At 35.8% G+C, this 115,343-nt stretch carries 116 protein-coding genes, 5 tRNA genes and 12 pseudogenes (2 of these 133 only partly in view); 70 read left to right on the top strand and 63 right to left on the bottom strand.

Annotation, left to right across the window (positions count from 1 at the left end; genetic code table 11):
- On the bottom strand, positions 1–1,202 hold the 5' portion of the coding sequence (gene fumC / locus OPR43_RS07890) for a class II fumarate hydratase (RefSeq protein WP_265034793.1). The gene continues 193 nt to the left of window position 1, outside the view; only the first 1,202 of its 1,395 coding nucleotides appear in the window; it begins with the start codon at positions 1,200–1,202; its stop codon lies off the left edge, out of view.
- A gap of 106 nt (positions 1,203–1,308) precedes the next feature.
- Between fumC and OPR43_RS07885 the strand changes: the two genes are divergently transcribed.
- The 3 genes and pseudogenes from OPR43_RS07885 (at position 1,309) to OPR43_RS07880 (ending at position 1,739) form a co-directional block, all read left to right on the top strand.
- Positions 1,309–1,437, top strand: a complete 129-nt coding sequence (locus OPR43_RS07885) for a hypothetical protein (RefSeq protein WP_265034791.1) — start codon at positions 1,309–1,311, stop codon at positions 1,435–1,437.
- A 58-nt stretch (positions 1,438–1,495) separates the two neighbouring features.
- Positions 1,496–1,576, top strand: a pseudogene (locus tag OPR43_RS08580) (WPE palindromic element domain-containing protein); the annotation flags it as partial.
- A 10-nt stretch (positions 1,577–1,586) separates the two neighbouring features.
- Positions 1,587–1,739, top strand: coding sequence for a hypothetical protein (locus OPR43_RS07880; protein WP_265034789.1), 153 nt, complete (start codon positions 1,587–1,589; stop codon positions 1,737–1,739).
- A 7-nt stretch (positions 1,740–1,746) separates the two neighbouring features.
- Here the strand turns inward: OPR43_RS07880 and cgtA are convergent, their stop codons facing one another.
- From cgtA to murC, 4 genes and pseudogenes are all read right to left on the bottom strand, one after another.
- The gene (gene cgtA, locus OPR43_RS07875; RefSeq protein ID WP_265034787.1) at positions 1,747–2,769 is read right to left on the bottom strand and encodes an Obg family GTPase CgtA; all 1,023 of its coding nucleotides are present in this window, start codon (positions 2,767–2,769) and stop codon (positions 1,747–1,749) included.
- Positions 2,757–4,034 (bottom strand): phosphopyruvate hydratase, encoded by a 1,278-nt coding sequence (gene eno / locus OPR43_RS07870; protein ID WP_265034785.1) that lies wholly within the window; start codon positions 4,032–4,034, stop codon positions 2,757–2,759. The genes cgtA and eno overlap by 13 nt, the downstream gene beginning before the upstream one ends.
- A 77-nt stretch (positions 4,035–4,111) precedes the next feature.
- Positions 4,112–4,261, bottom strand: a pseudogene (locus OPR43_RS08345) (WPE palindromic element domain-containing protein); the annotation flags it as partial.
- A 217-nt stretch (positions 4,262–4,478) separates the two neighbouring features.
- Positions 4,479–5,993, bottom strand: coding sequence for a UDP-N-acetylmuramate--L-alanine ligase (gene murC / locus OPR43_RS07860; protein ID WP_265034782.1), 1,515 nt, complete (start codon positions 5,991–5,993; stop codon positions 4,479–4,481).
- 26 nt (positions 5,994–6,019) lie between these two features.
- Between murC and OPR43_RS07855 the strand changes: the two genes are divergently transcribed.
- From OPR43_RS07855 to OPR43_RS07830, 6 genes are all read left to right on the top strand, one after another.
- Positions 6,020–6,694 (top strand): septal ring lytic transglycosylase RlpA family protein, encoded by a 675-nt coding sequence (locus OPR43_RS07855; protein WP_320157466.1) that lies wholly within the window; start codon positions 6,020–6,022, stop codon positions 6,692–6,694.
- A gap of 325 nt (positions 6,695–7,019) precedes the next feature.
- Positions 7,020–7,151, top strand: a complete 132-nt coding sequence (locus OPR43_RS07850) for a hypothetical protein (protein WP_265034779.1) — start codon at positions 7,020–7,022, stop codon at positions 7,149–7,151.
- 60 nt (positions 7,152–7,211) lie between these two features.
- Positions 7,212–7,469: a hypothetical protein gene (locus tag OPR43_RS07845; protein ID WP_265034777.1), complete on the top strand. Its 258-nt coding sequence runs from the start codon at positions 7,212–7,214 to the stop codon at positions 7,467–7,469.
- 105 nt (positions 7,470–7,574) lie between these two features.
- Positions 7,575–7,724 carry a hypothetical protein gene (locus OPR43_RS07840; protein WP_265025939.1) on the top strand — a complete coding sequence of 50 codons (150 nt, stop codon included), beginning with the start codon at positions 7,575–7,577 and terminating at the stop codon, positions 7,722–7,724.
- Between the two features lie 284 nt (positions 7,725–8,008).
- Positions 8,009–8,443, top strand: coding sequence for an ATP-binding protein (locus tag OPR43_RS07835; RefSeq protein WP_265034775.1), 435 nt, complete (start codon positions 8,009–8,011; stop codon positions 8,441–8,443).
- 4 nt (positions 8,444–8,447) lie between these two features.
- Complete coding sequence (locus tag OPR43_RS07830) at positions 8,448–8,681, top strand: hypothetical protein (protein WP_265025941.1); 234 nt, start codon at positions 8,448–8,450, stop codon at positions 8,679–8,681.
- Between the two features lie 759 nt (positions 8,682–9,440).
- Here OPR43_RS07830 and OPR43_RS07825 read toward each other — a convergent pair.
- Positions 9,441–9,517 (bottom strand) — tRNA-Met (locus tag OPR43_RS07825).
- Between the two features lie 98 nt (positions 9,518–9,615).
- Here OPR43_RS07825 and OPR43_RS07820 point away from each other — a divergent pair.
- The 9 genes and pseudogenes from OPR43_RS07820 to OPR43_RS07785 all read left to right on the top strand — a co-directional run bounded on the left by OPR43_RS07820 (position 9,616) and on the right by OPR43_RS07785 (position 17,930).
- Entirely contained in the window at positions 9,616–11,727 is a 2,112-nt protein-coding gene (locus tag OPR43_RS07820) for a ComEC/Rec2 family competence protein (protein WP_265035714.1), read from the top strand.
- Positions 11,728–11,788: 61 nt separating this feature from the next.
- On the top strand, positions 11,789–12,067 hold the full coding sequence (locus tag OPR43_RS07815) for a hypothetical protein (RefSeq protein ID WP_265025942.1): 279 nt from the start codon (positions 11,789–11,791) through the stop codon (positions 12,065–12,067).
- 8 nt (positions 12,068–12,075) lie between these two features.
- Positions 12,076–12,282: a hypothetical protein gene (locus OPR43_RS07810; RefSeq protein WP_265034774.1), complete on the top strand. Its 207-nt coding sequence runs from the start codon at positions 12,076–12,078 to the stop codon at positions 12,280–12,282.
- Positions 12,236–12,373 carry a hypothetical protein gene (locus OPR43_RS07805; RefSeq protein ID WP_265034535.1) on the top strand — a complete coding sequence of 46 codons (138 nt, stop codon included), beginning with the start codon at positions 12,236–12,238 and terminating at the stop codon, positions 12,371–12,373. The genes OPR43_RS07810 and OPR43_RS07805 overlap by 47 nt, the downstream gene beginning before the upstream one ends.
- 331 nt (positions 12,374–12,704) lie before the next feature.
- Positions 12,705–13,961: a group II intron reverse transcriptase/maturase gene (gene ltrA, locus OPR43_RS07800; protein WP_265034304.1), complete on the top strand. Its 1,257-nt coding sequence runs from the start codon at positions 12,705–12,707 to the stop codon at positions 13,959–13,961.
- Between the two features lie 557 nt (positions 13,962–14,518).
- Positions 14,519–16,312 carry a reverse transcriptase/maturase family protein gene (locus OPR43_RS07795; protein WP_265034303.1) on the top strand — a complete coding sequence of 598 codons (1,794 nt, stop codon included), beginning with the start codon at positions 14,519–14,521 and terminating at the stop codon, positions 16,310–16,312.
- Between the two features lie 232 nt (positions 16,313–16,544).
- Positions 16,545–16,731: pseudogene (locus tag OPR43_RS08340) on the top strand (transposase); the annotation flags it as partial.
- Positions 16,732–16,835: 104 nt separating this feature from the next.
- Positions 16,836–16,991: pseudogene (locus OPR43_RS08335) on the top strand (transposase); the annotation flags it as partial.
- A 90-nt stretch (positions 16,992–17,081) separates the two neighbouring features.
- A pseudogene (locus OPR43_RS07785) lies at positions 17,082–17,930 on the top strand (IS982 family transposase).
- Between the two features lie 15 nt (positions 17,931–17,945).
- Here the strand turns inward: OPR43_RS07785 and OPR43_RS07780 are convergent.
- The 10 genes and pseudogenes from OPR43_RS07780 to OPR43_RS07740 form a co-directional block, all read right to left on the bottom strand.
- A pseudogene (locus tag OPR43_RS07780) lies at positions 17,946–18,197 on the bottom strand (IS4/Tn5 family transposase DNA-binding protein); the annotation flags it as partial.
- Positions 18,198–18,812: 615 nt separating this feature from the next.
- Positions 18,813–20,084, bottom strand: a pseudogene (gene tnpC / locus OPR43_RS07775) (IS66 family transposase).
- Positions 20,085–20,196: 112 nt separating this feature from the next.
- The gene (locus OPR43_RS08330; protein WP_406832681.1) at positions 20,197–20,325 is read right to left on the bottom strand and encodes a transposase; all 129 of its coding nucleotides are present in this window, start codon (positions 20,323–20,325) and stop codon (positions 20,197–20,199) included.
- A 78-nt stretch (positions 20,326–20,403) separates the two neighbouring features.
- Positions 20,404–20,613 (bottom strand): hypothetical protein, encoded by a 210-nt coding sequence (locus OPR43_RS07770; protein WP_265034772.1) that lies wholly within the window; start codon positions 20,611–20,613, stop codon positions 20,404–20,406.
- Positions 20,582–20,707 carry a hypothetical protein gene (locus tag OPR43_RS07765; RefSeq protein ID WP_265026112.1) on the bottom strand — a complete coding sequence of 42 codons (126 nt, stop codon included), beginning with the start codon at positions 20,705–20,707 and terminating at the stop codon, positions 20,582–20,584. The genes OPR43_RS07770 and OPR43_RS07765 overlap by 32 nt, the downstream gene beginning before the upstream one ends.
- On the bottom strand, positions 20,704–20,991 hold the full coding sequence (locus OPR43_RS07760; RefSeq protein WP_265034769.1) for a hypothetical protein: 288 nt from the start codon (positions 20,989–20,991) through the stop codon (positions 20,704–20,706). The genes OPR43_RS07765 and OPR43_RS07760 overlap by 4 nt, the downstream gene beginning before the upstream one ends.
- A gap of 208 nt (positions 20,992–21,199) precedes the next feature.
- On the bottom strand, positions 21,200–22,363 hold the full coding sequence (gene dxr, locus OPR43_RS07755) for a 1-deoxy-D-xylulose-5-phosphate reductoisomerase (RefSeq protein WP_265034768.1): 1,164 nt from the start codon (positions 22,361–22,363) through the stop codon (positions 21,200–21,202).
- Positions 22,364–22,436: 73 nt separating this feature from the next.
- Positions 22,437–22,934 carry a hypothetical protein gene (locus tag OPR43_RS07750; RefSeq protein ID WP_265034767.1) on the bottom strand — a complete coding sequence of 166 codons (498 nt, stop codon included), beginning with the start codon at positions 22,932–22,934 and terminating at the stop codon, positions 22,437–22,439.
- Positions 22,935–23,139: 205 nt separating this feature from the next.
- A complete protein-coding gene (locus tag OPR43_RS07745) occupies positions 23,140–23,841 on the bottom strand; it encodes an ABC transporter ATP-binding protein (protein ID WP_265034765.1) in 702 nt (233 codons plus the stop codon).
- Positions 23,834–24,616: an MlaE family ABC transporter permease gene (locus OPR43_RS07740; protein WP_265034764.1), complete on the bottom strand. Its 783-nt coding sequence runs from the start codon at positions 24,614–24,616 to the stop codon at positions 23,834–23,836. The genes OPR43_RS07745 and OPR43_RS07740 overlap by 8 nt, the downstream gene beginning before the upstream one ends.
- Positions 24,617–24,860: 244 nt before the next feature.
- Here OPR43_RS07740 and rpmF point away from each other — a divergent pair, with 244 nt between their 5' ends.
- From rpmF to OPR43_RS08575, 5 genes and pseudogenes are all read left to right on the top strand, one after another.
- Positions 24,861–25,043 carry a 50S ribosomal protein L32 gene (rpmF, locus tag OPR43_RS07735; protein WP_265034762.1) on the top strand — a complete coding sequence of 61 codons (183 nt, stop codon included), beginning with the start codon at positions 24,861–24,863 and terminating at the stop codon, positions 25,041–25,043.
- A gap of 10 nt (positions 25,044–25,053) precedes the next feature.
- The gene (plsX, locus tag OPR43_RS07730; protein WP_265034760.1) at positions 25,054–26,082 is read left to right on the top strand and encodes a phosphate acyltransferase PlsX; all 1,029 of its coding nucleotides are present in this window, start codon (positions 25,054–25,056) and stop codon (positions 26,080–26,082) included.
- Positions 26,075–27,031 (top strand): beta-ketoacyl-ACP synthase III, encoded by a 957-nt coding sequence (locus OPR43_RS07725; protein ID WP_265034758.1) that lies wholly within the window; start codon positions 26,075–26,077, stop codon positions 27,029–27,031. Before plsX ends, OPR43_RS07725 begins: the two co-directional genes overlap by 8 nt.
- A gap of 179 nt (positions 27,032–27,210) precedes the next feature.
- Positions 27,211–28,564, top strand: a pseudogene (locus OPR43_RS07720) (IS4 family transposase).
- Positions 28,565–28,929: 365 nt separating this feature from the next.
- Positions 28,930–30,021 (top strand): annotated as a pseudogene (locus tag OPR43_RS08575) (IS3 family transposase).
- 489 nt (positions 30,022–30,510) lie between these two features.
- Here the strand turns inward: OPR43_RS08575 and pdxH are convergent.
- From pdxH to OPR43_RS07690, 3 genes are read right to left on the bottom strand one after another with little or no spacing between them, the layout of a single operon-like run.
- Positions 30,511–31,104, bottom strand: a complete 594-nt coding sequence (pdxH, locus tag OPR43_RS07700; protein WP_265026668.1) for a pyridoxamine 5'-phosphate oxidase — start codon at positions 31,102–31,104, stop codon at positions 30,511–30,513.
- A 16-nt stretch (positions 31,105–31,120) separates the two neighbouring features.
- Entirely contained in the window at positions 31,121–31,936 is an 816-nt protein-coding gene (mutM, locus tag OPR43_RS07695) for a bifunctional DNA-formamidopyrimidine glycosylase/DNA-(apurinic or apyrimidinic site) lyase (protein WP_265026126.1), read from the bottom strand.
- Positions 31,902–32,051 carry a hypothetical protein gene (locus tag OPR43_RS07690; protein ID WP_265034754.1) on the bottom strand — a complete coding sequence of 50 codons (150 nt, stop codon included), beginning with the start codon at positions 32,049–32,051 and terminating at the stop codon, positions 31,902–31,904. Before OPR43_RS07690 ends, mutM begins: the two co-directional genes overlap by 35 nt.
- 14 nt (positions 32,052–32,065) lie before the next feature.
- Between OPR43_RS07690 and OPR43_RS07685 the strand changes: the two genes are divergently transcribed.
- Positions 32,066–32,138 (top strand) — tRNA-Thr (locus tag OPR43_RS07685).
- Between the two features lie 53 nt (positions 32,139–32,191).
- On the opposite strand, the gene OPR43_RS07680 is transcribed toward OPR43_RS07685, so the two are convergent.
- Positions 32,192–33,718, bottom strand: a complete 1,527-nt coding sequence (locus OPR43_RS07680; RefSeq protein WP_265034753.1) for an acyl-CoA carboxylase subunit beta — start codon at positions 33,716–33,718, stop codon at positions 32,192–32,194.
- A gap of 120 nt (positions 33,719–33,838) precedes the next feature.
- Positions 33,839–34,738: a hypothetical protein gene (locus OPR43_RS07675; protein WP_265034751.1), complete on the bottom strand. Its 900-nt coding sequence runs from the start codon at positions 34,736–34,738 to the stop codon at positions 33,839–33,841.
- Between the two features lie 512 nt (positions 34,739–35,250).
- On the opposite strand from OPR43_RS07675, the gene OPR43_RS07670 reads away from it, so the two are divergent.
- Positions 35,251–37,044: a reverse transcriptase/maturase family protein gene (locus tag OPR43_RS07670; RefSeq protein WP_265034303.1), complete on the top strand. Its 1,794-nt coding sequence runs from the start codon at positions 35,251–35,253 to the stop codon at positions 37,042–37,044.
- 31 nt (positions 37,045–37,075) lie between these two features.
- On the opposite strand, the gene OPR43_RS07665 is transcribed toward OPR43_RS07670, so the two are convergent.
- Positions 37,076–37,324 (bottom strand): hypothetical protein, encoded by a 249-nt coding sequence (locus tag OPR43_RS07665; RefSeq protein ID WP_265034749.1) that lies wholly within the window; start codon positions 37,322–37,324, stop codon positions 37,076–37,078.
- 130 nt (positions 37,325–37,454) lie between these two features.
- Here OPR43_RS07665 and der point away from each other — a divergent pair, with 130 nt between their 5' ends.
- From der to OPR43_RS07635, 6 genes are all read left to right on the top strand, one after another.
- Positions 37,455–38,780: a ribosome biogenesis GTPase Der gene (der, locus tag OPR43_RS07660; protein ID WP_265034747.1), complete on the top strand. Its 1,326-nt coding sequence runs from the start codon at positions 37,455–37,457 to the stop codon at positions 38,778–38,780.
- Complete coding sequence (locus OPR43_RS07655; protein ID WP_320157464.1) at positions 38,777–39,298, top strand: disulfide bond formation protein B; 522 nt, start codon at positions 38,777–38,779, stop codon at positions 39,296–39,298. The genes der and OPR43_RS07655 overlap by 4 nt, the downstream gene beginning before the upstream one ends.
- Complete coding sequence (locus OPR43_RS07650) at positions 39,273–39,815, top strand: demethoxyubiquinone hydroxylase family protein (RefSeq protein ID WP_265026130.1); 543 nt, start codon at positions 39,273–39,275, stop codon at positions 39,813–39,815. The genes OPR43_RS07655 and OPR43_RS07650 overlap by 26 nt, the downstream gene beginning before the upstream one ends.
- Positions 39,816–39,987: 172 nt before the next feature.
- Entirely contained in the window at positions 39,988–40,215 is a 228-nt protein-coding gene (locus OPR43_RS07645; RefSeq protein ID WP_264705335.1) for a hypothetical protein, read from the top strand.
- A 42-nt stretch (positions 40,216–40,257) separates the two neighbouring features.
- Positions 40,258–41,238, top strand: coding sequence for a phospho-N-acetylmuramoyl-pentapeptide-transferase (gene mraY, locus OPR43_RS07640; RefSeq protein ID WP_265035711.1), 981 nt, complete (start codon positions 40,258–40,260; stop codon positions 41,236–41,238).
- 6 nt (positions 41,239–41,244) lie between these two features.
- Positions 41,245–41,841, top strand: a complete 597-nt coding sequence (locus OPR43_RS07635) for a ribonuclease HII (protein ID WP_010082329.1) — start codon at positions 41,245–41,247, stop codon at positions 41,839–41,841.
- A gap of 11 nt (positions 41,842–41,852) precedes the next feature.
- Here OPR43_RS07635 and virB9 read toward each other — a convergent pair whose 3' ends face one another.
- From virB9 to OPR43_RS07620, 3 genes are all read right to left on the bottom strand, one after another.
- Positions 41,853–42,635, bottom strand: coding sequence for a P-type conjugative transfer protein VirB9 (virB9, locus tag OPR43_RS07630; RefSeq protein WP_265026132.1), 783 nt, complete (start codon positions 42,633–42,635; stop codon positions 41,853–41,855).
- A gap of 187 nt (positions 42,636–42,822) precedes the next feature.
- Positions 42,823–43,278, bottom strand: a complete 456-nt coding sequence (gene mlaD / locus OPR43_RS07625; protein ID WP_265034744.1) for an outer membrane lipid asymmetry maintenance protein MlaD — start codon at positions 43,276–43,278, stop codon at positions 42,823–42,825.
- A 2-nt stretch (positions 43,279–43,280) separates the two neighbouring features.
- Positions 43,281–43,595: an NADH-ubiquinone oxidoreductase subunit NDUFA12 family protein gene (locus OPR43_RS07620; RefSeq protein WP_264705331.1), complete on the bottom strand. Its 315-nt coding sequence runs from the start codon at positions 43,593–43,595 to the stop codon at positions 43,281–43,283.
- Positions 43,596–43,659: 64 nt separating this feature from the next.
- Here OPR43_RS07620 and OPR43_RS07615 point away from each other — a divergent pair, with 64 nt between their 5' ends.
- From OPR43_RS07615 to OPR43_RS07600, 4 genes and pseudogenes are all read left to right on the top strand, one after another.
- On the top strand, positions 43,660–45,126 hold the full coding sequence (locus OPR43_RS07615; protein WP_265034743.1) for a proton-conducting transporter transmembrane domain-containing protein: 1,467 nt from the start codon (positions 43,660–43,662) through the stop codon (positions 45,124–45,126).
- Between the two features lie 53 nt (positions 45,127–45,179).
- A complete protein-coding gene (rodA, locus tag OPR43_RS07610; RefSeq protein WP_265034742.1) occupies positions 45,180–46,283 on the top strand; it encodes a rod shape-determining protein RodA in 1,104 nt (367 codons plus the stop codon).
- 26 nt (positions 46,284–46,309) lie between these two features.
- Positions 46,310–47,695, top strand: coding sequence for an amidophosphoribosyltransferase (gene purF, locus OPR43_RS07605; protein WP_265035709.1), 1,386 nt, complete (start codon positions 46,310–46,312; stop codon positions 47,693–47,695).
- 197 nt (positions 47,696–47,892) lie between these two features.
- Positions 47,893–48,340, top strand: a pseudogene (locus tag OPR43_RS07600) (transposase); the annotation flags it as partial.
- Between the two features lie 43 nt (positions 48,341–48,383).
- Here OPR43_RS07600 and OPR43_RS08570 read toward each other — a convergent pair.
- The 6 genes and pseudogenes from OPR43_RS08570 to OPR43_RS07560 form a co-directional block, all read right to left on the bottom strand.
- A pseudogene (locus OPR43_RS08570) lies at positions 48,384–49,492 on the bottom strand (IS3 family transposase).
- Between the two features lie 107 nt (positions 49,493–49,599).
- Positions 49,600–50,901 carry a group II intron reverse transcriptase/maturase gene (ltrA, locus tag OPR43_RS07580; RefSeq protein ID WP_265034740.1) on the bottom strand — a complete coding sequence of 434 codons (1,302 nt, stop codon included), beginning with the start codon at positions 50,899–50,901 and terminating at the stop codon, positions 49,600–49,602.
- Complete coding sequence (locus tag OPR43_RS07575; RefSeq protein ID WP_265034739.1) at positions 50,886–51,401, bottom strand: hypothetical protein; 516 nt, start codon at positions 51,399–51,401, stop codon at positions 50,886–50,888. The genes ltrA (OPR43_RS07580) and OPR43_RS07575 overlap by 16 nt, the downstream gene beginning before the upstream one ends.
- 204 nt (positions 51,402–51,605) lie before the next feature.
- Complete coding sequence (locus tag OPR43_RS07570) at positions 51,606–52,025, bottom strand: phage tail protein (RefSeq protein WP_265034738.1); 420 nt, start codon at positions 52,023–52,025, stop codon at positions 51,606–51,608.
- A gap of 95 nt (positions 52,026–52,120) precedes the next feature.
- Positions 52,121–53,326: an outer membrane protein assembly factor BamB family protein gene (locus OPR43_RS07565; RefSeq protein WP_265034737.1), complete on the bottom strand. Its 1,206-nt coding sequence runs from the start codon at positions 53,324–53,326 to the stop codon at positions 52,121–52,123.
- A 99-nt stretch (positions 53,327–53,425) separates the two neighbouring features.
- Positions 53,426–53,731: a head-tail joining protein gene (locus OPR43_RS07560; RefSeq protein ID WP_265026142.1), complete on the bottom strand. Its 306-nt coding sequence runs from the start codon at positions 53,729–53,731 to the stop codon at positions 53,426–53,428.
- A 79-nt stretch (positions 53,732–53,810) separates the two neighbouring features.
- Here OPR43_RS07560 and OPR43_RS07555 point away from each other — a divergent pair, with 79 nt between their 5' ends.
- Both OPR43_RS07555 and OPR43_RS07550 read left to right on the top strand, forming a co-directional pair.
- Complete coding sequence (locus OPR43_RS07555) at positions 53,811–54,158, top strand: transposase (protein WP_265026143.1); 348 nt, start codon at positions 53,811–53,813, stop codon at positions 54,156–54,158.
- A 167-nt stretch (positions 54,159–54,325) separates the two neighbouring features.
- Positions 54,326–54,553 (top strand): transposase, encoded by a 228-nt coding sequence (locus tag OPR43_RS07550; RefSeq protein WP_265034736.1) that lies wholly within the window; start codon positions 54,326–54,328, stop codon positions 54,551–54,553.
- On the opposite strand, the gene OPR43_RS07545 is transcribed toward OPR43_RS07550, so the two are convergent.
- The 5 genes from OPR43_RS07545 to OPR43_RS07535 all read right to left on the bottom strand — a co-directional run bounded on the left by OPR43_RS07545 (position 54,538) and on the right by OPR43_RS07535 (position 57,062).
- Positions 54,538–54,996 (bottom strand): IS4 family transposase, encoded by a 459-nt coding sequence (locus OPR43_RS07545; RefSeq protein ID WP_265026145.1) that lies wholly within the window; start codon positions 54,994–54,996, stop codon positions 54,538–54,540. The two genes, OPR43_RS07550 and OPR43_RS07545, sit on opposite strands and share 16 nt — an antisense overlap.
- Before the next feature lie 75 nt (positions 54,997–55,071).
- Positions 55,072–55,551 (bottom strand): hypothetical protein, encoded by a 480-nt coding sequence (locus OPR43_RS07540; RefSeq protein WP_182365498.1) that lies wholly within the window; start codon positions 55,549–55,551, stop codon positions 55,072–55,074.
- Positions 55,552–55,739: 188 nt separating this feature from the next.
- Positions 55,740–55,892, bottom strand: a complete 153-nt coding sequence (locus tag OPR43_RS08320; RefSeq protein WP_353285450.1) for an IS4/Tn5 family transposase DNA-binding protein — start codon at positions 55,890–55,892, stop codon at positions 55,740–55,742.
- 169 nt (positions 55,893–56,061) lie between these two features.
- A complete protein-coding gene (locus OPR43_RS08315) occupies positions 56,062–56,226 on the bottom strand; it encodes a transposase (protein ID WP_353285420.1) in 165 nt (54 codons plus the stop codon).
- 56 nt (positions 56,227–56,282) lie between these two features.
- Positions 56,283–57,062 (bottom strand): hypothetical protein, encoded by a 780-nt coding sequence (locus tag OPR43_RS07535; RefSeq protein WP_265034540.1) that lies wholly within the window; start codon positions 57,060–57,062, stop codon positions 56,283–56,285.
- A 2-nt stretch (positions 57,063–57,064) separates the two neighbouring features.
- Between OPR43_RS07535 and OPR43_RS08440 the strand changes: the two genes are divergently transcribed.
- The 3 genes from OPR43_RS08440 to OPR43_RS07520 all read left to right on the top strand — a co-directional run bounded on the left by OPR43_RS08440 (position 57,065) and on the right by OPR43_RS07520 (position 58,825).
- Positions 57,065–57,283, top strand: coding sequence for a WPE palindromic element domain-containing protein (locus OPR43_RS08440; RefSeq protein WP_265034735.1), 219 nt, complete (start codon positions 57,065–57,067; stop codon positions 57,281–57,283).
- A gap of 76 nt (positions 57,284–57,359) precedes the next feature.
- Positions 57,360–58,004, top strand: a complete 645-nt coding sequence (locus OPR43_RS07525; protein ID WP_265034734.1) for an alpha/beta hydrolase — start codon at positions 57,360–57,362, stop codon at positions 58,002–58,004.
- A 5-nt stretch (positions 58,005–58,009) separates the two neighbouring features.
- Positions 58,010–58,825: an SDR family oxidoreductase gene (locus OPR43_RS07520; RefSeq protein WP_265034733.1), complete on the top strand. Its 816-nt coding sequence runs from the start codon at positions 58,010–58,012 to the stop codon at positions 58,823–58,825.
- A gap of 9 nt (positions 58,826–58,834) precedes the next feature.
- On the opposite strand, the gene OPR43_RS07515 is transcribed toward OPR43_RS07520, so the two are convergent.
- Positions 58,835–60,343, bottom strand: a complete 1,509-nt coding sequence (locus OPR43_RS07515) for a hypothetical protein (protein ID WP_265034732.1) — start codon at positions 60,341–60,343, stop codon at positions 58,835–58,837.
- Between the two features lie 120 nt (positions 60,344–60,463).
- Complete coding sequence (gene carB, locus OPR43_RS07510) at positions 60,464–63,910, bottom strand: carbamoyl-phosphate synthase large subunit (protein ID WP_265034731.1); 3,447 nt, start codon at positions 63,908–63,910, stop codon at positions 60,464–60,466.
- 138 nt (positions 63,911–64,048) lie between these two features.
- Here carB and OPR43_RS07505 point away from each other — a divergent pair, with 138 nt between their 5' ends.
- Positions 64,049–64,231 (top strand): WPE palindromic element domain-containing protein, encoded by a 183-nt coding sequence (locus tag OPR43_RS07505; protein WP_264705490.1) that lies wholly within the window; start codon positions 64,049–64,051, stop codon positions 64,229–64,231.
- Between the two features lie 132 nt (positions 64,232–64,363).
- On the opposite strand, the gene OPR43_RS07500 is transcribed toward OPR43_RS07505, so the two are convergent.
- The gene (locus tag OPR43_RS07500; protein WP_265034730.1) at positions 64,364–65,119 is read right to left on the bottom strand and encodes an SDR family oxidoreductase; all 756 of its coding nucleotides are present in this window, start codon (positions 65,117–65,119) and stop codon (positions 64,364–64,366) included.
- A complete protein-coding gene (locus tag OPR43_RS07495; RefSeq protein WP_265034729.1) occupies positions 65,106–65,921 on the bottom strand; it encodes a YihY/virulence factor BrkB family protein in 816 nt (271 codons plus the stop codon). Before OPR43_RS07495 ends, OPR43_RS07500 begins: the two co-directional genes overlap by 14 nt.
- A gap of 135 nt (positions 65,922–66,056) precedes the next feature.
- Between OPR43_RS07495 and OPR43_RS07490 the strand changes: the two genes are divergently transcribed.
- A complete protein-coding gene (locus OPR43_RS07490; protein WP_265034728.1) occupies positions 66,057–66,404 on the top strand; it encodes a TrbC/VirB2 family protein in 348 nt (115 codons plus the stop codon).
- A 107-nt stretch (positions 66,405–66,511) separates the two neighbouring features.
- Here OPR43_RS07490 and OPR43_RS07485 read toward each other — a convergent pair whose 3' ends face one another.
- Positions 66,512–66,652: a hypothetical protein gene (locus OPR43_RS07485; protein ID WP_265034727.1), complete on the bottom strand. Its 141-nt coding sequence runs from the start codon at positions 66,650–66,652 to the stop codon at positions 66,512–66,514.
- A 61-nt stretch (positions 66,653–66,713) separates the two neighbouring features.
- Here OPR43_RS07485 and OPR43_RS08565 point away from each other — a divergent pair.
- Positions 66,714–66,818 (top strand): annotated as a pseudogene (locus tag OPR43_RS08565) (WPE palindromic element domain-containing protein); the annotation flags it as partial.
- Positions 66,819–67,283: 465 nt separating this feature from the next.
- On the opposite strand, the gene recF reads toward OPR43_RS08565, so the two are convergent.
- From recF to OPR43_RS07465, 3 genes are all read right to left on the bottom strand, one after another.
- Positions 67,284–68,363 (bottom strand): DNA replication/repair protein RecF, encoded by a 1,080-nt coding sequence (gene recF / locus OPR43_RS07475; protein ID WP_265034725.1) that lies wholly within the window; start codon positions 68,361–68,363, stop codon positions 67,284–67,286.
- 16 nt (positions 68,364–68,379) lie between these two features.
- Positions 68,380–68,847 (bottom strand): thioredoxin-dependent thiol peroxidase, encoded by a 468-nt coding sequence (bcp, locus tag OPR43_RS07470; protein WP_265035707.1) that lies wholly within the window; start codon positions 68,845–68,847, stop codon positions 68,380–68,382.
- Positions 68,848–69,021: 174 nt separating this feature from the next.
- Entirely contained in the window at positions 69,022–70,449 is a 1,428-nt protein-coding gene (locus tag OPR43_RS07465) for a sensor histidine kinase (RefSeq protein ID WP_265035705.1), read from the bottom strand.
- Between the two features lie 65 nt (positions 70,450–70,514).
- Between OPR43_RS07465 and OPR43_RS07460 the strand changes: the two genes are divergently transcribed.
- The 4 genes from OPR43_RS07460 to OPR43_RS07445 all read left to right on the top strand — a co-directional run bounded on the left by OPR43_RS07460 (position 70,515) and on the right by OPR43_RS07445 (position 73,540).
- Positions 70,515–71,690: an aspartate aminotransferase family protein gene (locus OPR43_RS07460; RefSeq protein ID WP_265034724.1), complete on the top strand. Its 1,176-nt coding sequence runs from the start codon at positions 70,515–70,517 to the stop codon at positions 71,688–71,690.
- A gap of 15 nt (positions 71,691–71,705) precedes the next feature.
- Positions 71,706–72,212, top strand: coding sequence for a ribosome maturation factor RimM (gene rimM / locus OPR43_RS07455; RefSeq protein ID WP_265034723.1), 507 nt, complete (start codon positions 71,706–71,708; stop codon positions 72,210–72,212).
- 62 nt (positions 72,213–72,274) lie between these two features.
- Positions 72,275–72,841 carry an elongation factor P gene (gene efp / locus OPR43_RS07450; protein WP_265026164.1) on the top strand — a complete coding sequence of 189 codons (567 nt, stop codon included), beginning with the start codon at positions 72,275–72,277 and terminating at the stop codon, positions 72,839–72,841.
- On the top strand, positions 72,842–73,540 hold the full coding sequence (locus OPR43_RS07445) for an inositol monophosphatase family protein (protein ID WP_265034722.1): 699 nt from the start codon (positions 72,842–72,844) through the stop codon (positions 73,538–73,540). It abuts the gene before it with no gap.
- Here OPR43_RS07445 and hemA read toward each other — a convergent pair.
- The 6 genes from hemA to OPR43_RS07415 form a co-directional block, all read right to left on the bottom strand.
- Positions 73,532–74,734 carry a 5-aminolevulinate synthase gene (hemA, locus tag OPR43_RS07440; protein WP_265034721.1) on the bottom strand — a complete coding sequence of 401 codons (1,203 nt, stop codon included), beginning with the start codon at positions 74,732–74,734 and terminating at the stop codon, positions 73,532–73,534. The genes OPR43_RS07445 and hemA overlap by 9 nt on opposite strands.
- Before the next feature lie 68 nt (positions 74,735–74,802).
- Positions 74,803–77,559 (bottom strand): host RNA manipulator TomO, encoded by a 2,757-nt coding sequence (locus OPR43_RS07435; RefSeq protein ID WP_265034720.1) that lies wholly within the window; start codon positions 77,557–77,559, stop codon positions 74,803–74,805.
- Positions 77,560–77,597: 38 nt separating this feature from the next.
- Entirely contained in the window at positions 77,598–79,502 is a 1,905-nt protein-coding gene (gene htpG / locus OPR43_RS07430) for a molecular chaperone HtpG (protein ID WP_265034719.1), read from the bottom strand.
- A gap of 231 nt (positions 79,503–79,733) precedes the next feature.
- On the bottom strand, positions 79,734–80,585 hold the full coding sequence (locus OPR43_RS07425) for a ParB/RepB/Spo0J family partition protein (RefSeq protein WP_265034718.1): 852 nt from the start codon (positions 80,583–80,585) through the stop codon (positions 79,734–79,736).
- Positions 80,582–81,424, bottom strand: coding sequence for a ParA family protein (locus OPR43_RS07420; protein WP_265034717.1), 843 nt, complete (start codon positions 81,422–81,424; stop codon positions 80,582–80,584). The genes OPR43_RS07425 and OPR43_RS07420 overlap by 4 nt, the downstream gene beginning before the upstream one ends.
- A 90-nt stretch (positions 81,425–81,514) precedes the next feature.
- Positions 81,515–83,995 carry a response regulator gene (locus OPR43_RS07415; RefSeq protein WP_265034716.1) on the bottom strand — a complete coding sequence of 827 codons (2,481 nt, stop codon included), beginning with the start codon at positions 83,993–83,995 and terminating at the stop codon, positions 81,515–81,517.
- A 160-nt stretch (positions 83,996–84,155) separates the two neighbouring features.
- Between OPR43_RS07415 and hemF the strand changes: the two genes are divergently transcribed.
- From hemF to sucD, 7 genes are all read left to right on the top strand, one after another.
- Positions 84,156–84,980, top strand: a complete 825-nt coding sequence (gene hemF / locus OPR43_RS07410; RefSeq protein WP_265034715.1) for an oxygen-dependent coproporphyrinogen oxidase — start codon at positions 84,156–84,158, stop codon at positions 84,978–84,980.
- Between the two features lie 103 nt (positions 84,981–85,083).
- Positions 85,084–85,155 (top strand) — tRNA-Glu (locus OPR43_RS07405).
- A 28-nt stretch (positions 85,156–85,183) separates the two neighbouring features.
- Positions 85,184–85,870: a 16S rRNA (uracil(1498)-N(3))-methyltransferase gene (locus OPR43_RS07400; RefSeq protein WP_265034714.1), complete on the top strand. Its 687-nt coding sequence runs from the start codon at positions 85,184–85,186 to the stop codon at positions 85,868–85,870.
- Positions 85,871–86,079: 209 nt separating this feature from the next.
- Positions 86,080–86,153 (top strand) — tRNA-Pro (locus OPR43_RS07395).
- Positions 86,154–86,352: 199 nt separating this feature from the next.
- Positions 86,353–86,553 (top strand): 30S ribosomal protein S21, encoded by a 201-nt coding sequence (gene rpsU, locus OPR43_RS07390; RefSeq protein WP_006279819.1) that lies wholly within the window; start codon positions 86,353–86,355, stop codon positions 86,551–86,553.
- Between the two features lie 37 nt (positions 86,554–86,590).
- Positions 86,591–87,742 carry an ADP-forming succinate--CoA ligase subunit beta gene (gene sucC, locus OPR43_RS07385; RefSeq protein ID WP_265034713.1) on the top strand — a complete coding sequence of 384 codons (1,152 nt, stop codon included), beginning with the start codon at positions 86,591–86,593 and terminating at the stop codon, positions 87,740–87,742.
- Positions 87,743–87,745: 3 nt separating this feature from the next.
- Positions 87,746–88,630: a succinate--CoA ligase subunit alpha gene (gene sucD, locus OPR43_RS07380; protein ID WP_265034712.1), complete on the top strand. Its 885-nt coding sequence runs from the start codon at positions 87,746–87,748 to the stop codon at positions 88,628–88,630.
- Between the two features lie 147 nt (positions 88,631–88,777).
- Here the strand turns inward: sucD and OPR43_RS07375 are convergent, their stop codons facing one another.
- Positions 88,778–88,903 (bottom strand): hypothetical protein, encoded by a 126-nt coding sequence (locus tag OPR43_RS07375; RefSeq protein ID WP_265034711.1) that lies wholly within the window; start codon positions 88,901–88,903, stop codon positions 88,778–88,780.
- Positions 88,904–89,022: 119 nt separating this feature from the next.
- Between OPR43_RS07375 and OPR43_RS07370 the strand changes: the two genes are divergently transcribed.
- The 5 genes from OPR43_RS07370 (at position 89,023) to OPR43_RS07350 (ending at position 90,265) form a co-directional block, all read left to right on the top strand.
- Positions 89,023–89,145, top strand: a complete 123-nt coding sequence (locus OPR43_RS07370) for a hypothetical protein (protein ID WP_265034708.1) — start codon at positions 89,023–89,025, stop codon at positions 89,143–89,145.
- Entirely contained in the window at positions 89,108–89,410 is a 303-nt protein-coding gene (locus OPR43_RS07365; RefSeq protein ID WP_265034710.1) for a WPE palindromic element domain-containing protein, read from the top strand. The genes OPR43_RS07370 and OPR43_RS07365 overlap by 38 nt, the downstream gene beginning before the upstream one ends.
- A 162-nt stretch (positions 89,411–89,572) precedes the next feature.
- Positions 89,573–89,794 (top strand): WPE palindromic element domain-containing protein, encoded by a 222-nt coding sequence (locus OPR43_RS07360; RefSeq protein WP_265034709.1) that lies wholly within the window; start codon positions 89,573–89,575, stop codon positions 89,792–89,794.
- Positions 89,795–89,958: 164 nt separating this feature from the next.
- Entirely contained in the window at positions 89,959–90,081 is a 123-nt protein-coding gene (locus tag OPR43_RS07355; protein WP_265034708.1) for a hypothetical protein, read from the top strand.
- Positions 90,044–90,265 (top strand): WPE palindromic element domain-containing protein, encoded by a 222-nt coding sequence (locus tag OPR43_RS07350; protein ID WP_265034707.1) that lies wholly within the window; start codon positions 90,044–90,046, stop codon positions 90,263–90,265. The genes OPR43_RS07355 and OPR43_RS07350 overlap by 38 nt, the downstream gene beginning before the upstream one ends.
- 123 nt (positions 90,266–90,388) lie before the next feature.
- Here the strand turns inward: OPR43_RS07350 and OPR43_RS07345 are convergent, their stop codons facing one another.
- The 3 genes from OPR43_RS07345 to OPR43_RS07335 all read right to left on the bottom strand — a co-directional run bounded on the left by OPR43_RS07345 (position 90,389) and on the right by OPR43_RS07335 (position 92,376).
- Complete coding sequence (locus tag OPR43_RS07345; protein ID WP_265026257.1) at positions 90,389–90,538, bottom strand: hypothetical protein; 150 nt, start codon at positions 90,536–90,538, stop codon at positions 90,389–90,391.
- Positions 90,539–91,019: 481 nt separating this feature from the next.
- Positions 91,020–91,808 carry a diaminopimelate epimerase gene (gene dapF, locus OPR43_RS07340; RefSeq protein WP_265034706.1) on the bottom strand — a complete coding sequence of 263 codons (789 nt, stop codon included), beginning with the start codon at positions 91,806–91,808 and terminating at the stop codon, positions 91,020–91,022.
- Positions 91,789–92,376, bottom strand: a complete 588-nt coding sequence (locus tag OPR43_RS07335; protein WP_265034705.1) for a nitroreductase family protein — start codon at positions 92,374–92,376, stop codon at positions 91,789–91,791. The genes dapF and OPR43_RS07335 overlap by 20 nt, the downstream gene beginning before the upstream one ends.
- Positions 92,377–92,457: 81 nt before the next feature.
- Between OPR43_RS07335 and OPR43_RS07330 the strand changes: the two genes are divergently transcribed.
- Positions 92,458–92,985: a biotin transporter BioY gene (locus OPR43_RS07330; protein WP_265034704.1), complete on the top strand. Its 528-nt coding sequence runs from the start codon at positions 92,458–92,460 to the stop codon at positions 92,983–92,985.
- Positions 92,982–93,392 carry a DUF1284 domain-containing protein gene (locus tag OPR43_RS07325; RefSeq protein ID WP_265026253.1) on the top strand — a complete coding sequence of 137 codons (411 nt, stop codon included), beginning with the start codon at positions 92,982–92,984 and terminating at the stop codon, positions 93,390–93,392. The genes OPR43_RS07330 and OPR43_RS07325 overlap by 4 nt, the downstream gene beginning before the upstream one ends.
- 599 nt (positions 93,393–93,991) lie before the next feature.
- Here OPR43_RS07325 and OPR43_RS07320 read toward each other — a convergent pair.
- Positions 93,992–94,180: a hypothetical protein gene (locus OPR43_RS07320; RefSeq protein ID WP_265034466.1), complete on the bottom strand. Its 189-nt coding sequence runs from the start codon at positions 94,178–94,180 to the stop codon at positions 93,992–93,994.
- A 540-nt stretch (positions 94,181–94,720) separates the two neighbouring features.
- On the opposite strand from OPR43_RS07320, the gene OPR43_RS07315 reads away from it, so the two are divergent.
- Positions 94,721–95,596, top strand: a complete 876-nt coding sequence (locus OPR43_RS07315) for a tetratricopeptide repeat protein (protein ID WP_265034703.1) — start codon at positions 94,721–94,723, stop codon at positions 95,594–95,596.
- Positions 95,597–95,600: 4 nt separating this feature from the next.
- On the opposite strand, the gene OPR43_RS07310 is transcribed toward OPR43_RS07315, so the two are convergent.
- Positions 95,601–95,825: a hypothetical protein gene (locus OPR43_RS07310; RefSeq protein ID WP_265034702.1), complete on the bottom strand. Its 225-nt coding sequence runs from the start codon at positions 95,823–95,825 to the stop codon at positions 95,601–95,603.
- A complete protein-coding gene (locus OPR43_RS07305) occupies positions 95,810–95,941 on the bottom strand; it encodes a hypothetical protein (protein ID WP_265034701.1) in 132 nt (43 codons plus the stop codon). The genes OPR43_RS07310 and OPR43_RS07305 overlap by 16 nt, the downstream gene beginning before the upstream one ends.
- A gap of 154 nt (positions 95,942–96,095) precedes the next feature.
- Between OPR43_RS07305 and OPR43_RS07300 the strand changes: the two genes are divergently transcribed.
- The 3 genes from OPR43_RS07300 (at position 96,096) to petA (ending at position 99,615) form a co-directional block, all read left to right on the top strand.
- Positions 96,096–96,168: transfer RNA gene (locus OPR43_RS07300), tRNA-Val, on the top strand.
- A gap of 52 nt (positions 96,169–96,220) precedes the next feature.
- On the top strand, positions 96,221–98,929 hold the full coding sequence (gyrA, locus tag OPR43_RS07295; RefSeq protein WP_265034700.1) for a DNA gyrase subunit A: 2,709 nt from the start codon (positions 96,221–96,223) through the stop codon (positions 98,927–98,929).
- Between the two features lie 86 nt (positions 98,930–99,015).
- The gene (petA, locus tag OPR43_RS07290; protein WP_265034699.1) at positions 99,016–99,615 is read left to right on the top strand and encodes a ubiquinol-cytochrome c reductase iron-sulfur subunit; all 600 of its coding nucleotides are present in this window, start codon (positions 99,016–99,018) and stop codon (positions 99,613–99,615) included.
- 9 nt (positions 99,616–99,624) lie between these two features.
- Here petA and priA read toward each other — a convergent pair whose 3' ends face one another.
- Positions 99,625–101,967, bottom strand: a complete 2,343-nt coding sequence (gene priA / locus OPR43_RS07285) for a replication restart helicase PriA (protein ID WP_265034698.1) — start codon at positions 101,965–101,967, stop codon at positions 99,625–99,627.
- A gap of 77 nt (positions 101,968–102,044) precedes the next feature.
- On the opposite strand from priA, the gene OPR43_RS07280 reads away from it, so the two are divergent.
- From OPR43_RS07280 to OPR43_RS07270, 3 genes are all read left to right on the top strand, one after another.
- Positions 102,045–103,673 carry a hypothetical protein gene (locus OPR43_RS07280; protein WP_265034697.1) on the top strand — a complete coding sequence of 543 codons (1,629 nt, stop codon included), beginning with the start codon at positions 102,045–102,047 and terminating at the stop codon, positions 103,671–103,673.
- A gap of 442 nt (positions 103,674–104,115) precedes the next feature.
- On the top strand, positions 104,116–106,980 hold the full coding sequence (locus OPR43_RS07275) for an ankyrin repeat domain-containing protein (RefSeq protein ID WP_265034696.1): 2,865 nt from the start codon (positions 104,116–104,118) through the stop codon (positions 106,978–106,980).
- Positions 106,981–107,095: 115 nt separating this feature from the next.
- Positions 107,096–108,274, top strand: a complete 1,179-nt coding sequence (locus OPR43_RS07270; RefSeq protein WP_265034695.1) for a hypothetical protein — start codon at positions 107,096–107,098, stop codon at positions 108,272–108,274.
- 43 nt (positions 108,275–108,317) lie between these two features.
- Here the strand turns inward: OPR43_RS07270 and thyX are convergent, their stop codons facing one another.
- From thyX to acpP, 4 genes are all read right to left on the bottom strand, one after another.
- Positions 108,318–109,172: an FAD-dependent thymidylate synthase gene (thyX, locus tag OPR43_RS07265; protein ID WP_265026242.1), complete on the bottom strand. Its 855-nt coding sequence runs from the start codon at positions 109,170–109,172 to the stop codon at positions 108,318–108,320.
- A gap of 9 nt (positions 109,173–109,181) precedes the next feature.
- Positions 109,182–110,459 carry a UDP-N-acetylglucosamine 1-carboxyvinyltransferase gene (murA, locus tag OPR43_RS07260; RefSeq protein WP_265034694.1) on the bottom strand — a complete coding sequence of 426 codons (1,278 nt, stop codon included), beginning with the start codon at positions 110,457–110,459 and terminating at the stop codon, positions 109,182–109,184.
- 177 nt (positions 110,460–110,636) lie between these two features.
- Positions 110,637–111,911 (bottom strand): beta-ketoacyl-ACP synthase II, encoded by a 1,275-nt coding sequence (fabF, locus tag OPR43_RS07255; protein WP_265026240.1) that lies wholly within the window; start codon positions 111,909–111,911, stop codon positions 110,637–110,639.
- A 13-nt stretch (positions 111,912–111,924) separates the two neighbouring features.
- Positions 111,925–112,185, bottom strand: a complete 261-nt coding sequence (acpP, locus tag OPR43_RS07250) for an acyl carrier protein (protein ID WP_341811841.1) — start codon at positions 112,183–112,185, stop codon at positions 111,925–111,927.
- Positions 112,186–112,330: 145 nt separating this feature from the next.
- Between acpP and OPR43_RS08430 the strand changes: the two genes are divergently transcribed.
- Both OPR43_RS08430 and OPR43_RS07240 read left to right on the top strand, forming a co-directional pair.
- The gene (locus OPR43_RS08430) at positions 112,331–113,338 is read left to right on the top strand and encodes a polyprenyl synthetase family protein (protein WP_265034693.1); all 1,008 of its coding nucleotides are present in this window, start codon (positions 112,331–112,333) and stop codon (positions 113,336–113,338) included.
- Positions 113,331–114,272: an FKBP-type peptidyl-prolyl cis-trans isomerase gene (locus OPR43_RS07240; RefSeq protein ID WP_265026238.1), complete on the top strand. Its 942-nt coding sequence runs from the start codon at positions 113,331–113,333 to the stop codon at positions 114,270–114,272. Before OPR43_RS08430 ends, OPR43_RS07240 begins: the two co-directional genes overlap by 8 nt.
- A 67-nt stretch (positions 114,273–114,339) precedes the next feature.
- Here the strand turns inward: OPR43_RS07240 and hslU are convergent, their stop codons facing one another.
- Positions 114,340–115,343: the 3' portion of an ATP-dependent protease ATPase subunit HslU gene (hslU, locus tag OPR43_RS07235; protein WP_265034692.1), read on the bottom strand. It continues 487 nt past the right edge of the window; the window shows 1,004 of its 1,491 coding nt (coding positions 488–1,491); its start codon lies off the right edge, out of view — the gene reads right to left on this strand; it ends in the stop codon at positions 114,340–114,342.

Below are 115,343 nucleotides of genomic sequence, written 5' to 3'. Positions count from 1 at the left end.
TCTTTTATCCTCTCTTCATTTGCTTTAATACCAACTACACATTTTTCTGTAAAATTTAAACTTGCATCAGCTAAAAGTCTTATAGACTGCAAAACATTGTAAATTATCACTGGCTTAAACACGTTCAGTTCAAAATGACCACTTGAGCCACCAATTGTTACAGCAACATGATTTCCCATAACTTGAGTGCATACCATAGTCACCGCTTCACACTGAGTTGGATTCACTTTACCTGGCATAATTGAAGAACCAGGCTCATTTTCCGGTAACATTATTTCCCCAATTCCGCATCTTGGACCAGAACCAAGCAACCTTATATCATTTGCAATTTTCATTAAACTGACTGCTACTGTATTGAGTGTTCCACTGAGCTCAACTAAAGCATCATTTGCTGCTAGCGCTTCAAATTTATTGCCTGCTGAAGTAAATGGAAGGTTAGTAATTTCTGCAACTTGGCTTGAAAAATCTTCAGCAAAACCCTTTTTAGTATTGAGTCCCGTGCCAACTGCAGTGCCACCTTGTGCAAGCTCATATATATCACTTAAAGTTGATTTTACTCTCTCTATCCCCTTTTTAATCTGGGCTGCATAGCCAGAGAACTCCTGTCCCAGTGTTAGGGGCGTTGCATCTTGCAGATGAGTACGTCCTACTTTTATTATATCTTTAAATTCCTGAACCTTATTATCCAGCACCTTATGCAATTTTTCAAGATTTGGAATAAGCAAGCAGTTTATTTGCTCTGCTGCTGCTATATGCATTGCTGTTGGAAAGGTGTCATTTGACGACTGACCATAATTCACATGATCGTTTGGATGTATTGGAGATTTACTACCCAAATTACCACCTAAAATCTCTATTGCGCGATTGCTGATCACTTCATTCATATTCATATTAGTCTGCGTTCCGGATCCGGTTTGCCAAACAACAAGCGGAAATTCATTATTAAATTTGCCATCTATTACTTCCCTTGTGGCTGCGCAGATTGCGTCCCCTACCTTATTATCTATGCTACCCTGCTTCATGTTAACACGTGCTGCTGCAAGTTTTACTATTGCTAATGCTTTAATCAGAGGCTCTGGCATTTTTTCTGTGCCAATCTTAAAATTTTCTAAAGAACGCTGAGTCTGCGCTCCCCAGTAATGTTCACTTGGTACTTTTACTTCCCCTAAGCTGTCTGATTCTATTCTCGTTTTTCTATCCATATTTTCCTTCTTAGCATCATGCAAACTGGTTCACTATATAATTTTTTCATGCCTACTTTTTGGTTAATTAAATCATACTAGATCCAAGTAGTCAAGTGTACGAACATTGCAATTTTCAGGTAACTTGCATGGTAGATGTGCAACTGTACGAACATTGTCTAGCAGGAGGGTGTCATCCCAGCGCCCCTATGATGTCATCCCAGTGCTTGACACTGGGATCCAGGAATTTTATTAAGTTGGTAAGCATAAAAGTAGCCGTTTTATGTTAAAATACAACGTTTTGATGATTATGAAAAGGCTGGATCCCAGTGTCAAGCACTGGGATGACACCATCTGCCACGCAAATTGCCTGCAAATTGCAATGTTCGTACAGTTGTGTGGTAGATGCAAGTAGCTGACACTGGAATGACACCATTTGTTGTGTTTAACAAAAACAAATGTTCGTACAGTTGTGCGTCACGCGCTGACCATTTACTGTGCAAATCACCTTCAAAAACAATGTTCGTACAAATATATTCTAGTTATATGATAAAATAAATGAAATTCACATCTTAAAAGGATCATATACATCGATTTCCTTAAAATTACTCTTTTTCAATTTTTTACTTAATAATCTCAAAATAGGCTGTAAATCACCATTAATTGATAAGCACAGCACTTTTTTATTAAGATAATTAGTTAGGTGATTCTTCTTTTCCAGAATTTCTGCTTCCCTCAATAAGTCGCATTTGTTTAATACTACAATCTCTTCTTTTTCAACAAGATCACTATCGTAAAGCTCCAGCTCATTATGTGTACAATTATAAGCTGAAATAACATCATCGTGAGTTGCATCAATTAAATGAAGTAAAATTTGACACCTTTCTATGTGCTTTAAAAATTTATGTCCGAGCCCAACTCCAAGGTGAGCATCAGTAATTATTCCAGGAATATCTGCTATTACAACTTCGCTATCATCCACTTTTGCCACACCTAAGTGGGGTCTTACGGTGGTAAATGGATAATCGCCTACTTTTGTATCGGAATTTGAGCAGCGAGTCAAAAATTTTGATTTACCTGCGTTTGGCATGCCAATAATTCCAACATCTGATAAAACTTTTAGTTTTAACAATACATGTTTTTCTTTGCCAGGCTGACCGTAAGTAAAATGTCTTGGTGCCTTATTAGTAGAAGATTTAAAATTAGTATTTCCAAGTCCACCTTTTCCACCCTGTGCTATTAAAAATTCCATATCAGGCTTGTCAAGATCGACTATTATCTCTTCACTTTCTTCATCAATTATTTGTGCACCGACTGGAACTCGAAGTATAACGTCTTTCCCTGCTGTGCCAGATCTATCCCTGCCTGCACCATTTTTCCCACTATCTGCTTTAATGTGTCTTCTATAACGAAAATGAAGCAAAGTGTTGAGATTAGCGTCGCTGATGAAAACTATGTTTCCACCCTTTCCTCCATTACCACCATTTGGACCACCAAATTCAACGAACTTTTCTCGACGAAAACTTGCACAGCCGTCACCACCGTCACCGGCTTTTAAACACAATTTTACTTCGTCTATAAAACCCATGCTAACCCACGATAATATTTAGCATCCTTTCCTAATGCGCTTTCTATTCTCATTAGCTCGTTATACTTCGCGAGTCTATCAGAACGCGATAGCGACCCGGTTTTTATCTGCCCGCAATTTGATGCAACTGCTATATGAGATATTGTTGTGTCTTCTGTTTCACCTGAGCGATGAGAAATAACAGCTTTATAGCCATTTGATTTTGCCATTTCAATAGCAGCAAAAGTTTCTGTTAACGTTCCTATTTGATTTGGCTTGATCAGTACAGCATTTGCCATTTTTTCCTCTATTCCTTTACATATCAGTTCACAATTTGTAACAAACAAATCATCCCCTACTAATTGAACTTTACTCCCCAATTTTGCAGTAAGTAATTTCCAACCTTCGTAATCGTCTTCACTCATTGCATCTTCTATAGAAATTATTGGATATTTTTCCACAAGGTCACAATAGTATTCAGCCAATTTCTCTGAAGTAAGATCTCTGTTTTCAAATTTGTAAATTCCATCTTCATAAAAAGTAGATGAAGCAACATCAAGGCCTAGTGCAAAGTGATTTTGCGCTGAATAACCTGCTGATTCTATAGCGTATATGATCAAATCAAGTGCTTCTTCAGTACTTTCAATATTTGGTGCAAAACCACCTTCATCTCCTACGTTTGTGCTATAACCTTTTTTCTTAAGAATGCTACGTAAGTTGTGGAACACCTCCGCAGATATTCTGATTGCTTCACTGAAAGTCTCAGCACCGACTGGAAGAATCATGAATTCTTGGAAATTGAGCTTATTGTCTGCATGTACTCCACCATTAATTATGTTAATGAATGGAACCGGCATAACACTCATCTGCTCTCCTCCCAAATATCTATACAACGGTATTTTGAAACTGTTTGCTGCTGCTTTTGCAACCGCAAGAGACACACCCAAAGTTGCATTTGCTCCAAGTTTAGATTTATTTTTTGTTCCATCTAGTTCAATTAATGCTTTATCAATTGCATTTTGGTCCGCTGCATTCATTCCAATGATTTCATCTGCTATTATCCCATTTACAGCTTGAACAGCTTTCAGCACTCCTTTACCACAATACCTTTTCTCATCTTGGTCTCTGAGTTCCAAGGCTTCTAATTTACCGGTTGAAGCTCCAGAAGGTACAGATGCTCTGCCTATTGCTCCATCACAGAGCTCAATCTCTACCTCAACAGTGGGGTAACCCCTGCTATCTAAAATTTCTCTTGCAAATACGTTGTTGATTATCTTATTCATCATATTAACCCTTTACTAGATTCACAATTGTGTGCACGGAACGTTCTGTCTCGGAAGATGTTATCCCAGCGCTGTAACATTTCAGTGTATGAACATTGCAATATACAGGTAATTTGAGTAGCGGATGGTGTCATTCCAGTGCTTGACACTGGAATCCAGCTTTTACTATACAGCCACCTGGTGTGCTCATTTACGATTAAGTTTTCTGGATCCCAGTGTCTGGGCACTGGGATGACATCATTCTTAGTGGAAGTTACCCCCATATCGCAACGTTCGTACAGTTGTGTGCTTCGACACTGGGATCCAGCCTTATTACACAATTTTATCATATAAATCCTCCCGGTCCGGATTCTTTTTCTCAATTAAATTCATTTTCCATATATATAATTGACTAGATTCCAGTGTCAGCTACTTTCATGACACCAGTACTTGCGTTTATTCTATAGCTTAACTAGACGTTTGTATAGTTTCTGCTATGAGCTTTGCAGCTTCCTTTGCCAATTTAGCTATATTACTACCAGCACCAATAAATAATACTATATCACCTGGACTTGTCGAATCACTAATAAAATGTGAAATGAGTAGAGAATCATTCATGATTTTTACGCTATCAAACCCATTACTGATTAAAGCTTCTTGTATATCATTAATCCCACAACCAGGAATAGGCTTGTCTTCTGGGGGATGAACAGGGGTGAGGATGACATAATCAAATATCATGAAAATTCGTATGAATTCATCAAAAAAATTACGAATGCGAGCAAAACGAAGTGGTTCGATAATTCCTATTATCTTTCCTTTGGTAATCGAACGTGCTGCTGTTAAAGTTGCTTGTATTTCGTTTGGATGATGAGCATAATCCTCAATTAGCTTAACACCCTTAATATCGGCAATTAAAGAAAATCTTCTTGCTACTCCTTTGAATTCAAAAAGGCCTTTTTTAATGTCTGCATCGCTAATTCCGAGCTTTATCGCAACTGATATTGCAGCTAAGGCGTTGCTGACCTTATGCATCCCTATTGCGTTTGCTAGTATTACATTTTTTATGTTTCTGGATCCCAGTGTCAGGCACTGGGATGACAGAAGGTGATGGGATGACACCTGTTCTTCTGTCATTCCAGTACTTGATACTGGAATCCAGTTGTTCAATACATCAAATTCTATGCTGTTAGCATGCTGCTTAATATTAACAGCTTTAATATTGGCACCCTCAAATCCAAACATCATAGAGTTACTTGCATCATAATTAATGCCTACAGAATCAGGCAAAACTGCAAAATCTGCTTTGCTTATAAACTGAGAAAACGCATTTTTAATATCGTCAAATGTACCATAATGATCCATATGATCGTCGTTAATACTCGTTATGACAGCAATATTTGCAGGAATTTTTAGCATAGTTCCATCTGATTCATCAGCTTCGATTAAAAAAATGCCACTACCTCCAAGTCTTGAATTACTCTGGTATGAATTTAGTATTCCTCCCACAATTACAGTTGCATCGATATTAGAATGATCAAAAATGGAAGCAATCATTGCCGTTGTCGTTGTCTTACCACTTGAACCTGAAACCGCTATCACATATTTATCTCTTAAAAGTTCAGCAAGTATGTCTGATCTATGCAAAATGGTTTTATTGTTATTTTTTGCCGCAATTAACTCCACATTATCAGATTCTATCGCAGAAGAATGTACAACTATTTGAGCTTGGCTTATATTATCAGCATTGTGACCAATGTAAACTTCTATACCCAGCTTTTGTAACCTATCTACATTGTCGTTTGACTGCGCATCACTGCCTTGAACTTTGTAATTGGAATTATGGAGAATTTCAGCAATGGCACTCATTCCGATTCCACCTATACCAATAATATGTATTATTCCTTTTTGAGTTTTGTTAATATTTAGCAGTAGATGTTTACTCATTACTAAATTTATTATAGTATAATTTAAAATCCTCATAGTATCGAACCCTCTTACCGAATACAATGATAAAAAACCTAACCTTTCTATGTCTAACATTTGTTTTGATAAGTAGCTGCAGTTTTAGCAACAGGTTTAATTGCACTGCAGGTCATTATAAAATTGGCAGCAGCTACACAATAAATGGTATAACTTATCACCCAAAAAACTGTAAACATCACGAAGAAATAGGAATAGCATCGTGGTATGGAATAGAAGATCATGGCACGCTTACAGCAAATGGTGAAGTGTTTAACCGCCACTTGATCTCTGCAGCGCATAAGACTTTGCCTTTACCCTGCTTTGTTCTTGTCACTAATTTAGAAAATGGAAGAAAGCTTGTTACAAGGGTTAACGATAGAGGACCATTTATTGAAGGCAGAATAATAGACTTATCAGAAAAAGCAGCTCAAGTCTTAGGATTTCATAAAGTAGGGCTTGCAAAGGTAAAAGTCCAATACCTAAGAAAGATGTCAGAACAATTGATACAAAATACTCCTCATTACAGAAAGCAATATGAAAAAGAAATGCAGAAACGTCACCCAAAACAAGACAGTGCAGAAAGTAAGGGATATGTCGCATTTTTTAAAAGTGCTCAGGCTGCTAAATCAGCTGCATCGAAGCTTCGTAATCAAGGAATGAAAAATGTTAGATTGCTTTTTAAGAACAATCAATATTGTGTGAAAGTGAGTTATAGGTAGTGGTGAGTGCAGAATTTGAAAGATTTGGTTAATGTAAGAAACGCTGGCTAACTATTGTAAGTTAAAAATGTGATATAAAAAAGATATCAACAATTTATAGCTATACCGCCGCGGCGCTAACTAGTAGCAAGATGACGAGGTTATCGTCATGCCGCCGCAAACCGTCATACCGTGATTCATTCCACAACTGTACGAACATTACAATTTGAGCCTACCAGAAGGATGTCATCCCAGTGCCCAGACACTGGGATCCAGGAATTTTGATTGGGCACTAAGTTGATAAGCATAAAAGTGGCTGATCTTATGTTAAAACACAACGTTCTTGATGAGATTACGGCAAGGCTGGATTCCAGTGTCAAGCACTGGAATGACACCATTTGCTGTGCAGTTTACCTTCAAAAATGAATGTTCGTACAGATATGGATTCATTCGCGGTATCTCATCCGCTAACACGTAGCAACTGTTCTCCCTTGTCATACCGTCACGGTATCTCTAGATCCCGCTAACACGTAGCGGGATGACGGTTTTTCAAATTGTCGTAAGTCAGTTTAGCTATAGCATTATAGAGACAAAGATCAAAATTTACTTATTTACGTCTCCAATTTCATCATGTATAATGGAGACAAAGATTTATATTTTGTATTTTATGTCTCCATCATTTATTGGTAGGCAAAAAGCAACTACTGGAACTTACAGAAAAAAATACTGCTTCTTTTGTAGTAGTCAAAGGAAGACGTCGTATAGGAAAAAGTCGTTTAATTCAAGAGTTTGGTAAGTATTTCGAACAACATTACTCATTTGCAGGTTTGCCACCAGAAAAGCATACTACAACATCCCACCAACTTAATGAATTTTCTAGACAAGTTGCTAGACAATTTTTTTGCTAGATATGATGACTGGAGTATGGGCAGTTGGTGAACGTCTACTATCAGGGAAAATATTATTGCTATTTGATGAAATTTCTTGGATGGGCTCAAAAGATCCAACTTTTTTAGGAAAAATAAAGAATTTTTGGGATACACAGCTATAACAAGCTAGTTTTTGTTGTTTGTTTCATCCTGAAAACATACTTAGTAGTACTGGTTTTGTAGGAAGAATATCGTTGACTTTAACACTCGGGACTTTCTGATTGCAACAGATTTTGGCCAAAAAATATTTCAGCATACGAAAAGTTTAAGGTGCTTGCAGTAACCGGCAAAATATTTAGAAGAGGTAAATTTTAAACATGGTGCTGAAGAAAATATTAAAAAGCTTTGTTTTACAAAAGGTGGGTTTTTAGTTGAGGAGTTTGACCAAATATTTTCAGATCTATTCATGCGAAAAACAGCTTTTTATAAGCAAATAGTGAGAGCTCTTTCTACTGGGGCTAAAGAACAGGAGGAAATTTGTACTGCTTTAAACATTGCAAGACACGGACGCATTTCTGAGTATCTACATGAGCTGGAGCTTGCTGGTTTTATTGCAAGGGATCACACTTGGAATATAAAAACTGGTACTGATTCACGACTCAGAAGGTACAGACTTCAAGATAATTATTTAAGGTTTTATCTAAAATATATTGAAAAAAATCTAGGAAAAATTAATCGTGACACCTACTCTATAGGGTTATTCACGTCCCTGCCAGAGTGGATTGGACTTCAGTTTGAAAATTTGGTGCTGAACAATAGAAAGAGCATACATAATATCTTAGGAATTGATGAGCGAGAATCCATTTTTTCAGAGGAAGACAGGTGCTGGTTGTCAAATTGATTACATGATTCAAACAAGGTTTAACACCCTCTACATTTGCGAAATCAAATTTTCAAAAAATAAAATCGGTCATTCAATAATACAAGAAGTACAAAAGAAAATAGATACACTAAAGCGTCCAAAAGGCTTTTCATGCCGTCCAGTTCTTATTCACGTTAATGGTGTGAGTGATGACGTTATAGATAGTGATTACTTTTCAAACATAATTGATTTTGGAGAATTATTGAATTGTAAGTAATTCTTGCTCTACTTTTTCAACTTTGTGTCATTTAACATTGGAACAAGATTCCAGATGACATCTTTCTTGAACTCTTACTATAACAATGTTCGTACAGATATGTGCCACGCGCTGGAATGACATGGTGAGGCGTCATCCTGCTGCTCCTTTCTTGTCATGCCGCCGCGAACCGTCATACCGTCACGGTATCTCTTAGCCGCTAACACGTAGCGGAATGACGAATTACTTGACTTTTACAGGGATGACGGTTGTTGTTTAGCCATAAATATTTAAGAAATTTACCAAATGAAAAAAAAGGCAAAAGAAGCCCTGGGGTTATTATCCGCTTTAAAATATTGGCGTTTTTTATGTTTTAAACGCTTGATAAGCGAGATTCAGCCGCTTTTAATTGCAACTAACTTACGCTGCAAATGTTTAAGAAATTTACTAAGCAGAAAAAAAGACAAAGAATCCCCGAGTTAGCTAGTCTTTTACTATCTCTGTCGAGTATTGGCATTTTTTGATGTCTTGTAACGCTTTATAAGCGCGTTCAGCTTATTTAGATAAAAATCTAGATGTAGATGAAGTTTTGTAAAGACATACAGTATCTATATACTGCAAAAAATTGAACATAAGACGCCGATACATTAAGTAATCCTTACCTTTTAATCTGCAGATTGGCGAAAGCAAATACAATAGCTTCAGTTTCATGATAAGGGGGCTGGCGAGGCTTGTCAAGTAGTTTCTACCTGAAACCACAATATTCGCACAGTTGGAAAATGGTTGCGGGAGTAGGATTTGAACCTACGACCTTCAGGTTATGAGCCTGACGAGCTACCGAGCTGCTCCATCCCGCGTCGTTGCTTATTTAGTTATTATATATACAATAATAGAAAATAAAAGAATAAAATTACATTATGGTGTATATTTTGTGTATTTATTAACTTTTCTTGACATAATAGTTAGTTATATACGTCATAACCTACACAATGAAAAATATAACTTGATACTATGGTTTCCTGTGTGTCAGTGTGTAGGGATTTTAACCTATTTTTCCCTAAGTTTTGAACCAAGCTGCACTTTTACCATATCTATTTTTCTTTTGCTTTTACCCACACTAATTCTGATTGCAATATTGTATAAAAGGTACGCGATATTATGTATCGCTTTAATTGCAGTGCTCATAGGGTTTACAGCTAGTAAATTAAGAACAGCTTTAGTTGATACTCAAATTCTTGATAAAGAGAGATATGTAAAAGATATCGTTGCCACAGTGAAGGATATTAATGACAGGGGCTCATATAAACAATTTCTGCTCCATGTTGTAAAGCCCTCTGTCATCCCAGTGTCAGCTACTTGCATGACATCTTTGATTGATGATATATATCCAATTTATCACTCAACTGGACGTTCATGTAGTTATGCGTCACGCGCTGGCCACATTGCTCTAGATAACATCAGAATATCAGTTAGAACCAAAGTGGAAAAAGGCATTAAAATAGGCGATCAAGTAAAATTATCAGCAAAACTCTTCCCTCTAAAGATTGCGCCCTCGGAGTATGCATATGATTTTGCAAGAATAGCATATTACCAGGAAATAAGTGCAACAGGTTTTGCAACAAGCAAAATAGCCCTGCACAAAAAGGCTGAAGCAAGGAAATTTCTAGAGTATATAGAATCTTTCCGTCAATATATTTATGAAAACCTGCAGCAAAATATCAAAAAACCACATGCGGATATAATCTCTGCATTACTAATTGGTAAAAAAGATGGCATAGATCAAAAAACTATGGATGCAATACGAGATTCAGGTATAGCACATTTGTTTGCCATATCTGGTTTGCATTTATCATTCGTTGCTGGTCTGTTTTTTGTAGTGTTTCGTAATTTATTCGCAATATCTGAAACTTTGACTCTTAAGTATAACACCAAGAAAATATCTGCATTCCTTACTATCTTGCCAACCACGTTTTATTTGTTGATTACCGGTATGCAAATTTCTGCTCAGCGTGCCTACATCATGGTGATTTTAGTACTTGTTGCAATAATGATAGAGAGAAAATATCGAGGGTTAATAGCAATTGCGTTTGCTGCTTCAGTGATACTCTCAGTAGAACCAGAAGCAATTTTAAAGCCAGGCTTTCAGATGTCATTTTCTGCGGTTTTGGCACTGGTTGCCAGTTATCAAATTAATGCTAATAAATTGTTCAAAATAAAAATAATGAAATATTTTGTATCGATAATGATCAGCTCAGTAATAGCAAGTTTAGCAACTGTTCCGTACACGATATACAATTTTAATTATTTTTCAATTAGTGGCATTATCACAAATTTAGTTGCTATACCAATAGTTACATTAATTATTATTCCACTTGGAATAATTTATGTTTTGTTGATTCCTTTAGGTATTGAATGGATTATAGCGCCATTTATAGAGCGCCCAATTGACAGTATTTTGTATATAACAAACGCTATCGCTAGTCTTCAGTATTTGGTTATTCCCATTCGCACTTTTCCTGCCTCATCAATTATTATAATAACATTTGGGTTATTATGGCTGTGCTTGTGGGAAAGAAATTGGCGCTTCTTCGGAATTTTCTTTATTGTACTAGGTATTTGCTTTAGCACCGCATATAAAACTCCTGATATTTTAGTGAGTAGCGACAATATTGCTGTAAAGGAGAATGATAACTTACTATATTCTCTGACTAAAAAGAATAGAAATTTTGTTATCAAAACGTGGGCAAAGCAAAACGGACAGAATCAGATTTTGAATCATAAAAAGTACAGCAACTCAGATAAAAGGCTAAAATGTAACGATTATGGCTGCATATATAATAAAGGAAATAATAAGTCAGTGTTGCTAGCTTATAAAAAAGAAGATATTCTAGAAAATTGTGATAAAGTTGACTTAATAATTCAATTAAGTGAATTCGACTATTCAGTTTGTAATACTAAAACTATCAAATATGCCGATTTAGAAACACATGCAATTTGGTTAACAAATCGTTACATAAAGATTAATAAAGTGCGCTCCAATAGGCCTTGGCACATGTTGAAAAATTAAGAAACTTGATTTTAAGGTTTGGTTAATGTATACCTAAATAAATTTAAACTAGAAAAATGTTATGGTTACAGACACTAAAGATCCTTTCAAAGACTATTTTGATTTTTTAGGATTTAGAAAACTTTCTGACCAGCCCAGTAGAATTTTGAGCTCTATAAGAAAGTATTCTGGTACTATATCGATAGCAAGTACCATTGCTACTCTTATAGCATTTACTGCCTTTTCTATTCAGCCTGTTATAGTGGCCCTACCCAGATGGTATGAATTAGGTATTGCTTGGTTGGAAGCAAGAGAAGATAATCACTTCTCAGAGTGGATAGGGTCAATCCAAAATATTTAAGGTTAACCATGCAAGTATCGATGATGAGAAAACAAGGGAACTGGGATCAAGCAAAACAACTGCGTCAATTAGTGCAGGGTATGCCATCTAAGGATTCTTGCGATCCAAATTATCGACGGTGTGCTGCAGTAACAAACAAAGTAATGTTTGTGAGAAGCTTTATTGAAGATGAAGGAAGGTCCTTCGAAATCGGTTTTCAGGAGCAGCCACCTTAAGTGGCTCTATTTAAGAGATAGGGTCATAAGCGTTAAGGAAAAATCAGCATATAAGCTGGAAGGTGTGGATCAGAAAGACGAACGTGAGTGAACCACTGATGAACGTGTCGAAAAGGGAAGTGAACATCGAAAGGGGGAGTGAGTCGTTCTCCTCTTAAAAGCGTACAGGGAACCTGACTACTGTGTAGGCGGTGTTCGGCATAAAGGTGGCGTGAGTCTGATCTGGGCTTTGATAAGGAACTGCAGGAACCAGTCGATTTGATGCAAAGCGAGATAAGCAAGAGGCTAATCCTCAAGTTTTAGAGTAGCGATACAAATCACTGGGGCGGATTAACTCGTAGTAGTGAAGAAGTGGTTGTAATGACCATGGAGCGAAGGGGTTAAGCTAGTCGACTTTAGTAAATCATTCAACTTGTAGGAGGATGAAAGTGATTGAACGAACAAAGCCTTTTGACATACCAAAATCTCTAGTGTTTTTGGCTTATAAAAGAGTTAAAGAAAACAGAGGAGGAGCAGGTATTGATGATCTAACAATTGAAAAGTTTGATCAAGACTTAAGCAAGAACCTTTACAAGCTATGGAATAGGCTATCATCTGGTAGTTATTTTCCACCCGCAGTGAAGGCTTGTGATATAACTAAGACAGATGGAGGGACAAGGACACTTGGAATACCAACTGTCTCCGATCGTATAGCACAGGAAGTTGTAAGAAGTGTTTTAGAACCAGAGCTTGAGAAGGTATTTGATGAAGATTCATATGGTTATAGGCCAAATAAATCGGCATTAGATGCCATAGGACAAACCAGGAAGCGATGCTTCGACCAAAATTGGTTAATAGAGTTTGATATCAAGGGAATGTTTGATAACATAGACCACAATCTACTGATGAAAGCAGTCAGAAAACACACTGCAAACAAATGGGTTCTCTTATACATACAAAGATGGCTAGATGCAGATATACAGCTTGAAGATGGAACAAAGATAAAGCGTCTCAGCGGAGTACCGCAGGGAGGTGTAGTGAGTCCTATCTTAAGCAACCTATTTATGCACTATAGTTTTGATGTATGGATGAGGAGAGAATATCCAAGTATAAAGTGGGCAAGATATGCTGATGATGGTGTTATACATTGTGTAAGCAAGAACCAAGCACAACTAATTTTGAGTCAACTTGAACAGAGACTGAAGATTTGTAAATTGGAAATAAAACATACAAAGACCAAAATTATCTATTGTCAAGATGGAAAGCGGAAGGAGAATCATGAGAATGTATCATTCACATTCCTTGGGTACGAATTTCGAAAAAGACTTGTACGAAATAGAAAAGATGGTAGTTTATTTGTAAGTTTTACTCCGACTGTAAGTAAAGAAAGTTTGAAAAAGATGAGAAAAGAAATTAGAGGCTGGAAATTTGCTAGAAGAACAAACTTGGAAATAGAAGATATATCACGAATATGTAATCCAATTCTAAGGGGTTGGTTTAACTATTACGGGAAGTATCACATAACTGCGCTAGAGGACATAATAAGAATGTTTAATAGGAAACTCAGGAAGTGGTTTCAGACAAAGTATAAGAAGCTGAGTGGGCATAAAACCAAAGCAGCTAAGTTACTAGAAAGAATCGCAAAGAGTAGACCAAATCTTTTTGTACACTGGAAATTAAGTATAGGACTAGGGCAATGATTAGTGGGAGCTTTATGAGATGCGAGTGTGCGCCGTGGTACGCATTAAGAAATACTTAGCGGAGCTAAGCGGGGTTCAGAATAAATGGCCTCGAGGTGAACAACTAACTTTAACCCGAAAGGGAAGGAGGACAAGAGCATGTATGTAAAGCGAGAGTTATCTGAAGATGTGTAAGATAACGGCTTGCAACACCTGATCAATATGGTTAAAGCTAAACTGCTTGAATTCTAATCTTCAGGGGTGGGACTTCACATCCATGGGTATCGCATTTAAAACCCCATGTCTACGGTAAGCACAGATTAAACTTTCGTTTGTGTGACATTCTGGCTGTAGAACGATAAGTAGTGAACTTATTTAAGAGGATGAATGGAAAACCTAAGTTGATCTAGAACAGTTCTTAGTGACGGAACATGGGATGACCTAAGGAACGCGAGTTCTATGGTTACGGAGTCATCGTAGTAGTCGTGAAAGTAACGAATCACCGGGGAGTGTGGGAAAGCCACATACAGGGCAAAGGGTGACAGATAATTGAATGTTGAAATTGGGAGGTACGCAAGATGCGGAAAGCTGAAACAATACTTAACATTATACGTGAACGTGGACAAAGAAATTTGCCGGTTAAAAACGTATATCGCCTACTTTATCAGAGTGATCTTTACCTTCGAGCGTATGGCAAACTTTGTCGTAATAAAGGTGCTATGACAGAAGGTGTGACAACTGAAACAGTTGATGGTATGTCTTTGGAGAAAATCGATAAAATCATAGAGGATTTACGCTATGAGCGATATCGGTGGACACCAGTAAAACGTATCTATATTTTAAAGAAGAGTGGTAAACGCAGGCCGTTAGGGTTGCCAACATGGTCAAATAAGTTACTTCAAGAAGTAATCCGATTAATATTGGAAGCCTACTATGAGCCTAAATTTAGTGAATGTTCACATGGATTTCGACCAAAGCGTGGATGCCACACTGCATTAAGAGCAGTAATGCAAAAAGGCAGAGGTACAAAATGGTTTATAGAGGGAGATCTCAGTGCATGTTATGACTCAATTGATCATACTATGTTGTTGAAAATACTGAGTGAAAGCTTCCAAGATAACCGTTTTATTCAGCTAATCAATCGACTGCTAAAAGCAGGATATATGGAAAATTGGAAGTACAATAAGAGTCATAGTGGGGTACCACAAGGTTCTATTATTGGTCCAATTCTGAGTAACATATTACTCGATCGGTTAGATAAACATGTGGAGCATATACTAATACCAGCAAATAACCGAGGTAAGCGAAGAAGGACAAATCCAAAATATTTAAGGTTAACCATGCAAGTATCGATGATGAGAAAACAAGGGAACTGGGATCAAGCAAAACAACTGCGTCAATTAGTGCAGGGTATGCCATCTAAGGATTCTTGCGATCTAAATTATCGACGTCTTTGGTATGTTAGGTATGCTGATGATTTTCTGGTAGGGTTTGCAGGACCAAAGAATGAAGCTGAACAAATTAAGAATGAGATTGCTGGGTTTCTCAATGAGGAGCTCAAACTTATGCTTAATGAAGATAAAACGTTTATTACACATGCGTGTGATAGCAAAGCCAATTTTTTGGGTTATGAAATACATGTTTTGCATGCAGATGACAAACATGATCATCGGACACAACGATGTATTAACGGTAGTATTGGGTTACGTGTACCACATCATATAAAGCAGAAAAAGTGTTCTGAATATATGCGTTGTGGTAAACCGATACATTTACCTCAACGTACAATTGATACAGCTTACAGTATTGTTGCTCAGTATCAAACTGAATATCGAGGAATTGTACAATACTATAAAATGGCCTACAACCTTCACACACTAAGTTATCTGAAATATGTGATGGAAGTATCATTAGTAAAGACTTTAGCATCTAAATACAAAACAACTTGCAGGAAAATTTATAGAAAATTTGGTGCGACGATTGAAAACGATGAAGGTGAAAAACGAAAAGTCATCCAAATCAGAGTAGATCGTTTACCATCAAAGATACCATTAATTACACACTTTGGTGCTGTGTCGCTAAAATGGAATAAATGGGTAAGCATAAGTGATAACCTTATACCAATATGGAATAAGCGTAGTGAAATAGAGCAAAGACTATTGGCACAAACTTGTGAATTATGTAAATCACAAGAGCAGATTGAAGTACATCACGTACGTAAACTTGCTGATTTGCTAGGTAAACGTAATACTGAACTACCGGAATGGAAAAAGAGAATGATTGAACGACAGAGGAAAACTCTTGTTGTTTGTCATGAATGCCATAAGAAAATCCAATATGGAAAATATGATGGTGACTCCTTAAAACGTTAGATTATTGGAGAGCCACGTGATACGGAAACGATCATGCGTGGTTCGGAGAGGGGTTGTTGGAAAAGTACTTAACAAGTAACTCGCTGGCTGCCCACTCTACCTCACGTAGGGTTCTGCGAGGGGCCAGGAAGGAAGTTTTCCTGGTCTACTCTCCTCTTTGGTATGTTAGAACCTGTTTAAAATCTCAAAGAGATGAGCTAAAGTAGGAACAGGTAAATAATGAGGTATATAAATGAGTCAAAGGTATCCAAGCGACATAAGTCATGAGCAATTTGAAAAAATCAAACCAATTTTAGAAAGTAGGAAAAAGAAAACGAGACCAAGATTAATTGATATATACAAAGTATTTTGTGGAGTGTTATACGTGCTAAAAAGTGGTTGTCAGTGGAGAATGTTGCCAAAAGAGTTTCCAAGGTGGGAAAACATATATTACTATTTTCAAATGTGGAGTAAAAAGAAAGGAAAGGAGCCAAGCTTGTTGGTTAAAAAAAATTGGTTGTGACAAAACAGTGGTCGGAAAGAGAAAACCAGTTTCTGCATAATTGATGCTCAAAGCGTCAAAAACGCAGATACTGCTGAAAGAAAGGGCTATGATGCAGGTAAAAAGATTTCAGGGTCATATCGCAGTTGATACACAACACATGCAATTCATATAACAACGGCAGAAGCAACTGATCGTAGCAACCCCAGTTGCGGATTAGAAAGCAGTGAAAAAGCCAGGAAAATAGGGTAACCTCCGTAAATTATTCACAAAATAGAGAGGTTACCCATGAATAAAAATATAACAGAATTATTTTGCCTGATCGACGATTTTTGCAATTCAGTTGACAAAAATTTTGCAGAAAAACTTCTACCAAGTGGTAAAAAGCCAACCAGGACGCCAGAGATTACGCATTCAGAGATTTTTACCATAATATTGCTATATCAAGTGCGACAATTTTAAAATTTTCTATGTGCATTATTTGAAATTATTATACGAAACAGCGTTTCCAAAATTGCCACCCTATAGTAGGTTTATTAGGCTAAAATCGCGGGTTTTATGGTATTTAGCGCTCTTAATGCAATGGTTTTGCGAACAGTCAAAAGTGACAGGGATTTCGTACATAGATGCAACATCTATCGCTGTTTGCCATCCAAAAAGGACCTCGAGAAACAAAGTTTTCAAAGGGTTGGCAAAGATTGGAAAGACTACCTATGGGTGGTTTTTTGGTACATCTAGTAATCAACGAAACTGGCAAAATTCAAGGGGTTACGGTGACAAAAGGCAACGTTGATACCTGTGCCAAATTTAACTCAGAAATTGACTGGATTATTGTTTGGAGATAAAGGATATATCAAAAAAGATCTTTTTCACGAATTATTCGATAGAGGGTTAAAGCTTGTAACCAGTATAAAAAAGGGTATGAAAAACTCATTAATGGCGCTAAATGAGAAGATTTTGTTAAGAAAAAGATCGATTATTGAGACAGTTTTTGGCTCTCTGAAAAACAAATTTGAGATTGAGCATACTCGCCACAGATCACCGATAAATTTTTTGGTACACATTTTTTCTACGCTTGTTTCATATTCCATGCAGCCGAAAAAGCCCTGCATTTCTAAGCTTTACTTCGTTGGCTAATCCGCAACTGGGGTTTTCAACAGTTTTAATTATATGACTGTCTAATATCTTTCTTTCAGAAATGGCATCGTTTTGGAAAAATCTATAAGCTGCTTTACTTTGATGCCAATCTTCACAAGCTTGATTTATTGAATGTTCAGGCGATTCAGCAAAACTATTAACTATTTTTAAAAGCCTTTTACTTAATCTTTTATCACCAAAATTAACAATTCCAAATTCACTTTCTGCCCATTCACCAGTTGAGGTGCTTAAATTTCTTTTTACCATATATTTCCATTTTTAGACCATAGATCTATTTATAGTAAAAAGTTGAATTAGTAAAATAGCAGCTTTTTCACCATTTATAGATTTATGGGTAATAGTAAGGTTCTGAAGTCGAGGGGAGAAGGCATAAGTGTTGAAAGTACCAAAAATGGCGTTATATAAGGTGATTGACGGCATCCTCCTGATATTAGGATAATTGAGCGTATAAAAGAATCATTAAGGTCTAACGTAAACTGTAATAGCGCTATTTTAAATCCGCGTAAGTTGTTTCTGATTTTATAAACGAGAAATAACAAAGCTGTAATAATGATCATATAAATATACACTTTGTATCCGTTCAGCCAATGGCGTCAACTTAAGGAAAAATATAAGCGATAGTGTGTAAAATTTCTCTCTAAATTTTTTATCATAAAATTATCCAAAGAGTGAAAAAAAACGCTGTTGTTTCTATAAAAAAGTTTAAAATGTGTCCTTTCTATAAGGAGACATGCAGAAAGGAAAAAATCTTATTTTACAAATTAAAAATACAATATACTCAAAAACTTTTCAGAAGATCCATAGGAGGGTTTGCTAATGAAGACTCTTAAGTTGACGCCATTGTCCGTTCAGCAGAGTGGTTTAAGAAACGGTAGATAGGAGATTGTGGAAAGGCCCTTTGTTTCCATGTTAAGTATAACGAAATTATCCGTTCAAGTTCCCCGCTTCGATTGGGTAAAATATGAATTTTTGCGATAAACGACATAATGCCGAATTTGCCGTTCAGCGTGGTTATTTGTCAGTGGAATGTTTTCTGGGTCATCTAAAAATTTCCACATCATTCTTTCAGATTTCATAATATTTTTCGCAACTCGAGAAGCTCCAATTGCTTCAGGTAAGTGGCTTCAAGTAATACCGTGTACGTTTTCGCAATTTTCTGGCACGTCTGGCAAATCTAAAAACATCTATCTCATTTTTTAGTAAAGCTTTTTTTAGTGCAAACAACTCAGCAGCAACATCTCTCAAATAACAGCCGAGAATTTTGACCTCAATGTTCCAACTATGTTTCAAAATCCCTTGATAAGTGTGCCCAACAAATTTGCCTTTTTTCATCAGCAAAGTAGTTATATGCCGCATACCTGTCAGTTACTACCAAACTATTGCGATTGCAGCATACACTATTTTTTAAAACTTTCATTCCCCTTGAACTTTACAAAACTTGCCGTATTGCTTGCAAACATCCAGCACCAACCAAGCTTACCCTTATTGTAATGGCTGGTTTCGTCGATATGAAGAACTTTGCTTGTACTTACTTCTTGTTCGATCTGCTCATACATTTTTTTGCATTTTGAAGCAACTCTATGTTCACTATTTGATATGCTACCGACGCTTATGTTCAAATTGAAGATATCATTTACGACACTCGCTATTTCGCGTTTTGAATTTTTGTAAAACCCGCTGAACGCTGCAATTATTGACTTAACTCTTGGTCCAAATGTATCTGACGTAACACCTTCTGGTAACTTACTGCTTCTTCTTTTCCCGCATCTCCGGCAACGGCCATTGATATTCTACTACATAAGGCTTGATTTCCGGAAGATCAACTTTTTGATGAATGTACGGTTCCTTGCATATTGCAATCTCTCCTCCGCATTCACAAGTAGATGACAACTCTACTTTTATCACCTCATCTGCATCCATTTTGGCGCGAAAACTTCCTTTATGACCAACCTGACCGCCAATATTCCTTTCTCTTTTCGGCTTATTCTTTTTTATTTTATACAACTCTTTGGAACTTGGTATTGATGAATTTTTTGAGCTTAAACCGAGTCTTTCTCTTAACTCAGCGTTTTCTATCTTCAATGCCTTACTTTCTGCTTTTAAACTTTCATTCTCTTTTTCCAATCTTTCTATTTTTTGCTGTAAATTTTTGCAAAGTTCTAAAACATGTTACCTCACTTTCGCTCTATGATTGTCTTTTTAGACTACCTTGTCTACCTTATTTTGCCACTCCGCTGAACGGATACTACACTTTTATCCCATTCATGATATGACTTAAAAAGTGCTTATATCCAAGGTTTTGCTTTATAAACTTAAAAAATACCTCTATGTCCCACCTGCGCCTATATAGTTCTGTTACTTCATAAGCTGGCATTTCAAACAAGTTGGTTAAAAACCGTATTTCATTTCCAGTCTTGTTTCGTATTTTTATTAAACGTAGGTCATTGCCACTTTACTTTTTGCTTGATAGAGATTGACTGTTATATCCTCCAAAATTTCTTGGTTGTTGTTTTTGAGCAATTTCATTCTTTTCCATAATGTCATACCTTCTTTTTAAGTGAATTCTTGTAATAAATTTATATTCCTTTTTATCAAACTCAATGAAAGTTCCGGTTTTTGCAATTCCCCTATCAAATATCCTCTTTTTCAACTTTAGCTTCATTAATTGCTCTTACCAATGCTATATCTTCGCTACCTTCTTCTTGCCCTTTACAAAATCTTATGCTTGTCGGCTTTAATCCAACACTGACTTTCACTTATTACTCTTACCACCTACTTTTAACCCATCTTTTATAAGGTAACCTGATAAATTTATGATTGTTGAATCAAATCTATGTAAGTTATTAGATGTTTCTTTAGGTAATAATTTTTCAACTTTATTTATTAAATCGATATATATCCCTTTAAAATAATCAGAACTTTTAACCTTTTCGACAAACCGCTGTATGTTTTCATCATCATTTTTATCTATTACACATCTGTTTATTACCACTTCTAGCGCTCTTAGGCTTGTTTTCTGCCCCATTAATATTAGCTTCATTAGACCCTTAAATATAATTTTGCCCAATAGTTTACTTATCTACCTCTCTCCAATCTTTCTAGGTCCTCATCTTTAATTAATTTTAGTATTCCTTCTATTTGATCCATTATTACCTCCATTTTTTTGTAATAATAGCTCTTTACATCCTTTCAGCACCACTTTCAACACTTATGGGGGAGAAGGGTGACTTTCTCTCCTTAGATAACCTCTAGCTATACGCAACAACTTTACTTTCAACAATTTTATTAGCAATAATACGACTTTCACAATCAATATTTATTATATCAGATAGTGAATTAATATCAGTATAACTATCAAAACTTTCCATTGTTGATTCCACTACCTCTACTATTTTTAAAAAGCCGATTCGTGACTTCAAAAATTCATTAACAGCTATTTCATTTGCAGCATTGAGCACAATACTGTTTGTTTGTGGAGCAGAAGAGTTTAACACTGCCATGCTAAGCTTTAGCGCAGGGAAATGCTTATGGTCTGGCTCTTGAAAGGTCAATTTTCCTTGCTTTGTTAGGTCTAGTTTATAATTTAAAGCTGATCTTTCTGGCCAAGATAGAGCATATGAAATAGGAATTGCCATGTCAGTCTCTGCAAGCACAGCAAAGTTGAAACCATCCTTATAAACTACGATTCCATGTACTATTGACTCAGGATGCACTACTGCTTCAATTTTATTCGGGCTGATATTAAACAAGTTATGTGCTTCTATTATCTCTAGTGCCTTATTCATCATTGTTGCGCTATCAACCGAGATTTTCTTTCCCATATTCCAAGTGGGGTGACTAAGCGCCTTATCTACCATGACATTTCTTAATTGCTCAAGACTATAATTTAAGAATGGTCCACCAGAAGCAGTAAGTATGATCTTTTCTACGCATTTGTCGTCATTTTGCAAAATTTGAAAAATTGCATTGTGCTCAGAGTCGATAGGGATTATTTGTACGTTTTTTTCTTTAGCTTTTTTGAGTAATAACTTTCCACCGCAAACAATGCTTTCTTTGTTTGCCAATGCAATGACTTTGGTACCGCTTTCTATAACCTCCATGACTGGCTTAAGGCCTGCAATGCCAACTATTGCAACAACTGAGAGATCAACAGGTATGGTAGCAATATTTGTAGCGCCAATTGCTATTTTTGCATCTGTACCAAGTAGACTTTCTTTTAAATCTTTGTAAAACCTTTCATCGGAGATAGCAACGTATTTTGCATTCAGCAGTTTTGCTTGGTGTGCCAGTAGAGCAAAGTCTGAATGGGCACTTAGTGCTTCCACTTGGTATTCTTCTTTTCTCTTTGAGAGCAAATCTACAGTCTTTTTTCCAATGCTTCCTGTTGATCCTAAAACTGAAACCTTTTTCACTAAGACAAACTCATAACAATAGCAACTTTTCTTATTAGGCCTTCTTGCATACTATTCAGCAGTTTTTAAGCGTTTAACCAAGTTCATGCCCGTGGTCATCGCCAACAGATGGTGAAGGACCAGGTGAAAAAGATTGACCATGGTGATCACCTGCATCATGCATGTCTTGCAAACCATCAGCATTATGAGCCATTTCATTATTGGCATGAGGGTAATCATCTGAGTGAGGTCCCTCATCACCATGAGCCATATCCATTCCTTCTGATGGCATATCTTCCCCACCTCCACCTGAAAAATGTTCTGCAAGGCTTTCAAGAAATTTTATACCAAACATATTACCTGATTTTCCAAATAACGTTACCAAACTACTACCACTCACCAAACCTTCAAACACATTATTATAAGCAGCAATCGCCCCTTCATGAAAGTTGAACAACCATTTCATTCCATCCACGACTGTTGAAACAGAGTCACTATGACCAAGACCAAAACCACTTTTCTCACCAGCAGCCTCTTGGTGTTGCTGCTGCGCTTGCCATTCTGCAATATTTGGACCTTGAGCTTCACTCATAAATTTTTACTCTCAACCTTAAGCTATTATTTTATCACAAATATTGCAAAATATCAATAGAGCTTTTGAATATAGCTAATACAAACAACTTCTGCCACCTTATATAGGATCCAGTTTGAAAAAAATCTGAATTCCAATGTCTGCTACCTTTTACAAAGTTAAAACTTAAAAATATGACTGTTAGCAACAGTGTATATATCTTTAGCTATATATAACGAATGAATTTCTTTATATATTCGTTATTAGTATTTTGTATTTCCTGAACAGTTCCATGGGAAATGATCTCCCCTTCATATAACACTGCTATTTTATCAGCTATTTTAAATGCGCTATGAATATCATGTGTAATCGTGATAATTGTAGGGTTAAGATCTCTAGATAATTTTATTATTATCTCGTTTACTATATCTGACATAATTGGGTCCAATCCTGAAGTTGGCTCATCTAATATGATGATTTCTGGATTGTGTGCAATCGCCCTTGCAAGTGCTACTCTTTTCTTCATTCCGCCTGATAGCTCTATTGGAAACATATCTGCTATGTTTTCTTCCAATCCAACGTCATTTAACTTTTCGATTGCTAATAACTTTGCTTCTTTTTTGTTGATATTAAAGCGTTTTTTATAATTAAAAGATATATTTTCCCATACTGTAACATAGTCAAATAAAGCGGAATTTTGAAATAAAACCCCAAATTTATTTTTGTTTTTACTGTATATTTTTATAGACCCTGAATCTGGTGCCAGCAAGCCGATAATTGTTTTTGTTAATACAGATTTACCACTTCCTGAGCCGCCAAGTATAACTAATGATTCTCCTTTCAGTATGTCAAAATTTAGGTCGTTTAATATCGTGTTATCGTTAAAAGACAAGTTTAAATTTGATATTGATATTATGGGGCTATGCATAGATTAAAGTAATCATGTAGTTTGTTAAAATGATCAATATGGACGATAAAACAACGGTTGATGTTGTAGCTACTCCAACCCCTCGAGCTCCTTCTTGACAATGGTAACCGTAATAGCAGCTTGAGATAGAAATTATAGTGCTAAACGCAGTTGCTTTTGCTAGCCCAGTGATAAAATCATACGTGTTAAAAAATTGAGCTGTATATTTAATATATATGTTTAAATTGTGGTGAAATTCGAAGACTGCAGTGATACATCCTCCAAATATTCCTATTAGATCTGCACATATTGTAAGTATTGGAAATACTATAACTGATGCTAAAATCCTTGGCACAATTAAATATTTGAAAGGGTTGATGTCCAAGGTTGTAAGGGCATCTATTTGCTCAGTGATACGCATTGTGCCAATTTCTGCTGCAATTGATGATCCAACCTTTCCTACCATTATTAAGCTGATCAAAACTGGTCCTAACTCTTTAATGATAGTGATCGTAACAAGTTTGGGTATTATCTGCTCTTGGTTAATTAATGGGTCACTCAAGCTGCTTTGTAAAACTATTGCCGCTCCTATGAAAACTCCAGCGAGCCCAACAATTGGCAGAGAGAAAAAGCCTATCTCTATAATTTGTCTTGCTACGTTGCTAAAATAATATGGTGGTACGAAGCAGTGGTATAGAGATTGAATAAAAAACATGAATGCACTACCAAGCCTTAATAAAAAATTGATAAAGCACCTACCAATTATTCTAATACTATTTATATCAAAAAAGCTCACTTTGCATTTGTCTTAGCTAAAAATTAGTTTTACTGATTTTATTAAAATTTCTGTTAACTTCATCGCAAAGTATAGCTGAGATATGTTTTAAGTTCAATATACTTCGATTAAAATGCTTCAGCTTGAAACTTACAGGGGTTAATTGCATAAGCAAACCTTACTTATTTTACTATCGCTGTTTACTTTCTGTAAAAAACATGTTACTAATAAATTGTAGAATTTTCAATAGATAACGGAGGAAGTTTTGGCAGTTCCAAAAAGAAAAAAGTCAAAGTCAAGGCGTAATATGCATCGTTCTCATCATGCTATTGAGCCTAAGAATATTGTGGTATGCACGACAACTGGGGAATTCATGTTGCCTCACAATGTAGCAGTTGATGGCAGTTACAAAGGAAAACGGGTTTTTATTAAACAACAGGCAGAATAACTGTTATGGTATGTTACCTACAGTCAACAATAATATAATCATTGCACTTGATGCCATGGGAGGTGACTTCGCACCTCTTTCTGTGATTCAAGGTGCTGGTTTTTTTTTAGATAACCTTGTTGACCCAGGCACTAAAGTTTTTTTTCACATTTATGGAGATCAGAAAGAAGTATCTCCTTTACTTTCGAAATACAAAAAGGTAGGTGATAATTCTGAGTTTACCCACTGCTCTGACAATGTTCTTGCAAATGATAAGCCATCTTTTGCGCTGAGACATCGTAAAGACTCAAGTATGAAAGCTGCAATTGTTGCAGTGAAAGAAGGTAAAGCTTTCGGAGTGGTATCTTCAGGCAACACCGGAGCATTGATGGCAATTTCCAGATTTATTTTAGGAGCATTACCAAGTATTTATCGTCCTGCTATTGTATCCATCTGTCCAACTAAGACAAAAAGCTTTGCTTTACTTGACCTTGGTGCAAATGTTGATTGTAATGCTGATTCATTATTCCAATTTGCATTAATGGGAAGCATATTTGCGAAAATTGTGCTTAAAATTGATAATCCTGAAGTTGCTTTGCTCAATATTGGTACAGAGGAAGTGAAAGGTAATGACTCAGTGCGCGGCGCTTTTGAGTTGCTTAAAAATGCATCAAGCTCCATTAATTTCAAAGGTTATATTGAGGCAAGTGAATTTTTGGAAGGTAATATAGACGTGATTGTTGCAGATGGATTTGTTGGCAATGTGATGCTTAAAACAGCTGAGGCAACCGCTAGTACTTTTTTAGGTCTAATAAAAAATGAACTATCTAATTCTTGGATACTTGGTATGTTATTAAGATCTAAATTAAAAAAAGCATTAACGCGTTTTAATCCTAAAATTAGAAGTGGAGCTATGTTTTTAGGGTTGAACGGCATCGTCATAAAAAGTCATGGAAATTCTGATGCTGTTTCTTTTGCCCATGCTATAAAATTTGCAGTAAATGCAATTAGTGAAAATTTAAATCAAAAGATAATTAACGGGGTAAGTCATATTGAATAAAAGTTTCATATTAAGCACTGGATCTTACCTACCAAAAAAAATGTTGAGTAACAACGAAATTGCATCGATAGTTGAGACAAGCGATGAATGGATAAGGCAGAGAACAGGAATAGCTCAAAGGCATATAGCAGATGAAGGAGAATTAACGTCAGATCTAGCTGTAAATGCAGCAAAAAATGCTATAGAAAAAGCTAAAATTTCAGTGGATGAAATTGACTTGATTATAGTTGCAACAACAACGCCTGATAAAACTTTGCCTAGCTGTGCAACGATTGTACAAAGTAAGTTAAAATGTAAAAATGCATTTTCTTTTGATGTACAAGCAGCATGCTCTGGTTTTATATATGCAGTTACAGTTGCTGATTCGCTCATAAAATCTAACAATAGAATTAAATATGCGCTCGTTATTGGTGCTGAAATAATGTCTAGGATTGTTGACTGGGAAGATAGGTCAACTTGTGTACTCTTTGGTGATGGTGCTGGTGCAGTGATAATAAAATCGGAAATGGGTAGCAGCGGCATCATATCAACAAACTTACACTCTGATGGCAATGTGGACATACTATGTACGAACGGAGGGATATCCTCAACTGGTGATTCTGGAAAAATATGCATGAATGGAAGAGAAGTGTTTAAACATGCAGTGGATAAGTTAGCAGCCTTAATAGAGGAAACTCTGAAATGCAATAATTTGAAAATTACTGATATTGACTGGCTAATTCCCCATCAAGCAAATATTCGTATTATTGAAGCAGTAGTAAAGAAGTTAGATTTCCCTATAGAGAAAGTGATTAATACCGTTGATAAGCATGCAAACACCTCAGCAGCGTCAATTCCACTGGCCTTAGACTATGCAATACAAGAATCAAAAATAAAATCAGGAAATCTGGTACTGTTGATTTCAATAGGCGCAGGCCTGACCTGGGGTTCCGTGTTGCTGCACTATTAGACTTCCTGCATTACCTCCTGTCACCCAAGTAGCTATACTTGTAGAACATCACAGATTGCACCCATAGGGCACAGCCCTTACTATTACCCACAAATCTATAAATAATAAAGATGAAGGCTTTTATTTTATTAATTCGACTTTTTACTATAAAAAAAACTATAGTCTAAAAATGGAAATATATGGTAAAAAGAAATTTAAGCACCTCAATTGGTGAATGGGCAGAAAGTGAATTTGGAATTGTTAATTTTGGTGATAAAAGATTAAGTAAAAGGCTTTTAAAAATAGTTAATAGTTTTGCTGAATCGCCTGAACATTCAATAAATCAAGCTTGTGAAGATTGGCATCAAAGTAAAGCAGCTTATAGATTTTTCCAAAACGATGCCATTTCTGAAAGAAAGATATTAGACAGTCATATAATTAAAACTGTTGAAAGAGCTAAAGAATACTCAACTATCTTAGCTATTCAAGACACGAGTTATATTTCATATAAAAATCATAAAAAGACCGAAGGATTAGGGATTATAGCAGCAAGATTAACATCTAAAACAACTAATTTTAAAACCCATGATGCATACAACGTTTGCAGTTACAACAGAAGATAGGATTATTGGATCAAAAAATTAGTACTAGACCTTCCTTAGCTGAAGACCTAAAGGAGTTGAAAAGAAGAAGCCATAATACTGCTCCACTTAAAGACTCTACTAAACATCCTGGATTAAAGGATGTTAAGGTAGTTACCGTTTGTGATAGAGAAGCAGATATTTATGATTTATTTGAAGTTGCTTCCACTAATCAATCTCTTTTTGTAGTAAGAGGAAATCAAAACAGAACAGTAAACAAGAAGTCGACTTATTCTGAAAAAGGTGGTAAAAGATTGTGGGATTTGATGAATCGCATGTCTTGTCAAGGAGAAATTCAAGTCTGCTCGCGATAATAAACCTCAAAGAACAGCAGTTTTAGAAGTAAAGTTTAGTAACTTTGTGATAAATGCATCAAAAAATAACGCTAGACGTAAAACCCAGAAACTTCCTAATTTAAATTTAAATGCTGTCTATGTTATAGAAAAATATCCCCCATTTGGCGAAGAGCCTATGAACTGGATTTTATTGACAAATATAAATATTAATAATTTTGAAGAAGCAGTAGAAAAAATACAATGGTATTGCTTAAGATGGAGAATAGAGGTTTTTCATAAAATTTTGAAATCCGGTCTTAAAGTTGAAGAATGTAGGCTCCAAACAGCAGATAGATTAATCCGCTTTCTTACAATTATGAGTATAATTGCATGGAGAATATTCTTTATCACATTGGTAGCTAGCAAACCTTTCTTGTACTGTCATACTGACTGATGATGAATGGAAGGTTTTGTATACCAAAATGCTTAAGACAAAAAACTATCCTGTGACCCCACCACCTATAAGAGAAACCGTGAGGTGGGTGGCCAAATTAGGAGGGTTCTTAGCCCGCAAAAATGACTTAGCTATAGCTCTGTGGAAGGGATGGAAACGTCTCTTTGATTTAGCAGAAGGATGAAGACTTGCTCATGAATTCTATACTTGTGGGTAATAGTAAGGGCACAGCCCAGTCGTCTAAGTGAGGAAAGTCACCTCTCCCCACCATAAGTGTTGAAAGTGGTGCTGAAAGGATGTAAAGAGCTATTATTACAAAAAAATGGAGGTAATAATGGATCAAATAGAAGGAATACTAAAATTAATTAAAGATGAGGACCTAGAAAGATTGGAGAGAGGTAGATAAGTAAACTATTGGGCAAAATTATATTTAAGGGTCTAATGAAGCTAATATTAATGGGGCAGAAAACAATGACCTTACCCAGAAAAAGTGGAGAGAAAGTTGGTACGTTTTTATAATAAAAAAATGTTTTTATAGAGAGGTGCAATATGTCAAATGGAAGAGAATATACAGCAGAGTTGAAAGAAGAAGCTGTAAAACTTTTTAAAGAAAGAGGAGAAACAATTTCGAAAGTAGCAAAAGATCTAGGTATAAGCTCTAACGTATTAGGTAAGTGGATAAAAAAATATAACGAAAAGAAGTCAGTAGCAAATGCTTTTCCAGGTAGGGGTAATGTAGCTCCTTACGACAAAGAAAGATTTGATTTAAAGAAAGAGTTAGCAAGAGTAACAAGAGAGAGAGACATTTTAAAAAAAGCCCTGGGCAGTCAAAAAGAGTAAAATATTTTTTTATAAAAGAACATAGCAGCTGCTATAAAGTACGGGAATTATGTAGGATTTTGAATGTATCTGCTAGTGGCTACTATAAGTGGGCTGCGAGGGAAATAAGCAATAGAGAATTAGCAAATAAAAGCAGATATTCAAAAAAAGCTTCTAAATGTAGATATGGAGCTCGTAAAATTCATGCTGAATTAAAGGCTTTGGGTAAAAGTTGCAACTTGAAAACAGTGCAAAGTATCATGCAGAAAAATGGTATTCAGGCTATATTGAGAAGAAAATTTAAAATTAAGAAACAACAAACGGACAGTAGAGTCGTAATATTAGACCAAAACTTTATTGTCGATCAACCAAATAAAGTATGGGATTACTTATATAAAAACCAAGGAAGGATGGCTATATTTGGCAGCAGTAATCGACCTATACTCACATATGGTGATTGGCTGGTCAATGAGTAGTTCAATGAATAAACAATTGGTCATGGACTCTGTATTAATGGCCGTTAATAAACGTAAACCTGCCAAAAACCTACTGTTACATAGTGATCAAGGTTCACAATATACTTCACAAGGTTATCAATATCTCTTAGCCATAAAGAATATAAATGAGCCATAAAGGTTGTTGTTACGACAATTCTGTTGTAGAAAAGTTCTCTAAAAAGGGAGTTACCAATAGACACTTCTAAGCACTCTAAACAGCATATTAAAACTGCTATATTTGAATATATAGAAATTTTTTATAACAAACAACGTCACTATTAACTATTGCATCCCTGAACATTTTGATTCATCATTCTTTTTATAAAAAAACATTCTCAACTTTCTCTCCACTTTTTCTGGGTAAGGTCAGAACGCCACTAACTTCCTCCATCCCAGGTTGATTTTAAATTGTCCGGAATGCTGTATTATTTAAAATCCTAACATTTAACTCTTTTTTTGATAAACTTGTTTATTTGCTGTTTATTAAAATTTTCACTTCAAAATTTAACCTCACCAAAAGTATAAGAAGCCTGTCCAATGAAAAATTTGCAGTCCTTAACCTTCTATAGCTAACCCAAGAAAGGTTTCCCTACGTCATACCGCCGCGGTATCTCAGCATAGATTCCGCTAACAAGTAGCGGAATGACGAATTTGTTGTTTTTCAAATTATCGGTAAACCTAAGTCACTTTAGCTATAAAATTATAAGTTATTGATATTTTTGCTCTTTTTTATCCTTAATCCAGAATTCGGATTAGTAGGGTGTCATCCAATTCTCGGTGGTAAATTAAGAAGGGTCTGCAATAACGAATGTAGCTAGGGATATAGTTGTTCTATTTTCCAATCGCTTCCCTCAACAAGGGTGTATCTAAATCTAATATGCTTCCTATATTCACCTTCTTGCCAAAATTCAATTACTTTTGGGATTACGCAAAATCCCACCCAAAAGTCAGGACGAGAAACTTGTATATTGTAGAATTCTTTTTCCTTCAATTTTATAGCTTGCTCAAAATCTTGCCAATCTTTCAGAATGCTCGATTGTTTTGAGCACCATGCGCTAATTTGACTATCGCGCGCTCGAGAAGAGAAGTATTTGTCAGTTCTTTCATCGTTTAGAAGTTTAACCTCTCCTTCAATTCGTACTTGCCTAGCAAATTCTATCCAATGAAACACTAACGCAGCTTTGGGGTTCTCAGTCAATTCTTTCCCTTTTTTACTGTTTACGTTAGTGAAAAACACAAAACCTTCTTTGCTATATTCCTTTAGTAATACCACTCTTGCAGATGGAATGCAGTCTTTGCTACAAGTTGCTAGCGTCATCGCAGTTGGTTGTTTACACGGAGAATTAAGTACTGCTTTATACCACTTTGAAAACAAATCAAACGGATCTTTTTCAGGTGAAAATATCATATCAAAAAATAAAATCTTAATTCTGGCACGCATTGCAAAAATAAGTGCTACGGCCATTTTGTCGTATAAGTGTTATGATATTGTTGCAGATCTTGCAAGGTTTTTGAACTTTACCATATACGTAAAAGTTATTTTGAAAGTATCCAGCAGATCCAGATGGCTGTGCATAATCTTTCAGTGTTGAACCGCCTGCAGCAATTGCATCACTCAGAGTATTTTTTACTTCAGTAGCAAGTTTTTCGCACTCTCTATAGGTCAAGTCTTTTGCTGACCTGAGTGGTGATATGCGGGCTCTAAACAAGCTCTCAGAAGCATATATGTTGCCTACGCCAACTATTAATTTATTGTCCATTAATGCTGATTTGATATTTGCTTTTTTGTTTTTCAGCAACTCCTGTAAATAGTCTCCACTGAATTCATCTGTGAGGGGCTCTATTCCGAAATCATCAAAAAAATTTACTTCTTGTTCTTTATTTAAGACAATGACTACTCCAAATCTTCTTGGATCATTAAAGATTATTGAAGTATTATCAGAAAATAAAAATACCACATGATCATGTTTATTCTTCACTTGATCGTGGTCAGCATATATAAGCTTTCCACTCATGCCAAGATGTATGATTACAGCCATACTACCATCTGTATTCCAGATCGTATACTTACCTCTACGCTTGATGTTGCGTATGACTTTGCCCTTTAGCATATCATCAATATTTTTTGTTATTGGGGCACGTAAATTCCAATTATTAACTATAACATTACTAATTTGCTTGTTTTTAATTTTATCAAGCAAGAAGTTAGAGATTACTTCCACTTCCGGTAGTTCTGGCATCTTGTCTACTCTGTTGCTGCTTTTTTCTTTTCAAAATATTTTGCTTTAAAGCTTTCGCTAATCTTTTTTTCTCCTCTTCTTTTTCCTTATTCTTTTTTATATTATTCATTATCATTATATATAAATCCTGCCGTTATAGCTCAGGTGGTAGAGTACGTCATTGGTAATGACGAGGTCCCAAGTTCGAGTCTTGGTAACGGCACACTGATTACACTTATAATATTGTATAACTTGTAAGCAAGGCTTAGAAGAAAGTTACAGAGGTAAGTTGTCATGCTTTTTCCATATCCTTTCTACTTTCTTGTTTTTGAGTAGCTCTAATGCTTTACAAAAGTGATGCCTTGTTTTACTTGGCACTATAATGTCATCAATGTATCCATATGATGCAGCAAAAAATGGATTAGCAAATTTTTCTTTATACTCTTTAATCAGTGTTTGCTGATCTTTTTCGTATCGAAATATAATCTCAACTGCACTTTCAGGGCCCATCACAGCTATTTCAGCAGTTGGCCAGGCATAATTTATATCACCTTTTAGATGTTTTGAATTCATAACAATGTATGCACCACCATACGCTTTTCTAGTGATAAGGCTAATTTTCGGCACGGTCGCTTCAGCGTAAGCGTAAAGCAGTTTCGCTCCGTGTTGTATTATATTATTGTATTCTTGATTTGTACCCGGCAGAAATCCTGGAACATCAATAAGTGTGATGATCGGAATGTTAAATGCGTCACAAAACCTTACAAACCTTGCAGCTTTTCTTGAAGAATCAATATCCAAACATCCTGCAAGGTGCATAGGTTGATTTGCAACAATACCAACAGTATTTCCTCCAATTCTACCAAAACCAATTATGATATTACGAGCAAAATCAGGTTTTAGTTCAAAAAATTTCCTTCCATCACACACTTTTTCGATAAGTTCGTACATATCGTAAGGAGTATTGGGATTGATTGGAATTAGAGTGTTTAAGGATTCATCAATCTCATTAACATCATTACAGGTTGGTACAGATTTCGGTAGTTCTTGATTATTTGCTGGTAAAAAGGTAAGGAATTCACGCATTTTGAGTAGCATCTCAACATCATTATTGAATGCAAAATCTGCCACTCCTGTTTTGCTTGTATGAATTTTTGCTCCACCGAGGTCTTCGAAGCTTACATCTTCGTAGGTAACCTTTTTTACTACATCTGGTCCGGTTATAAACATGTATGAACTATTTTTCACCATGAAAGTAAAGTCAGTTAATGCTGGGGAATAAACAGCCCCTCCTGCACATGGACCCATAATTAAAGAAATTTGTGGTATAACACCCGATGCATTTACGTTCCTTTGAAAGATTTCTCCATAACCAGCAAGGGAATTTACTCCCTCCTGAATTCTGGCTCCACCAGAGTCATTTAGTCCAATGACCGGAACTCTGGCATTAATTGCCATATCCATAATTTTGCATATTTTTTTTGCATGTGACGCACCAAGTGATCCACCAAAGACAGTAAAATCTTGAGAGTAAACAAAAACTTTTTTGCCATAAATAGTACCATGACCGATTACGACCCCGTCACCTAAAAAATTAGCATTCTGCATGCCAAAATCAGCTGCGTGATGCTTCACGAATTTATCGTATTCTTCGAACGAATTTTCATCAAGCAATATACTGAGTCTTTCTCTAGCAGTTAATTTCCCTTTTTCATGTTGTTTGGTAATCCTGTCAGAACCGCCTCCTTTTTCAGCTTCTAGTGCTTTGGTTTTTAGATTTTCTAGTATTTTAAAGTCTTGCATACAATAAAGTAGTTTTCAAATTAGGTGTAGACTTTATTAAGTTTACAAACCCTATTAACTATATACATACACTATTGCTATATGCAACAGTGTATGTGTATCGTAATCATTAAAACTTTTTCAACCTAGACTTTGGCCACTACTCTGTAAACTTTCGACATTACTCTGAAGCTGCTGGACATTAGCATCGTCTATAGAAGAAAGAGGAGATTTATTTTGCACAAAACTTTTAGCAACTTCAACAACCTTGCTTATACGAGGTTCTTTTTCTAGCTCTTTAAGGTACTTTAAGAATATTTCACAACTTTTGTCATCCATATGTACCATTATTTTACCAAAACTCTCAGCTTTTTCAGAAGATAAAATCATTTCAATTTTTTCACTATCACTCACTTTAAAGGTCATTTTTACTTTGCCTTTCATATCGCAATATTGTCCATTTTGTATTCGGATTACATCATTTCCAATCTTTAATGCACCATATTCTAAATCCTTAAATTCCGGGAAGTTCATAAATTTTGCAGGAGTGATAACGCTTTTCTCTGGACATTTTACGCAATAAAATGCATTATCTCTTTTTACTTTAACATCTTCTTTGTCACCATTTTCGATGCTATCACTTACAATTTGTTTTAGGGTTGACAAGTGACTTTTGCGGTTTTGCAGTATATCGCCTTGCAGCTTCTTCGAAGCTTCTTCGCTCACATTATTACCTTTTGAAACCAGATCGGACATTTCTGACCAAAGAGGCATTAGTTTGCTTCTTCCAATCTTAGTAACGTTTGCATCTTTATTCATGAGGCGGTCTAAAACCAGTATCGAATAATCTATTATTGATAGCTCTTCTCTGTCCCATCTTTTGAATACATCAATATGATACGACACACTAAACATGACCTTGTTCTTTTTTGCGTCTTCTATGAGTTTTTGAAATCTCTTTGCTAAGTTTTCTATGGCTTCATCATTAGGTAGGCGTCCCGATTTGTTATATGATGTAAAAGTGTGCGCCGTGGTACGCATTAAGAAATACTTAGCGGAGCTAAGCGGGGTTCAGAATAAATGGCCTCGAGGTGAACAACTAACTTTAACCCGAAAGGGAAGGAGGACAAGAGCATGTATGTAAAGCGAGAGTTATCTGAAGATGTGTAAGATAACGGCTTGCAACACCTGATCAATATGGTTAAAGCTAAACTGCTTGAATTCTAATCTTCAGGGGTGGGACTTCACATCCATGGGTATCGCATTTAAAACCCCATGTCTACGGTAAGCACAGATTAAACTTTCGTTTGTGTGACATTCTGGCTGTAGAACGATAAGTAGTGAACTTATTTAAGAGGATGAATGGAAAACCTAAGTTGATCTAGAACAGTTCTTAGTGACGGAACATGGGATGACCTAAGGAACGCGAGTTCTATGGTTACGGAGTCATCGTAGTAGTCGTGAAAGTAACGAATCACCGGGGAGTGTGGGAAAGCCACATACAGGGCAAAGGGTGACAGATAATTGAATGTTGAAATTGGGAGGTACGCAAGATGCGGAAAGCTGAAACAATACTTAACATTATACGTGAACGTGGACAAAGAAATTTGCCGGTTAAAAACGTATATCGCCTACTTTATCAGAGTGATCTTTACCTTCGAGCGTATGGCAAACTTTGTCGTAATAAAGGTGCTATGACAGAAGGTGTGACAACTGAAACAGTTGATGGTATGTCTTTGGAGAAAATCGATAAAATCATAGAGGATTTACGCTATGAGCGATATCGGTGGACACCAGTAAAACGTATCTATATTTTAAAGAAGAGTGGTAAACGCAGGCCGTTAGGGTTGCCAACATGGTCAAATAAGTTACTTCAAGAAGTAATCCGATTAATATTGGAAGCCTACTATGAGCCTAAATTTAGTGAATGTTCACATGGATTTCGACCAAAGCGTGGATGCCACACTGCATTAAGAGCAGTAATGCAAAAAGGCAGAGGTACAAAATGGTTTATAGAGGGAGATCTCAGTGCATGTTATGACTCAATTGATCATACTATGTTGTTGAAAATACTGAGTGAAAGCTTCCAAGATAACCGTTTTATTCAGCTAATCAATCGACTGCTAAAAGCAGGATATATGGAAAATTGGAAGTACAATAAGAGTCATAGTGGGGTACCACAAGGTTCTATTATTGGTCCAATTCTGAGTAACATATTACTCGATCGGTTAGATAAACATGTGGAGCATATACTAATACCAGCAAATAACCGAGGTAAGCGAAGAAGGACAAATCCAAAATATTTAAGGTTAACCATGCAAGTATCGATGATGAGAAAACAAGGGAACTGGGATCAAGCAAAACAACTGCGTCAATTAGTGCAGGGTATGCCATCTAAGGATTCTTGCGATCTAAATTATCGACGTCTTTGGTATGTTAGGTATGCTGATGATTTTCTGGTAGGGTTTGCAGGACCAAAGAATGAAGCTGAACAAATTAAGAATGAGATTGCTGGGTTTCTCAATGAGGAGCTCAAACTTATGCTTAATGAAGATAAAACGTTTATTACACATGCGTGTGATAGCAAAGCCAATTTTTTGGGTTATGAAATACATGTTTTGCATGCAGATGACAAACATGATCATCGGACACAACGATGTATTAACGGTAGTATTGGGTTACGTGTACCACATCATATAAAGCAGAAAAAGTGTTCTGAATATATGCGTTGTGGTAAACCGATACATTTACCTCAACGTACAATTGATACAGCTTACAGTATTGTTGCTCAGTATCAAACTGAATATCGAGGAATTGTACAATACTATAAAATGGCCTACAACCTTCACACACTAAGTTATCTGAAATATGTGATGGAAGTATCATTAGTAAAGACTTTAGCATCTAAATACAAAACAACTTGCAGGAAAATTTATAGAAAATTTGGTGCGACGATTGAAAACGATGAAGGTGAAAAACGAAAAGTCATCCAAATCAGAGTAGATCGTTTACCATCAAAGATACCATTAATTACACACTTTGGTGCTGTGTCGCTAAAATGGAATAAATGGGTAAGCATAAGTGATAACCTTATACCAATATGGAATAAGCGTAGTGAAATAGAGCAAAGACTATTGGCACAAACTTGTGAATTATGTAAATCACAAGAGCAGATTGAAGTACATCACGTACGTAAACTTGCTGATTTGCTAGGTAAACGTAATACTGAACTACCGGAATGGAAAAAGAGAATGATTGAACGACAGAGGAAAACTCTTGTTGTTTGTCATGAATGCCATAAGAAAATCCAATATGGAAAATATGATGGTGACTCCTTAAAACGTTAGATTATTGGAGAGCCACGTGATACGGAAACGATCATGCGTGGTTCGGAGAGGGGTTGTTGGAAAAGTACTTAACAAGTAACTCGCTGGCTGCCCACTCTACATCATATATTTCACGCAATGTATTTGAGATATTTTTTTCCATATGTTGATTAACATGTCCATATATTGTTGTGCTTGTAAAGCTATTTATCTCTTCCGAACACTCTGTATCTTCATGTATATGATTTTGTTGCTTTAGTTTTTCTCTATCTACACTCTCTATTTGCTCTAACACTTGCATAACTACCTCCTATTTTACATAATGAAATAAAAAATTCTAACTACAGTATGCTTATATAATCTACAAAGTCAATAGTTAAATTGAAAAGTTTCGGTTATAATTTACTTCATATAGAACATGCCCTTGAATTATGCTAAAAATCGCTATAGTAGGCCTACCAAATGCTGGTAAATCAACTCTTTTTAATAGATTGGTGGGAAGAAAAGCAGCGGTGGTCAGCAATATTCCAGGGGTTACACGAGATAGAAGAGAAGGAATAGGCAGAATTAGCGATTTAGAGTTTAAAGTTATAGATACAGGAGGATGGAACGACCAAACTAGTTTTTCACTGCAAGTTATTGAGCAAATAGAATTTTCTTTATTGAGTGCAGATGTCATTTTCTTTCTTGTTGACGCAAAAGTGCAAAATGAGCAAAACAAAGAACTTGCAAAGTGGCTGAAGAGAAAAATGAATAAATCTGTAATCCTCATAGCAAATAAATGCGAGAGTCATAAGTCTGAAAATGTTGATTATTTGCAGTTTTTTGATTTTATAGGCCCGGTATACATCTCTGCCGAACATAATCTTGGTATGGTTGATCTTTATGATGCACTAGCTGGTGTTATTGAAGATTTAAATGAGGACACTGAACTACTTGAAAATGAATCCAGCAGACTTAGAATTGCAATCATCGGTCGTCCAAATGTCGGAAAATCAACTTTTTTAAACAGCTTGCTTACAGAAAACAGAGTAATAGTGAATTCAGAGCCAGGCACAACACGTGATTCTTTAGATATTGTATACGATCATAATGGAAAGCTAATTACTCTCATCGATACCGCAGGAATCCGCAGAAAGGCTAATGTTACAGATAAATTAGAATCAAGATTTGTTGAGAAAAGCTTAGAATCAATAAAGCGCTCTCATGTGGTAGTTTTAATGCTAGACTCCCTACTTGGTATTGAGCAGCAGGATTTATCAATTGGTGAAGCTGCAATCAAAGGAGGAAAGGGGATTATCGTTGTTTTAAATAAGTGGGATTTAATAAATAAAGATGACAGAAGTAAATTAATAAAATTTGTCAAACAACAGGAAGTGACTCGGTTATTCTTGGGAGTGCCAACTATAACAATTTCTGCGTTAAAAGGTATGCGCTGCGGTGATGTGGTAGATAAGTGTCTTGAAGTGAGTGAATCTTTGAACAAGAAAGTCAGCACTGCAAAACTGAATAAGTGGCTAATTGAAGCTTTAGATAGGCACTCTCACCCGCTTGTAAAAGGCAAAGCAGTTAAAATGAAGTATATCGCTCAAATTGGTACTAAACCTCCAGCTTTTTCTTTGATATGTAACATACCTGAAAGTGTTGATGAAAGTTACAAACGCTATTTAATTAATGATCTTAGAAAAAATTTCTTTGCTGAAGGCGTGCCAGTCAGATTACTTTTGAAAAAAAATAAAAATCCCTATGCAAAATGAATACTCTGCTTTATACTTTCAGGGATAATTTACTTAAAGTTATGTGTAATAACTCCAGAATTCCTACAGTCTTTCTGCTATCAAGTGCTTTTGCTCTAATTTTTGCATATGTGCTAGAATATTTTTTCAACATGCTGCCATGCAAGTTATGTACATACGAGCGAATAGTTTACTATATCGCTGGATTACTTGCAGTAGCGTGCATGCTTAAAAACAACAAAATTCTAATCTATGCAATGTTTTGCAGTTATCTCGTAGGTGCAATAATATCTTTTTACCATGTAGGCCTTGAACTTCATTGGTTTCATGACATTTTAGGATGCACAGAGCAAGTAAGTAGTAACGCTAGTGTAGAAGAGTTAAGAAATAATCTGTTAAACCCTAATTACTCTCCATCTTGTGACAGACCTCATTACGTTCTAGGTGTTTCCCTAGCAACATGGAATCTAATTTATCTCATAGTAGCTCTGTTCGTATCAGGTAAAGTGTATTGTGGAGAAAGAAAGAAATCTAAATAATTTAAGGTACAGCAACAATCGGTTCTTGCAACAAGCAATTAGAGTAAATCATGCTGGAGAATATGGAGCTATTTGCATTTATTCTGGTCAAAAATTTATTCTTAAAAAATCTTCTATAATCAATGAAATAATTGAAATGGAAGAGCAGGAAAAAAAGCATTTTCACTATTTTAATGAGAAAATCAAGGAGCAAAAAGTTCGTCCTACTGTTTTGTTGCCAGTTTGGCGTGTGTTAGGAATGTCGCTTGGCGTTGCAACTGCCATTATGGGCAAAAAAGCTGCTATGGCTTGCACTGCTGCAGTTGAAGAAGTTATAGGGGAGCACTACAGAGAGCAAGTTTCACATTTAGAAGATGGAGAATTAAAAGAAACTATAAGTAAATTTCGTGACGAGGAGTTAGAGCACAGAGATATTGCAATTCAGCACAATGCTGAAAGCGCATTTGGCTACAACATTTTATCTTCATTCATAAAAACAGGCTGCAAAGCTGCTATTTACTTGTCCAAGTTAATTTAACTAAGCAGCTTTCTTAAAGTGTGTTTAATGTTCTGATGACAACAGAAACCAGGAAGAAATTCAAGTGTAACAGTTACTTTATAACTATATTTACATATCACCATTATTAATAAATAATTAGTATTTGTAAATTAACTACATCCAGAGTATAGATTACTAAAGAGGGATAAAAGTGCGTTTTAATTTAGAACCAGGAGATACTGCTTGTGATGGTAGAAGTAAGCTCGTAGCTGTCAAAATAAATAACGAAGAAAGAATTAACTTACCTTTCACATCTTACATTTTCGATAAGGATCATTTTGTCATATCTAACTTTAGACACAATCCGATGAACGGCGTACTAACCAATTTATCTCAAGGACTACAATTAAAGCTAGAAAAAGCAGGAGATGATTATTGACCTTACCCAGATGGTATGATACTTAGTCAATTAAATAAGCAGATGATCTTAGCTACAAAAATATTTTTTACCTCATTTGTTTTTGGATTTATTCTTTTTCCCTATTTTATAAAGCTTCTAAAAAAAATAAGTAAAGATGGGCAACCAATTAGATCATGTGGACCAGAAAGTCATTTAATAACAAAAAAGAATGTACCACCTATGGGCGGAATAATAATACTGATTTCTTCTTTATTACCAATTTTACTCTGGGCTCAGTTAACACCAGAAATCTTGCTGCTGATATTGACAACTCTATTTTTTGCTCTACTTGGATTTATTGATGATTATTTAAAATTGAAGACAAATCACTATCGAGGTTTAAGTGCAAAAACCAAAATACTTATTCAGTTTATTGTTGCTCTGGTTGGTGTGTTTATACTTAAGCTATACTCTGCTGAAGGTTTTACAAAAACGTCCCTATTTAAAGGAGTAATAATTGATTTTGGCTATCTATATGTCCCATTCGCTGCGTTTGTAATTGTCGGCTCTTCTAATGCTGTGAATCTCACAGATGGTTTGGATGGCCTTGCTGCAACTCAAGTCATCACTTCCTTTGCTTTTTTGGGGCTAATTGCATACATAACTCAAGCAGATATGAATATTACTTTATTCTGCATTGCATTTATAGGAGCTATTCTAAGTTTTTTGTGGTTTAACACACATCCAGCAAAAATATTTATGGGTGATGTTGGTAGCTTGTCGGTAGGCGCAGCTTTAGGGTTAATTAGTGTCCTAATTAAAAGAGAAATGCTTTTTGCCGTTATTGGAATAATCTTTGTAATAGAGACTCTATCTGTAATTATTCAGATATCATATTTTAAATATACAAAGTTTAAATATGGAGAAGGAAAAAGAGTTTTTCTTATGGCACCAATACATCATCACTTTGAGAAGAAGGGATGGTCAGAAAATGTAATCGTTATGAAATTTTGGATAATTTCTATTATCTGTTCAGTTTTTACTATAACTTTCTTATTATAAAAACCTATGAAATACCCAGACTTTACATTAGAAAATAAATTATCAGGAGTGATAGCAGGAGTGGATGAAGTTGGAAGAGGTCCGCTAGCTGGTCCAGTAATATCCGCAGCCGTAGTGTTTATTGATAGAAATACAATTATTGATGGAATCAACGACTCGAAAAAGTTGACTCCTCAATGTAGGCAAGTCCTATATGAAAAAATAACATCCGTTGCAAAATTTGGTATAGGAATGGCAAGCGTAGAAGAAATAAATTCATACAATATCTTGCAAGCAACAAAACTTTCAATGAAACGTGCGTTAATAGACTTGGACCTAGAATTAGATTATGTGCTAGTTGATGGTAATCAACCACCTGAAGTGAAATGGCAAGTGAAATCCATAGTAAATGGTGATAATTTGAGTACATCAATTGCAGCAGCTTCAATCGTTGCAAAAGTTACGAGAGATCGGCTTATGCAAGAATTGCACAATAAGCATCCTGAATATAATTGGTATAAAAATAAAGGATATGGGACAAAAGAGCACCTTAACGCTATTGGCCTTTATGGAATTACAGAACACCATAGAAAAAATTTTGCACCCATATCTCGGGCATTATAGCCTTTAATCACTCACCCTTTTTTGAAAGGCGCATTTTCATTAAATAGGCAAACTGTACTTGATCCATTCCTTAAGGTAAACACTGAACTCACCCTTTCGATTATCAGGTAGTCGTCAACTGTACGGAAGTTTACTAAAGACTCATACCCTGCAGAATCAACCATAAAAACTGCCGGGAAATCAGAGTTTATTTTATTGAATTGCAGATATGTAAATTTTCCATCATCAAAAACCTTAATTGGTATTATTGACTGACTGCCTTTAACGTGCGAGATGGAATAATTAAAATTTAATCCCTTCTTTACAACTTCAATGTCGTTTATATCAGGAATAATGTTATGACTAGCTTGTTCGAAGATATCACCGTTATTTGTTGTGTAAATCTCATCACTGCTAAATAGTGGATAAAGAAACCTTACTTCATATGCTAATCTTGGATCATCTAGTCCAGTTGCTTCTTCAGCATGAAGCTCAAAGTAATAAACTCTTTTATTGGTAATTATAGTTGCGTTAGTATCGGCAATATCATCTATAGGCTTAATAAACAATCTGTTACCTTGAGGAAGGAGTTGCCAACCAGTTGAATCACCCATTGAAAGGTTTTGTATTACCTCCCCTGGTTCAAACAATATGCTGGATTGATAACCATAAAAACCCGTATACTTATGTATAGCCTGTGGGTTATAATTTATCACCTTTATGTGATCATCTCCAGCTATTGAACGTGGCTCCTGTTTTGCAAGTGCATCACTACCACAGAGGAACAACAGTACGGCAAACAGTAAACCAATCATAATATCAAAATAAATTAATCTTCATTTTATCATTGATAGACATGCACTGCAACTGTTAAGCTATACTATAAACCCCAATTATAGGTTAGCAAGCGGTAGAAAAGGCAAGAAATAAGGCAAACTCCTTAAATACTTTAGAACTACAGGAGGCTTCACCTAAACGGATATACTTGGAATCCTGCCATTTTCACTTCGTAAACATACCAATAATTTTGTCCATTATTCCACCCATATTTGCTTCAGCTTGAGTATGCTCTATTTTACCACCATTCAAAATTAGTTTAGCATCTGACCCAGGTGATATATTAACAAATTTACTACCAACAACTCCACTGCTAGTGATCAGAGCTGAACTATCAATTGGCAATTTTATGTCTCTGCTTATACACATATCGATTCGTGCTACGTAGGTAGCTTTATCAAGTGATACACCAGTTATGCTTCCAACGTCCACACCAGAGATCTTGACACTATCACCAACTCCTATACCGTTAGCGTTAGCAAAAAGACCATATATTTTATTGCAATCCTTATAGTTTTTCTTTATGTAAGATAGCTTATCAATAGCAAAGAAAATCAGAAAAATAGTAAAAATTAATACAAATAATCCAGCGGTTATTTCAAGTATATTTGACCTTCGCATCTTTAGTTATCAGGACTCCAGCTTTTATAGTAATTTTTCACTTTTTGGTTTGGATAGTATGCATCTTTTGTACCCGTTAAATTAGGAGTATGTTTTACTTTTCTTTTTTTATTATTAACTGGTACTACATTATCAGTATAGTGAAGCCATATATGCCATTCCGGAGGCACTGTTGTAGGCTCAGAGACACTGCTATATATAACCCACCTTTTCCCTTTACTTGATTCATAGTAAGAATTTCCATTTTCATCTCTTCCTACAAATTTATCTTCTCTTCGTAATAGGCGTTTTATTGCATTACAAACTTTAGATAACATAAGGGTATTAAAACAAAAAGTATTATATATACTAATACTTTAACGATATATTAACAACAATTTAATGCAATTACCAATTTTACAAGTTATTATACCAATAATTGCATCAATGTTTTGCTTTCTTGCCAAGAAACACAAGGTGTCTTGGTTTATTTCTTTTATTGCAACAACAATCACTCTTATCATTTCATCGATACTACTCATTAAAACATATAAAGGCGAGATTATAACTTATCACCTTGGAAATTGGGCTCCTCCGTACGGCATAGAGTTAAGAATCGACGTGTTAAACTCCTTGATTCTAACTTTGGTGAATTTTATAGCGCTGATTAGTGTGCTTTATAGCTTTTATATTAACGAAAAAGAAATTAGCAAAAACAAAATCACTGGTTTTTACTCTCTATTTCTGTTGTGCTTAAGCGGACTATTCGGAATTTTAGTAACAAACGACATATTCAATCTTTATGTTTTTTTGGAAATTTCATCTCTTTCTTCTTATGTATTAGTTTCAATGGGAAGGGATAAGAAAGCTCTAGTTGCAGCATTTGAATATCTAATTAGTGGAACAATAGGCGCAACATTTTATTTATTTGGCATCGGGCTTTTGTACTCCATGACAGGAACGCTCAATATGTCTGACATGGCTGAGAGAATAGTGCCATTATACGATAATAACATCATAAAACTTGGCACATTGTTCATTTTTGTTGGTCTCTCAATCAAAATGGCACTATTTCCATTAAGCAGGTGGCTGGTTAATGCATATAGTGAGGCACCAAGTTTCATTAGCATATTCTTTTCAGGCACAGTAACTAAAGTGATGATATATGTTTTCATCAGAATCTTTTATACCATTTTCCAACAAAATTTTTTCTTGTTTAAGCCGCTGTTGGACAATGTGATAATTATCCTCGCACTTTGCGCTATTGTATTTGGGTCGATATTTGCAATAACCGCAAAAGACATAAAAAGACTGTTTGCTCACTCTAGTATTAGCCAAATTGGTTATATAATTTTAGCACTGAGTTTTAACTCAAAAACAGGTGTATTTGCAGCAATTCTTCACATAGTAAACCACAGCATAATAAAAACATCTTTATTCATGGCTGCAGGATGTATTTCTTACAAATTTGATACAACAAAAATAGAGAATTTATCGGGACTCAAGGAATCAATGCCTTATACAGCACTTGCGTTCACTCTACTCAGTTTAGCATTAATCGGTGTGCCTTTAACAAATGGCTTTGTAAGCAAGTGGTATATAATGAAAGCAATTATCGAATCTCATGCGTGGATTTCCCTTGTAACATTTGCTGCTGGCTCTTTCCTTGCATTGATATATATGTGGAAGATGGTAGAGAAAATGTATTTTGAAGATGATGCAACGTCACGCACTGGAATGACACCGGACAAAATTAATGATGTGCCATTTCCTATGCTTTTCTGTCTATTATTTATGGCAGCTTTAACAGTAGTAACTGGAATATATAGCACTTCAATTCGGTTAGTAGTTGAGAAGTTGGTTTTTTGATTTTTATCTTTGTTTCATATTTTACTATACTTTAAGGTTATAAGGTCTTTATTGTGGATAGGCTGAAGAAGATTCATTGGTTGTTAGTCATTAACGTGATAGCTCTGTTTTGCGTTGGCATTGTTGTTCAATACTCTTCTGCTGGAGGAAAGTGGGTGCCATTTGCGATTCACCAACTGGTCATATTCTCCTTCTTTTTCCTACTCGCTATAGCTATGTCATTCATAGAACTAGATTTTTATTTGAAGCACGCCTACTTTTTTTATATAGCAGCAACGATTTCGCTATTAGCAGTAAATTTTTTTGGCTCACACATAATGGGTGCGACGAGGTGGATAAGAATTGGGTCGATTAGTTTGCAACCATCAGAATTTGCAAAAGTGGGCTTAATACTTGTGCTTGCTCGCTATTTTGATAAGCAGAGTGTGTATAAAATGATGGAATTTAAAAGATTGCTTAAGGCACTTATAATTATTTTCTTACCCGTGTTCTTGGTGTTAAAGCAACCTAATTTAGGCACAGCTGTAATAATGTTACTTATAGGGATGTCAATTATATTCACAGCAATAATAAAAAGATCTCATTCAGTAATATGTGGAACTCTTGGCATTTTTGCAGTACCGGCTATTTGGCCTTTTTTACGTCCTTATCACAAGCAAAGGATATTGTCGTTTTTGGATTCATCAGTGGATCCACTTGGGATAGGTTATAATGCGCAGCAATCTCAGATAGCTATTGGTTCAGGAGGTTTACTTGGTAAGGGCTTTGTTAACGGAAGTCAAACTCAACTTGGATTTTTGCCGGAAAAGCGTACAGATTTTGCTTTTGCAGTGCTGAGTGAGGAGTGGGGCTTTTTAGGTAGCATGGCTTTAATTTTGCTTTATACCTCATTACTTGGAATAATTTTCTCTATCGCTTATAGGTCGAAAAATTATTTTTCTAAGTTAGTATCTATCGGAATTTTCGCCTTTTTTAGTGCTCATTTCTTTATAAACATCGGAATGTCAATAGGCCTCTTGCCTGTGATAGGCGACCCATTGCCATTTCTGTCCTATGGAGGAAGTACAACTGCTGCAAGCTTAATATGTATAGGGCTATTGCTGGCGATAAAAGCAGATGAACAACAAAATGCTTGTATTTCACCTATGCTAAAGTAAAATTAAACTTTAACTTAATAGTTGTTATGCTAGGTGGAATGCACGAAGAATGTGGAGTCTTTGGTATAAGCTGCAATAACGATGCTGCATTTAACTCTATACTTGCTCTCCACGCTTTGCAGCATAGAGGTCAAGAGTCTTTTGGCGTAGCAACCAGTAACAACGATAAGCTGCACTCTTATCACTTTCAAGGTCAAGTGAGCAGCGTCTTTGATGATATAGATGAAATAAAGAAATCCTTGCCTGGAGATTGTGCAATAGGTCACGTTCGATACTCAACAAGTGGTAGTAAATTTGGGGTGCAGCCCATGCTTGGCAAAAGTGGCAAATTTGGGGATTTTGCCATAGCACATAATGGTAATTTAATTAATATTTCTCCGATACGCGAACAATTAATTAAACAAGAGTGCGTTTTTCAGTCAGATATTGACACAGAAGTAGTAGTGCATCTGACAGCAAGCGGTGAAAAAGATAGCTTCTTAGAGAGTTTTATATATGCATTAAAGCAAATACAAGGTGCTTATTCTTTTGTGGCAATCAATCAAGAAGTAGTTATTGGAGTACGTGATCCGTCTGGAATCAGGCCTCTTGTTTTAGGAAAGTTAAACGGTTCTTACGTTCTTGCATCTGAAACTTGTGCTCTTGATATAGTAAATGCAGAATTTGTTAGAGAAATAGAACCAGGCGAATTAGTTACCATCAGTTCGAATAGTAAGCTAGCCTCAATGTTTCCTTTCCCACAGCAAAAATCAAGTTTTTGTATTTTTGAATACGTTTATTTTTCAAGACCAGACAGCATAATGGAGAATAGGTCTATATACGATACAAGAAAAGAAATAGGAAGAATACTTGCGAAGGAAAGTCCACCAAAAAACAATGTGGATATGATTGTACCAATACCTGATTCTGGAATACCTGCAGCTATTGGATACGCAGAACATTCAGGATTACCTATGGAACTGGGGATAATTCGTAATCATTACATAGGAAGAACTTTTATACAACCAACCGCTGAAGTACGTAAAGTTAGAATAAAATTGAAATTCAACGCTAATAAGCACATTTTAAAGGGTAAAAACATAATTTTAATAGATGATAGTATAGTGCGTGGTAGTACGTTAACAAATATAATAGTTATGTTAAAGGATGCAGGAGTAAAAGAAATTCACCTCAAAATTTCAAGCCCACCAATTAAGCATTCTTGTTTTTATGGAATAGATACGCCAGAGTGCAAAGATTTAATTGCTGCAAATAAATCTGTAGAGGAAATTAAGGAAGTTATAGGAGTAGATAGCCTAGCCTTCTTGAGTATTGATGGACTATATCAGGCTGTTAAAGCAGAAAAGCGTAACAATGCTACACCACAATATTGTGATGCTTGTTTCACTGGTGATTATCCGATTGGCAAATAGTCTACACAAGATCACTGAAGCTCAATTGTACCCGTTCAGCCAATGGCGTCAACTTAAGGGAAAATATCAGTGATTGTGTATAAAACTTCTCTCTAAATTTTTTACCATTAAATTACCCAAAAGCTGCAATAAACAGCACTTTTGTTTCTGTTTTATTTCAACAAAGAAGTCTAAAATGTGTCCTTTTTAGGTGAAACATGCAAAAAGGAAAAAATCTTATTCTACAAATTAAAAATATAATATACTCGAAAGCTTTTCAGAGAATCCATTGTGTTGAGTTTCACACGAACAAGGAAACTTCCTTTTACGACAGTATTTTCTATGATTTTAAAGTTAATTAAGAAAAGTTTAGGAATAGAATGTGAGCTCATTAAGTTCCACCCTCAAAGCAAGCTTTTTCTAAAGCAAGATATAAATACAGGTTTTAAAGAATTTAAGCATCCAAACAGCCTATCAAGATGAGCCTGAGCTGGAGAGGCTATAGGCTTATTGCAGCAGATGGTTCTGGTATTCAGCTCTGAAGAAATTGTATCCGAATTTGAACCAAATGGAACAATAGGCACCATTGGCAATTTGTTTGTTGATTTATGTACTTCGCTGATTTGTAGTGCTCGCCTTGCGGCCTGGAATGTGGGTGAGCAAACTGACCTTACCCAGAAAAAGTAGAGAGAAAGTTAAGACGATTTTGTCATGAGAATGATGCATCAAATTGTGCAGGAATGCAATAGTTAATAGTAGAATGTCTACGTTGTTTGTTATAAAAGATTTCTATGTATTCAAATATGGCAGTTCTAGTTTGTTGAGCAGAATGTTGAGAAATATCAATAAGCAGCTCCCTTTTGAGTGAACTGAAGAAGCTTTCTGCAACAGAATTATCGTAACAACAGCCCTTATGGCTCATGCTGGAAATGATGTTTTTTGTATTCAATAGAAATTGGTAATTTTGAGAGGTATACTGTGACCCTTGATCGCTATGTAACAGTAGATTTTCAGGGGGTTTGCGTTTGTTAACAGCCATAAGCAAAGAATCCACAATTAATTGTTTTGTCATTGTATGACTCATTAACTACCATGCGTGAGAATTATTGCTGCCAACAACCTTCCTTGGTTTTTATATAAGTAATCCCATACTTTATTTGGTTGCTCAGTGATAAAATTTTGATCTAATATATTAGGAGCAATAACCATATTATTTGGTTGTTTTTTAGTTTTAAATCTTCGTCTAAGTTTGGCTATAATGTCATTTTCCTGCATAACATTTTGCACTGTTTTGATGTTATAATTTTTGCCTAAAGCTTTTATGGATTTTAGGGGCTCCATATCTGCATTTAGATGCTTTTTTTGAATCTCTGCTAGAAGTCCTTCCCTTGCTAATTCTTTATTGCTTTTTTCTTTAGCAATCCATTTATAATAACCACCAGCACAAAACCCTGCATAGTTCCTGTATTTTATAGCAATTTCTATGCTCTTTTATAAAAGAATATTTTACTCTTTTTCTTTGGCAAAATATCCCAGGGCTTTTTTTAAAATGTCTCTTTCTCTTCTTACTCTTGCTAACTCTTTTTTTAGATCAAATCTTTCTTTGTCATAAGGAGCTAGTTTTCCTTTGCCTGGAAATGCGTATGCTCCAGACATTTTTCCATCATATTTTCTTACCCATTTACTTAACATACTGCCATCTATACCTAGATCTTTTGCTATTTTTGTACTTGTTTGACCTGTTTCTTTAACCAGCTTAACAGCTTCCAATTTAAATTCTGCTGTATATTCTCTTCTATTTGGTTTGGTAGAAGTCATAGCCCTATTCCTCTTGATTGAGTTTCATTTCTATGACTCCCCCATAAGAACCGTGCTTGCAGCTTTCCTGCACACGGCTCCACAATAGTAGCGTTCACGATATACTCCTATGTATATAAAGAAAAACATATTTTTGGCTTTGGTAGTGGATTGACTTGTGTATAGTGTATAAATTGTTCCCAATTCATGCTCTTTTTCTGACTACGCCGGTTTATCCACTTAAACGTTAGCTTCTTTACTGACCAAAAGAATTGATTTAGCCATCGATAATTTCCGCTAATCCCGAAGTAGTTATAGTGTCCTATTAGTTTAGCTTTGAGTACTTGCCACCAGTCTTTGAGACAAATGTAGTTACGGACCATTTTCAGCCATTCTTTGATTCCTTTAAGCTTCCTAGCTTGGCTTAATTTTGAGGTTTTATGCCCCATAATCAGTCTGCCATGTCGACTTCTTGCTCTATAATGCGTGAATCCTAGAAAGTTGAAACTTTCCGTCTTTCGTTTTTCTTTTACTGACTGTTGCCATTCCTTCTTTCCAAACTTTACTATCCTTGTCTTATTTTCAGATATTTCCAATCCAAATTTTCTTAACCGTTGTTTTAGCAACTCTAGAAGTTCCCTCGCATCTTCCTCATTTTCGCAGCAAATCAAAAGGTCATCTGCATACCTAATCAGCTCCATATATCCCCTAGATCTTGGTTTACATTTCTTTTCAAACCATAGATCTAGCACATAGTGTAAATATATATTTGCCAATACCGGGCTTGCTACTCCCCCTTGAGGTGCTCCTTGTTCGGTTGCTTTATAATGTCCAGCTTCAACTATTCCTGCCTTGAGAAATCGTTTTACTAACCACAACAAGTTTGGGTCAGTTATCCTCTCTCTCAAACATCTCATTAGCCATTTATGCTGAATATTATCATAGAACTTCTTGATATCAACTTCTACAATATGGTTAATTGGTTTGTACATAACTGCTTTATTTAGTGCATTTACCGCTTGGTGACAACTTCTGCCAGGTCGAAAACCATATGAGCTGTCTAGAAAATTTGCCTCATAAATATTTTCTAATATCTTCTTTAGCATTATCTGTACCAACTTATCTTCTGTTGACGGTATTCCGAGTCCGCGTTTTTCCTCCCTTCCAGCCTTGGGTATGTATACCCTTTTCACTGGCTGCGGTTGGTACTGCTTTCTCTTCATACTATCTACTAGCGTTTTAAGTTTCTCTTCTAGGTTTTCTCCATATACCTCCACTGTCACCTGGTCTATACCGCAAGCTCTGTTACGTTTTAGTTCCCTATAACACTCAGCAAGATTTTCTGCATTGATCAGATGTATTAGCGATGTAAATTTTAACCGCTTATCTTGCTTTGCTCTTACCGCTATCTGGTTTAGTTTTCCTTGCATATTCCTCCAATCTCTGTTGTATTGGTATTACAATCCCTATACCAGTTACTATATTGCTGACCGCTTCCCCTTGTATGTGGCTTTCCCACACTCTGAGTACTATCAATCAGTCCGACTTCCTTTGTATCTTCCATTAGTCCTTGCCTTTGCTGGCTTGTTCCAACGTACCTTAGCAGGAATACAAAGGATCTCCCAAGTTCATTTGGAATCCATTTCAATACATGACGCGGCCTCCGATCCCGATAGAGTGAGTGATAACTTGCCTTATCGTTACCCTTCATGCTGTCTTCCATTATATGAAAAATGTCGACCTCTATGACATCAGGCATTTCGGGACTCAATACCTTCACTTTCGTTGCACCCTGTATTGTCCATTCCATTAGCTTTACTACGCTCGTTACCTTACGCAGCATAATAGTCTGTTCTAGGCTGTTGGCTAAACTTTGCCTAGGTTGGACTTTCACCAACTGTATTCTAAACGCTTTTCTTGGCGCACTCATATTACACCTCTTTGAAAAAACGTTTTATTTTACTCCAAAAACGTCTTAACTTTCTCTCTACTTTTTCTGGGTAAGGTCACTTCCTTTAACTTATTACAGATTGCTGTATGTAAATTACTCCAAAACATCTATCTGCTGCTGAAAATATTTCTCAAATACTCTTTCTACTTCATTATCAACTAACTCTTTCATTATTTCCCGAGCTTACGTGTTTACTTTAATTTCATCTATTGGCAAAGACGTGGTATACCTTCGTCTGAAGATTCCTATATGACCATTTTTCATTGTTGCTATAAATGCTCCTTCATACGTACGGCTCCCTACCTTTGCTCCTCTCTTTGTCTGTTTTATACTCCCAAGTTTTGCAACTCCTATCCACTGGGAACTGAGCTTTACTACCGACCATAAGCGCTTTCTATTTGCTTTATCCACACTTAACTTTTTTCTCATTGCTTTTTTTGGTATTTGCTTTTCTTCGCTTACTTGTTTGATAGTTTGCGATCTTACCCATAGTGCTGTTTTGTTTAATGCTCTCACTGTTGCTAATTCTATTTTTCTTCTTTCAGCATCTATGCTTTGCATAACTTTTTCGATGCTATCGGTGACTTCGATGTTAATACGCATCTACACCCCTGACGCTTGAATTTTCCACAATACTCCTGAATTGTCCCTAAGTGGTGCTACCTATGGCACATCTCTTCCTTATTACCTGCAATATTTCATCTGCTGATATTTGGATCAATGCAGCTATACACACCTTTTTTCTCAGTTGTAAAGTAGTAATCCCCAACTGCAAGATCAGTTACAGGCGTATGATACACATCTTCTGGAATGCTGACTATCTCTTCTATCATGCCTGACTTCTCATCTAATAGAAACATGATTCCCTTATTGCTCACAATAAATAATTTTCCATCTATCACCGGTCTAGCATAATATGTGTCTTTTAGTTTATCATTTAGCTCATCATTCACCACTAAGTTAGTACTCCAAATTATCTGACCATCAGGTATTGCAACTTTCATAACTTCATTCTTTGTGTTTACTACAAAAAATTCGTTACCATTTATATCATCGGGGTACAGCCATGGCATAATCCCACCACCACTGATATTTTTTGCTTCCATGGCCTTTAACCACAAAAGATCTCCTGATCCTATATCAATCGCAACAATGGTAGAATTGTTTGTAGCTATTAATGTGTTATTCTTTACTACTGGAGTAGTTGTGATATCTGCAAGCTGAGTGTCTAAAATATTTGTAGAAGGTAACTTATAAGACCACAACTTTTTCCCATCTTTGTCAAAAGCTACTAACTCTCCATTTGAAAATGGAACTATTAGCTTATCGTGTATAACCACAGGAGATATGTAATTTGATCTTGTCATTTGATTACTACCATTAGACATATGATAGAACCAGCTTGTATTACCATTCTCTATGTTCAGCATGTATAAATAGTTATCTACAGTCAAAATTGCTATTCTATCATTAAAAATTGTAGGGTTTCCTTTCACCAAAGACTTTAACTCCTTTTTCCACATAACTGCGTCTTCATTTATTTCATATTGTGTATTATCTCTATTTATTGCATATAGCACATTATCTATTGCTAAGTAAATTTCTCTACAATATTCACTGCAAGTAGCACTCATTCTACCAATTGTTTTATGACTACCAGATAAATCTACATCCTTCCAGTACCACCCTGTGTTGTACAATACCCCATCACCACCAATAATTAGCTCATAACTTTCGTGTATAGGAATTGGTTGTATATAACCTTGAGAAAACTCTCTACTTGGATTATTCCACGGGTGACACCTATATTTATTTTTTATTTCTAAGCTAGGCTCTACCCCATCTTTTGCAATAACACAACTTGTGCTCAATAAGAAAGCAATAAAAAAAATGGCTAGTTTCATAAAACTTTTCTAGAAAGATCACTTTATATACACATTAAAGATACGATATATTGAACAATTTCACTATCGTTAGTTTTGATTTTAACACGAAAAACCATTTTACATTCTCACTGCGTTTATTTTCCACAATATTCCTGAATTATCCCTGAGCGGCGGTGAATGTACTTTGTATCTACGGTTACCAATAACAAAAGTATCTCCTACTACTGGCTGCAATACATCAAAGACACTCACCTCCAAAATCAACATCTCCCCTACAAATTGTCCTTCACCGATCTCGTATAATTTATCCGGCTGTTGCTTTAATATCTGCACCATATATGACTTATCCTTTGACTCATACAAAGCTTGCTCTCCTAAATGTGCAAAACAATCTTTCAATAACCTTTTAATATTTTCTTGCATCTTGTTCTTTTATGTACTATAGTACTTTCAAAAGCGAATGATAAAGGTATAATATACTTTTTAGTGTATAGGAAAAGTGATGGTATATAGTGTAGATTTAAGGAAAAAAGCAGTGTCTTTGGTAGAAAAAGGAAAGTCAAAGACTGAGGTTGCAGAGCTTTTTGAGATAGGAATAGCAACACTATATAGATGGCTGAAAAAGAAGTCTGCTGGTCAAGATCTCAGAGCGACAAAAAGTGTTGGTTTTATTCGGAAAATAGACCCAAAAATACTTGCAGACTATGTTAAAAAACACCCAGATCACACACTAGCAGAAATGAAACAAAACCTTGGCTTTGGGATCAGTGCAATTTGGTATAGGTTAAGACAGCTAAAAATAACCTTAAAAAAAAGTCACATTCTATCAAGAGCGCAATCAAGAAGATAGGCAGCAATTTATCGATAAAGTCTCAAAAATAGACCACTGTAGCATTTTATATATAGATGAAGCAGGAGTTGATAATAGACTATACCGAGAATATGCACGAGCTCCAAGAGGAGAAAAAATGTATGCTGATGTTCCAGGAAAAAAGCGGGAAAGAGTGAGTATAATAGGTGGATGAGAAGTTCATTGCACCAATAAACTTTCACGGGAGAAAGAAGTATTTAATGCGTGAGATATTACTGCCACAGTTAAAGCGTGGTACAACTATAGTTATGGATAATGCTACATTCCATAAAACTCCCAAAACAAAGTCATTAATAGAGTCTTTTGGCTGTCATGTGCTTTATCTTCCAACATATTCACCTGATCTAAATCCTTACTTTTACCCACAATTTTGAGAGGTTATGATGTGAAGCATAACAATGCTCTCCTTAAGGTTTTCATAGCCCCGCCATAGAGTCATAGACCCTGGTAAATTATCACTTTTTCTATTCATAAATCCACCCAATTTTCCTAACCAAATAATAGCTTGTTTTATGTTTGGAGGTTCTTCGGGTAATGTTGCTACCCGATACTCACGCATGTAAAGGACCTTCCACTCTTCGTTGCTTAAAATTTTAGTACAAGTTTCCATGGGATTTGATAAAGCCACTTTTGTCAAATATAAAATTTTAAACGCGATTATACTTTTTATAGCAATTAACTTCTGTAATCTTTCTTTTGTAGCTAAGCGAGAGCTTTCTATCTTACATCCTGATTTTAAAATCCTAAAATACTCTTCAATTTTCCATCTTAGCTTATACCAATTTATCTTTTCTATGGCATCTAAAGTATGGTACATTAGTTAGTAGAGTCCAGTCGACAGCTTCCAATCCATCAGGAGCTTTTGCACTTACCACATATACAGGGACTTATTTTATGTATTGTATCTTTTGACCCATAAATGGAAGAAGATCTGATAGGCTTTCATATACTTAACTTCAATATTAGCTTTCCTTGATCTCTGGTTTCCACCTTTAGTAACTTCTAGAGAAATTTTCTTTTTTACTGGCAGTTGAGTGATGCGTGTTTGCAAATCTGTTTTTCCGACTTCAGTACAGATAAATCTTCTATTAGCTCGATTGCGGATTACATAAAAACTACCTAACGTCTCAGCCACCCATAAAAATTTGAAGATGTCTGCTTCCCTATCACCAAGGGTAACAAGTTGTACATTTGGAGGAAGGTTGTTTATAGTTTCTTTGAGAGCTGTTATCCACTTATAACTTTCTTTTTCTTCTATGGAGGTACGGTATTTTCTGTTTGCTTTTTCTTGTGCCGTTTCTTCTTCCCTAATAGAACGCGCCCAACATTGTTGGGAAGATAGACCTAAAGGTAATCCGTCTTTGCTAGGCACTATGCAACAGTAAACCCATTTTATGCTTTGTATAAGCTTTAGAAATACTGCCTAGTCTCTTGGTCTTTATATGAGAGTCAAAATCCAAATAACTTGTATCTTGAACTGAAAATACCAACTGGTTTCCTTTTATTCTTTCCTTAGTTTCTTTATAATGGGAAGAATAAATTTCCTTATCTTCAAGCTTTTCATTGCTTATATGCACCCTTAGCTTCTTTCCACCCACTACAGCTTTGATTAATTGAACCAGATGCCTTACCCTCTATGCAATAACTTGTTTTTATAAGTCTTTTATTAAGCCTTATATCTCCCAAATTAATGTGTTTTAACTCTCTTTCCAGCCATTTATCCCTTAAATGTTGAAAGTATCAAAAATAACGTGATATGAGATGATCAACGGCATGTAAATTACCTCCCGACAGTAAAACAATCGAACGTATAAAAGAGTCATTTAGATCCAATGTGAATTGCAGTAATGCTATTTTGAACCCATGTAGATTATTTTTGATTTTATAAACAAGAAATAACAAAGCAGATCATGTAAATATACACCTTCATGCCATTCATAGTATGGCTTAAAAAGTGCTTATATCCAAGATTTTGCTTTATAAATTTAAAGAACACTTCTATATCCCATCTGCGCCTATATAGCTCTGTTACTTCATAAGCTGGCATTTCAAACAAGTTTGTCAAAAACCATATTTCATCTCCAATTTTATTTCTGATTTTTATTAGCCGTAGATCATTGCCACTTTACCTCGTGCACGATAAAGATTAACTATTATATCTTCTAAAATCTCTGATCCATCCGATTTTTGTTCTCTTATAACTTTGTTCCTGCTTATAACATCATGTTTTCTTCCTACTTTAACTCTTGTGATAAATTTGTACTCCTTTTCATCAAATTCGGCAAAAGTTCCAACTTTTCTGATTCCTCTATCAAATAATAAAATATCCTCTTTTTCAACTTTAGCTTCATTAATTGCTCTCACTAATGCTATATCTTCACTACTTTCTTCTTGTCCTTTACAAAATCTTATACTTGTCGGCAATTGATCCTTTAATCCTACACTCACTTTAACTTGACTGTCGTTACTTTTACCGCCTATTTTTAGCCCATCTTTTATGAGATATCCCGATAAATTTATGATCGTCGAATCAAACTTATGTAAGTTATTTGATGTTTTTTGGGGTAATAGCTTTTTAATCTTGCTCATCAAATCAATATATACTCCCTTAAAATATTCTGGATTTATAACTTTTAACCTTTTTGACAAACCACTGTATGTTACTGTACTTTTATCGCTATTCTTATCCATTATACACCTGTTTATTACCATTTCTAGCGCTCTTAGGCTTGTTTTTTGCCCCATTAATATTAACTTCATTAGACCTTTAAATATAATCTTGCCCAACAATTTAGTATTACATTTATCTACTTCACTTAATTTTCCTAGCCTTTCTAAATCCTCATCTTTTATTAAATTTAGTACTCTTTCTATTTGATCCATTATTGCCTCCTTTTTCTTGCAATAATAGTTCTTTATGTCTTTTTTGTGTTACTTTCAACACTTATGCCCAGCGCCCCTATGATGTCATCCCAGTGCCCAGACACTGGGATCCAGAAAAATTGATTGTGCACTATGCAACATTTTCGATCAAAAGCTGGATTCCAGTGTCAAGCACTGGAATCTGCCATGCAAATTGCAATGTTCATACAGTTATGAGCTAGTGTACATAATTGCACATTGGTTTTACAAATTTGAAAATTAGTGTTAAATAAAAATATAAACGCAAAAGGAAAAGAGATGATTAAACTTAAAGGCCCAGAAATTTGTGCAGGCGGAAATAAGAAAAATTTGATTGTTTTTTTACATGGTTGGGGCTCAAGTGGCGATAATTTCATTCACCTTGCTAAAGTTATGAGCAAGTTTTTACTGGGTTCATATTTTGCAGTACCCAATGCTCCGTTTGAAAGAGAAATAGGTGATGGTTATCAGTGGTTCAGCTTGGAAGATCGTAGTGAGGAAGCGCTATATAATGGAGTAAAAAATGCTACATCAATTGTAAATCATTTCATTGATACAAAATTAAAGGAGCTTAATTTAAAAGATACGCAACTTTCTTTAGTTGGATTTTCTCAAGGAGCAATGCTTGCAATACATACAGCTCTCACCCGCTCTCAATCCTGTGCATCAGTTGTTGCATACTCTGGTAGGTTTCTTTCACCTTCAAAAACTGTACCAGAGATCAAATCAAAACCTAACATATGTGTTATCCATGGTGATGCTGACGACGTGGTACCTTTTTCGTCTCTCGACTTAGCGGTTAAAGCTCTGAAAGAAACTGGGGTAAATGTTGAGGGACACCCAATTCATGCATTAGGACATATTATTAATGAAGAGGGAATAAAATTAGGTATAGAGTTTATCAAGAAAAATTTCAGCAACTAACTTCTATGCACTTGTTTTGCTTTGGTTATGGATATGTAGCTAAATTTTTATCGAAAAAACTACTAAACTTAGGTTGGAAAGTCAGTGGCACATCAAGAAGTAAAAATATACAAAATGTAATCCTCTTTAATTATGAGAAAGTTAGTCAAGATCTGCTTAAAAGCGCAACGCACGTTTTAATTTCTATTCCTCCAGATGGTGATGATGTTGTGGAGAGATACGGTGATTGTCTGCAAAATGTCAAATGGTTTGGTTATTTGTCTGCAACTAGCGTCTATGGTGATCACTCTGGTAATTGGGTGAATGAGGAATCTGAAACACAACCTATAGAAATCAGAGGAGAAAAACGCCTTAAATCTGAAAAGAAGTGGCTGAATAGCAAACTGCCTGTACATATTTTTCGTTTAGCTGGAATATACGGTCCTGGTAGGAACGTGTTAATTGACTTGCAGCTTGGCAAAGCAAGAAATGTGAAAAAGGAAGGGCATTTTTTTTCTCGTATTCACGTTGAAGATATATCGAATATTCTATTTTCTTCCATGCAAAACATAAAACCTGGTGAAATATACAATTGTGCAGACGATTTACCCACTACACAATCTGAAGTGGTAATGTATGCGACCAAACTTCTCAATGTTAGCCCTCCAGAGCCAATTGAGGTTTCTTCCTTACCAGATTATGCACAGAGTTTTTATTTAGGATCAAAAAAAGTAAGTAATGTTAAAATTAAAAAAGATCTTAATGTCTCTCTAATTTATCCTAACTACAAGGTGGGATTAAAGAGTTTGCACGTAAAAAAAACTGAAATCACATTAGAATGATAGATAGGCCTATTGCTTAGTTCTGTGATTGTGTCCGTTCAGACGAATGTTCTCTAGGGAAGATTGTGGAGTATTCGTTGCAGCATTTGGCTGTTCAATTACGCTAGTTGATTCTTTAGGTATACTATTTCTTTCAAAATTTCCATCTCGTATAGCTTCCCAAACACTTTTTCTTCCTAAAAGACAGCTTTCTCCTAAATTTTCCCCCTTATCTTCTAACTCGTTAAGCCTTGCTTCGCTCTCCTTATCAATCTTTACTTCTATTTCATTACTATTTTTCTTAGGATTTAGATGAATACTGATTTTTCCTGCTTCACTATCAAAAGATAATGTTACACCTTGCTTACAAACATCCAGATAATTTCTTTTTCCGTTGTAGCTTTCAACTCTTACTATACTTTTCCCAATTTGCAGTATACCAACTCTTAAGTTTAAACCTTCATTCTTTTCATTGCTTAGGATTTTTGCAACTTCAACAATACTATCTTGTGGATATTCTATATAAAAACATCCATTATCTATCTCTACTTCTAATTCATCCTTTTGGGTTTGCTTATTTTTGTTTACAATACTTTCATATGCTACATTTTTTAGATCGTTTTCAATTTCCTTACATTCCGCAAAGAGATCATTGACATAATCAAAATCAGAAGTTACATGTCCTAGCTCACCACCATCGAAAAGACCTCTTTCTACTTTCCCACCTTTTAACAATAAATCCCTAATGGTGTTTCTTATGATGTCTAAATTACCATCTTCCAGTGCTTCATTCGTGTTGTCATCATCTTGATCTTCATTGTTACAGGAAACATCCTGACCTCCAAATGCATGCGCTTTACTGCTAGGGCATAGGCCTTCATTCTTAATAACATCTATTATTTCTTCAAATATCAAATTTGTTACAGTTCTATAACGATCACCATAACATGAATTTAGTCTTATCCCTTTCCCTAAATATTTATTTGTTATGTCTCGAACAAGCCTTAAAGCTCTTCCTTTGTTTTTTTCTTTTTCCACCTTTTTCATCTCCTTACAAAATTCACCAATCAGCTTACTTTCACTTGTAGTTAATGGTATTTCTAGATCCATTAAAAGTGAGCCATCTTCCAAAAAATAAGAATAATCTGAACTACAGCTCGAATTTGGGTCCCAATCACTTGATTCAGTATAAGGCGTCTGATTACCATCAGCGGAACTATCATCTGAATCATAATTACTAAAGTGCTGTAGTCGATTATCACTTTCGTCTAACCAGTTATGAGTTGGTGACAGATTCATTAAAAATGAGTTTTCTGGAAGAAGAGAATCAGCGCAAATTACCTGATCATCATCGGCAAGGTTATATCTTTGATCAAGCAAGAGCTTCGCCAGATTTTCTATATTACTTTCAACATTTTGTTGATTATCATCATCGGCAAAGTTATACTCTTGATTAAGAGAGAACTTCGTCGGATCTTTTATATTACTTTCAAAAATTTGTTGATCTATTATTTGTTGCTTTTTTATCTCATAAGTCATGTTATATAACCATTACCCATACAAATACTATAATACATAGGCAAGTCAGTAAAGAAATTTAATTTACATTACTCTACCACGATTTTGAGATAGAGCAATGAATTATTTTAGTTTTGATATTTAAATGTTTTGTATCTGCTGTAATGATTTCACTTCCAATTTGCTATTCTTTACATATTGAATTGCAAGCACTAACGCTTTACTTCCAGAAGCTGTGGTGCTGTAAGCTATATTTTGCAAAATAGCAGTTCTGCGAATATTTTTGCTGTCTGAGACTGACTTTACACCTTTTGAGGTATTGATCACTAGATTTATTTTTCCATCTTTGAGCATATCAACGATGTGGGGTCTGCCTTCTCTCACTTTATTTACAGCTTTTGCAGCAATGCCGTTATTGTTCAGATACGAAGCTGTGCCTTTGGTGGCATATATTTCAAAACTCAGTTCTTTCAACATTCGTGCAACTGGCAATATATACTCTTTATCATCATCTTTTACTGAAACCAGAGCTGTTCCTTCTGTTGGTAACTTGTATCCTGCAGCCATATGCACTTTTGCAAGTGCAGCTTCGAAAGATGAGTCAATTCCCATCACTTCTCCTGTTGATTTCATTTCAGGACCAAGTAAAGTATCAACTCCTGCAAAGCGGGTAAATGGAAAAACAGCAGCTTTAACTGCAAAATGATTGAAAGGCTTGTTTTCCTGATTCAATTTTTTACCCAAAATAACCTGAGTGGCAAGCTTTGCAACAGGAATGTTGATTACCTTGGAAATAAAAGGAACTGTGCGACTAGCCCTTAGATTCACTTCAAGTATGTATACATCACTAGACCTCTTGCATAACTCGATTTCTGAAGGCAATTTTGTCGTCAAAGCTTGTCTGCGCTCCTCAAATACATTCGAGTATTCTGTGGTGCTCATCTGCACTTTTCCTAAAAATTTCTCATCACAAACAGGTTCTGCAAGAGGTCTATTCTCTTGAACAGCAAACTGAATGTTTATCAGACCTTTCACTTTTAATGCTAATGCTATTCTCTCAGTTTGTAGCTCGATCTCTTTTATTACTTCGTCACTCAATGTATTTGTCGGTATTGAGCATGTTGAATCGCCAGAGTGGATACCAGCTTCTTCAATGTGCTCCATGACCGCTGCAATGAAAACTTTTTCCCCATCACATACAGCATCAACGTCAACCTCAACTGCATTGACTAAAAATTTATCAAGAAGCAGCGATCCGTGTTCAAAAATTTTGGTTTGATTCAAGACATACTCTTTAAAGCTCTGAGTATCGTGTCTAATCGACATAGACTGACCGCCGAGGACATATGATGGCCTGACTACTAGTGGAAACCCCACCTTTTCTGCATTGGTTAACGCTTCTTCTACTGAATGGCAGATAGAACTTTCAGGTTGTTTTAAATTAAGTTGCAAAGCAAGATTTTTAAACCTCATGCGATCTTCTGCAAGGTCAATAGAATCAAACGAAGTTCCCAAAATTTTGAAACCTCTCTCGTTAAGCACTTTGGCTAACTTTAAAGGTGTTTGACCACCTATTTGAACTATCACACCAACCAGTGTGCCATTTTCTTGCTCTTTACTTAGTATTTCAAGCACATCCTCTGCAATGAGTGGTGCAAAATATAAACGATCAGCGGTATCGTAGTCAGTTGAGACAGTTTCTGGATTACAGTTGATCATTATTGTTTCATACCCCATTTCTTTGGCGGCAGAAGCTGCATGTACACATGCATAATCAAACTCAATACCTTGACCAATGCGATTTGGACCACTTCCTAAAATGACAACCTTTTCTCGGTCAGAAATATTCGCCTCACATTCCGTTTTATTTTCAACATCACCCTCATAGCAGCCATACATATAAGCAGTGCTCGATTCAAATTCAGCTGCGCAAGTATCTACGCGTTTATAAACTTGTTTGATGCCGAATTTTTTTCTTATTTCCTCAATTTGTTTTACTCGATCTCCAGCGTGTAACGCTGGCTGGATCCCAGTGTCACGCACTGGGATGACATTAGAGGGTACTGGGATGACAGAGGTAGGTCTATTACTTAACTTTGCCAACCTTGCATCCGAGAATCCCATCTTTTTTAGTTCTAATATTTCATATGCAGTTCCAGGAAGGCCATTTTCCTTGATTTTTTGTTCAGCTAATATAATTTGCTGTATATTCTGCAAAAACCATAAGTCATATCCTGTAATCGAATTTATTTCTTCTATGCTAATTCCGTGACGCATTGCGTCAGCAGCAATCAGTAATCTGTTTGGCAGCAATTTTGCTAATTGAGATTTAATATCAATGTTCTCAGGAAATACTTCATCAAGTCCTGTAAGATCAGTTTCAAGTGAACGGAAAGCTTTCTGTAGTGACTCATTAAAAGTGCGGCCGATTGACATTACTTCTCCCACTGATTTCATGGAAGTTGATAATTCACAATTCGTCCCCTTAAATTTTTCAAACTCAAATCGAGGAATTTTAGTGACGATATAATCAATCACTGGTTCGAATGCTGCTGGTATTATTGGAGCGCAGTCGTTACGTATTTCATCGAGCGAATAGCCAATAGCAAGTTTAGTTACAACTTTTGCAATAGGATAGCCTGTTGCTTTTGAGGCAAGTGCAGAAGAGCGAGAAACCCTTGGATTCATTTCAATTACAACGAGGCTTCCATCTTCTTTAGGATTCACTGCAAACTGCACATTTGCACCACCGGCACTAACATCAATTTCTCTCAGCACTGCTATAGATGCATTTCTCATCTGTTGGTATTCTGCGTCACGTAGAGTCAAAGCAGGAGCAACCGTGATACTATCCCCAGTGTGCACCCCCATTGGATCAACATTTTCTATTGAACACACTATTATACAGTTATCCTTGCAGTCACGGATAACTTCCATTTCATATTCTTTCCAGCCGATAATTGATTCATCTATCTGAACTTCATTTATTGGCGAAATTTTGAGAGCACTTTCTACGATATTGAAAAACTCCTCTTTATTATATGCTATGCCGCTACCTGCACCGCCAAGAGTGAATGATGAACGGATGATTGCTGGTAATCCAATGTAATCCAAAGCCTTTTTTATTTGTTCTTGATTTTTTATAATGACACTTTTGGGGTATTTTAGCCCTATTTTATCCATGGATTGGCGAAATAATTCCCTATCTTCTGCTTTTTTTATTGCTTCTCTATTTACTCCTATTAATTCTACGTTGTATTTGTCTAACACTCCATCATCTGCAAGTTTTATTGCGCAATTGAGTGCTGTTTGCCCGCCCATTGTTGGCAATATTGCATCTGGCCTCTCCTTAATTATGATTTTCTCTATGATTTCAGGCAGTACCGGCTCAATATACGTCGCATCAGAAAACTCAGGATCCGTCATTATAGTTGCAGGATTGGAGTTAACCAAAATGACTTTATAACCTTCACTTTTTAATACTTTACAGCTTTGCGTTCCAGAATAATCAAACTCGCATGCCTGACCTATAACTATTGGGCCTGCTCCTATTACTAATATAGATTCTATATCCGTGCGTTTTGGCATAATTACAATAACGATTTTTATTCAAATAATGTTACCAATCTTTCCTATAAATGTGAATTTTTATTAAACCTATTAGCTAACTACTTTTAGGCTTGACGCATAACTGTACGAACATTGTGATTTGCGTGGCAGATTCCAGTGCTTGACACACAGCTGTACAAACATTCATTTTTGAAGGTAAATTGCACAGCAAATGATGTCATTCAAGTAGCTGACACTGGTTCCTTTATGACGGCAGTGCCCAGAGGTGTCATCCCAGTGCCCAGACACTGGGATCCAGAAAACTTAACTTTAAATAAGTGGCTGCATAATAAAGACTAGATTCCAGTGTCAAGCACTGGAATGACACCATAGAGGCACTGGGATGACATCCTTCCTAGTGGAGATTACTCTCAAATCACAATGTTCATACAGTTGTGGGCTTAACGGTATCTTTGCAGATACTATGGTAATTTATTCGAGAGATTTGCTAAGCGGTAAGATTTTTCCTGATGTGCTGCAGTCTTCAGAAGCTAATTCCACAAATTTATCTGTTAGTTTATCAGGTGACACCAATTCAGATCCAGGAAATGCCTGCTCACTACCCACAGGTCCTTCCGTGTATACAGCATTTACACATAATTTTGTATGTTTTGTCTCAGATGCATATATCTGCACCATTATTTCTAGTGCAACTTTACTCGCAGCATACGGCATCCAATATGGATAAGAAGAAGGAGAAAGTGTCACCTCTGAGGTCATGAATATCACTCTTCCAGCATTAGACTTTTTTAGCATTGGATCTAAGTTTTTTAGTAAGTACCAATTGGCAGTAAAATTTGTATTCATTACGTTCTGTAGCTCTTCAATCTCACAGTCGTGAATAGGGTTCAGTTTGCCTGAAATTCCAGTACACGCAACTAATATATCAAGCGCTCCAGATTCTGATAATTTCAGGCTTTCTATCATGTTTGTCAGTATCTTTACATTCTCAAAGTCTAAAAGATCAAGCTGAATTAGTTTCACAGAGCCTTCTTTAAATTCTTCAAGCTCTTCAATTTCATTATATAGTGGCTTGAGATTATCAAGAGATCTTGAAATCAGAATCACACATGCACCTTCTCTTACAAACCTTTTTGCAACAGCAGAGCCTATTTCACCTGAAGCCCCGGTAATTAAAGCTACTTTACCTTCTAACTTACCCATTTCTTTTTCCTTAGCGAGATTCATTGAAGTATTTTAGCTGAAAATTAAATTTTGCTCCATATATAAAAATCAAACTTAGCATATAAAAAAATAGTAATGACACTACCATACCACCTAAACTTCCATATATCAAATTCAGTTGATCAAAGGAAGCTTTTAAGTATTGCTTGAAAGCTGAAGCGGAAATCGTCCAAAGAATAACAGCCACACAAGATCCAGGAAAGACATCTGATAAATTTTGTTTTATGTTTGGCAACATAAAATATAGCCAAGAGACTACTGTGAAAAGTACAAATTCAATGAGCAGGTATTTAGTATAACTTAGCCCCTGATAGGAAAAATCAATTAGCATTGGCACTAATGTAGAGAACGCTATAGTTAGAGTTATAATAAGCGTGATCACTAAAAATTGTAATATACTGAGTACCCTTCTCCATATATAAGGCGGCGAAACCGGAATTTTATAAGCTTTGTTCAATACTGTTCTTAGCCCTTCAATTGTTGACGAGGCGGTCCAAACAGCACCTACAATTGCTAAAGTTAGTAAGCTTTGCGGCGGGCCTGATATTATCTCTCTGATACGCGGCATCAAAGATGCCAAAATATCCTGTGGCATGTTATCAATGATAAATACCCAGCCAATGTTATACTGGTCTAAGAAATTTGCGAATGTTGACGCCACAGCCATTAAAACGATGAGAAAAGGGAATATTGATAACAGAATTAAAAATGATAAATACCCTGCATGCTCCACTCCATCATTATGAATTGTGTCAATCAAAGCACGATAAAGGCAATAAACGATGCTGTAAAATTTCTGTAGCACTGTAATATAAACGAACCAAGAAAAGTATTCTAAATGAAATAAAGGATACTTTTAAGCAAAAAATCCTCACCGTTTACTTAAATTTAATCAAAGTGATAGATAATCAAATATGAAACAGAAATTATCGGAGGCATAATGAAAAATTTTCTTCTACTAGTGGCTTTAATTCTCTCCTTTGCATTTGATGCAAATGCTGGCAGCAGCGGTACTACTACTACTACTACTACTTTTGTTGATACAAATGATACAACATCATCAGTGATATGCAAGATAATAGGCTATACTCATGGCATAGGTGGACCAATGATCACAATAGTGATAATTGGTGCAGCGTTGCTTGCAATATTCGGCAGGATGCCGTGGCCAGCGCTTTTTGCACTCGGTGCATTTACTGCTGTGTTTTTTGGCGCTCCTGTAGTCGTTTCAAAAATAACACCAGGAGGTGTGATTTGTAAAGATGGTTTAGTAATGGATCATCCATAGAAATTATTGGAGGCGTAAACGTAGTTTTCTTTACTTGAAAGTGGTAAGTTTTACCACTTTCAGTGTCTATAACTACCTAATAAATTCTCTTTCTGTAATCATATTAGTTAAAGTCTGAATTCCAACGTCACGCGCTGGAATGACAAGGTTATCGTCATGCCGCCGCGAACCGTCATACCGTCACGGTATCTCTTAGCATAGATCCCGCTAACACGTAGCGGGATGACGGTTGTCAGGGTGTCATCCAAGTAGCTAACACTGATTTCTATCCAAAAGGGCAGTGCTCAGACACTGGAATCCAGAAAAAAGAATGGTGTCATCCCAGTGCCCAGACACTGGGATCCAGAAAACTTAATTTCAACTAAGTGGCTGCATAATAAAGGCTGGATTCCAGTGCCAAGCACTGGAATGACATCATAGGGGCACTGGGATGACATTTCTATAGGACTCTTAAAATTACAACCAATCTAAATATTAAGAAATTTACCAAATGAAAAAAAAGGCAAAAGAAACCCCGTAGTGCGAGTTTTGACCCTCTAATACTTTAAATTGGCGCTGTAATAATTTGCTGACGCTTAGTTTAAGCGCGATTTGGCTGAATGTAGAAAAAATAAAAAAGACATGCAGCCGCTATAATTTTATGTAATCCGCCAAAAAACACCCTAAGTTTTTTACTGAATTTTGTCATTGAACCTGCGCAGATCAAAAACAAGTTTTGAGTCAAAAATACTCTTAATACTATAATAAGGGCGCTGGCGGAATTTGTCAAGTAGGTTTTGCATTTAATTTAAAGTAAAAAAAAACAGAAATGTTCTGGTTTGAGGTTTAATTGCCGGAATTTACAATTGGGAGTTGCCTGTATGAGCTTTGAAAGAGGTACTATTCATTTGATAATTTAAAAAACTTGAAAGAATAAAGATAGCTATTGAAATTGTCTTGATTTACATCAGTTATCCAAGTTTGACATTGAATACTTAACACTTCCTCTATTAACGCCTTTCTGTAATGTTTATCCAGATGAGACATTATATCATCAAGTAGAAGAAGTGGTGCCTTATTGTAATGAATACACCTTGCTTTTACACTGGATAAAATAATAGAAAGCAGTAATAACTTTTGTTCTCCAGTGGAGCACAGATTTATTGGTACGTTTCTTTTTTGACAAAAAACCCGAAAATTATCGTTATGCACACCAAAGGTTACTCTACCAGTCAATGAGTCTTTTTCTCTGTTTTCCTTTAGACGATTCTGAAAATATTCTGCAGTATCGTTCAAAGTTAGTTGGCTGCTGAATTTCAAACTTGCCTTCGGAAAAAGCTCACTGGAATGGTTATCAATTGTGTCTTGTAATATTTTTAAAACAGACGATCGCATACGTAAAATACTAACTGCATTAACAGCCATTATGTTTTCAAGACTAGAGAGCCAATTTTCGTCCAAGGTGTTCTCTCTCAACAGTTTACTTCGCTCATGTTTAGCTTTTCTATATTTCATGTAGCAGCAAGTGTAATTTTCTTCAAACAGTGAAACTATACGGTCTAAAAATTTTAATCTGTCACTTGGAGAATTAAGAAGAACATAGTCCATTTGTGGAATCAGCCATATTACATTGGATATCTTATACAGAGATGAATAACTTGATTGCGTTTTTCCATCAATTTGTATTAGTTTCTTATCAAAACTCTTTGCGATACCAATTGAATTAAAATCCGTTCCATTAAAAAAATCATAGTGCACTGCCCAATCTTCATTACTGAATCTATTTTGTATCTCACTGGCTTTTGCTTTTTTCATTCCATTGCTTTTAGCAAGCAACGAGATTGCTTCAAGTATATTAGTTTTACCAATACCATTTTTGCCAGTTATTACAACTGAGCTATCATCTGAATCCAGTTCAAAGTTTGAGTGGCTACGAAAATTATGTAATTTCAGCTTTTTTATGTAGCAATGGGTAGCCATTAACCTATTCTTTAGTTTATATTCTCTTTACTTCTTCCAGAACCTCATCAACATGTCCACTAACTTTTACATTTTTCCAGATCTTCACTACTTTACCTTTTTTATCTATTAAAAAAGTAGTGCGTTCTATTCCCATATACTTTTTGCCAAACATACTTTTCTCTACCCAAACACCATATTTTCCCAACATTTCAGCATTCTCATCAGAAACTAAAGAAAACGGCAGAGAATATTTTGCTTTGAAGTTAGCGTGGCACTTAACGCTATCTTTTGATACACCAATTATCACTGTATCAAGGGAAGAAAAATCATCTATTTTATCTCTAAAGCCTTTTGCTTCCATCGTACAACCCGGAGTATCATCTTTAGGATAAAAATAGAGAACTACATTTTTTTTATCAAAAAATTCACTCAGTGATAAATTTTCACCAGAATCTGTTGGTAAGCTAAAATCAGGTGCATTATTTCCTACTACTAACTCCATACCTTGCTCCATTAATAACACTTCTATCTATAGTAGTATATTGTAGTCAGAGTATCAAATTTTATATATAGCTAACACAGATAAGATTCTTGATAGGGGGCTTATTGATAACTGCCTTCTCGGCTTGCCGCTTTTGATAAAGTGTGATTCTCAAGACCATATCAATAGATCCTATTAAAAATCAATCGAATCTTCACATGTTTGCTCTTCATAAAAGAAGTTCAATGTTATCGTAGTACCAAGTTTTGCTTCACTTTTAATGTCGAAAGTTCCACCCATTAACTCTACTAATTTCTTGCTTAGCGGCAATCCGATGCCCGTACCTTCATTTCTATATCCCGAATTTGCTTGGCCAAAAACAGACATAACTTTATATATATCCTGCTGCATTATTCCTATTCCATTGTCATGAAACTCAATAGTTAATAAGTTTTTTTCTATATTTTCTTTTACCACCATTCTTATTAAACCACCCTTTGGGGTAAATTTGATTGAGTTTGATAATAAATTTATTATAACTTGTTTCATTCTCTTAGGATCTGCAATAACTAATAATTGCTTATTAGGTATCTCTTTTTTTAAATTAATCTCAGTTTCTCTTAATTTAGGTAATAGCATATTTATGCATGAATCCATTATTTTGTTCAGGTTAAACTTCACTTTTTCTACTGTTAAACTACTTGATTCAGCTTTTGAAAAATCTAACACATCATTAATTAAGGTAAGTAAGTGTGTTCCTGCATTATATATATCGTCTGCATACTCCTTGTATTGAGAATTATCCATTGAACCTAAAGTTTTATTTTTGATCAACTCCGCAAATCCAATAATAGCATTAAGAGGTGTGCGTAATTCATGTGTAACGCTTGCAAAAAACTTTAGCTTGTTTGCATTTTCTTGCTCTAATGTCTCTTTTATCTGCTGTAATTCAATGTTAGTTTTATGTTGCTTGGCTAGCATTTGGGTATTAGAAAAGTGCAAATAGAACATTATTAATATTAAAATTATTAATAATAAGCCTAAAAATGTTAAAAATAGGCCATATGCTATAATATAAGAATTATTGTAGTTTCGAAGAATCTTCAAAAAAAACGACGGTTTAACGCTATTTTCATGGAATATAGGGAAAATAGAAGTTAATGTATTTCCTGTAGTATAAAATATTTCTTGGTTACTTAATAGTTTATCAATTTCATCGTTTGTAAGTAACTGTTCATAATCATAATCTTGAGTGTTAAAATTACTGAATATTATTCTGCCGTTTTGATCATACAGTATTAAGCTGAAATCCTTTACTTTGCTCACTGATTGTAATAATTCAGCACGCAGCTTTACCAGTTGGTTTATGTAATCAAAACTTTTGTATTTAATGTGATGCTTTTCTATTAGTAAATAATGGTATTTTTTTATGATACCATTTTCCAGTACACTTTTTAAGTTTACACTTGAATCACGGTAAGAAGAAAGGAAATTACTCCTTAGTAAATAATTACAATATATCACACTGAATAAAATCATAAAGATCGATGAGAGTAATACAATAACTTTTGTGTATTTGTTTTTCTCCAGTGCAGAAAACATTAATTTACCTAGCTTATACATATCCTTCTTATTGTGAAACAACGGTTTTTATGTTATTAATAATAAAATTTAGCATATAATATTTTATGACAATTTCTCCTATCTTGCCAGTTTATTCTCCTGTTAATATAAATTTTTCTCATGGCAAAGGTATCTACCTATATGATGTTGATGGTGAGCGCTACGTAGATTTTCACTCCGGAATAGCCGTTAGTAGCTTAGGTCACACTAATTCGCGATTAATTAGTGCTCTTAAATTGCAAGGAGAAAAATTATGGCATATATCAAATACCTATAATATACCTGCCGCCAATAATTTTGCAGAAAAATTAATAAACAACAGTTTCGCTGACACTGTATTTTTCTCAAATTCTGGATCAGAGGCAGTAGAATGTGGGCTTAAGATTGCTAGGGTCTATCAAAACGGAAAAGGCAATAAAAACCGTCACAGAATTTTAACATTCCATGGTGCATTTCATGGAAGAACCTTCCTAACTTGTGCTGCAAACGATAAACAGAAATTTTCTGAATTACTGAGTCCCTGTATTGATTGGTGTGATAATATCGAGCCCAATATTGAGAGTGTAAAGAAAGCAATTTCAAGTGATATAGGCGTTATATTAATAGAACCAATACAAGGGCAAGGTGGTATCAAAGTAATGAATGAAGTCTTTATGAAAGAACTAAGAAAGCTGTGTGATGAAAATGACATATTGTTATTTTTTGATTGCGTGCAATGCGGTGCCGGTAGGACAGGAAAATTATTCGCATACGAACATATAGGAGTGGAACCTGATATATGTGCTCTTGCAAAGGGAATAGGCGGGGGGTTTCCGCTAGGGGCTTGTCTTGCAACTGAAAATGCTGCTAAATACATGGCAGTTGGTATGCACGGTTCCACTTTTGGTGGCAATCCGCTTGCAACCTCAGTAGGTAATGCTGTGCTCGAAGAATTGCTCAGCCCCGGCTTTTTGAAAAATGTTGAAATTAGAGGTAAATACCTAAAAAATAAACTAGAAAACTTAGCAAGTAAATTTCCAATAATAGAAGAAGTGAGAGGGGAGGGGCTAATGCTTGGAATAAAAGTGAAAGCAGACAATCAAAAGTTTGCAGAAGAGTTAAGTCATCGTGGTTTACTCACTGTTGGGGTAACATCAGATAACGTTGTGAGAATTTTGCCTCCATTAATCATCGCTGAAAAAGGGATTGATGAAGGAATTGAGATTCTTAGACAATATTTATCTGAGAAATCTTCTGGTTAGATAATCCATATTAATATGAACGACAATCTGGTATGCTTAGGAATTATTACCTCTCCTTACGGAATTAAAGGAGCTGTTAAAGTAAAAACCTTTACTGAAAAGCCCGAAAATATCTCCTTATATGGTGAGCTAATAAGTGGTGATGAGAATTATGAAATAGACTCAGTATCCGTCATAGGTGATAATTTAGTAATAGCTACAATAAGCGGAGTAAATTCCCGTAATGAAGCAGAGCTTTTAAGGAATAAGAAGCTATATATAGAAAGAAGCAAGTTACCAGAGCTAAATGATGAGGATGAATTTTACCAAAGTGACCTTGTAGATATGGAAGTAAGGCTGAAAAGTAATGAATTATATGGCCATGTAAAATCTGTGTATAATTTTGGCTCAGGGGATATATTAGAAATTTTAGTTATCAGCACAAAAAAACGCATTATGCTATCTTTCACTAAAGAGATATTTCCACATATAAATATAAAGGGGAGGTATATAGTATTAAATATGCCAGAATTTATTGACTAATAAAGACTTTGATATTTATATAAAGCTACTTATAATTGTAAGATCAAACTGAAAATGTAATTATGGCAGAAAGAGCTAACGATATCAGACCAGGTCAGGTGTTGGAACATAACGGCGGATTATTTTTGGTTGTAGGTATTATGCATACTCAACCTGGTAAAGGTGGTGCATACATACAAGCCGAAATGAAAAACATCAAAACCGGAGCAAAACACTATGAAAGATTTCGCTCTGATGCAACAATCAGAAGGGCAATTTTAGATGAAGAGGAGTATGTTTACCTTTTCACTGAAGGAAACATTGTAAATCTTATGCATCCAAGTAATTACGAACAAATCACTATAAATTTAGAATTATTGGGAGAAAAAAAGATTTATTTGCAAGATAATATGAAAATTAAAGTAGTAACTTATCAAGACAAAATAATTTCTGCGCATGTGCCTGATTATGTTACACTTGCTGTGAAAGAAACAGAGTCTGTTATTAAAGGACAAACTGCTACTGCTTCTTATAAGCCTGCAATTTTAGAAAACGGAATGCGTGTTAACGTGCCTCAGTTTATAAAAGAAGAGGATAAAATTATAGTACACACTACTGATGACAGCTATTACGAAAGAGTAAAAGAGTAAATGTCCATTTCCTCACCACGAATCAATGTGATGCTTGATTCTGTACGCAGTGCTTCCAAGCAGCTTATGCGCGATTTTAATGAATTGCAAATCTCCAGTGTTAAGTCAGCGGACTTTATCAATAAAACTTATTCAAAATCCAAGCAAACCATATACGATTGCTTGCACGACTACAAACGAGACTATGGGTTTATTTCCGAAGATGATACTGATCAAGAAGTAAAAGATGACACTTATACCTGGTTTATTATGCCTATAGAGGGCAGGGAGAATTTTTCTAGTTGTATGGTTTATTTTGCAGTATCAGTCTGCCTCATTCATAAAAACAAAGTTGTAGCAGCTGTAATTGATGCTCCGGCTCTTAGAGAAACTTTTTGGGCAGAAGAAAAGAAAGGTGCTTTTCTTGAGGATTTTAGATCTCGTCATATAAAAATGCGAGTGAAAAGCCGTGAAGGGGGTCTAATAGATGTAAGTGGTAATTTGTTAAATAAATTGCTGCCTGGCAATAGTAATGTACGCTCCATCGGTTCAACAGTTCTGGGTTTTGCATATCTTGCTGCAGGAAGATACAGTGGAATAGTTTACTCTGGAATTAACAAATACAAAACTTCGCTCGGTAGGCTTTTTCTGCAAGAAAGCGGTGGAAGGCTAACGGAAGACAACGGATTAATTATTGCTGGCGATATTAAATTAGGATAAACAGGCTACAGAGATAGACAACTTTTCGAAAACTTTTACAAGAGATTCTGTTAAATGTTCTATCATTTCATCAGTATGATAAGGTGTAGGGGTAATACGGAAACGCTCAGTTCCTCTTGGAACTGTCGGGTAATTTATATGTTGAACGTATATTCCATACTCATCAAATAATAATTTTGATGCTCCTTTGGATAACTCTGGGTCGCCAATTATTATTGGAATTATATGAGTTTCTGTTGGAATGAAGTTAATTCCTGCATTTCTCAGTGAGTTTTTTACTTTTTCAACGACTTGCTTTTGCTTTTCCCTTTCAATGTTGCTCGATTTTAGGTGCTCAACGCTTGCCTTTGCTGCCGCTGCTAAAACAGGCGACATAGCAGTGGTGAAAATAAATCCTGGAGCGGAACTTCTTATTACATCTACCAAGCTCTTTGAAGACGCTATATACCCACCCATCACTCCAAAAGCCTTCGATAGTGTACCTTGAATAACGGTTATTCTATCCACCAGGCCTTCTCTTTCTGCAATTCCGCCACCATGTGAACCATACATGCCAACTGCGTGCACCTCATCCAAATAGGTGATTGCATTATGTTGATCTGCAAGATCACATATCGCTTCAAGCGGCGCTATATCGCCATCCATTGAATATACGGATTCAAGTGCTATTATCTTTGGTGTTTTTGTGTCTACGGACTTTAACAACTGCTCTAAGTGATCAACATCATTATGTCTAAATATATGTTTTGGTCTTTTTCCTGATTTTATGCCTTCTATCATCGAAGAATGGTTTTTCTCATCTGAGAAAATTACTACGTCAGGAATAACAGACGATAAAGTGCTAAGTGTTGTCTGGTTAGCGAGGTAGCCACAAGCAAAAGTTAAAGCAGCCTCTTTTTTATGTAAACAAGCTAGGGATTTTTCCAGTTCGACAACCTCTTTTGTTGTGCCAGATATATTTCTTGTTCCTCCAGCGCCAACAGATGAATTTTGAATAGCGGCAATAACTTTCTCGTTCTGTGACATTCCCAAATAGTTATTACTGCACCAGACTATTACTTCCCTATTTCTTTCATAGTCCATAATGTGGGGGAGCCTACCTGGCAATGACGCAAAGTTCGTAAATTCACGGTAGCGCCCCTCATCTTTTATATCTTTGATTTTGTTCAAGAATATTTCTTCGTAGTTTACCAAGTTTTCATTCGCTAATAATTAATATAATTATAATAAATTATTAAATGGTAAACTACAATATTTATTCCTTATTGTGCTGTTAGTTCAGCTGTTTTAACAGTTTCAACATTGCTGTTTTCAACTGAGCTTTTAGGTGTGCAGCAGTATATAACTGCAGCAGCAACCAGACAACAAGCTCCAACTGCTATTCCTGCAGCTAGCATTTCCAAGTAAACTGCAATAGCTATTCCTGAAACAACTCCAGCTACTGCTAATGCAGAAGCAGCTATAACAGGCAGCTTACTACTTTTTATATTTTGTGAACCATTGGTTGGATTAGTAGACTGTTTGCTGTTGGTTGGAATACCATTTTGTTCAAGTTTTTTGTTACCTACTAAAGGTACTTCTGCTGAACTTGATTTCGATTGTGTATCTTGTCTATCATTACCTTCATGTGCAGAACTATCCTCACCATTTGCTGCACCTAACACAGGTCCTTTTTCTACAATTACTGATGTATCACTGTTATCAGGTTGAACTGAAGTATTACCAAGACCATATTGTGGTACATGTTCAGCAGGTTGAACAGGAGTTTGCTCTTTCTTACCAATATCAACTAATGGTGCGGTAGCATCGTTCTTATCATCCTCTTCAGTAGTTACCTGTGAACTATTATTGTTACCAATATATGTTTCCCTAAATTGCTCTTCTTTTTTTTGTTCATTTTTCTTTTTTTCTTTTTTAGATTGTTTTATTCTCTCTTGGCGTTGCTTGTTACTATTTTTACCCATTTCACCCTCCTCAAAATTATTACTTATAGGCCCCGTTATTGAAACCCTCATGCTATTTAGTACATCGCTTTCTCCTTTTTGTGCAAGAGCATTTTCTTCCACCTTTTGACTGTCAGTACTTTTGGATTTTTGACTACTTAATTGACTATTATTTTTTCCATCCACTGCTTGGCTTGAGGTTGCAGTTTCGCCTATCATAGCTGAGGTATCCTCTACATTCACAATAGGTGATACTGCATTATCACTGCTTCTTTTATTAACTTGTGTATTCGCTTGTGTCTGTATATTTGCTTTACTGGAAGTATTGATTAATTTACTACTTTCTAACAAACTTCTAATTAGATATAGATTATTCAAAGTATCCCTATTTTTTTGATACTCATTACGAGTCATACTTGGAGAAAGCTCCATACTTATTTTTTCAAGCTGTTCTGCAACTACTGGTAAAGCTTTCTCAAATTCTTCCTTGCATATTGCCTGAAGAGCTGCGAATTTTAGGTCAACATGCTGACATAAGGGTACAACAACTCCATAACTAGCTTCTTTTATCGCATTGCTCAGTATATTTTGTATGGTTTGCCTGACTACTTGCTGTTTATTATTGAGTATGCTTTGATAAATTTGAACATGAGCTAGAACACTGATTATAATGTCTTGACTTCCAGTATTAGACAATGCAACTAGAATTGATTCATATATTTCATCAAATTCGTTATTTTTAAGTTTATGATCAAGATAATTAATAACATCATTGACGCATTCAGCACATTCTTTGCATAGGTGCTCAATAAATGCAATATTGCCAGCATCCAATGCAGTTTTCAGAATTAAATCATAAATTTCTTTTCTGCCACGAGCTCCTATGTTTTTCAGGATTTGTTGCCTTAGTATTGTAATAACTTTATCATCTGTAAATGCTTGTTTATATACATCGTAAATGGCATGATCTGCACTATTAGTGTATCGTTTGCACAAGTATTCAATGACAGATATGTGTTCTTGACTTATCGCAGTTTCTAACAAGGTAGCAAAGCTCTTTTTTAATAACTCTTCTGTTGAGGCTTTTTTAGTTGGCTCATTAATATATCTTTCAAATGCATCCAGCACTATCGTGATGAATTCTTCATTTTTGATCAGAGACGCTGTTTCAAGCACACCATACAAAGGATCAGGTTTACTTGTTTTTAACACCTGTCCAAAATCTCTTAAAACGTATTCGACAAAAACTGCATTTAATAATTCTTGCTCTTTTCTTAATGCTGTAGCTGAGAAGAAGTCAATCTTATTAGGTTCGACAAGTTGTATAGCTTGACCTTTTAATCTTCCATAAACTCCATCGGTACCATGGAATTTTTCTATAAAAGCTTCAATATATTTTTGACCACCAACAAGGAGAGGTAAAAGACTTAAATTTTCTTCAGCAAAAAGAAAATCCTGATATTGCTCTACTAGCTTGTCATTAGCTGCAATTGCCAATAGTACCAATTCTTTTACTGAATAATCATACTTGAACTCTACTTGGTCAAATTTATACTGTGATAGTACATTTGAATATATATGTTGATGGTTGCTTCTGTTTTGTAACTCCAAATTAAGTTGATTTGAACAGAAATCTTTGAGATTTTCATTATCCAGCGTAATAGACCTGCCTTCATAATTTTCAATATTTTGTACAACCTTGTCTAATTCTTCACAATTATCTTCTTGTATAGCTTGATTTAAGATATTTATAATCTCAGCAAAAGTTAAGTTTTTAGGAATGATACCATATGAATCTTCATCTTTTAACTCTACAGTAAACGACCTATCACAACCATCAGGAAAGTTTGCAAGTATTTCATTCTCTAGACTCAGATCTTCAGGGAGTGTATCACATGGATTAGCTGGTATCTCTTGACTTTCGCTATCTAAAACTTCAAACTCTTCTTCAATACCTGAATCTTCAGAATCTGGTTTTTCAAAACCATGCCAACTTTTGATTAATCTTTCAGAATTTGATTGGCCCTGTGAAGTTGTATCTTGTGATACAAAGTCTCTAAAATTGGAACCAAACATGTTTTACCTCCTAACTAGCAGCTAAGCTAAGTATAGCATTAAACAGAAATCTTGCCAAGCAAATTATTCAGTCTCTTAGCAAAGCTGCTCGCGTCATCCATCTCTTCGCCTTCCACGATGCAAGCTTGGTAAAACAATAAGTGAACCATGTCCTCCAATGTTGGGGTTTCACCACTTTCAGCGTGAGATTTCATTATGCTTTTTATTACAGGATGTTTAGTGTTAATTTCCAGCACCTTTGGCGTGCGGTAATTTAGCTGCTTTTGTTCGCGTAAAAAACGCTCCATGCGAAGATCCATAGCACCTTCGTCAACCGCCAGGCATACGGGACTACCGGTTAGCTTTTTGGAAATTTTTACGCTTTTCACTGAATTGCCAAGAACCTTGGTGAAATATTGCAGTATAGAATCTGCATTTTCCTCAGTTTTTTCTTCATTCGATTTATTTTCTTGATCTTTCTTATCTTCTTCTGAAGAGAATTTTTCCAAATCAACATCAGCGCGGGTCACAGACTTGATTTTCTGATCTTTGTATTCATGAATTACACTAGTCCAAAAGTCATCAACTGGATCAACAAATAGGAGCACTTCTAGTCCTTTGCTGACAAACCCCTCAAGTTGTGGACTGTTTTTCACTGAATCCAAGCTGTTTCCGGTGAGATAATAGATATGCTCCTGCTCAGGCTTCATTCTGCTTATATAGTCATCAATGCTGACTAATTTCTCATCACCAGTGCTATGAAATCTGCAAATCGAGAGCAGTGCCTCTCTCTCATCAGTTGGCATAGCTTCGCAAAGACCTTCCTTTAAAACTGCACCAAAATTGGTCCAGAATTTTGTGTATTCTTCTAAATTCTCTTTTGCCTTTTTACCAAGCTCTGATATCGCGCGTTTAGTGAGGGATTTCCTGATTTGCTCAACAACACGATTGTTCTGCAGTGTTTCTCTGCTGATATTAAGAGGCAAGTCCGGTGAATCAACAATACCTTTCAAGAAACGTAAATACTGCGGTATGATCTGTACATTATCTTCAGTGATAAATACTTTATTTACATATAACTTAACAGAGCAACGTCTATCTGGATGGAATAAATCAAAAGGTTTAATGGAAGGAACATAAAGCAAATTCGTATATTCTATTGCACCTTCATTTTTATTATGCAATATCATCCAAGGCTCCCCGCCAACGTGAGCAACACTGCGGAAAAAATCGTTGTGCTCCTCTTGAGTAACATCATTTTTTAGCTTAGTCCAAATTGCAGCCTTACTGTTTAACTTTTCACTTTTTCCTTCTTCATTTATGAATTCAACAGGAAAGTTTATGTGATCAGAGTAAGTAGTGACAATATTTTCAATACGAAATTTATCTAAAAACTCGTTTTCTTCAGGATGCATAATGAGTGTAATTTTAGTTCCACGAGAAATTTGATTATCTAGTTTACTTATCAAATACTCTCCATCTCCTTTGGATTGCCAGATCCAAGACTCCTCTTCTCCAGCTTTTCTCGATTCTACTATTACTTCTGATGCAACCATAAAGCTTGAGTAAAAACCAACACCAAACTTCCCAATCAGCTCCACAGTTTGGCTTGAATCCTTGCTATTCTTAATCGCATCCAAGAACTTTTGCGTACCAGAGCTTGCAATTGTACCAAGATTATCTATTAAATCCTGTCTGTTCATTCCGATGCCATTATCAGTGATATATAGCTCGTTCTTATCTTTATTGGAGCTGATAGTGATTTTTAATTCATCACTAGAATCCAGCAAATTAGGATTTAGTTGAGATTCATAACGCAACTTATCACATGCATCCGATGCATTTGATATTAACTCACGCAGAAAAATGTCCTTATTAGTATAAAGTGAATGAATCACTATATTCAGTACTTTTCCTACTTCAGCATCAAATTTTAAATTTTCAGTTTCTTGTACGTTATGCATTTTGAGCTCCATGATTAGCCTACTATCCTAATAATTTAAGTATTGAATTACGATCTTTCAAGGTCACGTACATCAAAATTAATGTGGGTGTAGTTATTATGACACCCAATTTATGGGATCTCTTGCATAACAAACTTTTGGCAGTGTGTCAAGCAGCTTTTTCGCTTCTGTGAGCTACTTGGGTGACACCAACAGTTGATATTGGTTTGTTGCTTTGCTGGCAGCTACTAGCTATGCCTCAAGTTTCCTATTCAAAACTTTCAATATTAAATCTAATTCATTTGGATTATTATACCGTATCATAACTTTACCCTTAGAATTGTTGTCATTAATTTTGATCTTTAAACCAAGTTGAGAAGATATAGCGCCTTCTATTACCGTCATATCTTGATTTCTAGTATATCTCTGCTCTTTTTGATTATTATTTTGGTGTAAGTCTTTTATCAATTTTTCAGTTTGTCTAACACTTAAGGCCTGAGAAACTATTCTTTCTGCAATATCTTCTGCATTTTCAACATTAATCAGTGTTCTTGCATGACCCATAGACAATTTTTTTTCATTGATCATCATTTTCACACTATAGGGAAGTGATAACATCCGAGTCATATTAGTTATGTGGCTGCGGCTTTTGCCTATAGCTGAAGCTAATTCTTCATGTGTATAGAAAAACTCATCTATCAGTTTTCTGTAAGCTTCACCTTCTTCTATTGGATTAATATCTTGTCTTTGTATGTTTTCAATTATGGATACTTCCAAGCATTCCTTGTCGTTCAAATCTTTTATGATAACCGGTGCACTATTAAGATTTGCAATCTTGCTTGCTCGCCAACGACGTTCCCCAGCTATTATTTCGTAACCATCATCATTTGAATCTTTGCGTACCACGATAGGCTGTATAATGCCGTTTTTCTCTATTGAACTTGCAAGTTCTCTTAATGATTCCTCGTCAAAATGTTTCCTCGGTTGAAATTTGCTTGGGTGCAGTAATGAAATAGGCAAATACTCTTGTCGATCTTCTTTATTATCATAATTATCGCCTATGAGGCCGGCAAGACCTCTGCCGAGGCGTCTATCATCCTTCATACCACGCCCTCACTCACTAGCTTCTTTTCCTTACAACTGCTCGCGTGCTTTTTTAAAATTTCCCTTGCCAAACTTATATATGCTTGTGCACCAGGACACTTAAGATCATACACAATAGCGGGTTTTCCATGAGAAGGCGCTTCTGATAACCGTACGTTACGTGGAATAACAGTCTCATACAATGGGATGATAGTTTTGTATACTTTATCATTTAAATACTGGCAAATATCGTTTTTAATCTGTTCACTGAGTTTGTTACGCCTGTCATACATTGTTAACACTATCCCTTCTATTGCCAAAAAAGGGTTTAGGTTATTCCTTTTTATCAGTTCTACAGTTTTAACTAAATGGCTTAATCCTTCCAGAGCAAAAAATTCACACTGAAGAGGAACAATAATAGAATTAGCAGCAGTCAAAGCATTTATGGTTAGAAGCCCAAGTGATGGAGGGCAATCAATGATTATATACTCATAATTATCGCATATCTTCTCTAATGCGCTTTTTAGCACAAATTTTCCTCGCTCAAGTTGCGATAATTCAATTTCTGCAGCTGATAAATCAACTACTGACGAAATTAGTGATAAATTTGGAATTTCCTTTATATTGAAAATTGCCGATTCTATCAATTTATTTTCGCTGCTCAGTAGTATTTTGTATATATTTTTTTCTTCCCTACTACGATAAGAAATCCCGAGCCCTGTACTAGCATTTCCTTGAGGATCAAGATCTACCAATAAAGTGCTTTTTCCCACAGCAGCAAAGGCTGTCGATAAATTTATACTAGTTGTGGTTTTGCCAACTCCACCCTTTTGATTTACTATTGCAATAATCTTGCTCACGCCTTTTATCTTATGTATAAAATAATTCTATTGTATATATGCAAGAAACTTTTGCATTAGAAAATTTTTTTGTTGCTAATCGTACTAAAATTAGACTATTTTTTTTGCTTCGTGTAATACACTTTGAACTTTGTCTCCTAATTCATTCAGAGTGAATGGTTTTGGCAAAAAGTGAAAATCTTCTATATTGATGTCATCACTCTTTAAAAAAGCATCTTCTGCATACCCAGAAATAAAAATAACGTTGATATTTGGCCTATGGATCAATGCTTCTTTAACTATTTCTGGGCCGCTCACCTCTGGCATGATTACATCAGTGATTATAAGATCTATGTGTTGACTTTTTTTACTGATTATTTCTAGCGCCTCGCTGCCTATGCTCGCTTCTATTACATCAAATCCTTTTCTTTTGAGTGCTTTAGAGATGAATTCCCTTACTGAATCTTCATCTTCGATCAATAAAATTATACCATTACCTTTAATTTCACTTACTACCGGTCTTTCTATTTCTTCACTATCTTCCTCTCTCAAATTTTCATCTGATATGTAAACCATGGGCAAAAATATGCTAAATTTAGTTCCATGATTTACTTTGCTAGCAACATAGATGTATCCTTCAGTTTGTTTAATAATGCCATATACAGTAGAGAGGCCAAGACCTGTACCGGAAGCAATATCTTTAGTAGAAAAAAATGGATCAAAGATCTTTTCAGTTGTATCACTCGTCATTCCACATCCTGTATCAATTACTTCAATCACAACATAATTTCCATGTTCAATCGCTTCCTTGTCTGGAGAAAACATATCCTGAGGTGTAGAATTTAATGAGTCAATCTTTTGATTAAAGGTTCGTATAGTTAATTCTCCACCCTTTTCCATAGCAGCACTAGCATTGACTGCTAAGTTAAGTATAACTTGCTCTAATTGCCCTTGATCAGCCCTAACAGCACCCAAGTCTCTACCATAATAAATATTAAATTTTATATTTTCACCTATTAATCTTTTTATCATTTCATAAAGATTAGCTATAGTACTATTTACATCAATAATTTTTGGCTGCAAGGTCTGTCTTCTTGAAAAAGCAAGCAATTGTCTTACTAAATTTGATCCACGCTTTGCATTTTGCTGTATCTGTATTATATCTCCAAAAGATGGATCACCAGCTGAATGTTGGAGTAAAAGCAAATCGCAAAATCCTATTATCCCAGTCAATATATTGTTGAAATCGTGCGCAATACCACCTGCTAACTGCCCTATAGCTTGCATCTTTTGATAATGCTCAAGCTTTATCTCTAGGTTTTTGTGTTCAGTATTGTCAATAAAATAACAAAGTATGAAGATCATTTTGTTATGAAGAAACTTATTGAAATATATTTTTATGTTATTACCGCCGTTGAGCTGTACATCAAAGGATGCATTATTTATTCTATTACTCGAAAAATATTCACGTATTTTCACATGATAACTATCCAATATCAATGTAAAGATTGAATTATTATCTGACCCTGCAAGCTTTATTAGTGCCGTATTTTTCTTTACAAAGTTGCCATTTATGTCACATTGTGCAATAGCAATTGATGAATTTGCAAAACAAGGGTGTAATTGATAATCAACAATATTTGATTCGGTTGGTGTTATAAAGCCATATATATAGCTATGGTTGTATTTATCACAAAATATAGCAGTGCTCATATAAGCCTTGAATGGAATACCACTTATAGTAAAAAACAAAATTTCATTATCGGTTGTTGTATTGTTATATTTAGATTGAGATATAAAATCACTGATTGAGCTACCTTTTTCCAGTTTTTTCAGTTCAAATATGTCTAAAAATCTTTTATTTACAGATAAAATCACCCCTTTGGCATTTGCAATGTAAGTTCCTATACTGTGTTTTTCTATTAACTCTTCATATATCTGCTCCTTGTTTGTCTGTGTTGCTTTTAACACAAAATACCCATCTGGCCTTGCTATTGGCACTAATGATAAATTTAAAATCTTATTACTATTTATAGCAATTTGGGGATTATCTGGTATCGGCTCAAAGAGCAAAAGAAAGTTAGATACTCTATTCTTCTTGTTTAAGGAAATGCATACCTGTACAGAAGAGTTATTTTTTAGTGCATGATAGAGTACTTTTTTGTCTTCTTCTGAAACATCTCCTATTTCAAGAATCTTGCCCAACGTAATGTCATCATCTATATGATCTTTAAACCTTTCGTAGAACCTTGCATCAGCATAAATAATACCCTCATCTTTGTGTAAAATAAGGCAAAATTCTGTATTATGATTTAGTGCATTTGCAAATATTGCATTTTGAAATTCTATAGTATTAAGTAGGTATCTGTAGCGTTTTACATTATATATCATAAAGAGAGTTGTTAGAATGCTAACTAATAAATTAATCTCTATATTAATATGCTGACTATATATATCAAAAAAGTAGAGTATCGATATTGCTACTGGAGGTAAGAGCATAATAACTGCCATCACAACAATTGACATTCCATAATTTCTTAGTATGAAGTCAACCCTGTTCTCTTTTTTGTTATCTATGTATCTTTTACTCATTATTGTTACTTGGCATCGTTGTACATACGAAAATGTTTTATTATATTGATTTAATTATTATAGATTTATTAACGTCTTTGATAGATAATTATCATCCAAATCTAATTAAGTTCCTTAAATATCAGATATAACAATGTTAATAAGCTAGCGAGAGGATATTATGGAAAAACAAAGAACACAAGCATTTAAGTGGTTCTGTGCACTAAGAGATAAGATTATAGAATCTTTCTTATTAATTGAAAAACAATCATCCGCAGAGCCAAAGATCGAAAAGAGAAAGTGGGATCGCCCAGGTGGTGGAGGTGGTGAATCTACAATTATTTTTGGTAATGTTTTTGAAAAAGTTGGAGTAAACGTTTCAAAAGTACACGGAAAATTTGCAGATTCAGCCATTAATGAGATTCCTGGTGCAAGTGAAAGTAACGGAGAGTTTTGGGCAAGCGGTATATCTTTAGTGTCTCATATGCAATCGCCCCTTATCCCTGCAGCGCATATGAACACAAGGCTGATATATACTTCAAAACAATGGTTTGGTGGAGGAATGGATTTTACGCCGATATATAAAAATGAAGAAGATTGCAAGTATATTCATGAATCAATCAAAATGACATGTGATAGATTTGACACCGGATATTATCCAAAATTTAAAGAGCAATGTGACAACTATTTTTTCTTACAACACAGAAAAGAGCCGCGTGGCATTGGTGGTATTTTCTATGATAATCTGAGTTCTGGCAATTGGGAGAATGATTTTGAGTTCACAAAAGCAGTAGGTGAAGCCTTTTTGGAAATTTATTTGCACATCATACGTAAACATATACAAAAATCTTGGACAAAAGAACAACGAGAAAATCAATTAATAAAACGTGGCAGATATGTAGAATTCAATCTGTTATACGATCGTGGCACAAGGTTTGGTTTGATGACTGACGGCAATCCAGATGCAATTATGATGTCAATGCCACCACTTGTTAAGTGGGTGTAAATCACTCTTATTACAAATTGGGATTTCACAAAAACTGCTTGTGTCGTAAAACAATTGAATTGACTTTATGTGCATAATCAATATAACTTGAGTTATTAACATTGACTCTTTCGTCTAGTGGTTAGGACACCACCCTTTCACGGTGGTAACACGGGTTCAAATCCCGTAAGAGTCACTCAAATAGAATATAATTAAAGTTTTAAATGGGAAAAATTAGGCTTTATGTTGAAGAAGCTTTATCACAAGGCATGAGTTTAGCACTTAATCCACAACAAAGTCACTATATTTGCAATGTAATGCGGCTTAAGAAGTATGATAATCTCTCTCTTTTTAATGGAAAAGATGGAGAATGGTTAGGAGAAGTAGTTAATATATCGCGTAAATTGACAAAAGTTACACTCAAAGAATGTACTAAACAACAGCAGTATGAGGAAAATTTATACTTATATTGTGCCATGGTAAAAAGTGGTGCTTTGGGCAACATAGTAAGACAGGCAACTGAAATGGGAGTAACCTGCATTCAATTTATTTCAACGGAACGTACAGTAGTAAAAAACATTAACCTAAGTAGAGCAAAATTACAGGCAATCGAAGCTGCGGAACAATCCGGTAGGATGAGTATACCAGAGATTTTGCCTCCTATTAACTTTTGTGAGTTACCTGATTCCCAGAGTAAAAATTTTGTTTTATGTGATGAAACAGGTAAAGCTGATAAAGTGCTGAAAGGCAAAAAAAATGTTGCTATTATTGTTGGCCCTGAAGGTGGTTTTTCATCTTATGAACTTGATCTTGCCGATAAGTTTTGTCAAAAATTGAGTCTAGGAAAAAGAATTTTAAGAGTCGATACTGCTGTAGTTGCTGCACTAACTTTCACCAATTGGTGTAGCTAGATTTTTAAATATGGCTAAGATAAAGAAATCTGGTTCAGTGTTGCGCGCACAAAAACTCTGTAGACTCTCTACGAAGCAGTCTGTTGTTAAAGAGGAGCTAATAAAAAACATATTCTAAGATAATATTAAATCTCGTATTATATTTTTTCTAAAGTAAACAAATGAATCTTGCATTTTGCCTGAGTTATTGATACTCTGAGTAAAGAAGTCGGGGCGTAGCGCAGCCTGGTAGCGCATTTGGTTTGGGACCAAAGGGTCGGGAGTTCAAATCTCTCCGCCCCGATGTTAGTATAATTGTAAAAACGCTGTAACATAAGAGCAATCTCCATCAGTAAGCAAGTAGCTGACACTGGAATGACATCATTTACCATGTAAATTGTGGCATATTACATTTTAACGCTCAAGTTTATAAAATAATTGACAATGTTAATTTTCTAATTTATAAATAGATTTTGAAATGATTACCGAAGGAGGTATAGAGTTTGATAGAAGTATCAGTCCATTATGGTGATGTAGACAGAGCTCTTCCAGTATTGAAAAAAACAATTCAAAAGGAAGGAAGAGGGTTGAAAATGAAAAAACAATATCATGAAAAAAAATCAGAAAAAAGAGCCAAAAAGAAAGCTGAAGCTAAAAAAAAGAGGTACCAACAAGAGTGCAGAAGGCAGCGTTATGGTTGGTAGTTTGTACTCAAGTTAATAGTTTATCATTGGTTGTTTTATGAATATTCACGAATATCAAGCGAAAGAAGTTTTGCATAAATTTAATGTCCCAGTGCCAAAAGGTTTTGTTGCTACATCTGCGGAAGAAGTAAAGACTCAAGTAAGTCAATTAAAATCTGACGTGTTTGTAGTTAAAGCTCAAATTCATGCAGGTGGTAGGGGTAAAGCCGGTGGCGTAAAGCTAGCAAAGTCAGCTGAAGAAGCTCAACAGTTTGTAAAGGACATGATTGGTATGACTTTAGTTACTCATCAAACAGGGCCAAGCGGGCAGCAAGTAAGAAAAGTGTACGTTGAAGAAGGCTCAAGCATTAAGAAAGAGTATTATTTAAGCCTGGTAATCGACCCGAAGCTCAGTAGGCCAATATTCATATTTTCCTCAGAAGGTGGAATGGACATTGAAGAAGTGGCGAAAAATTCTCCCGCAAAAATTGTGAAATTTGATATTGATTCTGCTACAAGTTTTGATAGCAGCAAGTTAAGCAGCAGTTTTCATTTGAGTCCAGAACAAATAGAAAAAATAACAAATGTTGCAAAAAATATATATGATGCGTTTATTGCAACTGATGCGAGCCAAATTGAAATTAATCCACTGGTTGAAACAAGTTCTGGAGATTTTATTGCGCTCGATGCGAAAATTAATTTCGATGACAATGCTTTATATCGTCACCCAGAAATTATGGAACTTCGTGATTATGATGAAGAAGTGAAAGAAGAGATAGAGGCTTCAAAGTATGGGCTCAGTTACATCAAAATGGATGGCAGTATTGGTTGCATGGTAAATGGTGCAGGTCTTGCTATGGCAACAATGGATATAATAAAATACTACGGAGCAGAGCCTGCTAACTTTTTGGATGTTGGTGGTGGAGCGAGTAAAGAAACTGTAACTGAAGCATTTAAAATCATATTGTCTGATAGCAACGTAAGAGGAATTTTGGTTAATATATTTGGTGGTATAATGCGTTGCGATATTATCGCAAGTGGAATTGTTGCGGCTGCAAAAGAAATGAGCATTAAAGTTCCTCTAGTGGTTAGATTATCAGGTACTAATTTTGAAGAAGGAAAAAAAATCTTAGAAGAGTCAGGATTAAATATTATTGCTGCAGATGAACTGGGTGATGCTACGCAAAAGATAGTAAAAGAGGTAAAATAAAGCATGTCCGTTTTAGTAAATAAAGATACAAGATTAATATGCCAGGGTTTTACTGGTGCACAAGGTACGTTTCATTCAGAGCAAGCTATTGACTACGGGACGAAAATGGTTGGCGGTGTAACTCCTGGAAAGGGTGGTAGCACTCACCTTAATTTACCGGTTTTTAATACTGTAGCAGAAGCTAGAGAAAAAACTGATGCGAATGCCACGGTAATATATGTACCTGCTAAATTTGCTGCTGCTGCAATACTTGAAGCAATAGATGCAAAAATAGAATTGATAGTTTGTATTACAGAGGGCATTCCTATACTTGATATGGTGAAAGTTAAGCGCGCGCTTGTTGATTCAAAAAGTCGATTGGTTGGTCCCAACTGTCCGGGAATTATTACGCCTGAAGAGTGCAAAATAGGAATTATGCCTGGCCATATCCATAAGCGTGGATACATAGGAATTATGTCTCGCTCTGGAACTTTAACTTACGAAGCAGTAGCACAAACAACCGCTGTTGGTCTTGGTCAATCCACATGTATCGGAATTGGGGGAGATCCAGTTCATGGTATGACATTTGTCGACTGTATGGAGCTCTTTTTAAAAGATGACGATACTCATGGTATTGTAGTTATTGGTGAAATAGGTGGAAACGAAGAAGAAGATGTATCACATTTTGTGAAAACAGAAAAGACTAAAAAGCCAATCGTTGGTTTTGTAGCAGGTCAAACAGCACCTCCAGGAAGACGTATGGGACACGCTGGAGCAATCATCTCTTCCAGCGGTGGAAGTGCTGGTGCAAAACTAGAAGTTATGCGGAGTGCCGGGATTGCAATTGCTGAAACCCCTGCGGTGATTGGTAAAAAAGTTTTGGAAGTAATGCATCAGTGCCTAACCTAAAACGCAACTGTACGAACGTTGTGATATAAGGGACCAAGAATGATGTCATCCCAGTGCCTTGACTACTTGGATCCAGGAAAGTTTGCTTGCTTACAAGCAAACTGATTTGGTGAGTATAAAAGTGTTGTGTTATAGCTAACGCTGACTCTACGTCATACCGCCGCGAACCGTCACACCGCGATTCATTCGCGGTATCTCATCCTCTAACAAGCAGCGGGATGACGAGGTTATCGTCATGCCACCGCGAACCGTCATACCGCCGCAGACCGTCATACCGCCGCGGTATCTCTAGATCCCGCTAACACGTAGCGGGATGACGAATTACTATACCGCAGCGAACCGTCATACCGTCACGGTATCTCTTAGCATAGATCCCGCTAACACGTAGCGGGATGACGAGGTTATCGTCATACCACCGCGAACCGTCATACCGCGATTCATTCGCGGTATCTCTAGATCCCGCTAACAAGCAGCGGGATGACGATTGTCAGGCTAGCTGTCATTCAAGTAGCTGACACTGGTTCCTTTATGACGGCAGTGCCCAGAGGTGTCATCCCAGTGCCCAGACACTGGGATCCAGAAAACTTAATTCTAACCAAGTGGCTGCATAATAAAGACTGGATGCCAGTGTCAAGCACTGGCATGACAGCAGTCCTACGTCATACCGTCACGGTATCTCTAGATCCCGCTAACAAGCAGCGGGATGACGAGTTACTTAGCTGTCATGCCGCCGCGAACCGTCATACCGTCACGGTATCTCTAGATCCCGCTAACACGTAGCGGGATGACGAGCTTATCGTCATTCCACCACAAACCGTCATACCGCCGCGGTATCTCTAGATCCCGCTAACACGTAGCGGGATGACGAATCACTATACCGCCGCGAACCGTCACACCGCGATTCATTCGCGGTATCTCTAGATCCCGCTAACAAGCAGCGGGATGACGATTGTCAGGCTAGCTGTCATTCAAGTAGCTGACACTGGTTCCTTTATGACGGCAGTGCCCAGAGGTGTCATCCCAGTGCCCAGACACTGGGATCCAGAAAACTTAATTCTAACCAAGTGGCTGCATAATAAAGACTGGATGCCAGTGTCAAGCACTGGCATGACAGCAGTCCTACGTCATACCGCCGCGGTATCTCTAGATCCCGCTAACACGTAGCGGGATGACGAATTACTTAGCTGTCATGCCGCCGCGAACCGTCATACCGTCACGGTATCTCTAGATCCCGCTAACACGTAGCGGGATGACGAATTACTATACCGCAGCGAACCGTCATACCGTCACGGTATCTCTTAGCATAGATCCCGCTAACACGTAGCGGGATGACGAGGTTATCGTCATACCACCGCGAACCGTCATACCGCGATTCATTCGCGGTATCTCTAGATCCCGCTAACAAGCAGCGGGATGACGATTGTCAGGCTAGCTGTCATTCAAGTAGCTGACACTGGTTCCTTTATGACGGCAGTGCCCAGAGGTGTCATCCCAGTGCCCAGACACTGGGATCCAGAAAACTTAATTCTAACCAAGTGGCTGCATAATAAAGACTGGATGCCAGTGTCAAGCACTGGCATGACAGCAGTCCTACGTCATACCGTCACGGTATCTCTAGATCCCGCTAACACGTAGCGGGATGACGAGTTACTTAGCTGTCATGCCGCCGCGAACCGTCATACCGTCACGGTATCTCTTAGCATAGATCCCGCTAACAAGCAGCGGGATGACGATTGTCAGGCCAGCGCCCCTATAATGTCATCCCAGTGCTTGACACTGGGATCCAGCTAAGTTGATAAGCATAAAAATAGATGTTTTACGTTGAAATACAACGTTTTCGATGAGATTGCAGGAAGGCTGGATGCCAGTGTCAAGCACTGGCATGACACCATTTGTTGTGTTTAACAAAGTTCGTACTTAGCTTCATGTTAGCTATAAACGTTAAGAAATTTACCAAACGAAAAAAAAGGCAAAAGAAACCCTGGTCACTGTCTATTTTCAGTATTGGCGTTTTTTAAGTCTTAAACACTGCAATTTAGCTGCTTTTAAGTGCAACTAACCTTAGCTAAAATGTTTAAGAAATTTACTAAGCAGAAAAAAAGGCAAAAGAAACCCCGTGGTAATTAGTGTTCACTCCCTAATCCTGCAAATTGGCGTACTATACTGTCTTAAACGACTTATAAGCGCGTTTCAGCTTATATAGGTAAAAACCTAGAAATATTGTGAAGACATAAGGTGCACATAGTGCAAAAAATTAAAAATAAGACGCCAACTACGTTGTTTTCTTGCTGTTTAATCTGCACAGATGAAGATAACTGAATACCTTCAGCATCATGATAAGGGGGCTGGCGGAGTTTGTCAAGTGGTTTTTGCATTGTGAAAACAATTATCACAAAAATCCTATATCACCGGTCATGAATACGTTATTTGCCCATTCGATTAATAACTTACCTCCTGGTAAATCTACTGAAGTCTGTTGGGCAGTCAGATATCCACGTAGTGTGGATGCAACAAGTGCTGCACAGGCTGCACTACCGCACGATGCAGTAATGCCTGTACCTCTTTCCCAAACTCTTAAAGCTATTTCTCCAGATTTTTCAACTTGTGCAATACTAACATTAATTTTCTGAGGAAATAATGCGTGATTTTCTAGCTTTGGTCCTAAATTTCGCAATGGTATTTCACTTATGTTATCAACAAAAAAAACTATGTGAGGATTGCCAATATTTACTGCAACAGGATCTTTTAGCATTTCAAGCTCTATAGGTAAGTGAAGAGTGTCACACTCAGTAGACAAGGGAATTTCATGCCATTTTAGCAAAGGTTTACCCATGTTAACCTTTATGGATTTATCACCCACTTTAAAACACTCTAAGATGCGTTTGCTTGTTAGCTCAATAATGGAGTATTCAGCACCTTTTTCTGACATTAGCAAATATCCAACGCAACGTGCTGCATTTCCGCACATTTCAGCTTTGCTACCATCAGCATTATAGATATGCATAAAGCAATCGGCTAAACTGGAGTTTGTTATCACTATGACTTGATCGCAACCGTTTTGGTTAGCAATTTTTTTATAGTTCCAATTTAAATCATTTGCTGAACGTGAGTCTATGATAACAAAATTATTGCCAGTACCGTGCATTTTGATAAAATTTTCAGAATTTTGGCCACTCATCGTAGAAAAATATTTCTTCTACTGACCTTCTTTTTTTCTCTTTGATTTCAGCATCCTCTTCTTCGTAACCAACCGCTATCACTGACATTACGTTAAAGTCATTGGGTATATTGAACTCTTTCACTATTTTATCTCTATCAAATCCACCCATTTGATGGGCCATTAAGTTCATAGCTGCAGCTTGTAACATAAGTCCATAATTCGCTGCACCAGTGTCGTGATTAGCCCAAAGATTTTCTCCTTTACCAGATTTGCGGAAATTTTTAGCACTGAAAGATATGATTAACACTTGTGCATCTTTTGCCCATTTTTGATTAGATTCATCAAGACAACTTAGCAGCTTTTCCCATGCATTTTGATTGTTCTGTTTGTTGCATATCACATATCTCCAAGGTTCATCACCAAAACATGAGGGAGTCAGCCTTACAGCTTCCATTAAAATATCCATGTCTTCCTGAGATATTGCTCTTGTAGGATCGTATGAACGTCCGCTGTGTCTTGCTTTCATCAACGATAATAGATCTTGTTTACTTATCATTTTTAATTTAATAGTGCATAAATAATTCATTGTAGCACAATATAAACAAAATTTAAATTGCAAAACCTCTTATATATATTACATTTTATAAGTTATTTTTATTGGGAAGGTATGTTTATAACACAATCTAGCAGTAGATCAACACTGGCTGAAATATTGTCTTGCGTTTTACTTTTATTCTTGATGGCTCAAATAAGCATACCATTGCAGCCTGTGCCTATCACATTGCAAACTTTAGGAGTAATGCTTATTGGGCTTAAATTTAACCGCAGAACAGCATTCTATTCTGTGCTTACATATCTATCACTTGGTGCAATAGGATTTCCTGTTCTTGCGAATTTTTCTGGTGGTTATCACATTTTTCTCAGACCAACAGGTGGATATTTAATTGGCTGTTTAGCTGCTGTCATAGTGATGGGCGAAGTAAATGAATTACTGAACTCTAAGTATAAATCATTTGTGTGTAATTCTTTAAGTTGTCTGGCTGGTACAGTTATAATCTTTATTTGTGGTGTTAGTTGGCTTGCTGTTTACTTGGGTCTGGAACAAGCAATAATGGTGGGTGTTTTACCATTTATCCTTCCTGGTTTGGTAAAAATTTTTCTACTTGTAGCAGCTTTGCAATATTTGAAAAAATGATAAAATTTCGCCCTCATCATTTTATGTGCACCCTCGCGTTTCGGGGATATGGGTATTCTCAGGGTTTTGTAGAAAATTATAAAAAGATAGCAAGCAAAGTAATTAGTGATCCTAACACTCAAATCGAAGTAGTTGGTAACCTTGATAGTATCTGTAGTGCTTGTCCAAATCAGACTAAACAAGGTGAATGTACCACACAAGCTAAAGTTTTACAGCTAGATAGAAGGCATATGGAAATTTTAGGAATAAAAATTGGCGAGGCTTTAACTTGGAATGAGGCAGTAAAAAAGATTAGAGAGAAAATGTCTTTAAAGAAATTTGATTACGCATGTGAAGGGTGCAACTGGCAGCCATATGGAATATGTAAAGATGCCCTTTTAAATTGTCATTCCTACAAAGGTAGTTGACAAAATGTTAAGATAAATTGAAGCATTTTTGTGGAAATAGACTTCTTGCATCACCTCCCAAACCACAATTGTCATTCAGTAGAAACGAAAAAACTTCCTTGACAAGCTTCGCCAGCCCCCTTATCATAAAACTGAAGCTATTGTATTTGCTTTCGCCAATCTGCAGATTAAAAGGTAAGGATTACTTAATGTATCGGCGTCTTATGTTCAATTTTTTGCAGTATATAGATACTGTATGTCTTTACAAAACTTCATCTACATCTAGATTTTTATCTAAATAAGCTGAACGCGCTTATAAAGCGTTACAAGACATCAAAAAATGCCAATACTCGACAGAGATAGTAAAAGACTAGCTAACTCGGGGATTCTTTGTCTTTTTTTCTGCTTAGTAAATTTCTTAAACATTTGCAGCGTAGGTTAGTTGCAATTAAAAGCAGCTGAATCTCGCTTGTCAAGCGTTTAAAACATAAAAAACGCCAATATTTTAAAGCGGATAATAACCCCAGGGCTTCTTTTGCCTTTTTTTTTATTTGGTAAATTTCTTAATGTTTGTAGCTAAAAGAGCCCAAGAGAGGTGTCATTCCAGTGCCCCTGTGATGTCATTCCAGTGCTTGACACTGGAATCCAGTTTTCCATATAATCTCATCGAAAACGTTGTAACCACTTTCTATGCTAGTTTGCTTGTAAACAAGCAAACTTTCCTGGATCCCAGTGTCTGGGCACTGGGATGACACCATTCTTTTTCCTGGATTCCAAACTGGGATGACAGCTAGCCTGACAATCGTCATTCCGCTACGTGTTAGCGGGATCTAGAGATACCGCAGCGGTATGACGGTTTGTGGTGGAATGACGATAAGCTCGTCATCCCGCTGCTTGTTAGCGGGATCTAGAGATACCGCGGCGGTATGACGGTTCGTGGCGGTATGACGTCTCGCTTGGGCTAACCCAGTGTTGACACTTATAGCCTTGTCATTTCAGTCTGGAATCTAGATGCAGCCACTTATTTAAAGTTAAGTTTTCTGGATCCAAGTAGTCAGCTACTTAGATAACAGGAAGAAGGTGCTGGGATGACAGGAGAAGAAGGCTACTTAGATGGCAGGGAGGGGCTACTTGAATGACGGTTCTTATCATCGGTAAACTTAGAGCTATATTAACTATTTGCCTTTTTTCTACTTAAGTTTGGGTTATGCAAGAAGTCTAATAAAGCAAAATGTAGAAGACAAAAGATAAGTGCGTTCTAAAAGGCAACACAGCATGTTCGTCCCGCTAATTAATAATATCTTTATTATTGTATGAGATAGGTAATTTAGCATTTATAAATTTGTAATGTGTTGCGCATAGCTCAAAAAAATAAGGTTTACTGGTTACACGCTGCAGCCAATGCCACAACACTAAGATCTATGTTTGTCTGCATGTTAATTTGCATTGTGATTTTATGTAGGTCTTCTGTTACCTATGCTAGTGAAAATTTGGAGATACAGAAGGCCTTTGATAGTGTTGTCAAGCATATAAAAGCTGATAAAAAATATAAAGATCTTGATGTTATTGAGAGAAAAAGTGATAAATTTAATATCAAAATTGCGCAGAATTCTGGCAAGAGTTTTGACATATACTCTACTTTAAAAAAAGCAAAAGATTCTTTTGAGTTAGGAGATAATGAGACAGCTATTTCTCTCCTTAATCAGATTATCGCAAAGTTTCCTTATCATAAAAATGCTTTAATTGGATTGGGGAACATTTATTACGTTAATAAAGAATACAAAAAAGCTGTAGAGATTTACACAAGACTGTTAAAAGAACACCCTAGTAACCCTTACATATTAAAAAATTTTCTGACGATAATCTCACAATATGATCCTGATCTGGCGTTGAGTGAAATGTTAAAATTGTATGATATACATAAAAATTATGCTCCTTTATTAGCAAATTTAGGTCTGATTTATATGAAAAAGGAGGATTATGTAAAAGGTAAGGAGTATATGACAACTGCTATTTCCCTTGATGAAAACAATATTTTTTATACCTATAATTTAGCTGTTATTCTAGATAAACTTTCAGATTTTAAAAATGCTACAATATTCTACTTAAAGTTGTTGAACATGGCTACAACTTCGAAAGATGTGAGTGAAAAAATACCTTTATACAAAGCGACAGCAAGACTAAAATTTATAAAACTCCACAGTATGCACCCAAAGATTTCATAAAAGCTTATAGCTTACCTAAATCTAATTTATCGTATCTGTTCAGGGGAGTGGCTAATGTGCAAATATTGAAGCAAAGTGCGTGACGCACAGCTGTACGAACATTTGTTTGCAAAGGTAATTTGCACAACAAATGCATAACTGTACGAACATTGTGATTTTGGCCCATCAGGAGGGTGTCATCCCAGTGCTTGACACTGGGATCCAGGAATTTTATTAAGTTGGCGAGCATAAAAATAGCTGTTTTATGTTAAAATACAACGTTTTAATGATTATGAAAAAGCTGGATTCCAGTGTCAAGCACTGGAATGACACCATTCTTTTTTCTGAATCCCAGTGTCTGGGCACTGGGATGACACCATTTATTGTAAGCTCACATTTACCCTATGATTATCTTTTTAGATCACCTTGTCTACCTATTTTGCCACTCTGCTGAACGGATACAATTTATCGCTATTTTTGTTTACAATAATAATATTGAGCTATAGAATTAGATCTAAAGGGGCAATTAGCTCAGCTGGTAGAGCATCTCGTTTACACCGAGGAGGTCGGCAGTTCAAGTCTGTCATTGCCCATTTGCTTAACTAAATGTTAGTATTATTAATTACTTCGATCAAAGTATAGAAAATGCAGGATAATATAGTACCAATCTCAATAGTAAAAGAGCTGGAAGATTCTTATCTCTCCTACGCAATGAGCGTTATCATAAGCAGGGCTATACCTGACGTGCGGGATGGATTTAAACCTGTTCATAGGCGTATATTATATGCAATGTCAAGAGCTGGATTCGATGCCGGTAAGCCATATAAAAAAGCGGCTCGTATAGTAGGGGATGTAATGGGGAAATATCACCCACATGGTGATGCAGCTATTTACGATTCCTTGGTCAGGATGGCTCAAGATTTTTCTCTTCTTTTACCACTTATTGATGGGCAAGGTAACTTTGGTTCGATAGATGGAGATCCACCAGCTTCAATGCGATACACAGAAGCAAGACTTCAAAAAGTGTCGCACTTTTTACTGAATGATATTGATGAAGATACAGTTGATTTTAGGCCAAACTACGATGGAAATGAAACAGAGCCTATTGTGCTGCCTGCAGAGTTTCCGAATCTATTGGTAAACGGTGCAAGTGGTGTTGCAGTTGGTATGGCAACCAATATTCCTTCTCATAATCTTGGAGAAATAATAGATGCTTGTATATTATATGTAGATAATCCTGAAGTTACTTTTGATGAGTTACTTGAAGTGATGCCAGGGCCGGATTTCCCAACTGGGGGAACGATTCTTGGAAGGTCTGGAATAAGATCAGCATTTGCAACGGGTCGTGGATCAATTGTTGTGCAAGGCAAGACTCACATGGAAGACCTGCCACAAGATAGGCAAGCAATAGTGATTGATGAAATACCTTACCAGGTAAATAAAGTAAAATTAATTGAGAAGATAGGTGAACTTGTAAAAGAAAAAAGAATTGATGGCATAACAGAAATTAGGGATGAGTCCGATAAGTCTGGTATTAGAGTAGTAATTGACCTCAGAAGAAATGCTGCAGCAGATTTTATACTTAATCAAATACTGGGACTCACTCCACTAAAAAGTAGTTTTAGTGTTAACACTTTAGTCCTTAACAACAACAAGCCTGCTTTGATGTCATTAAAAGAAATCATAGCTGCTTTTGTTGACTTTAGAAAAGAAGTATTAATCAGGAGAACAGAATTTCGTCTAAGAAAAACGAGGGAAAAAGCTCATATATATATAGGGCTCTACATTGCGGTCTTGAGCATAGATGAAGTGATAAAAATCATCCGTGGTGCAAAAGATCCTGCGGAAGCAAGTAGAGAACTTTTAAATAAAGAATGGAAAACTTCGAATGAAATCAACACTATTATTGAGTTGATTTCAGATAGCGCAAGCTTTTTGAAAGATGGAGTGTATAGATTAACTGAGCTACAAATTAAGGCTATCCTTGATATGAAACTGCAGCGTTTAACAGGCCTTGAAAAAGACAAATTAGAAGCTGAGCTAAGTTCAATGATCAACCTGATAAAAGAATATATCGCTTTTCTTGGCTCAGAAGAGAAGTTGATGAAGGAAATAAAAAACAATTTACAAGAAATAAAGAACAGATTTGCCGTACCACGAAAAACTGCAATAGAGGAATCAGATACGGACATTGAAGCTGAAGATCTAATTCCACAAGAGGATATGGTGATAACCGTAACTATGAATGGTTATATCAAGCGTGTGAAGCTTTCTCACTACAAAACTCAGCATCGTGGTGGAAAAGGAAAGCTAGGACAGGGGTTAAAAGAAGAGGATGTAATCACAAAATTATTTGTTGAAAATACCCACACTAGCCTTTTATTCTTTTCTAATATTGGCCGAGTTTATAGATTAAAGGTTTATAAGTTGCCTCTTGCAGAACCAACTGCACGTGGAAGAGCGCTTGTTAACATATTTCCGCTTAGCGATGGTGAAACTATAACTAATATAATGCCGTTGCCAAGTGAAAATGACGAAAATCAAAACATAGTTTTTGCTACTGCCTATGGAAACATAAGGCGTAACTCTTTAGCGGACTTTCACTATATTCCAAGCAATGGAAAAATAGCAATAAAGCTCGATGAAGGAGACAAATTAATATCGGTTAAAGTATGCAATGAAATTGATCATGTTTTACTTTCAACAACGCTTGGAAAAAGTATCAGATTTGTTGTAAGTGATGTGCGTCAATTTAAGAGTCGCAATTCAGATGGCGTAAGAGGTATCAAACTTGTAAAGAATGACAGCGTGATATCCATGACCATATTAAATGGGATAGGTGTAGCAACAGAAACAAAAGAACTTTACTTAAAAGTTCCACTTGCAAAAAGACTGGGGACTGCAATTAATAACTCCATTGATTCTAAATTGGAAAAGACTTTGAATGATTTAGGAATAGATAACGAATTATTCTTAAAACTTGCAGTGAATGAGGAGTTTATATTAACTATTACCGAAAATGGCTTTGGTAAAAGAACTTCTGCGTATGAGTATAGAATAACTAACAGGGGTGGTGTTGGTATCACCAATATTCTTACTACCAGCAGAAACGGCAATGTTGTTGCTAGTTTTCCAGTTGAGCAGGGTGATAATATCATGCTTATTACAGATAAAGGAAAGTTAATTCGTATTTCAGTAAATGATATCAGAATTGCAGGACGTAGCACTCAAGGAGTCACTCTGTTTAAAACAGAGAGTAGAGAAAAGGTGGTGTCAGTAGCGAAAATTGAAGATCCTGATTCCACTGAAGATAGTATTTCTGAAGTTGAAAACTCTATCTCTTCTCAACTGTAGTACAGGTTAAACAAAAAGCGCAAGTTTTTGTTGATTAATACGCAGTATTTAAATTAAAATATATACTTATGGCTAAGTAGAGATCGATGGACAAAAATTTAACTAAAAATAAAAAACCACTGGCAAACAAAGAGGATAAAAAAACACCTCCTGTTAAAGATCTTACTAAAAATAAGGGTAGGAGAGATTTTATAACATTAACTACGTGCGCTATGGCGGGTATAGGAGCTGCAAGTGGACTTTGGCCACTGGTTAAGTCTATGAATCCTTCTGCTGAAGTTCTAGCAACTTCCACAGTGGAGGTGAATTTGTCTGGAATTCAGGAAGGACACGGAGTAAAAGTAAAGTGGCAAGGTAAACCAGTATTCATTCGTAGACGCACAAAGCAAGAAATTGAGGTTGCAAGAGCTGTGAATGTAAAGAACTTGAGGGATCCTCAGTCAGACGAGCAAAGAGTATGCGAAGGAAAAGATGAATGGTTAATCATGATCGGAATATGTACACATCTTGGGTGTGTACCGGTTGACCATGCTACAAGAGATGGTAATGGTTGGTTCTGTCCTTGCCACGGTTCATATTATGACACATCAGGCCGAGTAATTGGGGGGCCCGCACCAAAAAATATGACTGTACCTGATTATTTTTTTCCCAGTGAGAATGTTGTGGTAATTGGCAAGAAGGCTTAACGGAACTCGTTAAAAAAAACTCACAGGATCAACATCTATTATCACTGCAATACTCGAATTCAAGTTACAATTTTTAATCCAACATTTCAGCTTTTTTTGTATGGATAGACTGTGCTTATTGTGTATTTTTAATAATACCCTATACCGATACTTATTATTTAAAAAATTTATCGCTGCTGGTGATGGGCCAAGAATTTCAAATTCCTTTTTGTCTGCACCTACATTTTCTTCCTGGATACAAGTAGTTGAGCTACTTGGATGACGGAGAAGAGATTTTACTATTTCATTCGCTGCTTTTTGTGTCGCAATCTGATTCTTACCACAAATTATAAGCGCTATTAATCTGCTAAATGGTGGCATTTTGGCTTCACGTCTTGACTTAAGTTCAATTTCATAAAATGAGTCCCTTTTTTGATGCAGCAATGCTTTTATTATTGAACTTTCAGGGTTATTGGTTTGCACTATTACCATTCCTTTTTCATTAAACCTTCCTGATCTGCCTGCAACTTGGTGCAACAATTGATACGTCTTTTCCGCTGCTCTTAAATCAGAATTTTCGAGACTCAAATCTGCATTCATTACTCCAACCAAAGTTAATTTAGGAAAATTGTGCCCCTTAGCAATTATTTGTGTGCCGATTATAATGTTCACCTCTTCTTTCAGTACCAAGTCAATTACGTTACTAACCGACTTCTGATCGCTGCTTATCATCGCAGTTTTTGCGTTTGGTATTAATTTCACCATTTCTTCAAGTAACCTTTCAATTCCTACGCCATAAAGGGACAATGACTGTTCACCTTGGCAATTAGAACATTTTTCTGGAAGTTTCAATTGATAAGAGCAATGATGGCACAAAAGAGCATTTTTTTTCTTGTGATATGTAAGCCAAACAGCACAATTTAAGCAGGAAATTTTATATCCACACTTTTTACAAACTGCCAGTTGTGCATACCCTCTGCGGTTTAGAAAAAGCATAACCTGCTGTTTTTTCTCTATGGTTTGTTTGATGCTTTCAAAAAGCTCATCGGAGATCCATTGCTTGTTGCTTCTCATATCCACTACTTTAATGAGTGGCAATTCTGCACCACCGAATCGCTTAGTTAGCTTTACATGATTGTAATTCCCGCTTTTAACATGATGAATAGTCTCGAGTAATGGAGTAGCTGATGATAAAATAATCGGAATATTTTCAAATTTGGCTAAGATTATCGCCATATCTCGAGCATTATATATAATTCCCTGTTCTTGTTTAAAAGATGAGTCGTGCTCTTCATCAACGATAATCAATTTTAGGTTTTTATAAGGCAAAAAAAGTGCTGATCGTGCACCAATAATTATCTGCGCATTTCCACTTGCTATATTGAGCCAATTATTCCGGCGAGTTTTTGGAGTGAGCCCTGAGTGCCATTCAACTAAGTTTTTTGATATCTGACCGCGAACACGATTTACCAATTGTGAAGTTAAAACAATTTCAGGTAGGAGGATTAAAACTTGTGCATTACCTTCTCCTGATGTCATTTCAACACGTTCTGGTGTCATACTAGTACGTGGCAAAGACGGTATGCTAAATGTTACAGTGGGTTTTGCCTTGAGTACAAAGGTGTCATTCCAGTGCTTGACACTGGAATCCAGGAATTTTGATTGTAAATTAGGTATTGGTCTTAAGTTAAAATAAACATTTGTAATGAGGTTATATGAAAAACTGGATCCCAGTGTCAGGCTACTCGGATGACACCCTCTTGGTAGACCCAAATCACAATGTTCGTACAGTTGTGTTTCTGGGCACTGAGATGGTAAAGTCTGAGCAGCATTTGGAACGGCAGTGTAATTCTTAATCAATTGTGCAATCACAGACAAATAAACTTCCGTTTTTCCGGATCCTGTCTCACCGTCAAGCAAAGTCACTGAATATTCGTTCAAATTGCTTATTATTTCATCACTAGCTACCTGCTGTTCAGGGCTTAATTGGCAACTTATTTCACTTATTTCCTGCTTCTGCTTAGCACAAATCAATTTGTCTATTTGGTTTACTTTTAGCACTCCTCCCATTATCACTTTGGCAAGCATACCAATAGGTATTAAGTTATACTGCGCAACCCACTCTGCAAATGCGATCAATTTTGGTCTAATATTTGGTAAATCGATTTTTTGCTCAATAAATTTTAATTCTCGGTTACTTTTATCACTGTATTTCCAAACTATTCCGATTAAGCATTTTTTGCCAAATGGCACCACTACGTAATCTCCAAGTAAAATCTCAGTATTTTCCTCAATTGCATATGAAAATAACTGATCAATTGGAAGTGGTAGTAATACGTCAACTGTTCTTGCCATAGTGATTGAGTTTAGCATTGTTTTAAGGATTTGTTTGCTTGATTTTTGTGGGTTAAACTGGTATTATGTAAGTTTATTTGGCTAGGATGGTAAATATGCAAGAGGCTCATATACAGAAACTAATAGAATTTTCTGAACTTCATAAGAACTTTATGCAGAACAGAAGACCAAGCGAGTCGGGAAAACAATTATTTGAGATAAGTGAGGAATTTAAAAGGGAACACCCTGAAGTTAGATTGAATGTACGCAGTAATGTGATTGATAAGAGAACTTTTGCTTCACACGGTACCAATGCTTGGGCACTTTTTTCAGCATTTGCTTTTACAAATGGCCAATTACTACCAAAAAATGAAATGAAAGTAAGGGGAATACCTGTTGTTGTAGGCGAATTGATATATGAGAAAAATAGATATAGTCCAGGTTCCCATTATCCAAACACAGTGAGCCAAAATAGTGTGTCAACAGTTGGGCTTAATAATGAAAGCTCGCATTTGTTTAACACATTTCGCTACGCAGAAATGGCAATGCAGAAACACAGTTATAACTATAATAGTTTTTGTGAAAAATACCTTAAAAAATATCATAAACAAAGTGTAGATAAAAGTGTTATGGAAAAAGCTAATAAGCTTTTGAAAGATGATGGATCTACGGAAGAAGCATATGATAGATTATCTACTATTCCAATAGTAGTTTTAGGAGATGGAATTGGAGGAGTATTTATAGGTGGAGGTAGGTATGGAATTCCTAACGAATACTTATGTGAAAGATTTAACATTAGAGTTATTATAGTGGATGAAGAAGACAAAGAGTATATCAGAAATTTGATTAATAAAATCAATCCAAAAATAGCTGAAGGTATAATGTATCTAGATACCGAAGAGGTTGGAGAGCTTGAGGATAAGCGTATTAATAAAGCCCCTAATAAGCGCTTTGGCCGAGAGATCTTTCTAGGTGGAAAGCATATTTTTCTTCCAATTGCTTTTAAAGATAGTTTTGTGGACGATTTTGCAGAAACATTCAAAGATAAATTAACTTTTAGTTTTTCTGATCAGTTTAATGTGTGCAAAATAGAAAAGAAAAAGCTAGTAAAAAGAACGATAAAAGGTAGACCCGAAATATCTAATGCCACTATAACTTACTATCAAAATCCAGATCTAACTTCAGAAACAATAATTGATGATGTAGATTACAGTGTAGTGTTTACCGAATCATTTCAATCAAAAGTGGGTAGCAATGTGGCTATTAACTGTGATAATGAGCAAATTTTAGAACAACCGACTGCAAGCAATGTCACTACACAACCATTTACCCCAACTTCTGCACAACAGAAGCAACCAGTAAATGGTGGCCTACAAACGGTTACAGGCAGTGCAGCTCCATTGCAACAAACACCTGTCAGTAATGGAACTAACAATAATTTTCAGCAGAAAAAGCAAATTAATCAGCCACCTATAGTAGGCAACCCAAAACGTAATTCTCCACAAAAACAGCCTTTAGGAATTTCTGCGAGAGGATGGACAATAGGTTTAGCATTATTATTTGGTGCTGTAGGAGCTACATTAGTTGCAATAGGAATTATACCTGAGATTATTGCTATTGGAGTAATTGCAACTGCTGTATTATCAGGAATTGTAGGTGCTGCAGTGGGTGGTGCAGTAGGATACCTTACGGACATAGCAGTAAACAAATGTTGTAATAGTGAAGCTGTTATGAAAGCTGCGTAACTAACAACTAATGTCGTTCGAATAGCCAATCTAAACATGTTTTTTCTGGGTTCTAGTATTGTGTGCACAACTGCATGAACATTGCGATTTGAGAGCAACTTTCACTAAGAAGGGTGTCATAGGCACTGGCATCCAGGTTGTGAGCAAGCAAACTGATTTGGTGAGCGTAAAAAGTAGCTAATCTGTACTAAATAAATGTCTTTGATGAGATTGCATAGAAAGCTGGATTCCAGCGTCACGCGCTGGAATGACACCATTTGCTGTGTGAATTACCTTAACAAAAGCAAATGTTCATACAGTTGTACATTATGCACTGAAATGACAGATTGCAATTACCTTACCTAGGTGCACAAAAAAATCTTAACATTTAACACATTTTTCATAGTACAGACCGTATGATTGATAAATATTAAAATAATTAATACAATATTTGGAGCTACCAATGGTCAACGATAAGATTACTTTGAACTTTGAGATAGAAAAAGGCGAACCTATAGATCGATACTACTTTTCTGCACGTATAAAGCTTACAGATGAAAGCAAAAATCTTTTGCGTGAGAAACTTGGCAGTACAATTCAATTCGATAATCTAGATGATCACTTCAATCTTAACCATGAGAATTTTTATATCTACTACAATAAATATAGTGAGCACAATGGTAGAAGCGAGCTATACGTTAGGGATGATAACGGTAGATATTTAACTTCCAATCTTCCACTTAATCACTATGGATTCTCAATGGAACTATCATCTGATGGGGCGTCAATAGCAGATTATGGTTTTTATCCTCTGTATGCAATCTATAACCCAAATTACTATGATAAAGCAAAGGAAAAAGTATTTGATGATCACGGTGAATTGTCACCAATTGCATCAAATGTGTTAGATAATTTTTTAAGCAACACAAATAGCTTAACCACACAAGAGATGTTTTTACAGTTGCAAAATAAAGCTACTGAAAAAGAGGAGAAATTGATAAGAGAGAAAAGACAAGCAGAGGAAGAATTAGATCAAAAGAATGAGGAATTAAAGGAGTTCATAGAAAAAGGTGAAATTACCTTGTTTAAAGTGGTAAAAGGTAATGACGTAGGTAACGGGCGTTCAGCAGTAGTTTTACAGTTTACTGCAGAAGGTAAGGGGACAAATGAAATTACCCTTGATTCCGAAAAATTCTATATAGCAGATTATGAAGATAGTGAATTCTTGCATTGTGTTAGTTCTGATTATGACATGCTACTTGATTATGAAAATTTATTCTTTGTGCTCAATAAAAGCTTCTACTCAGACTTTGAAAGTGGGTTTTATTCAGCAGACAGCACTGATCCCTATAATTACGCTAAATATTCAAAAGAACCATATTTGAGTGGTGATCAGCTATCTGAAAAATTATCTAATGAGTTGGAGGAAGATAGTAATCAGATAGGTACTGAATTTACAATTGATGATGAACAAATAGACGAAGAAGTTGTGGTAGGAAATGAAATTAAATCTAGGAAGAAAAGGGTAGTTGATGAGGATAGTAAGAAAAACGTTATAGAAGATGTAAATAAGGCAGATGAAAACGGTGCAACACTTTTGCACTCTGCTGCTTCATTGGGAGATTTAAGTAAGATAGTAACGCTTATAGAACACAATGCGTATATTGATGCAAGAGACCATAACGGACAAACGCCACTACATTATGCTATTCAGTCAGGAAATACGGAAGTAGCAAAATACCTTATTGATAATGGTGCGAACCTTAATATTCAGGACAATTATTATCAGAAAACTAATACTCAATATGTTTATTACAAAACACCTTTACACTATGCTGTTGAATCTGGAGATACAGAGATAGCTAAATACTTAGTAGATCATGGTGCAAATCCTAATATTCAGGATGCTTATTCCAGAACGCCACTACAAAGTGCTATTTATTCAGATAATACAGAAATAGTGGAATATCTGTTAGATCATAATGCAGATCCTAATAGTAAAGGTTATACTCCTCTATTGTTTACTGCTGTTAAGCTAGGACATACAGAAATAGTTAAGAATTTAGTTGAACATGGTGCAGATCTTAATGTCAAAAACACCTCTGCTCAAACACTACTACATTATGCTATTGAACTAAAACATACAGAGATAGCTAAATACTTAATAGATCACAATGTAGACATTAATACTCGTGATATTAGCTCTGGCAAACCTCCACTACATTTTGCCATGAGCATAAAAAATACAGAGGTAGCAAATTACCTAATAGAGCATGGTGCAGATGTTAATGTTAAAGATAGTTACGGTTTAGCACCTTTACACTTTGCTGTTAATTTAGGAAATCAAGAGATATTAGAATATTTAATAAAGAATAATGCAAATATTGATGTTCGAGATAGTGAAGGCTGGACACCACTTATTCATGCAGTAAGGCATGGGCAATTGGACAAAGTAAAGTACCTGATAAAGAATGGAGCTGATGTTGATATTCATGGTAATGAAGGATGGACGCTATTTGAGCATGCTGAACAATGGATAGATGATAGAAGAATATTAAAGGATGTAATCAATAGTGATAGAAAATATGCAGATGCTGCAAGTTGGGAAAAGACTGGAAAAGATATGCTTGATTACCTTAAGGGAGTCACAAAAAATACTATACAGGAAGAAGAATCTAACTATATAGATCAAATGCAAGCGGATGATAGCAGCAGTTATGTTGAAGATCAACCAGCTTCGCAAAGCAATCGTGACGGTTATGCTGACATGGAAAAAGCCCTGCAGGAGAAATTGCATGGAGATGAAATACGCAAGCAAAGTAATGAGAAAGCTCAAAAAGATATGGAAACAAGAAAAGTCACTGTGGAAACTGAAAGTAGCAATAATAAAATTGAAAAACAAGCAAAACCAATAGAAGACGAACAAGAAACTGTTATGGCAAGTGTGATAGAAAATATGGATAAAAATTCTGATATTGAAGCAGAAATTTCTAACAGTGTTGCAAATTCACAATATCCCTTAAAAATAAGGACAGGAAGTCCTCTTGAAGTGGGAAAGTATAAGGTGGAGCTGCAAGTGACATATGATGATATAAAGAATTTTTATGATACCGTACGTGGCAAGTACCATGACGGCAGTGGATATAACCGTGAGCAAGTAATGGTTTTATATAATGAAATTGTTAGGCCCGCTCACAATCATCGTTACGAGCAATTTACTCTTGATGAAGCACATGTTGCTAATGATCACCTATTTATCAAGGGTCAGGATTTTGGAACTCTACATGATTTCAATGAGATGTTCTATAAAAGTGATGAATTGATTTGATCAATATTAGCGCAATAAATTAATTTTAGTGAGATTTTTATTAAAATATTAATTGTCCAATGGTATAAATTATTGTAATATTAGCTAATACAGTTAATATTTTAAAATAATTAATATGCCAAGATACGTTAAGAAATATATTAATAGTATTACTGAGTCTAATATATTAAAAGTTTATACTTCCGAAGATAACTCTCAAATTAAAGTATTTTTCAAAATTGCAAATGAAGAAATTGATAGAATTTTTTCAGGGCAAGAAGTAGTGAAATTTTTAAATCAAACTACCAATATAAGAGATCATGAAAACAAATCTGCCATTAGTAAAAATGTGGAACAAGGCATCATTAGAGATGTAGAAGGTATACATAGAGAGAATGGTAGATATGTATATAAATCGGATTTATTAGCTGAAGAACAGTACAGAGAGCTATTTGATAGCAGGCAAGCTATAAAATTTAATTTGAATGACTTTATGTCAGATAGCATATCAAAAATTGTACACTTAAGAAGTAGATTTGAAGGAATTTTGGGTTTTGATCCCGAAGAAGGCCTATGTCAGCCATTAATTTATTTTATTACTCTTTTAGGATTAAAGAGTAGGGAAGACTTTGCTAAACTTCTCAAGTCTGGTGATGTTGTGTCTGAACAAGATTTTATAGCTTATGTTGATGGAAGAAAAGAACAAACGACCGGATTATTAGCAACGCAGATCTTGCTACAATTCTTACCTATTCTTCATATTCAGAGCATTGAGAGACGTGAGGGAGATCAATTTTATGACAAGACAATATATGAACAAGAGTGTAATGATTTATCGTCAACAGAAGTATGGATCCATATTAATCAAGAAAAAGTTAAGTGTGCTTTGGATAATGTAGAGATAGAATGCTGCTTAGAATTTAATTTCTCCTGTTATACTTGTAATGAAGGAGATAGTGATGACGAGAATATTGCACATTCTATGTTGGTATATAAAGCAGAGAATGGTAAATACATATTTTTTGACCCTAATAGAGGAGCAGTTGGCTTTTGTCCTAATACAGGAGTTGCTAATTTTACATCAGAGGAGGTTTGTAGGGCAGTGGAACTGGCTGTAAATTTTTATTCATATAATATGTATATTGAAAATTCTCCAGATTATTGTGAAATTTACGTTACGCTTAGAAACGCAACATTAATGTTAAGGAAAGCTGAGGAACTTTATGAAACAAGAGAGAGAACAAATTCAAAAATAGTTGATATATCAGTTGATAACAATACTGGTAAATTGTTGCTTACACCTATAAATCTATAGAGATATACAATTGCCATAAAGATTTATGTATATGCCTTTATCTTTAAGATCGTTTATCAAGTATAGACATCAGCTCGTCCCATTCTCTTTTACCAATATTACTTTCTTCTCTAGTAACGGTTTCCCCTTTAATTAATTTACGAATTATGTCTAAACCAGTTCTTGAAATACAGGCTGATTCTAGGCAATATTCAACAAAGGCATTGTAGGCCAATGGGACCCATTTTTTTATTATATCCAACATAACTTCTGCATAAACTCTGATTTCATATTGGGCGTGCTTATCAGCTCTAAGCTTCAAAAAATGAAAAAGGTTATGTAGATCTATTTTCCAATAAAATTGCGTGTAGTAATTAAGCGTTAGGTTAGTTCGGGCAATTTCTCTTGCAAGCCCCTGCTCAATAAATTTTTCATAATGAAAATATACTAAATTAGAGTCATTTGTTAGAGAATCTATTATTTCCTTTGAGGTATCTGGATCAAAAGCTTCCCCACTACCTTGTTTATTATTGTCAGATTGTTTTGCAACTTGTTCTGGTTTAGGTGTATAAAATTCATTATCAAGTATTGAATACCTTGCTGAATATTCATTCACATTTGCAGTTCTATGCCTTATCCATTGCCTTGCAACAAAAATTGGAAGTTTCACGTGAAACTTAATTTCACACATTTCAAATGGAGTTGTATGATGATGTCTCATTAAATACTTTATAAGTGCTTCATCCTGACTTATCTGTTTTGTTCCCTTGCCATAAGAAACACGAGCAGCTTGAACTATGCTACTGTCAGAGCCCATATAATCCACTACTCGAATAAATCCATGGTCTAATACCTTATGTTCTTCATATAAGATTCCATCTATTTCTTTTACTGTAGTTCGTTTGGTTGCTTCATTCATAAAATATCCTCAAGATGAAATGGAGATATCAGCTCCACATGAATTGAGTTTTTCATGCATTGCTTCATATCCTCTCCATAAATGATGTGAATTGTTTATTATAGTTTCTCCACCGGCTACCAAAGAAGCAAGCACCAAAGCTGCTGTTGATCTTAAGTCAGTAGCATATAGATTAGCTCCAGATAAGCTTTTTATTCCACTTATAGTAGCTTTGCTTTTCTCGATGCTGATATTAGCACCTAACTTTCTCAATTCATCTGCATGTGCAAATCTGTTTTCAAAAACGTTCTCTTCAATTACTGATATCCCATCAGCGATGCACATTGCAGACATCAGTTGTGGTTGCATATCACTGGGAAAGTTGGGGTATGGATCTGTTGCAATGTTAGCAGACCTAATAGAGCAATTTTTTCTGGAAATCATAACCCCCTCATTATATAGTTCAACATTAGCCCCTATAGCTTTCAATTCATTCACAATACATCTTATATCAGATAGACTTATTCCTTCTAACTCCAACTTACCACCGGTTATTATAGCAGCTAGTGCATAGGTGCCTGCTTCTATGCGATCTGGTATTATTTTATGAATACATCCATTTAATGCTTCAACTCCTGTTATTGTGATCCTTGTATCACTAATCTCAATATTAGCACCCATTTTCTTTAGGAACTCTATTAAATCAAGAACTTCCGGCTCCGTTGCAGCATTGTTTATTATTGTCACTCCTTCTGCAAGTGTTGCTGCCATTATTATGTTTTCTGTTGCGCCAACACTTATTTTCTCAAATGTGATTTCTTTTCCTTGTAGCTTTCCTTTCACTGTTGCAATTATATTACAGCCTTCAACTTTAATTTTAGCTCCCATTTCTTCTAATGCTTTGATATGCATATCAACGGGACGCTTTCCGATATTGCATCCACCAGGAAAGACTGTTGTGATTTTACCAAATCTACTGAGAATTGGACCTAGCATTAAAAAAGATGCTCGCAGCTTACTTGCAGTTTCATGTGACATTACGTGATGGTTGATATTACCGCAGTCAATTTCCAAAGTATGATTTGCTTTATAATCTTTATTACATGTAAAGTTCACTTTCGCTCCAAGACTCTCAAGCAGCTTAGACATTAGATGCACATCAATTAAATCAGGTACATTATGCAAAATCACCGGGAAGCTACTCAATAGACTTGCTGCCATTATCGGTAAAATAGCATTCTTTGAACCATTAATCTTGATTTTTCCGACCAGGGATTTGTAGTTATTTCTTATTAATATCTTGTGCATTTAATTAGATATAAAGTATATATTCATTAATTTATTGAAGTCTTACTAAGTATAATAGATTGACCGTAAAAGGCAAAAATTTGCTTTTTCTCCCTCCGTCATCCAAGTAGCGTGACACCATTGTTTTCTTTCTTAGCCAATTATTGATACCTTACGTTTATTTTATCCTTAAGAGGTTTAATTATAATTTTTTCCAAAGATGAGTGATGCATTAGTGCCACCAAAACCAAACGAATTAGAAAGTGCATATTGAATTTTATGCTCTTGAGCTTTAAGTGGTACAAAATTTAAATCACATCCTTCTGAAGGTTTATGTAAATTTAAGGTTGGCGGAATAATTCCATTATTTAACGCAAGAATACTAAATATTGCTTCAACGCTCCCTGCAGCACCAAGTAAATGTCCTATAGAAGATTTAGTTGAAGAAACAGGTATTTTATAAACGTAGTCACCGAATAACTGTTTCATTGCTATTACTTCAATTTTATCTCCAAGTGGTGTTGAAGTTCCATGTGCATTAATATACCCTACTTGATTGGGATTAATTTGTGCGCTCTTTAAAGCAAGCTGCATTGCCTTAAATGCGCCTCTTCCTTCTGGATGTGGTGCTGTAATGTGGTGTGCATCCCCTGTCAGTCCGTACCCAACCAGTTCAGCATGTATTTTTGCCCCCCTTTTTTTTGCATGTTCGTATTCCTCCAGCACCAATATACCTGCTCCTTCACCCATAACAAAACCATCGCGTTCTGCATCCCATGGTCTTGAAGCTTCTTTGGGTTTATCATTGAATTTAGTTGATAACGCCTTCATAGATGCAAAACCTGCAATTCCAACTCTACACAGTGCACTTTCTGCTCCACCTGCAATCATAACATCCGCTTCACCAAGTTTTATAGTTCTTGCTGAGTTTATGATTGCATGCGCACCTGTTGCACATGCGGTTACTGCTGAATCGTTTGGACCTGTAAATTCGTATTTAATAGAAATATGGCCAGATATCAAATTTATTAGACTTGCAGGGACAAAAAATGGACTGACACGTCTGGGCCCTTTTTCCTGCATGGTAATAACATTTTCCTGAATTGACGGAAGACCACCTATACCAGAGCCAATAGTTACGCCAACACGTTCTCTATCTACTTTTGAATCTTCTAAAGATGAATCTTCCACAGCTTGAATCGCTGCTGCAATGCCGTAATGAATAAAACGATCCGTTCTTTTTAGATCTTTTTCAAAAATATAACCTACAGGATTAAAGTAATTCTCAATGTTATCGGATTGCACAGGCACCTGCCCTGCAACCTTGCAAGCAAGATCAGAAGAGTCAAATCTATCTGTATTGATTGCTTTTATGCCAGACTCGCCTTTTATCAGCCTTGACCAAGTGTTGTCAACATCTGCCGCTAGTGGAGTGATTAAACCAACACCAGTGACTACTACTCTTCTGCTCATTTAACACTAACTATTAGCCTTTTTTACTATTAATGTACTCAACTATTTGCTCCATAGTTTCCATTTTTTGTGCGTCTTCATCTGGGATTTCTATCCCGAACTCTTCTTCTGCCGCCATGATGATTTCAACTGCATCTAAACTGTCTGCACCATGCTCCGAAAGCTTTGAAGAGCTGTTGAATTTCTCTACATCCTTACTAATGTGCTCTAGTATAATCTTTTTCACTTTCTCTTCTATGTCTTCTCTAGTGCTCTTTGCTAGTTCGCTATTCACATTTCTTACCAAAAAAATAACCTATTCTTTGATGTTATAAAAAATTTTTATGTTTGCAATATCTTTTATAACTGATAAACTACAGTAAAGTTTTCTACTGCCCTAGCTGGCTAGCGTTACGTGCTAAACAATTAACAATTCAAAAATGCTAGACGAAACAACAAAAAATTTGCTTATTGTAGAAGTAAATAAACTCTTACCCGAAAATAGCGAGAATAAGCTTATATCAGCTATGCGTTATATACTCCTTGCTCCTGCAAAACATATACGCTCCTTTTTAGTTGTAGCTTCATCGCGAGTGTTTAACGCGGAAGCTAAAAAAGTAATATCAGTTGCTGCAGCAATTGAATTTGTTCATGCTTATTCTCTAATTCACGATGATTTACCGTGCATGGACAACAGTGATACTCGCAGAAGCCAGCTAAGCTGCCATAAAAAATTTGATGAAGCAACAGCAGTGCTTGCCGGAGATGCACTACTTACTCTGGCTTTTGAGGTATTATCTTCGTTAAATGAGAAACGCTGTGAGATCATAAAAGTGCTCTCTCAAGCAATAGGAATTAGGGGAATGGTGGGAGGACAGGCTTTAGATATTAACAGTGAGCATATAGATTTTAGACCCCAACCCTCTGTCATTCAAGTAGCGGACACTGGGATCCAGAAGGCTTTGCCTACAAGCATTTCGTGCAAAAAGCCATGCGATGGTGGAGCTGAACATGAAATGGATTCCAGTGTCAGCTACTTGCATGACACCCTTTCTACCTTAAAACCACAACATTCGTACAGCTGTATGTATAACGCTGGAATGACGTCGGGCCAAGCTGATAAAATAAAAGAAATTCATTTGATGAAAACCGCAAAATTATTTGCAGCTTCATGCGAAATAGGCGCTATAATAGGGAATGCTACAGACAAGCAACGTAAAGCGTTATATAACTACGGGATAAACCTAGGGCTTATCTTTCAAGCTAAGGATGATATTGAAGACTACGAACAAGATAAAACAAATAATCTAATGTCTGTGCTTGGTAAAAGTGAAGTAGAGGACTATATAGACGGCCTCTTTAAACAAGGCTCGGATAATTTGAGTGCGCTTTCAGGGGATACTAATTATTTATATGATTTATTGAATCAAGTAAAGAAAGATGGTTAGAAAAATTATATTACAAATGCTTATTTCCGTAGTAATGATTCTCACTTTAACTTCTGCTTTTGTGTTTACTATTGTCTATATAAACAAAGGTAAACCGGAAAAAAAGGACAAGCTTTATGAGATAAATGCCACGCATGGTGGCTTGATACAGACGATAGCACATTACCTAGTGAAGCCAATACTTGAATCAGCACTTGACCGCTATATTGAAAAGCATGGGCTAACAGAATATTTAGAAGAAATAACGCAGCAAAAGGAAGAAGATTCAATAAATTTTTATGAAATTACTGAAGGTAATGGCAGTAAGGCTTTCTGTGGCCTGGAAGTCCTACTGCAAATATATAAAATTTCTAATAATAACTTAGCAACACTCCCTAGCAAAGTTTCTGATGTTACTTTGAAAATAGGTCAAGATGACCTAAAAGAAGTGGGTTTAGGGGTGATAGGTATGAAAGAAGGCGGAGAGCGTGTAGTTACTATTGCTAATGATAATAAAATGAATTTTAATTCTTATTACGTCAAACTGATCGAAGTAAAGGATAAATATCCCGACTCAGTAAATAATCTGATGGTTTTTAATGACTTAATTAACAAGACTGGAAAACAAGTAAGGTGCGGTGATGAGATATCGGTTAAATATAGTGTAAAGGAGCATAATGGAGAATATATAGTCAAAGATCAAACAGTGCAATTCAAAGTTGGTAACAAAGAAATACCACTTGCTATAGAGTTTGGTGTTGTGGGAATGAGAGCTGGTAATAAAAGAACTATTCTTTCTCCGCCTGACCTTTTGACTATTACTGACGATATGTTAATAAAAGACATAGATTATGATGAAGAAAATATCTCAATAATTGACTTAAGATTAGATGTTAAGCAAGAGGTCGCAACACACCATTCTACTGTTGAAAAACAGCCTAAAGAATATAGCTGAAATTTTAGATCTACTGGCTGATCTTCTGAACACTCTCTAACTGCTTAAAATAGGCTTCTCGTTTTTCCTAAAGTATAAACTTAGATAAATCAAGCTGCTTCGAAATCGACTCAAGTTTATCTTTTACATACTTGCTGTCTATAATGAATTTTTCGCTATTTTTCTCAGAAGCAATGAAACTTATTTCGTCTAAAAGCTTCTCCATGACAGTGTGAAGCCTTCTTGCGCCTATATTTTCCACTTGCCTATTAACTGTAAACGCTATTTCAGCTATGGTTTTTATACCATCATCAGTGAACTCAAGCGTCACATTTTCTGTTTTCATTAAAGCTATGTACTGCTTTAACAAACTAGATTCTGGTTCCTTTAATATTCTTATTAAATCCTCTTGAGTAAGTGCCTTAAGTTCTACCCTGATCGGTAATCTGCCCTGCAATTCCGGTAAGAGGTCAGATGGTTTAGACTGATGAAAAGCACCAGATGCAATAAATAATATATAGTCTGTTTTTACATGGCCATACTTAGTTGTAACAGTTGTTCCTTCAAGTAGTGGTAACAGATCGCGTTGCACTCCTTCTCTGTTTACTTCACCTTTTATTTCTGTACGCGCTGCAATTTTGTCTATTTCATCCAAAAATACTATACCATCGTTACTAACAAGATCAATGGCTTCTTTGATTATCTTATCTTCATCCATTAGCTTTTCACTTTCTTCATTAATTAATATTTCACGCGCTTCTTTTACCTTCACCGTAATAGTTTTTGTTTTTTTGCTCCCGTTAAACATCTTGCCCATTATTTCTGTTACATTCATCACACCAACTTGCCCACCTGGCATGCCTGGTATATCGAAAGTAGGCAACATACTCTTGCTCTCTCTGACGTTAATGGAAACTTCTCCGTTCTCAAACTCTTTATTTCTTAATCTTTCTCTAAAGATTCTTTTACTCTCTCCGGTTGCATCTTCGCCTACCATAGAGTTTACTATTATTTTCTCAGCTAAATCTAAAGCCTTTTCAGCTAAGGCTTTACAGGCTTTCTCTTTAACTAAAACTATTGCTGCATCAACTA

This window comes from Wolbachia endosymbiont (group A) of Apoderus coryli (assembly GCF_947251615.1).
Taxonomy (GTDB): Bacteria; Pseudomonadota; Alphaproteobacteria; order Rickettsiales; family Anaplasmataceae; genus Wolbachia.
Note: the sequence above shows the minus strand (reverse complement) of the source record. Positions and strands in the feature narration are given on the sequence as shown.

What these genes read in the sequence shown, in the direction of transcription:
- OPR43_RS07880 (WP_265034789.1), top strand. Translation starts at nt 1,587, where the DNA reads ATGCAAGTAGCTGACACTGGAATGACACCATTTGTTGTGTTTAACAAA.
- cgtA (WP_265034787.1), bottom strand. Translation starts at nt 2,769, where the DNA reads ATGGGTTTTATAGACGAAGTAAAATTGTGTTTAAAAGCCGGTGACGGT.
- eno (WP_265034785.1), bottom strand. Translation starts at nt 4,034, where the DNA reads ATGATGAATAAGATAATCAACAACGTATTTGCAAGAGAAATTTTAGAT.
- murC (WP_265034782.1), bottom strand. Translation starts at nt 5,993, where the DNA reads ATGAGGATTTTAAATTATACTATAATAAATTTAGTAATGAGTAAACAT.
- OPR43_RS07855 (WP_320157466.1), top strand. Translation starts at nt 6,020, where the DNA reads ATGATAAAAAACCTAACCTTTCTATGTCTAACATTTGTTTTGATAAGT.
- OPR43_RS07850 (WP_265034779.1), top strand. Translation starts at nt 7,020, where the DNA reads ATGAGATTACGGCAAGGCTGGATTCCAGTGTCAAGCACTGGAATGACA.
- OPR43_RS07845 (WP_265034777.1), top strand. Translation starts at nt 7,212, where the DNA reads ATGACGGTTTTTCAAATTGTCGTAAGTCAGTTTAGCTATAGCATTATA.
- OPR43_RS07835 (WP_265034775.1), top strand. Translation starts at nt 8,009, where the DNA reads ATGCGAAAAACAGCTTTTTATAAGCAAATAGTGAGAGCTCTTTCTACT.
- OPR43_RS07830 (WP_265025941.1), top strand. Translation starts at nt 8,448, where the DNA reads ATGATTCAAACAAGGTTTAACACCCTCTACATTTGCGAAATCAAATTT.
- OPR43_RS07815 (WP_265025942.1), top strand. Translation starts at nt 11,789, where the DNA reads ATGGTTACAGACACTAAAGATCCTTTCAAAGACTATTTTGATTTTTTA.
- OPR43_RS07810 (WP_265034774.1), top strand. Translation starts at nt 12,076, where the DNA reads ATGCAAGTATCGATGATGAGAAAACAAGGGAACTGGGATCAAGCAAAA.
- OPR43_RS07805 (WP_265034535.1), top strand. Translation starts at nt 12,236, where the DNA reads ATGAAGGAAGGTCCTTCGAAATCGGTTTTCAGGAGCAGCCACCTTAAG.
- ltrA (WP_265034304.1), top strand. Translation starts at nt 12,705, where the DNA reads ATGAAAGTGATTGAACGAACAAAGCCTTTTGACATACCAAAATCTCTA.
- OPR43_RS07795 (WP_265034303.1), top strand. Translation starts at nt 14,519, where the DNA reads ATGCGGAAAGCTGAAACAATACTTAACATTATACGTGAACGTGGACAA.
- OPR43_RS08330 (WP_406832681.1), bottom strand. Translation starts at nt 20,325, where the DNA reads ATGCCAGCTTATGAAGTAACAGAACTATATAGGCGCAGGTGGGACATA.
- OPR43_RS07770 (WP_265034772.1), bottom strand. Translation starts at nt 20,613, where the DNA reads ATGAAGCTAAAGTTGAAAAAGAGGATATTTGATAGGGGAATTGCAAAA.
- OPR43_RS07760 (WP_265034769.1), bottom strand. Translation starts at nt 20,991, where the DNA reads ATGAAGCTAATATTAATGGGGCAGAAAACAAGCCTAAGAGCGCTAGAA.
- OPR43_RS07750 (WP_265034767.1), bottom strand. Translation starts at nt 22,934, where the DNA reads ATGAGTGAAGCTCAAGGTCCAAATATTGCAGAATGGCAAGCGCAGCAG.
- OPR43_RS07745 (WP_265034765.1), bottom strand. Translation starts at nt 23,841, where the DNA reads ATGCATAGCCCCATAATATCAATATCAAATTTAAACTTGTCTTTTAAC.
- plsX (WP_265034760.1), top strand. Translation starts at nt 25,054, where the DNA reads ATGTTACCTACAGTCAACAATAATATAATCATTGCACTTGATGCCATG.
- pdxH (WP_265026668.1), bottom strand. Translation starts at nt 31,104, where the DNA reads ATGATATTTTCACCTGAAAAAGATCCGTTTGATTTGTTTTCAAAGTGG.
- mutM (WP_265026126.1), bottom strand. Translation starts at nt 31,936, where the DNA reads ATGCCAGAACTACCGGAAGTGGAAGTAATCTCTAACTTCTTGCTTGAT.
- OPR43_RS07690 (WP_265034754.1), bottom strand. Translation starts at nt 32,051, where the DNA reads ATGATAATGAATAATATAAAAAAGAATAAGGAAAAAGAAGAGGAGAAA.
- OPR43_RS07680 (WP_265034753.1), bottom strand. Translation starts at nt 33,718, where the DNA reads ATGCAAGACTTTAAAATACTAGAAAATCTAAAAACCAAAGCACTAGAA.
- OPR43_RS07675 (WP_265034751.1), bottom strand. Translation starts at nt 34,738, where the DNA reads ATGCGTACCACGGCGCACACTTTTACATCATATAACAAATCGGGACGC.
- OPR43_RS07670 (WP_265034303.1), top strand. Translation starts at nt 35,251, where the DNA reads ATGCGGAAAGCTGAAACAATACTTAACATTATACGTGAACGTGGACAA.
- OPR43_RS07665 (WP_265034749.1), bottom strand. Translation starts at nt 37,324, where the DNA reads ATGCAAGTGTTAGAGCAAATAGAGAGTGTAGATAGAGAAAAACTAAAG.
- der (WP_265034747.1), top strand. Translation starts at nt 37,455, where the DNA reads ATGCTAAAAATCGCTATAGTAGGCCTACCAAATGCTGGTAAATCAACT.
- OPR43_RS07655 (WP_320157464.1), top strand. Translation starts at nt 38,777, where the DNA reads ATGAATACTCTGCTTTATACTTTCAGGGATAATTTACTTAAAGTTATG.
- mraY (WP_265035711.1), top strand. Translation starts at nt 40,258, where the DNA reads ATGATCTTAGCTACAAAAATATTTTTTACCTCATTTGTTTTTGGATTT.
- OPR43_RS07635 (WP_010082329.1), top strand. Translation starts at nt 41,245, where the DNA reads ATGAAATACCCAGACTTTACATTAGAAAATAAATTATCAGGAGTGATA.
- virB9 (WP_265026132.1), bottom strand. Translation starts at nt 42,635, where the DNA reads ATGATTGGTTTACTGTTTGCCGTACTGTTGTTCCTCTGTGGTAGTGAT.
- mlaD (WP_265034744.1), bottom strand. Translation starts at nt 43,278, where the DNA reads ATGCGAAGGTCAAATATACTTGAAATAACCGCTGGATTATTTGTATTA.
- OPR43_RS07620 (WP_264705331.1), bottom strand. Translation starts at nt 43,595, where the DNA reads ATGTTATCTAAAGTTTGTAATGCAATAAAACGCCTATTACGAAGAGAA.
- OPR43_RS07615 (WP_265034743.1), top strand. Translation starts at nt 43,660, where the DNA reads ATGCAATTACCAATTTTACAAGTTATTATACCAATAATTGCATCAATG.
- purF (WP_265035709.1), top strand. Translation starts at nt 46,310, where the DNA reads ATGCTAGGTGGAATGCACGAAGAATGTGGAGTCTTTGGTATAAGCTGC.
- ltrA (WP_265034740.1), bottom strand. Translation starts at nt 50,901, where the DNA reads ATGCAAGGAAAACTAAACCAGATAGCGGTAAGAGCAAAGCAAGATAAG.
- OPR43_RS07575 (WP_265034739.1), bottom strand. Translation starts at nt 51,401, where the DNA reads ATGAGTGCGCCAAGAAAAGCGTTTAGAATACAGTTGGTGAAAGTCCAA.
- OPR43_RS07570 (WP_265034738.1), bottom strand. Translation starts at nt 52,025, where the DNA reads ATGCGTATTAACATCGAAGTCACCGATAGCATCGAAAAAGTTATGCAA.
- OPR43_RS07565 (WP_265034737.1), bottom strand. Translation starts at nt 53,326, where the DNA reads ATGAAACTAGCCATTTTTTTTATTGCTTTCTTATTGAGCACAAGTTGT.
- OPR43_RS07560 (WP_265026142.1), bottom strand. Translation starts at nt 53,731, where the DNA reads ATGCAAGAAAATATTAAAAGGTTATTGAAAGATTGTTTTGCACATTTA.
- OPR43_RS07555 (WP_265026143.1), top strand. Translation starts at nt 53,811, where the DNA reads ATGGTATATAGTGTAGATTTAAGGAAAAAAGCAGTGTCTTTGGTAGAA.
- OPR43_RS07545 (WP_265026145.1), bottom strand. Translation starts at nt 54,996, where the DNA reads ATGTACCATACTTTAGATGCCATAGAAAAGATAAATTGGTATAAGCTA.
- OPR43_RS08315 (WP_353285420.1), bottom strand. Translation starts at nt 56,226, where the DNA reads ATGCCAGCTTATGAAGTAACAGAGCTATATAGGCGCAGATGGGATATA.
- OPR43_RS07535 (WP_265034540.1), bottom strand. Translation starts at nt 57,062, where the DNA reads ATGGATCAAATAGAAAGAGTACTAAATTTAATAAAAGATGAGGATTTA.
- OPR43_RS07525 (WP_265034734.1), top strand. Translation starts at nt 57,360, where the DNA reads ATGATTAAACTTAAAGGCCCAGAAATTTGTGCAGGCGGAAATAAGAAA.
- OPR43_RS07520 (WP_265034733.1), top strand. Translation starts at nt 58,010, where the DNA reads ATGCACTTGTTTTGCTTTGGTTATGGATATGTAGCTAAATTTTTATCG.
- OPR43_RS07515 (WP_265034732.1), bottom strand. Translation starts at nt 60,343, where the DNA reads ATGACTTATGAGATAAAAAAGCAACAAATAATAGATCAACAAATTTTT.
- carB (WP_265034731.1), bottom strand. Translation starts at nt 63,910, where the DNA reads ATGCCAAAACGCACGGATATAGAATCTATATTAGTAATAGGAGCAGGC.
- OPR43_RS07500 (WP_265034730.1), bottom strand. Translation starts at nt 65,119, where the DNA reads ATGAATCTCGCTAAGGAAAAAGAAATGGGTAAGTTAGAAGGTAAAGTA.
- OPR43_RS07490 (WP_265034728.1), top strand. Translation starts at nt 66,057, where the DNA reads ATGAAAAATTTTCTTCTACTAGTGGCTTTAATTCTCTCCTTTGCATTT.
- recF (WP_265034725.1), bottom strand. Translation starts at nt 68,363, where the DNA reads ATGGCTACCCATTGCTACATAAAAAAGCTGAAATTACATAATTTTCGT.
- bcp (WP_265035707.1), bottom strand. Translation starts at nt 68,847, where the DNA reads ATGGAGTTAGTAGTAGGAAATAATGCACCTGATTTTAGCTTACCAACA.
- OPR43_RS07465 (WP_265035705.1), bottom strand. Translation starts at nt 70,449, where the DNA reads ATGTATAAGCTAGGTAAATTAATGTTTTCTGCACTGGAGAAAAACAAA.
- OPR43_RS07460 (WP_265034724.1), top strand. Translation starts at nt 70,515, where the DNA reads ATGACAATTTCTCCTATCTTGCCAGTTTATTCTCCTGTTAATATAAAT.
- rimM (WP_265034723.1), top strand. Translation starts at nt 71,706, where the DNA reads ATGAACGACAATCTGGTATGCTTAGGAATTATTACCTCTCCTTACGGA.
- efp (WP_265026164.1), top strand. Translation starts at nt 72,275, where the DNA reads ATGGCAGAAAGAGCTAACGATATCAGACCAGGTCAGGTGTTGGAACAT.
- OPR43_RS07445 (WP_265034722.1), top strand. Translation starts at nt 72,842, where the DNA reads ATGTCCATTTCCTCACCACGAATCAATGTGATGCTTGATTCTGTACGC.
- OPR43_RS07435 (WP_265034720.1), bottom strand. Translation starts at nt 77,559, where the DNA reads ATGTTTGGTTCCAATTTTAGAGACTTTGTATCACAAGATACAACTTCA.
- htpG (WP_265034719.1), bottom strand. Translation starts at nt 79,502, where the DNA reads ATGCATAACGTACAAGAAACTGAAAATTTAAAATTTGATGCTGAAGTA.
- OPR43_RS07425 (WP_265034718.1), bottom strand. Translation starts at nt 80,585, where the DNA reads ATGAAGGATGATAGACGCCTCGGCAGAGGTCTTGCCGGCCTCATAGGC.
- OPR43_RS07415 (WP_265034716.1), bottom strand. Translation starts at nt 83,995, where the DNA reads ATGAGTAAAAGATACATAGATAACAAAAAAGAGAACAGGGTTGACTTC.
- hemF (WP_265034715.1), top strand. Translation starts at nt 84,156, where the DNA reads ATGGAAAAACAAAGAACACAAGCATTTAAGTGGTTCTGTGCACTAAGA.
- OPR43_RS07400 (WP_265034714.1), top strand. Translation starts at nt 85,184, where the DNA reads ATGGGAAAAATTAGGCTTTATGTTGAAGAAGCTTTATCACAAGGCATG.
- sucC (WP_265034713.1), top strand. Translation starts at nt 86,591, where the DNA reads ATGAATATTCACGAATATCAAGCGAAAGAAGTTTTGCATAAATTTAAT.
- sucD (WP_265034712.1), top strand. Translation starts at nt 87,746, where the DNA reads ATGTCCGTTTTAGTAAATAAAGATACAAGATTAATATGCCAGGGTTTT.
- OPR43_RS07375 (WP_265034711.1), bottom strand. Translation starts at nt 88,903, where the DNA reads ATGACGGTCTGCGGCGGTATGACGGTTCGCGGTGGCATGACGATAACC.
- OPR43_RS07370 (WP_265034708.1), top strand. Translation starts at nt 89,023, where the DNA reads ATGACGAGGTTATCGTCATACCACCGCGAACCGTCATACCGCGATTCA.
- OPR43_RS07365 (WP_265034710.1), top strand. Translation starts at nt 89,108, where the DNA reads ATGACGATTGTCAGGCTAGCTGTCATTCAAGTAGCTGACACTGGTTCC.
- OPR43_RS07360 (WP_265034709.1), top strand. Translation starts at nt 89,573, where the DNA reads ATGACGATTGTCAGGCTAGCTGTCATTCAAGTAGCTGACACTGGTTCC.
- OPR43_RS07355 (WP_265034708.1), top strand. Translation starts at nt 89,959, where the DNA reads ATGACGAGGTTATCGTCATACCACCGCGAACCGTCATACCGCGATTCA.
- OPR43_RS07350 (WP_265034707.1), top strand. Translation starts at nt 90,044, where the DNA reads ATGACGATTGTCAGGCTAGCTGTCATTCAAGTAGCTGACACTGGTTCC.
- dapF (WP_265034706.1), bottom strand. Translation starts at nt 91,808, where the DNA reads ATGAGTGGCCAAAATTCTGAAAATTTTATCAAAATGCACGGTACTGGC.
- OPR43_RS07335 (WP_265034705.1), bottom strand. Translation starts at nt 92,376, where the DNA reads ATGAATTATTTATGCACTATTAAATTAAAAATGATAAGTAAACAAGAT.
- OPR43_RS07330 (WP_265034704.1), top strand. Translation starts at nt 92,458, where the DNA reads ATGTTTATAACACAATCTAGCAGTAGATCAACACTGGCTGAAATATTG.
- OPR43_RS07325 (WP_265026253.1), top strand. Translation starts at nt 92,982, where the DNA reads ATGATAAAATTTCGCCCTCATCATTTTATGTGCACCCTCGCGTTTCGG.
- OPR43_RS07320 (WP_265034466.1), bottom strand. Translation starts at nt 94,180, where the DNA reads ATGACGATTGTCAGGCTAGCTGTCATCCCAGTTTGGAATCCAGGAAAA.
- OPR43_RS07310 (WP_265034702.1), bottom strand. Translation starts at nt 95,825, where the DNA reads ATGCTCGCCAACTTAATAAAATTCCTGGATCCCAGTGTCAAGCACTGG.
- gyrA (WP_265034700.1), top strand. Translation starts at nt 96,221, where the DNA reads ATGCAGGATAATATAGTACCAATCTCAATAGTAAAAGAGCTGGAAGAT.
- petA (WP_265034699.1), top strand. Translation starts at nt 99,016, where the DNA reads ATGGACAAAAATTTAACTAAAAATAAAAAACCACTGGCAAACAAAGAG.
- priA (WP_265034698.1), bottom strand. Translation starts at nt 101,967, where the DNA reads ATGCTAAACTCAATCACTATGGCAAGAACAGTTGACGTATTACTACCA.
- OPR43_RS07280 (WP_265034697.1), top strand. Translation starts at nt 102,045, where the DNA reads ATGCAAGAGGCTCATATACAGAAACTAATAGAATTTTCTGAACTTCAT.
- OPR43_RS07275 (WP_265034696.1), top strand. Translation starts at nt 104,116, where the DNA reads ATGGTCAACGATAAGATTACTTTGAACTTTGAGATAGAAAAAGGCGAA.
- OPR43_RS07270 (WP_265034695.1), top strand. Translation starts at nt 107,096, where the DNA reads ATGCCAAGATACGTTAAGAAATATATTAATAGTATTACTGAGTCTAAT.
- thyX (WP_265026242.1), bottom strand. Translation starts at nt 109,172, where the DNA reads ATGAATGAAGCAACCAAACGAACTACAGTAAAAGAAATAGATGGAATC.
- murA (WP_265034694.1), bottom strand. Translation starts at nt 110,459, where the DNA reads ATGCACAAGATATTAATAAGAAATAACTACAAATCCCTGGTCGGAAAA.
- fabF (WP_265026240.1), bottom strand. Translation starts at nt 111,911, where the DNA reads ATGAGCAGAAGAGTAGTAGTCACTGGTGTTGGTTTAATCACTCCACTA.
- OPR43_RS08430 (WP_265034693.1), top strand. Translation starts at nt 112,331, where the DNA reads ATGCTAGACGAAACAACAAAAAATTTGCTTATTGTAGAAGTAAATAAA.
- OPR43_RS07240 (WP_265026238.1), top strand. Translation starts at nt 113,331, where the DNA reads ATGGTTAGAAAAATTATATTACAAATGCTTATTTCCGTAGTAATGATT.